The 115,343-nt window shown below is 70.0% G+C and carries 81 protein-coding genes and 2 pseudogenes (2 of these 83 cut by a window edge); 50 read left to right on the forward strand and 33 right to left on the reverse strand.

Annotation, left to right across the window (positions count from 1 at the left end):
- Positions 1–643 carry the 5' portion of a helix-turn-helix domain-containing protein gene (locus tag DFR69_RS15955; RefSeq protein WP_110038359.1) on the reverse strand. It extends 89 nt beyond the left edge of the window, so 643 of the gene's 732 nt are visible here — the first part of the coding sequence; the start codon lies at positions 641–643; the stop codon falls past the left edge of the window.
- Between the two features lie 396 nt (positions 644–1,039).
- Between DFR69_RS15955 and DFR69_RS15960 the strand changes: the two genes are divergently transcribed.
- The 7 genes from DFR69_RS15960 to DFR69_RS15990 all read left to right on the forward strand — a co-directional run bounded on the left by DFR69_RS15960 (position 1,040) and on the right by DFR69_RS15990 (position 7,943).
- On the forward strand, positions 1,040–1,912 hold the full coding sequence (locus DFR69_RS15960) for an NAD(P)-dependent oxidoreductase (protein ID WP_110038360.1): 873 nt from the start codon (positions 1,040–1,042) through the stop codon (positions 1,910–1,912).
- A 14-nt stretch (positions 1,913–1,926) separates the two neighbouring features.
- A complete protein-coding gene (locus DFR69_RS15965; RefSeq protein ID WP_110038361.1) occupies positions 1,927–2,328 on the forward strand; it encodes a nuclear transport factor 2 family protein in 402 nt (133 codons plus the stop codon).
- Positions 2,325–3,410 (forward strand): maleylacetate reductase, encoded by a 1,086-nt coding sequence (locus DFR69_RS15970; RefSeq protein ID WP_110038362.1) that lies wholly within the window; start codon positions 2,325–2,327, stop codon positions 3,408–3,410. Before DFR69_RS15965 ends, DFR69_RS15970 begins: the two co-directional genes overlap by 4 nt.
- The gene (locus tag DFR69_RS15975) at positions 3,407–4,291 is read left to right on the forward strand and encodes an intradiol ring-cleavage dioxygenase (RefSeq protein ID WP_110038363.1); all 885 of its coding nucleotides are present in this window, start codon (positions 3,407–3,409) and stop codon (positions 4,289–4,291) included. The genes DFR69_RS15970 and DFR69_RS15975 overlap by 4 nt, the downstream gene beginning before the upstream one ends.
- A gap of 195 nt (positions 4,292–4,486) precedes the next feature.
- The gene (locus DFR69_RS15980; protein ID WP_110038364.1) at positions 4,487–5,725 is read left to right on the forward strand and encodes an MFS transporter; all 1,239 of its coding nucleotides are present in this window, start codon (positions 4,487–4,489) and stop codon (positions 5,723–5,725) included.
- Positions 5,726–5,809: 84 nt separating this feature from the next.
- Positions 5,810–6,874: a zinc-dependent alcohol dehydrogenase gene (locus tag DFR69_RS15985; RefSeq protein ID WP_244198285.1), complete on the forward strand. Its 1,065-nt coding sequence runs from the start codon at positions 5,810–5,812 to the stop codon at positions 6,872–6,874.
- Positions 6,875–7,298: 424 nt separating this feature from the next.
- Positions 7,299–7,943 carry a hypothetical protein gene (locus DFR69_RS15990; protein ID WP_146229293.1) on the forward strand — a complete coding sequence of 215 codons (645 nt, stop codon included), beginning with the start codon at positions 7,299–7,301 and terminating at the stop codon, positions 7,941–7,943.
- A gap of 247 nt (positions 7,944–8,190) precedes the next feature.
- Here the strand turns inward: DFR69_RS15990 and DFR69_RS15995 are convergent, their stop codons facing one another.
- The gene (locus DFR69_RS15995) at positions 8,191–8,820 is read right to left on the reverse strand and encodes a TetR/AcrR family transcriptional regulator (RefSeq protein ID WP_110038367.1); all 630 of its coding nucleotides are present in this window, start codon (positions 8,818–8,820) and stop codon (positions 8,191–8,193) included.
- Positions 8,821–8,912: 92 nt separating this feature from the next.
- Here DFR69_RS15995 and DFR69_RS16000 point away from each other — a divergent pair, with 92 nt between their 5' ends.
- Both DFR69_RS16000 and DFR69_RS16005 read left to right on the forward strand, forming a co-directional pair.
- Complete coding sequence (locus tag DFR69_RS16000; RefSeq protein WP_110038368.1) at positions 8,913–9,314, forward strand: Dabb family protein; 402 nt, start codon at positions 8,913–8,915, stop codon at positions 9,312–9,314.
- Between the two features lie 170 nt (positions 9,315–9,484).
- Entirely contained in the window at positions 9,485–10,051 is a 567-nt protein-coding gene (locus tag DFR69_RS16005) for a hypothetical protein (protein WP_110038369.1), read from the forward strand.
- A 113-nt stretch (positions 10,052–10,164) separates the two neighbouring features.
- Here DFR69_RS16005 and DFR69_RS16010 read toward each other — a convergent pair whose 3' ends face one another.
- The 4 genes from DFR69_RS16010 to DFR69_RS16025 form a co-directional block, all read right to left on the reverse strand.
- Positions 10,165–11,610 (reverse strand): FAD-dependent oxidoreductase, encoded by a 1,446-nt coding sequence (locus tag DFR69_RS16010; protein WP_110038629.1) that lies wholly within the window; start codon positions 11,608–11,610, stop codon positions 10,165–10,167.
- A 287-nt stretch (positions 11,611–11,897) separates the two neighbouring features.
- Entirely contained in the window at positions 11,898–12,410 is a 513-nt protein-coding gene (locus DFR69_RS16015; RefSeq protein ID WP_110038370.1) for a sulfurtransferase, read from the reverse strand.
- Positions 12,407–12,739, reverse strand: coding sequence for a nuclear transport factor 2 family protein (locus DFR69_RS16020; RefSeq protein ID WP_167456287.1), 333 nt, complete (start codon positions 12,737–12,739; stop codon positions 12,407–12,409). Before DFR69_RS16020 ends, DFR69_RS16015 begins: the two co-directional genes overlap by 4 nt.
- 434 nt (positions 12,740–13,173) lie before the next feature.
- Positions 13,174–13,656, reverse strand: a complete 483-nt coding sequence (locus DFR69_RS16025) for a nuclear transport factor 2 family protein (RefSeq protein WP_110038372.1) — start codon at positions 13,654–13,656, stop codon at positions 13,174–13,176.
- 242 nt (positions 13,657–13,898) lie between these two features.
- Between DFR69_RS16025 and DFR69_RS35240 the strand changes: the two genes are divergently transcribed.
- Both DFR69_RS35240 and DFR69_RS35750 read left to right on the forward strand, forming a co-directional pair.
- A complete protein-coding gene (locus DFR69_RS35240; protein WP_244198325.1) occupies positions 13,899–14,102 on the forward strand; it encodes a hypothetical protein in 204 nt (67 codons plus the stop codon).
- Complete coding sequence (locus DFR69_RS35750) at positions 14,017–14,451, forward strand: ABC transporter substrate-binding protein (RefSeq protein WP_373867021.1); 435 nt, start codon at positions 14,017–14,019, stop codon at positions 14,449–14,451. The genes DFR69_RS35240 and DFR69_RS35750 overlap by 86 nt, the downstream gene beginning before the upstream one ends.
- A 25-nt stretch (positions 14,452–14,476) precedes the next feature.
- Here DFR69_RS35750 and DFR69_RS16035 read toward each other — a convergent pair whose 3' ends face one another.
- The 4 genes from DFR69_RS16035 to DFR69_RS16045 are packed head-to-tail and all read right to left on the reverse strand — an operon-like array spanning position 14,477 to position 15,683.
- Positions 14,477–14,686 carry a hypothetical protein gene (locus DFR69_RS16035; RefSeq protein WP_110038373.1) on the reverse strand — a complete coding sequence of 70 codons (210 nt, stop codon included), beginning with the start codon at positions 14,684–14,686 and terminating at the stop codon, positions 14,477–14,479.
- 9 nt (positions 14,687–14,695) lie between these two features.
- Positions 14,696–14,899 carry a hypothetical protein gene (locus tag DFR69_RS16040; protein ID WP_110038374.1) on the reverse strand — a complete coding sequence of 68 codons (204 nt, stop codon included), beginning with the start codon at positions 14,897–14,899 and terminating at the stop codon, positions 14,696–14,698.
- Entirely contained in the window at positions 14,884–15,030 is a 147-nt protein-coding gene (locus tag DFR69_RS34475) for a hypothetical protein (protein ID WP_167456288.1), read from the reverse strand. Before DFR69_RS34475 ends, DFR69_RS16040 begins: the two co-directional genes overlap by 16 nt.
- Entirely contained in the window at positions 15,027–15,683 is a 657-nt protein-coding gene (locus DFR69_RS16045) for a TetR/AcrR family transcriptional regulator (RefSeq protein ID WP_110038375.1), read from the reverse strand. Before DFR69_RS16045 ends, DFR69_RS34475 begins: the two co-directional genes overlap by 4 nt.
- 137 nt (positions 15,684–15,820) lie before the next feature.
- Here DFR69_RS16045 and DFR69_RS16050 point away from each other — a divergent pair, with 137 nt between their 5' ends.
- A complete protein-coding gene (locus DFR69_RS16050) occupies positions 15,821–16,357 on the forward strand; it encodes a helix-turn-helix domain-containing protein (protein WP_110038376.1) in 537 nt (178 codons plus the stop codon).
- On the forward strand, positions 16,354–17,871 hold the full coding sequence (locus DFR69_RS16055; protein WP_167456289.1) for an MFS transporter: 1,518 nt from the start codon (positions 16,354–16,356) through the stop codon (positions 17,869–17,871). Before DFR69_RS16050 ends, DFR69_RS16055 begins: the two co-directional genes overlap by 4 nt.
- Before the next feature lie 209 nt (positions 17,872–18,080).
- On the opposite strand, the gene DFR69_RS16060 is transcribed toward DFR69_RS16055, so the two are convergent.
- Positions 18,081–19,484, reverse strand: coding sequence for a lipase family protein (locus DFR69_RS16060; protein WP_244198286.1), 1,404 nt, complete (start codon positions 19,482–19,484; stop codon positions 18,081–18,083).
- Between the two features lie 134 nt (positions 19,485–19,618).
- Here DFR69_RS16060 and DFR69_RS16065 point away from each other — a divergent pair, with 134 nt between their 5' ends.
- From DFR69_RS16065 to DFR69_RS16075, 3 genes are all read left to right on the forward strand, one after another.
- Complete coding sequence (locus DFR69_RS16065; protein ID WP_244198318.1) at positions 19,619–20,218, forward strand: GntR family transcriptional regulator; 600 nt, start codon at positions 19,619–19,621, stop codon at positions 20,216–20,218.
- Positions 20,219–20,382: 164 nt separating this feature from the next.
- A complete protein-coding gene (locus DFR69_RS16070; protein ID WP_244198287.1) occupies positions 20,383–21,849 on the forward strand; it encodes an MFS transporter in 1,467 nt (488 codons plus the stop codon).
- A gap of 2 nt (positions 21,850–21,851) precedes the next feature.
- Complete coding sequence (locus DFR69_RS16075) at positions 21,852–22,769, forward strand: ABC transporter substrate-binding protein (RefSeq protein WP_110038379.1); 918 nt, start codon at positions 21,852–21,854, stop codon at positions 22,767–22,769.
- Between the two features lie 132 nt (positions 22,770–22,901).
- Here DFR69_RS16075 and DFR69_RS35755 read toward each other — a convergent pair.
- Positions 22,902–23,345 (reverse strand): annotated as a pseudogene (locus DFR69_RS35755) (FAD-dependent oxidoreductase); the annotation flags it as partial.
- 56 nt (positions 23,346–23,401) lie between these two features.
- Between DFR69_RS35755 and DFR69_RS16085 the strand changes: the two are divergent.
- The 4 genes from DFR69_RS16085 to DFR69_RS16100 all read left to right on the forward strand — a co-directional run bounded on the left by DFR69_RS16085 (position 23,402) and on the right by DFR69_RS16100 (position 25,741).
- Positions 23,402–23,899: a TetR/AcrR family transcriptional regulator gene (locus DFR69_RS16085; protein ID WP_110038381.1), complete on the forward strand. Its 498-nt coding sequence runs from the start codon at positions 23,402–23,404 to the stop codon at positions 23,897–23,899.
- 21 nt (positions 23,900–23,920) lie between these two features.
- A complete protein-coding gene (locus DFR69_RS16090) occupies positions 23,921–24,274 on the forward strand; it encodes a hypothetical protein (RefSeq protein WP_110038382.1) in 354 nt (117 codons plus the stop codon).
- A 96-nt stretch (positions 24,275–24,370) separates the two neighbouring features.
- Positions 24,371–25,144 carry a helix-turn-helix transcriptional regulator gene (locus tag DFR69_RS16095; RefSeq protein ID WP_110038383.1) on the forward strand — a complete coding sequence of 258 codons (774 nt, stop codon included), beginning with the start codon at positions 24,371–24,373 and terminating at the stop codon, positions 25,142–25,144.
- Between the two features lie 24 nt (positions 25,145–25,168).
- A complete protein-coding gene (locus DFR69_RS16100; RefSeq protein WP_110038384.1) occupies positions 25,169–25,741 on the forward strand; it encodes a DUF1361 domain-containing protein in 573 nt (190 codons plus the stop codon).
- Between the two features lie 396 nt (positions 25,742–26,137).
- Here the strand turns inward: DFR69_RS16100 and DFR69_RS16105 are convergent, their stop codons facing one another.
- From DFR69_RS16105 to DFR69_RS16130, 6 genes are all read right to left on the reverse strand, one after another.
- Positions 26,138–26,653 (reverse strand): GNAT family N-acetyltransferase, encoded by a 516-nt coding sequence (locus tag DFR69_RS16105; RefSeq protein WP_110038385.1) that lies wholly within the window; start codon positions 26,651–26,653, stop codon positions 26,138–26,140.
- Between the two features lie 46 nt (positions 26,654–26,699).
- Positions 26,700–27,791, reverse strand: coding sequence for a ribosome small subunit-dependent GTPase A (rsgA, locus tag DFR69_RS16110; RefSeq protein WP_110038386.1), 1,092 nt, complete (start codon positions 27,789–27,791; stop codon positions 26,700–26,702).
- 289 nt (positions 27,792–28,080) lie between these two features.
- The gene (locus tag DFR69_RS16115) at positions 28,081–28,971 is read right to left on the reverse strand and encodes a DUF5995 family protein (protein WP_186817343.1); all 891 of its coding nucleotides are present in this window, start codon (positions 28,969–28,971) and stop codon (positions 28,081–28,083) included.
- Positions 28,972–29,112: 141 nt separating this feature from the next.
- Positions 29,113–29,760 carry a TetR/AcrR family transcriptional regulator gene (locus DFR69_RS16120; protein ID WP_110038388.1) on the reverse strand — a complete coding sequence of 216 codons (648 nt, stop codon included), beginning with the start codon at positions 29,758–29,760 and terminating at the stop codon, positions 29,113–29,115.
- Positions 29,761–29,768: 8 nt separating this feature from the next.
- On the reverse strand, positions 29,769–31,595 hold the full coding sequence (locus DFR69_RS16125; RefSeq protein ID WP_110038389.1) for an acyl-CoA dehydrogenase: 1,827 nt from the start codon (positions 31,593–31,595) through the stop codon (positions 29,769–29,771).
- 160 nt (positions 31,596–31,755) lie between these two features.
- A complete protein-coding gene (locus DFR69_RS16130) occupies positions 31,756–33,639 on the reverse strand; it encodes a TetR/AcrR family transcriptional regulator (protein WP_110038390.1) in 1,884 nt (627 codons plus the stop codon).
- A 50-nt stretch (positions 33,640–33,689) separates the two neighbouring features.
- On the opposite strand from DFR69_RS16130, the gene DFR69_RS33995 reads away from it, so the two are divergent.
- Complete coding sequence (locus DFR69_RS33995; RefSeq protein ID WP_146229295.1) at positions 33,690–34,538, forward strand: hypothetical protein; 849 nt, start codon at positions 33,690–33,692, stop codon at positions 34,536–34,538.
- Positions 34,539–34,546: 8 nt separating this feature from the next.
- On the opposite strand, the gene DFR69_RS16140 is transcribed toward DFR69_RS33995, so the two are convergent.
- Together DFR69_RS16140 and DFR69_RS16145 are read right to left on the reverse strand one after the other, a co-directional pair.
- On the reverse strand, positions 34,547–34,897 hold the full coding sequence (locus DFR69_RS16140; protein ID WP_110038392.1) for a hypothetical protein: 351 nt from the start codon (positions 34,895–34,897) through the stop codon (positions 34,547–34,549).
- A gap of 114 nt (positions 34,898–35,011) precedes the next feature.
- Positions 35,012–36,730 carry a PHA/PHB synthase family protein gene (locus DFR69_RS16145; RefSeq protein WP_373867013.1) on the reverse strand — a complete coding sequence of 573 codons (1,719 nt, stop codon included), beginning with the start codon at positions 36,728–36,730 and terminating at the stop codon, positions 35,012–35,014.
- 315 nt (positions 36,731–37,045) lie between these two features.
- On the opposite strand from DFR69_RS16145, the gene DFR69_RS16150 reads away from it, so the two are divergent.
- Together DFR69_RS16150 and phaZ are read left to right on the forward strand one after the other, a co-directional pair.
- On the forward strand, positions 37,046–38,257 hold the full coding sequence (locus DFR69_RS16150; RefSeq protein WP_208643986.1) for a PucR family transcriptional regulator: 1,212 nt from the start codon (positions 37,046–37,048) through the stop codon (positions 38,255–38,257).
- Positions 38,258–38,280: 23 nt separating this feature from the next.
- Complete coding sequence (gene phaZ, locus DFR69_RS16155) at positions 38,281–39,102, forward strand: poly(3-hydroxyalkanoate) depolymerase (protein WP_208643987.1); 822 nt, start codon at positions 38,281–38,283, stop codon at positions 39,100–39,102.
- Between the two features lie 40 nt (positions 39,103–39,142).
- Here the strand turns inward: phaZ and DFR69_RS16160 are convergent, their stop codons facing one another.
- Together DFR69_RS16160 and DFR69_RS16165 are read right to left on the reverse strand one after the other, a co-directional pair.
- Positions 39,143–41,500 (reverse strand): MMPL family transporter, encoded by a 2,358-nt coding sequence (locus DFR69_RS16160; RefSeq protein ID WP_110038395.1) that lies wholly within the window; start codon positions 41,498–41,500, stop codon positions 39,143–39,145.
- Between the two features lie 83 nt (positions 41,501–41,583).
- A complete protein-coding gene (locus tag DFR69_RS16165) occupies positions 41,584–42,567 on the reverse strand; it encodes an alpha/beta hydrolase (RefSeq protein WP_110038396.1) in 984 nt (327 codons plus the stop codon).
- A gap of 154 nt (positions 42,568–42,721) precedes the next feature.
- Here DFR69_RS16165 and DFR69_RS16170 point away from each other — a divergent pair, with 154 nt between their 5' ends.
- The 3 genes from DFR69_RS16170 to DFR69_RS16180 are packed head-to-tail and all read left to right on the forward strand — an operon-like array spanning position 42,722 to position 45,490.
- Positions 42,722–43,381: a hypothetical protein gene (locus DFR69_RS16170; protein WP_110038397.1), complete on the forward strand. Its 660-nt coding sequence runs from the start codon at positions 42,722–42,724 to the stop codon at positions 43,379–43,381.
- On the forward strand, positions 43,374–44,729 hold the full coding sequence (locus DFR69_RS16175; RefSeq protein ID WP_110038398.1) for a glutamine synthetase family protein: 1,356 nt from the start codon (positions 43,374–43,376) through the stop codon (positions 44,727–44,729). Before DFR69_RS16170 ends, DFR69_RS16175 begins: the two co-directional genes overlap by 8 nt.
- A 56-nt stretch (positions 44,730–44,785) precedes the next feature.
- A complete protein-coding gene (locus DFR69_RS16180; protein ID WP_110038633.1) occupies positions 44,786–45,490 on the forward strand; it encodes a gamma-glutamyl-gamma-aminobutyrate hydrolase family protein in 705 nt (234 codons plus the stop codon).
- Between the two features lie 58 nt (positions 45,491–45,548).
- Here the strand turns inward: DFR69_RS16180 and DFR69_RS16185 are convergent, their stop codons facing one another.
- Positions 45,549–46,226: a TetR/AcrR family transcriptional regulator gene (locus tag DFR69_RS16185; RefSeq protein ID WP_110038399.1), complete on the reverse strand. Its 678-nt coding sequence runs from the start codon at positions 46,224–46,226 to the stop codon at positions 45,549–45,551.
- A 286-nt stretch (positions 46,227–46,512) separates the two neighbouring features.
- On the opposite strand from DFR69_RS16185, the gene DFR69_RS16190 reads away from it, so the two are divergent.
- The 10 genes from DFR69_RS16190 to DFR69_RS16235 all read left to right on the forward strand — a co-directional run bounded on the left by DFR69_RS16190 (position 46,513) and on the right by DFR69_RS16235 (position 57,388).
- Complete coding sequence (locus DFR69_RS16190) at positions 46,513–48,120, forward strand: class I adenylate-forming enzyme family protein (RefSeq protein ID WP_110038400.1); 1,608 nt, start codon at positions 46,513–46,515, stop codon at positions 48,118–48,120.
- A gap of 10 nt (positions 48,121–48,130) precedes the next feature.
- On the forward strand, positions 48,131–48,928 hold the full coding sequence (locus DFR69_RS16195) for an enoyl-CoA hydratase/isomerase family protein (protein WP_110038401.1): 798 nt from the start codon (positions 48,131–48,133) through the stop codon (positions 48,926–48,928).
- The gene (locus DFR69_RS16200; RefSeq protein ID WP_110038402.1) at positions 48,925–50,019 is read left to right on the forward strand and encodes a Zn-dependent alcohol dehydrogenase; all 1,095 of its coding nucleotides are present in this window, start codon (positions 48,925–48,927) and stop codon (positions 50,017–50,019) included. The genes DFR69_RS16195 and DFR69_RS16200 overlap by 4 nt, the downstream gene beginning before the upstream one ends.
- A 28-nt stretch (positions 50,020–50,047) precedes the next feature.
- Complete coding sequence (locus DFR69_RS16205) at positions 50,048–51,505, forward strand: aldehyde dehydrogenase family protein (protein WP_110038403.1); 1,458 nt, start codon at positions 50,048–50,050, stop codon at positions 51,503–51,505.
- Positions 51,506–51,615: 110 nt separating this feature from the next.
- Positions 51,616–53,274, forward strand: coding sequence for a flavin-containing monooxygenase (locus DFR69_RS16210; protein WP_110038404.1), 1,659 nt, complete (start codon positions 51,616–51,618; stop codon positions 53,272–53,274).
- Entirely contained in the window at positions 53,271–53,645 is a 375-nt protein-coding gene (locus DFR69_RS16215; protein ID WP_110038405.1) for a hotdog fold domain-containing protein, read from the forward strand. Before DFR69_RS16210 ends, DFR69_RS16215 begins: the two co-directional genes overlap by 4 nt.
- Before the next feature lie 4 nt (positions 53,646–53,649).
- Complete coding sequence (locus DFR69_RS16220; RefSeq protein WP_110038406.1) at positions 53,650–54,948, forward strand: NAD(P)/FAD-dependent oxidoreductase; 1,299 nt, start codon at positions 53,650–53,652, stop codon at positions 54,946–54,948.
- A gap of 21 nt (positions 54,949–54,969) precedes the next feature.
- Positions 54,970–55,665 carry a transporter gene (locus DFR69_RS16225; RefSeq protein WP_110038407.1) on the forward strand — a complete coding sequence of 232 codons (696 nt, stop codon included), beginning with the start codon at positions 54,970–54,972 and terminating at the stop codon, positions 55,663–55,665.
- Between the two features lie 38 nt (positions 55,666–55,703).
- The gene (locus DFR69_RS16230; protein ID WP_110038408.1) at positions 55,704–57,059 is read left to right on the forward strand and encodes a flavin monoamine oxidase family protein; all 1,356 of its coding nucleotides are present in this window, start codon (positions 55,704–55,706) and stop codon (positions 57,057–57,059) included.
- Complete coding sequence (locus DFR69_RS16235) at positions 57,059–57,388, forward strand: DUF3263 domain-containing protein (RefSeq protein ID WP_110038409.1); 330 nt, start codon at positions 57,059–57,061, stop codon at positions 57,386–57,388. Before DFR69_RS16230 ends, DFR69_RS16235 begins: the two co-directional genes overlap by 1 nt.
- Positions 57,389–57,399: 11 nt before the next feature.
- Here DFR69_RS16235 and DFR69_RS16240 read toward each other — a convergent pair whose 3' ends face one another.
- A complete protein-coding gene (locus DFR69_RS16240) occupies positions 57,400–57,729 on the reverse strand; it encodes a hypothetical protein (RefSeq protein ID WP_147123831.1) in 330 nt (109 codons plus the stop codon).
- A 140-nt stretch (positions 57,730–57,869) separates the two neighbouring features.
- Positions 57,870–58,709 (reverse strand): helix-turn-helix transcriptional regulator, encoded by an 840-nt coding sequence (locus DFR69_RS16245; RefSeq protein WP_110038411.1) that lies wholly within the window; start codon positions 58,707–58,709, stop codon positions 57,870–57,872.
- Between the two features lie 122 nt (positions 58,710–58,831).
- On the opposite strand from DFR69_RS16245, the gene DFR69_RS16250 reads away from it, so the two are divergent.
- Entirely contained in the window at positions 58,832–59,716 is an 885-nt protein-coding gene (locus DFR69_RS16250) for an NmrA/HSCARG family protein (protein WP_110038412.1), read from the forward strand.
- Here the strand turns inward: DFR69_RS16250 and DFR69_RS16255 are convergent.
- Genes DFR69_RS16255 through DFR69_RS16270 form a run of 4 tightly spaced genes read right to left on the reverse strand, consistent with a single transcriptional unit; the run spans position 59,713 to position 63,357 of the window.
- Positions 59,713–61,041 (reverse strand): hypothetical protein, encoded by a 1,329-nt coding sequence (locus DFR69_RS16255; protein ID WP_110038413.1) that lies wholly within the window; start codon positions 61,039–61,041, stop codon positions 59,713–59,715. The genes DFR69_RS16250 and DFR69_RS16255 overlap by 4 nt on opposite strands.
- Positions 61,038–61,400 carry a hypothetical protein gene (locus DFR69_RS16260; RefSeq protein ID WP_244198289.1) on the reverse strand — a complete coding sequence of 121 codons (363 nt, stop codon included), beginning with the start codon at positions 61,398–61,400 and terminating at the stop codon, positions 61,038–61,040. Before DFR69_RS16260 ends, DFR69_RS16255 begins: the two co-directional genes overlap by 4 nt.
- A complete protein-coding gene (locus tag DFR69_RS16265) occupies positions 61,397–61,588 on the reverse strand; it encodes a hypothetical protein (RefSeq protein WP_110038634.1) in 192 nt (63 codons plus the stop codon). The genes DFR69_RS16260 and DFR69_RS16265 overlap by 4 nt, the downstream gene beginning before the upstream one ends.
- Positions 61,588–63,357, reverse strand: coding sequence for a hypothetical protein (locus tag DFR69_RS16270; protein ID WP_244198319.1), 1,770 nt, complete (start codon positions 63,355–63,357; stop codon positions 61,588–61,590). Before DFR69_RS16270 ends, DFR69_RS16265 begins: the two co-directional genes overlap by 1 nt.
- A gap of 265 nt (positions 63,358–63,622) precedes the next feature.
- Between DFR69_RS16270 and DFR69_RS16275 the strand changes: the two genes are divergently transcribed.
- From DFR69_RS16275 to DFR69_RS16290, 4 genes are all read left to right on the forward strand, one after another.
- The gene (locus DFR69_RS16275) at positions 63,623–64,120 is read left to right on the forward strand and encodes a MarR family winged helix-turn-helix transcriptional regulator (protein WP_110038415.1); all 498 of its coding nucleotides are present in this window, start codon (positions 63,623–63,625) and stop codon (positions 64,118–64,120) included.
- Between the two features lie 37 nt (positions 64,121–64,157).
- Positions 64,158–66,668, forward strand: coding sequence for an MFS transporter (locus tag DFR69_RS35760; RefSeq protein WP_110038416.1), 2,511 nt, complete (start codon positions 64,158–64,160; stop codon positions 66,666–66,668).
- A complete protein-coding gene (locus DFR69_RS16285; protein ID WP_110038417.1) occupies positions 66,668–67,489 on the forward strand; it encodes a YceI family protein in 822 nt (273 codons plus the stop codon). The genes DFR69_RS35760 and DFR69_RS16285 overlap by 1 nt, the downstream gene beginning before the upstream one ends.
- A 239-nt stretch (positions 67,490–67,728) precedes the next feature.
- Positions 67,729–68,250, forward strand: a complete 522-nt coding sequence (locus DFR69_RS16290; protein ID WP_110038418.1) for an OsmC family protein — start codon at positions 67,729–67,731, stop codon at positions 68,248–68,250.
- A 7-nt stretch (positions 68,251–68,257) separates the two neighbouring features.
- Here DFR69_RS16290 and DFR69_RS16295 read toward each other — a convergent pair whose 3' ends face one another.
- The 3 genes from DFR69_RS16295 to DFR69_RS16305 all read right to left on the reverse strand — a co-directional run bounded on the left by DFR69_RS16295 (position 68,258) and on the right by DFR69_RS16305 (position 69,747).
- Complete coding sequence (locus DFR69_RS16295; RefSeq protein WP_146229297.1) at positions 68,258–68,557, reverse strand: hypothetical protein; 300 nt, start codon at positions 68,555–68,557, stop codon at positions 68,258–68,260.
- Positions 68,558–68,730: 173 nt separating this feature from the next.
- A complete protein-coding gene (locus tag DFR69_RS16300) occupies positions 68,731–69,204 on the reverse strand; it encodes an NUDIX hydrolase (protein ID WP_110038420.1) in 474 nt (157 codons plus the stop codon).
- 105 nt (positions 69,205–69,309) lie between these two features.
- The gene (locus DFR69_RS16305) at positions 69,310–69,747 is read right to left on the reverse strand and encodes a MerR family transcriptional regulator (RefSeq protein WP_110038421.1); all 438 of its coding nucleotides are present in this window, start codon (positions 69,745–69,747) and stop codon (positions 69,310–69,312) included.
- Positions 69,748–69,834: 87 nt separating this feature from the next.
- Here DFR69_RS16305 and DFR69_RS16310 point away from each other — a divergent pair, with 87 nt between their 5' ends.
- The 5 genes from DFR69_RS16310 (at position 69,835) to DFR69_RS34485 (ending at position 74,248) form a co-directional block, all read left to right on the forward strand.
- Positions 69,835–70,608: an SDR family NAD(P)-dependent oxidoreductase gene (locus DFR69_RS16310; RefSeq protein ID WP_208643988.1), complete on the forward strand. Its 774-nt coding sequence runs from the start codon at positions 69,835–69,837 to the stop codon at positions 70,606–70,608.
- Between the two features lie 279 nt (positions 70,609–70,887).
- Positions 70,888–72,060, forward strand: coding sequence for a ThiF family adenylyltransferase (locus DFR69_RS16315; protein WP_208643989.1), 1,173 nt, complete (start codon positions 70,888–70,890; stop codon positions 72,058–72,060).
- Positions 72,057–72,689: a GNAT family N-acetyltransferase gene (locus DFR69_RS16320; RefSeq protein ID WP_110038423.1), complete on the forward strand. Its 633-nt coding sequence runs from the start codon at positions 72,057–72,059 to the stop codon at positions 72,687–72,689. Before DFR69_RS16315 ends, DFR69_RS16320 begins: the two co-directional genes overlap by 4 nt.
- Before the next feature lie 175 nt (positions 72,690–72,864).
- A complete protein-coding gene (locus DFR69_RS16325; protein ID WP_146229298.1) occupies positions 72,865–73,839 on the forward strand; it encodes a helix-turn-helix domain-containing protein in 975 nt (324 codons plus the stop codon).
- A 196-nt stretch (positions 73,840–74,035) separates the two neighbouring features.
- Positions 74,036–74,248 carry a helix-turn-helix domain-containing protein gene (locus DFR69_RS34485; protein ID WP_167456290.1) on the forward strand — a complete coding sequence of 71 codons (213 nt, stop codon included), beginning with the start codon at positions 74,036–74,038 and terminating at the stop codon, positions 74,246–74,248.
- Between the two features lie 68 nt (positions 74,249–74,316).
- Here the strand turns inward: DFR69_RS34485 and DFR69_RS16335 are convergent, their stop codons facing one another.
- Complete coding sequence (locus DFR69_RS16335; protein ID WP_110038426.1) at positions 74,317–75,690, reverse strand: cutinase family protein; 1,374 nt, start codon at positions 75,688–75,690, stop codon at positions 74,317–74,319.
- Between the two features lie 190 nt (positions 75,691–75,880).
- Between DFR69_RS16335 and DFR69_RS16340 the strand changes: the two genes are divergently transcribed.
- From DFR69_RS16340 to DFR69_RS35260, 4 genes and pseudogenes are all read left to right on the forward strand, one after another.
- A complete protein-coding gene (locus DFR69_RS16340; protein WP_244198290.1) occupies positions 75,881–76,504 on the forward strand; it encodes a carboxymuconolactone decarboxylase family protein in 624 nt (207 codons plus the stop codon).
- 885 nt (positions 76,505–77,389) lie between these two features.
- Positions 77,390–91,138, forward strand: a complete 13,749-nt coding sequence (locus DFR69_RS16345) for a type I polyketide synthase (protein ID WP_261774399.1) — start codon at positions 77,390–77,392, stop codon at positions 91,136–91,138.
- 29 nt (positions 91,139–91,167) lie between these two features.
- Positions 91,168–96,654, forward strand: a pseudogene (locus DFR69_RS16350) (type I polyketide synthase); the annotation flags it as partial.
- Between the two features lie 52 nt (positions 96,655–96,706).
- Positions 96,707–115,343 carry the 5' portion of a type I polyketide synthase gene (locus tag DFR69_RS35260; RefSeq protein WP_244198291.1) on the forward strand. It continues 7,346 nt past the right edge of the window, so the window shows 18,637 of its 25,983 coding nt (coding positions 1–18,637); its start codon is at positions 96,707–96,709; its stop codon lies beyond the right edge, outside the window.

A 115,343-nucleotide genomic window follows, 5' to 3' on the forward strand; every position in this document is an offset into this window, starting at 1 on the left:
TCCCCGGGGTCGGCTCTCCGAGTTGGGCGGCGACCCATTCCCGGCTCGGGCCGGACTCGTGGCGTCCGGAGACGAACCACACCCCGCGTGCGGGCTGGTCGGCCTGGTTGACATAGATGTGCGGGCGGGTGGAGTCGAACCAGAGCGAGTCACCCGCACTGATCGTGTACTTGTCGAACCCGAGCAACAGCGTGAGTTCCCCGGAGAACAAGTAGGCGTACTCGGTCCCGGAGTGGCGCATGGGCATCCGGTCGATCGAACTCGCCGCACCGGGTTCGTAGGTGACCAGGAGCGCGTCGACGTCGGAGCCCGGCCCGACCGCGAGCTTTTCCCAGCGGACGCCGTTGGCCATCTCGATCACGGGATTGTCCGTGCCACGCTGAACAACCTGCCTGCCGGTGCCGCCGGGCGAATCGGCGGCCGGTTGCATCGTGCGCCGGTGCGGGATCCCCAGCAGGTCGTCGAGGGAGATCTCCAGGTGATGGACCAGGGCGTAGAGGGTGCTCACCGAGGGCTGGGACTTGTTGTTCTCGATCTGGGAGAGCTGGCTGGCCGAGATCCCGACCGCCGCGGCGACGGCTCGCAAGCTCGCTCCGCGATCCAGGCGCGCCTGTTTCAGTGCCGGCCCGATTCTGTCCTGCATCAGCGCACCCCTGTCTGTCTATTCATCAACTATCAGTGAACATTAGCGTTTCACTAACAATGAACATACCCGCTCGGCCGCGAGTGGGCGCTCGGCGGCGGTCCGGGGTAGCCCTTTGGGGCGCAAAGTCGTGGCAGGGCTGCCCGCATCGTGCGCGCTACTGAGTGTCGGGACTTCACTGCATAGAACGCCTCAGTGGAACGTGGTTGACATCACTGAAGATATGTTTAATGATACTGAACACATCCGGTGGTGGTTCTCGCCCCGTTCCCGTCATCGACGACGAAGGAGTCTCGTGTCTTCCCCGCATGAACACACCCCCGCGATCCGGCGGCCGCGGCCTCTCCCCGCCTCGATCGACATTGCTCGTGCCGGTTCCGCGGAGCGGGGCCCGACATGTTGATCGGATTTGCCGGCCTGGGCCGGATGGGTAAGCCCATGGCCACACATTTGGTCGCTGCCGGGCACACCGTGCTCGCCTACGACCCGGTCGCCCAGCAACTGCCCGCGTCGCTGCGTCCAGCCGACACCGCCGACGCGCTGGCCGCCACGGAGATCTCGATCAGCATGCTGCCCGACGGTGCGGCGACCCGTGCGCTGGTCATCGAGGCGTTGTCCGGTGTCGCGCCCGGCCACCTGCACATCGTCATGGGAACGGTCGGTCCCACGGTCGTCCGCGAGCTGGCGGCGCTGTCGTGGATCGAGGTCGTGGACGCGCCCGTCTCGGGCAGCGTGTCGATGGCCGAGGCCGCCACGATCACCACGATGGTCGGCGCCACCGCCGCACAGTTCGACAGGGTCCAGCCGGTGCTGGCGGCGATGACGGCCAAGCAGTTCCACGCGGGTCCGGCCGGTGCCGGTTCGACGGCCAAATTGGCGGTCAACGCGGTGCTCGCCGGTCTGAGTCAGGCTGTGGCAGAAGGTGTTCTGCTTGCCGAAGCCGGCGGACTGGACCCCGCCGTCTTCTACGGCATCCTCACCAACAGCGCCGCCGGGGCGCCGTATGTGGGCTACAAGCAACAGGCCTACCTCGCACCGGAGACCACTCCCGTCGCGGCGCCGGTATCGCTGATCCGCAAGGACCTCGGCCTGGCACTGGATCTGGCGCGCCGCCATCAGCTGTTCTTGCCCGGCGCCGAAGCGGCGTACGGGGTGCTCGACGAGGCGGTGACGGGCGGGCTGGCCGAGGCCGACATGGCCCAGGTTCTCACCGCCCTGCGCCGCAGCAACGCCCCCGCCTTCTCCGAAACCATCTCTCCCGCAACATAGACAGGAGTTCGCTCATGACCGGCGACACCCTCGCCATCGAGACCGAAGCGACCATCCGCGCCCTCGAGGACGCCCGCTACGCGGCCGTGCTGGCCGGTGACGTCGCCGCCTTCGCCGCCCTGGCCCATCCCGAGTTGGTCTACACCCACTCCAACGCGGCGGTCGACACTCTCGACAGCTACCTGGACAAGCTGCGCAGCGGCTTCTACGTCTATCACCGCATCGACCACCCCGTGGACCGGATCGTGATCGCAGGCGACACCGCGGTGGTCGCCGGACAGATGCACGCCGACATCACCGCCGGCGGGACCCGCAAACAGCTCGGCAACCGCGCCCAAGCGGTCTGGGTGCGCCGCGACGAACAGTGGCTGCTCCTGGCCTACAGCCCGACTGTGATCCCCGAGGAGAACCGATGACCACCTTCACCTACGACGGTCTGCCCGGCCGCATCGTCTTCGGCGCGGGTGCGACCCGCACCCGGCTGCCCGGGGAACTGGATCTGCTGGACGCCCAGCGCATCCTGCTCATCGCCACCGACACCGAGGGCGCCCTCGCGACCGCGCTGTGCGCGCCGTTCGCCGACCGTGTCGCGGCCACCTTCTCCCAGGTGCGCCCGCACGTCCCGGTCGAGGTCGCCGAGCTGGCCCGCAAGGCCGCCACCGAGGCCGAGGCGGATCTGGTGCTGTCGGTGGGCGGCGGATCGACCACCGGCACCGCCAAAGCCGTCGCGCTGACCACCGGATTGCCCCTCGTCGCGGTGCCGACGACCTACGCCGGATCCGAGGTGACCCCGGTCTGGGGGATGACCGACCGCGGCCGCAAGACCACCGGCACCGACCGGCGGGTCCTGCCCAAGACCGTCGTCTACGACCCCGACCTGACCGCGTCGCTGCCGGTCGAGCTCGCGGTCGCCAGCGCCCTCAACGCCGTCGCCCACTGCGTGGAAGCCTTCTGGGCGCCCCGGCGCAGCCCGGTATCGAGCGCGGTCGCCGAGGACGGCATCCGTCACCTCGTCGCCGGCCTGCAGGCCATCGAGGCCTCCGCGACCGACGCGGCCGACGCGGCCGCCCGCAGTGATCTGTTGCTGGGTGCCTACCTGGCCGGATCGGCCTTCGCCGGTGCCGGATCGGGCCTGCACCACAAGATCTGCCACGTCCTGGGCGGCGCCTTCGACCTGCCCCACGCCCAGACCCACGCGATCGTGCTGCCGTACGTGCTGGCCTACAACGCGCCCCACGCTCGCGAGGCGACCGACCGCATCGCGCGGGCACTCGGGCGCACCGACATTGTCACCGCCCTGCGCGAACTGGGCACCGGGCTCGGTGTGCCCGCTGGTCTGGGCGAGCTCGGTATGACCGAAGCCGACATCGACACCGTCGTCGACGACATCACCGCGATCGCCCCCGCCGACAACCCGACCCCGGTCACCGGCGACGGCGTGCGGGCTCTCCTGCGGGCCGCCTGGGCGGGGTCCGACCTCGGGGAGACCGCAAGATGAGCGCCGAGGACACCCTGATCACCGACCGCGAAGCGGCCGTCACCGCGGAGGTCCTCGACAGTTTCGCCGCCACCCCCGACCCGCGCCTGCGCGAGGTGATGACCAGCCTCGTCCGGCACCTGCACGCCTTCGCCCGCGAGGTCCGGCTCACCGACGCCGAATGGACGGCGGCGATCGAATTCCTCACCCGCGCAGGCCATATCACCGATAGCAGGCGTCAGGAGTTCATCCTGCTCTCCGACGTGCTCGGTCTGTCCATGCTCACGGTCGCGATCAACGAACCCGACGCACCCGGCGCCACCGAATCCACCGTCTTCGGGCCGTTCTTCGTCGACGACGCCCCCGAGATCCCGCTCGGCGGCGATATCGCCCAGGGTGCATCAGGGGTGCCCTGTCACGTGTCGGGTGAGGTGCGCTCGGTGACCGGCGAACCGATCCCCGGCGCGCGGATCGAGGTGTGGGAGGCCGACGACGACGGCTTCTACGACGTCCAGTACCCGGACGGGCGTACCGCCGGGCGCGGCAGGCTACGTTCGGGCACCGACGGCGAATACCGATTCTGGTCGGTACTGCCCGCCCCGTATCCGATCCCGCACGACGGCCCGGTGGGCGATCTGCTCGCCGCCACCGGCCGGGGCCCCATGCGGCCCGCGCACCTGCACTTCCTGGTGACCGCGCCCGGCTTCCGGACGCTGATCACCCACATCTTCCTCGCCGAGGATCCCTACCTGACCTCGGACGCGGTGTTCGGCGTCAAGGACGACCTCGTGGTCGAGGTGTCCTGGCACCACGACACCCCAGCCCCGGACGGCTCCCACCCCGAAGGCGACTGGACCAGCATCGCCTTCGACCTCGTCCTCCCCCCATCGGACGAGCACTAGCCGCTTATCCGCGGCATTCTTCCGGACGGTATCCGCCCGGACTTCAACGACCGCGCCACTCGTGGCCCGGATCGAACGGACCAGCCCGCGCTCCGGGCCGCTCCACTCCCAGCTCGGCGACGCTCGTCGCCGCAGCGATTCGAAGATCACCGCTGCCCGGGCGCGCCCCCAGCAGCTCACACTGGAGGTACGACGATGCGACGTACACGTTGGATCGTGCTCGGCGGGTGTTTTCTCGCCTACCTGTTCGATGCCCTGGAAATCGTCCTGCTGTCGATGGGTCTGCCCGCCATCCGCACGGACATGGGCCTGACGGTCACCCAGGGCGGTCTGCTCGCCACCGCGACCCTGGTCGGTATCGGTGTCAGCAGCGTCTTGGGCGGCTACGTCGCCGACAACTTCGGCCGCAAGAAGGCTCTGCTCGCGTCCTTGGCGACCTTCGGAGCGTTCACCGCCGCCATCGCGGTGGTTCCGAACTTCGAAGTCTTTCTGCTGCTGCGGTTCTTGGCCGGCATCGGCCTGGGCGCGGTGTGGAGCGTGGTCTCGGCCTATGTGGTCGAGACCTTTCCCGAGCAGCAGCGAGGTCGGGCCGCTGCCTTCGTGATCAGCGCGTTTCCCGCCGGCGGAGCCATGGCCGCCACCATATCCGGATGGTTCCTGCCCGACTGGCGGCTGATGTTCCTGGTCGCCGGCGTCGCGGTCGTGCTGCCGATCGCCATCGTGGCGATCTTCTTCTCCGAGTCGGCCACCTGGGCCGAGCAGAAGGCTCACAGCACCGACGAGGTTGTCTCCGTGCGTGACGTGCTGGGCTCCTCGCTGCGCCGACGCACCCTGCTGGGCACGCTCATGGCGGCGCTGGCGCTGTTCGGCTACTGGGGCGCGATGACGTGGCTGCCCACCTACCTCACCACCGAACGCGGGCTCGACAAGGGATCGGTCGCGCTGTTCGTCACCATCGTCAACCTCGGAATGTTCGCCGGCTACAACGGGTTCGGCTTCCTCGCCGACCGCATCGGCCGCCACCGCACCATCGTGATCACCCTGTTCGGTGTCGCGGCGACACTGCCGATCTACGCGCTGACCACCGACCTGACCGCGCTGCTGTGGCTGGGCCCCTGCTTCGGCGCCTTCACCGCCTTCTTCGGCCTGTTCGGTTCCTACCTCGGCGAACTGTTCCCCACCCGTGCCCGCGCCACCGGCGCCGGATTCTGCTTCAACGTCGGCCGCGGCGTCTCGGCGCTGGCACCGTTCATCCTGGCCGGCCTCGCCGCCAGTATCGGCTTCCAGGGTGGGCTGGTCCTCTGCGCGGGATTCTTCGCCTTGGCCGCGGTCGTGGCGCTGCTGCTGCCCCGCACCGAAGACGTCACGGTGACCGACGACGCCCCAGCGGCACCAGTCATCGATCCCCGCGACGGAGCCACCGCCAAGGCATGACGCGCCAGGTCCGGGCCGGTCGGCAGCCCGCCGGCCCGGACCTGCACTCGAGTACGAGACATCCAGACGACGAAAGACACCGCTGTGCCATCGACAATGCGAGCCGCCCTCTATCACGGTCCCCGCGACATCCGGATCGAGGAGGTCGCCATCCCTACGCTCAGCCCGGGTGAAGTGCTGGTGAAGGTCCTGCGGTCGGGGATCTGCGGCACCGATGCCGGCGAATGGGTCGCCGGGCCCAAGGTCTTTCCCGTGCACCACCGCCATCCACACAGTGGCCACCTCGGGCCACTCATCCCCGGGCACGAATTCGTCGGCGAAATCGTGAAGTCCCACCCAGAGGCCATGCTCCTGCCCGGCACCCTCGTCGCCAGCGGGGCAGGGATCTGGTGTGGCGAATGCCGTCGTTGCCGCGAAGGCCGCGCCAACAAATGCTTGCGATACCGCACCCTCGGGCTCAACGTCCACGGCGGGATGGCCGAATACGTTGCCGTTCCCTGCGCGACACTGCGCGCGCTGCCGACCGGACTGGATACCGACCATGCCGCGCTCGCCCAGCCCCTGGCCGTCGGCATCCACGCCGCGCGCCGCGCCGGCGCGGTCACCGGTGACCGCGTCGCGGTCATCGGCGCGGGCGCGATCGGCTCGTTCGTCCTGGCCGGACTGCGTCATCTCGGCGACTACCAGATTGCCGTGATCGATATCGCCGCATCCCGCCTGGCGCGGGCGAAACGCCTCGGCGCGGATATCACCCTGACCGCGTCCGGCGCGCTGACCGAAGAACTCACCGACGCCTTCGACGGCGCCCGGCCCGACGTCGTGATCGAGGCCAGCGGCGCACCCGGCCAGCTGGCGCTGGCACTGGACCTGGTCACCGACGGCGGCCGAGTCGAGGCCGTCGGCATCCCGAAGCAGAAACCCGAGATCGACCTGCACTCGATGATCTTCCGCGAAATCACCCTCGAGACGACCCTCGCACACATCTGCGACACCGACCTGCCCGCCGCGCTGCGAATCCTCGCCGAGAACCCCACGCTGGGACAGGAATTCGCCGAGCCGGCGGTCGGGCTGGAGAAGCTCGGCGACTGCCTGGACCGCCTCGCCGCCGGGCAGGTCGAGGGCAAGATCCTCATCGACCCCACCGTCTGATCGGCAGGCATCCCCCACGACAGAGGAGGTCGTTTGTTGCGCTGAGTACTACTTACCGACGGATTTGGGTCGTCTCTCGTCATGCTGGTCGTAGGCGTCATCCGGCCAGAGAAGATCTGTGGACCGATCTGTCGCCATCGATGGTCTCGGCGTCTCGGTCGGAGGCGAGGATCAGCTCACCGCGATCCGGTCGAGATCCTCGCTGTCTGAAGGGTTCTTGTGTGCATTGACCGCGACGTCCACCTGCCCGCCGGTTGGTCTCCGCTCGCGCGCGAGTGCCGACGAGGAGACGGACGTGGCATGGCTGGGTGAAGTAGTGCCATCGCGATGCCGCGGCTGTCGCGGTCGCTCACCTCGATGACCTGTTGGCCTTCTACTGGGCCCGGGTAGTGTCCCGATCGTCTGGTGGGACAAGATATCCGGCATGTGCTCGTCACTGCGGTCCAGGCCTTGCCGCCTGCACCAGGTTTCGCGATCGACTGGCTTCATGCTGGGTGCGCTTCTGCTCGGTGTGGGTTCGGCAGCGTGTGGCGGGACGGTGCCCGGGCAGGCCGAACCCACGGTCGGCATCGCTGATCCGAAACTCGACACGACAACGCCGAACCTGCCGAAGGTGGGCGATTGCACCGAGATCGACGAATTCGTCCACCATGGACCGATCACGGTCATGGACTGCGCCGACCCCGCGGCGACGAAGAAGGTGACGGTGGTGGAGATCGTCACCGACGACCAGAAGCGCACGGTGGACTGCCTGGACAAGGAAGTGACGCTGATCATTTCCGGCGTCAAGGACGGTTCTTTGGGTGTGGCTCACGGCTGCGCGGGGCAGAACCTCGCCATCGGACGGTGCTATGTCCCGATGGTCAGCCTGTTCACCTACGACGCCTCCTGCGCCGACCCCAGTTCGCTTCGGCTGGATCGGACGCTGACCGGAGTCTCCGAGCTTTCGCAGTGTGATCCGTCGTTCGCCGCCGACGACTACTCCGCCCAGATCAAGTACGTCACCGCGAAGGTTCACAACTTCATCGACAAACGTAGCGGTGTCGCGTATTGCTTCCGGGAGAAGTGAACACTGCCAGCTGAGCTTGATCGGCCGAGTGAAAGTGTTCTGGCAGAACCTGTCCGAAAAGGGATCCCCGCGTGAGCGAGGATGAGCCCTTGCCCGGGGATGATTTACAACGACCGCTTCCGGTGCCCCACGCGAAGGGGGAGTTACCCTCGCAGCAGCGCACTCGCGGCGCGTTCAGTGGCACCCGTTCGCGCCTGACTTCGAGGGCTCGTCGGTCGGGGAAAGCTGCTCGCGCGGAGTGCGTGGGCTAGCGGGGAGCGTAGGCCGCCAGGAAGGTGTCCACCGCCGCGTCGGCGATGGCCGTCAACTCGGCGTTCGTCGTCTCGCGGGTGCCCAAACGAGTCCGCGCTTCCAGCGGGCCGGTGAGCAGGGCGAGCAGCTGCTCGGCGGCGATCCCGGGCTCGCGCGTATGTAGGTGACCGGCCAGCGTGAGCCGGGCCAGGCGATCGGCCAGTGTCTCGGCGAGCATGCGGGAGGTTCGGTCCTGGGCGGTCTCGGCCAGGTCGGGGAAGGTCCCCACCTGGGCGAAGGTGAGAGTGCGCAAGGCGCGAGCACGGTCACCGTGACACACCTTCAGTAGCTGCAACGCCGAATCCCGAAGTGCTGCTTCAGGATTGCCGTCAAGGTCGCGCAACCCCGCGATGGCGCCGAGGCATTCGGCGCCGACGGTGTCCGCCGCCGCCTCCACGGCGTGGCGCAGCAGTGTTTCCTTGTCGCTGAGGTGGTTGTAGACGGTGTGTTTGGCGACGCCTGCCGCATCGGCGATCTCCTGCACGCAGGCCTGCGCGTACCCGCGATGCGCGAACACCGTCAGCGCCGACTCGAGAATGGCGCGCCGCTTGTCGATCCGACCTCGCCCGGTCGCTGCTGCCGTCATGGGCCAATGCTATGCGCTGCCCTTGTCAACGCACTAGGTTGGCTATTAAATTGCACTCGTCAGTGCAAGTTCTATGCCGTCAGGAGGCAGAGATGATCGTTCACCAGCTGCGGTTCAAGTTCCGCGAGGACGCCACCGAGGAGCACAAGGAGGCCGTGCTGGCACTCATGCGGCGCACGGCATCGGTGGAATCGGTGTCCTTCGGGATCGTCGGCAGGCATCTGGGCGATCCGTCCGAAGGCCTGACCCATGCTTACTGCGTCGGCTTGGCCGATATCGACGCGGTGGAGCGATACATGCACGACCCGGTTCATCTCGCCGGCGATCCGCAGATCATCCCGCACCTCGACACGCTCGTCATCGGACCGGACGCGTCCGACGACCCGGACCCCGAGCTCGCCGGGAAACTGCAGGCGCTGCACGAACGCAAACTGGCCGAGTACCCGGAATGGGCGCGGCTGATGGGCACGATCCCGCAGGTGCGTATCGCCTAGCCGAACACCGGGGGAACGGTCAGGCGGGCCGCTCTCACCGACTCCGGCCGTGCCGAGGAATGGCGCTCGCGTGTGTATCCCGTTGCCGCCGCACCACTCTCGTTCTCGACCTGCGAGGCGGATGTCGATGCGGTGCGCGGATGTCGGGCGCTGTTCCTACAATCCGGGGCGTGACGCTCACTCTCGCCGATCTCGTCGGCTACACCGATCGGGGCCTCGACACCGACCTCGCCCGCTGGTTCCCCGACGCCGAACGGGTCGCCATCCCCGCCGAAACCCGTTCGGTTGCCTCGTTTCTCGAGAAGCTGGCCCCTGCCGATGCCGCGGCACTGGCGGCCTTCGACCGCCGGGTCCGCTCCGGTGGGCTGGCACAGTTCCTCGACATCTTCGACTGGTCCTACGCGTTCGACTTCGCAGGCAACGGCCGCACCATTCTCGATGGCGACTACACCACCGAACTCACCGACGAGGACGTGTTCTCTCTCGGTGCCGACGGCGGCGGCAATCTCTACGTCGTCCTCGCCAATGGCCAGGTCGCGGTGTGGTTCCATGAGGAGGACGTGCTCGAGGACGGGACGCGTTTCGACAACCTCGACGTCTTCCTCTGGTCCTACGTGCGCTATCGAGCGGTGCGGGCGGGCAAGCTCGCCCGCACCGATGTCGAGGCCGATTTCATCGCGCTCGGCCAGGACGGCGCACTGGCCGAGGACCTGGGGCTGCTGAGCATGATGGCCTGAGTGCCTCGTCGCCGTGGCCGCGCGGTGGTTCCACGCCGTCGCACCCGGTCGGCGGGCCCAGTGGCGCAGCACTTTCGGGGTGGATCCCGAGGTGGTCGATCCGCCGTCATGCCCTACGCAAACCGCGCCGCGTCCGCGCGGTCGGCGGCCTCGCGGCCGGCGACGCGGCCGAAGGCCAGGGCGTCGGCGATGTGGAATCCACCGTCCTTGGCCCAGCTGTAGGTCGAGCTCACCTCGCCGGCGGCATACAGCCCGGCGATCGCCGCGCCGTCCACGTCGAGGACGCGGGCGCGGCCGTCGCGCCGGGGGCCGCCGTTGCTCCAGCCGAGCAGTGGCGCGACCTCGAGCACATAGAACGGGGGCTGCGAGACCGGCGCCAGGGTCCGCGGTGAGCGGCCGAAGCTGTCGTCGTGGCCGGCTTCGCAGGCCTTGTTGTATCGGGCGACGGTACGTTCCAGCGTCGCCGGTTCGACATCGATGAGCTCGGCGAGCTCGGCGAGGGAATCCGCGCGCCGGATCAGCCCGCGGTCGATCTCCGCGCTGTTGTCGGCGCTCCAGCTGAAGTCCTCCATCAACAGCTTCCACCCCACCGGCAGCACCTCCCGGCTCGGGCTCAACGGGCCGGCTGCGCGCATCCGCTCATCGAAGTTCAGGTGAAACCGGCGCTGCGGAAACAACTCCAGCTCACCGTTGCGGTAGATGTGGCCGTGGCGGTTCTCGGCGGTCTCGTCGACGAACCGCAGGCCGTCCGCGCCGACGAAGAGATAGTGGTGGGCGGCCCATAGCGCGAGGAAGGCACCGGGTCCCGCGTCGATGCGCACACCGGTGATCGTCATCATGTTTCCCATGTGCCACAGGTCCGCGCCCAGGCGCTGGGCCATGCGGTGGCCGTCGCCGGTGCTGTGCGGCGATCCCCAGATCGGCGCATCGCTGAGGCCGAGGTGGTCCCGGACCATCCGCGGGTTCGCGGCGAAACCGCCCGTCGCCAGCACGACACCACCTTGCGCGCGGATCCGCCGTCCGTCACCGGTCTGCACTCCTGTCACCCCACCGGACTCGGCGAGCAGTTCCGTGGCAGGGGTGCGGAACCGGACCTCGATGCCACGGTCGGTGAGCGCGCCGAGCAGGAAGTCGTAGAGCAGGAAGTTGCCCATCCGGGCGCCGACGGTGTCCATGCCGGCATAGCAGTCGCTGCCGTCGAGTCCCAGGTACTCGGCCTCGGTGTGGTACTGCGCGCTCGCGCCCACCTCGGCACCCAACTCCCGAAGCCAGGTGGAATTGAGTGCGGTCTCGCGAGCCCACGCCTCGACGACGTCCTCGGCGACCGGAAACGGCCCGCACAGTGAACGGAGGAAGACCGCCGCCCGTTCCGGGTCCCTGTTGATGAACCAGCCCGCGCCGGACACCCGGGTGTTGCCACCGGCGGTGGCCGGGTCCGCCTTCTCCAGCACGACGACCCGCGCACCCGCGGCGTGCGCGCTCAACGCCGCGGCGGCTCCGGCCGCCCCGGCCCCGAGGACCACCACATCGAATTCTTCGTCGAATCGCACAGCACCCATAGCGAATCCCCTTTCCGGGCCGGTGATGTCCTCGCGGAACACGGCCAGGGTGCCCGGCCGGCCGACTGCTCGGGTGCGGCGCATCCCTCTCAGTGGGAGCCCCGGTGACGAGTTCGACGGATTCGAGGTGCCGGCAGCGCAAAGCCTTCGCACGGTGCGCGTCTTCGTCCGGAAGCGTGCGGTCTGAGGTGCTGGTGCCGGATCGGCTGGGGTGGTGGAGCAGCGGTGGACCTCGCTCTGCGGCGGCCGGTGTTCCGCGCCCCGGGGACGCATCCGCGGTGTCGGCGTCAGGCATCGTGCTCGCCTGGGGTCAGGGGAAGCGCGGGATCTGCGGTCCATGCGCTGAGGGAGCCGTCGTAGACGGCGGCATCTTCCCGGCCGACCGAGGCCAGGGCGTGAGCGACGCTGGTGGCCGCGACTCCGCCGGCGCAATAGGCGACTGGGATGATCGCAGGGTCGAGCAGGCCTGCCGCGGTGAACAGGGTGTGCAGTTCACCGACAGGGCGCAGGGCTCCGGTTGCCGGGTTTCGAACACGGTCGACAGGAAGGTTGATGCTGCCGGGAATATGGCCGGGACGGGCGAAGATCTCCGTCTCGCCGCGGCGGCGAAACGCTCGGAGTCCGGTGCGGTGGAGGGTTGGTCGGCGTCCGGATCGGCGAAGTCGGCGCTCGCGTCGACGACGACGAGTCCCGGCTCGCCGAGGCGTTCGCGGAGCCAGGAGACGGACACGACGTGGGGGATGGACCGACCCATGCTGACCTCCGATAGTGCTGGTGCGCAGTGCTTCCCGAATCGTCATCGGGCGTACTGCTGCCAGCCGCGCGAAGCGCCACCGGCCGTCCTCCCGGACGTACTCGTCGGTGAACTTGCCTGCCGCGAAGGAGCTTTCGGTAGCGGCAGGCCGGCGAAGTAGGCCGCGATCGCGTCCCGGCCCCGCGCCTGGCCGAGATGGCGGTAGTCGAGATGGGCGTCGGCGCTGAACAATTCGCCGTCCTCGGCCCACCTGCCCTCGTTGATGCGGCGCGGCAGGTCATCGCGCAGGGCGTTGAGTGCGCGGACAGTCTCGAGCGTCTCGAGGCGTTCAGTGAGCAGCTTGACCTGCTCGACCAGTTCCAGGACTTCCGACATCGCGTGGCGCCTCTCGCTCGAACCGCACCGGAGCAGATTCCTCCCGCGGCGTGTCATCGGCCGATCGGGAGCCTCCGGGAAACCTCGGCCATGTCGTTTCCGGACCGGGCTGAATTCACCTTGGCACGGGTCGTTCGGGTCTCACAAGATCGCGGCGGAAAACCTGCGGACCGACCGTAGGTTTCGCCGGTCCCGACCGCAGTATTCCGATATCAGATGGACGGACGGGTCATTGTTGTCGGAACATGGGTGACAGTTCTTCGGTGAGGTCGGAATTTCGAGCGCAGAATTGTCACCGAAGTTATCGAAACAAATGTCACCGATGTCCCCGAACAATGTGGTGACAGCAGTTGCTTTCGATCTCGGCGCACACAGAATTCGGGCCGGACTCGACAGCGAGTCCGGCCCGATCCCGCGCCGCCGACCGGGGGCCTTCAGATCGGTCCGCGGCCCGCGGCGACCTTGCCCGCGACATGGCGCACGTCGCGATGCGAGATCAGCCACTCACCCTCGTACTGTTCGAACTCGTCCTGGACCAGGCCGATGACGGTCCAGTCGGCGGGCCTGCCGACATCGGTGGACGCGGTGCTGGAGAACCAGTGCCAGACCGTGGCATAGGCCGTGAGCAGGGGCTTGTCACCGTTCCATTCGATGGAGGCCTGCCCGATCACGTGGGCGACCAGCGATCGCCGCGCCTTCGGCACGCGGCTCATGTGCTCGGTGAACTCGTCCCGGCCGTGGAACAGCACCGGCGGGCCCGGCATGATCCGGTACTCGATGAGCGCGTCGGGGGTGAAGCACTCGCTGAACCGCTCGCTCTCCTGGGTGTCGGCGATCCGGAAGAATTTGTAGAACGTTCGGAAGATCGCCCGCTCCGCTTCGATCGTGGCGAGCAGATTGTCGTGTATCGCGGTCACGTCGGTCCTTTCTCTGCCGGCGACAACACGTCGCGCGGCGCGTCGTTCGGCAATCGACACGATGCGAAGCTAGCACGGTGCTCGACGCCGTCGGATGGCGTACCGGTCGATTCGATGCGACGATGTATTGCGAGCGAGGTGATCCGAATTGTTGACCGAGTATTTCGCCGTGTGAAATCTTTCGTCGTGTCGCCCGCCGTGAGTCCCACGTGAATCCGGGCAGTAGACAGAGGAATTCTGGCGTGAGCAGTGCTGTTCGTAAGATGTCGATGCGCCGTGCGGCGGCGGTGGTGAGCCTGTTCGCCGGTGGTTGTGGCACCGGTGGCGAGCAGGCCGGCGACGCGGGCCCGCCGAGATCCGGTGGCACGCTGCGGTTCTCCGTCGCTTCCGACGCCGGCTGCGTCGATCCCCAGCAGGTCGGCAGCAGCGCTGCAGCGACAACGTGATCGGCTCCGGACCCTCACGCGTTCGCACCCCGGCGCGGTGTTCAACCTCGGCCTCAACAACTCCCGCCCGATCCTGCAGGACGCGCGGGTGCGGCGCGCCATCCAGGTCGCGGTCGATCGCCGCCAGATCGTGGAGGCCGTCTTCGCCAGCGGCACCGTGCCCGCGACGGGCACTGGCGTTGTCGTCGGAGCTGGTGGTGTGCGACGAACCCACCGCGTGGCGGTGATGCGACAGGGCCGGATCGTCGAGATCGACAGCACCGACAGGGTTTTCGACGAACCCGCCCACGACTACACGCGCCGCCTGCTGGCCGCCATCCCCGGTGCCGCACTCGTCGAGGGCGGCTGAGCGGCTCAGGTACCCGACAGCCGGCTCACCACGGGCGCGAGTTCGCGTGCGTCGTCGTCGAGACGATGTAGGAGACGCCGTAGTCGTCACGGAGCCGGTGGAGCTGATCAGCCACCTGCGCGGGGGATCCGGTGAGCATGTTCGGCGCTCCGGCGGGTATCGGCGGGCCGATGGTGCTCCTGGGGGTGCTGAACGCGACGGTGTCGGCCTCGGCCGCGGCGAGCGCGGTCGCCACCCGCCGCGATCAGCAACGGCACCTTGCGTGGCGGCGGGGCAGCAACGTGGTGCCGGTGTTGGCGTAATGCGGTTCGGTCGCCTCGACACGTTCGCCACGCAACAGCGCGTTGATGATCCCGACCGAGTCGGCGAGGCGCTCGAACCTGAGACGGTCGGACTCGACCGGGACGCCCAGCTCGCCGTAGCCGAGGGCGGTCAGCGGCGCGGGCACCGGGCGGGCAGCTCGGGCAGGAGTAGTGACGACAGGCCGGTGTCCTCGGCCCAGCGGGCGGTCGCTGTCCACGCCTTCGGGTCGGCGGGGGAGACGGTGACGAGGCCGAAGCGGAAAGGGCGGTGGCTCAAGGATTCTCCGTGGTGCCGTAGGCGCGCAGGAACGTGTCGACCGCCGCGGTGGCGACGGCGTGCATCTCGGCGGCGGCGACCTTGCGGGTGCCCAGCCGGGTGCGGCCCTCCATGGGGCCGGTGATCAGTACGAGGAACTGCTCGGCGGCTGTCGCGGGATCGCTCGCGCGCAACCGGCCGGACAGCGCCAGTCGCGCCAGCCGATCCGCGAGCGCGTCGCCCAGTTGATCGGACGTGCGGCTCACCACCACATCGATCAGGTCCGGGAACTGGGCGACCTGACCGTAGGTGAGCCAGCGCAGCGACCGGGACTGCTCCGAACAGCAGGACTTGATCAACCGATAGGCCACGTCTTCCAGGGTTGCTCGCAGATCCTCGCCCGGGTTGCGCAGCCGCTCGACCACCGCCAGGTTCTCGGCGAGCACCGCGTCGCTGACGGCGGCGAGGGTGTGCCGGAACAGCGTTTCCTTGTCGTTGAGGTGGTTGTAGATGGTGGGTTTGGCGACGCCGGCGACCTCGGCGATCTCCTGGACGCCCGCTTGCGCGTAGCCCCGACGGGCGAACACCGCGAAAGCCGCGTCCAGGATCGCCTGGCGCTTGTCGATACGCCCACGCGAAGTGGTCTGCCCGGTCTGCGTCGTCGTCGGAGTCACGTCTGCAGTCTAGCTCATCCGACCTGGAAAATTGCCTCGCCGGTTCAGTTGTATGTACTCCGGTTGATATGCTCGCGTCAGAATATTAGAGTGAACTGGCGAGTTCAAATTACGCTGTTCCACTCTGGGAGAGGCCCATGACGCATACCCCACGAGACACGCTCGAACCGCCGGGACGACCCACTGTTCGCGCGCGCACGAGCGATCAAGCGAGCGCAGCGGGCGGTGGGACCGACTGGCTCGAGATCTTGCAGGCACCGGAGCGAGAGCGACTGACGGTGACCGAGGTGTGTCGCCGATACCGGGTCTCGCGCAAGAGCTACTACAGCTACCTCGCGCGGTACCAGGAACACGGCGTGGTCGGATTGGCGCCGCGATCGCGTCGGCCGAAGCATCTCCCGAGCCGGACCCCGGCCTCTGTCGAGGCCGCCGTGGTGCGCCTGCGACTGACCCACCCGCGATGGGGTGCGCGCAGGATCCGTACGCATCTGGAGCGGTTCGGCGACCACCGGGTGCCCGCGCTGTCGACCGTGCACGCGATTCTGCGCCGTCACGGTCTGGTCGGTGCGCCCTCGGGCTCCTCGACGCTCACCGCGACACAACGATCGGCCGGGACCGAGCGGCCGACCACCACACACCAGTCATCCAGCCGCGCAGGGGGCGAGACCCGATGAGTACCTCGACGTCCACACTCGACGACGACACCGTGCAGTATCCCCGCCGCTGGGCCGCGATGGCCGTGCTCGTACTGGGGTTCACTCTCGATCTGCTGAACGTCACGATCGTCAACGTCGGCCTACCGGCGATTCAAGCGGACCTCGGCGGAACTCCCGCCCAGGTCGGCTGGATCGCGACGGCCTACCTGCTGGCCTTCGCGGCCACCTTGATCACGGCCGCCCGCGTAGGTGACCTGTGGGGACGCAAACGCGTTTTCCTCGCGGGCCTCGGCCTGTTCGCGCTCGCGGGCGCGTGGTCGGCGCTGGCGAATTCCCCGGGCGAACTGATCGCCAGTCGCGCCGCGCAGGGCGCGGCCGCCGCGATTCTCGCGCCCCAAGTTCTCTCGAGCTTGTTCGTGCTCTTCCGCGGGCCCGAACGCGCCACCGTACTCGGCATCTTCGGCGTGGTCGCCGGACTCGCCCAGGCGGGGGGACTGCTGCTCGGCGGTGTGCTCGTCACCGCGGATGTGGCCGGCCTCGGCTGGCGGGCGATCTTCTGGATCAGTGTGCCCGCCGCGCTCGTGCTGCTGGGCCTCGGCGCATGGCTCATCCCGGAGAACCGCGGCGAAGGCGCACTGCGGCCGCGTTGGCTCGCCGCGATCGGTGTGACCGCCGGATTGGTGGCGATCGTGTTCCCGCTGTTGGAAGGCCGGACCTACGACTGGGCGCCCTGGACCTGGCTCCTGTTGATCGTGGGTGTCGCCATCGTCGCGCTCATCGCGGTCGGCGAGAACCGCGATGCGGCGGGCCGGGCCGGAGCGCTGCTGCCGCTCGACCTGCTGCGCACTCGCACGAGCAGCGCCGCCCTGGCTGTGCAGTTGGTCGCCTTCGCCGCCTTCAGCGGATTTCTGCTCGTGTTCGTCCTCTGGCTCCAGGAAGGCCAGGGCTACACGGCACTTCGCGCGGGCGTGGTGACCGTGGCCTTCTCCGCGGGTGGACTGGCGATCGCCCCACTGGTGGGGAACCTGACGGTGCGATTCGGCCGTTTCGCTGTTCTCGCGGGCGCCCTGTTCGGCGCCGTGGGCACCGTCGCGGTGCTCGGCGCCGCCACCACCGCGTCCACCGACGTCAACCCCTGGGTGCTCGCGCCCGGCCTGTTCGTCGTCGGCGTCGGGATCAACCTCGTCCAGCCGCCGTTGACGACGTTGTTCCTGTCCACGGTGCCGCCGCGCTACGCCGGATCGGCGTCCGGAATCTGGACCACCGGACAGCAATTCGGCGGCGCGATCGGCGTGGCCGCACTGAGCGCCGTGTTCTTCGGCGTCGCCGCCGACGGCGACTATCAGAGCGCACTGACTGCCTGCGCCCTCACGATCGTCGCGGCCCTGGTCGTGAGTGCGGGACTCTGCCTTCTCCTGCCCGCACAGCCGACCGCTGCCCAACCCGCCGTCGCCGACGAATCCCTGAGCGACGCAGCGGTACCGGAGGTCGCGATCCTGCCGGTCGGGGAACCCGCCCAGGGCAATCATTGATCGTGGATCGTTCCAGTCGGCGATGGCGTGGTCACCATGACGCGCTGTCGCCGACCAGCTCGGCGCGCGCGGCCCGGGCGGCCGCGGTGGCTGCTTTGTCGGTCTCAGGTGGGGGTCAGCTGCGGGAGGTGCGGATCGGTTGTCGTCGGGTCCGGTGGTTGTCGATTCGGGGACCGGTGGTGTTCGTGCCATTCGGGCCGCCGCTCGGGTCAGCGGACGCCGATGGGCTTTCCGAAGAAGGAGGCGATCGTCTCACCGAAGGTGTCGGCCAGCAGCGACAGCCCGTCGGGATTCAAGGCGAGTAGTCCGGCATCGGTCGTCCTGCACCCTGATGCCGCGGGGACGCCGTTGAGCCGGTCGCGGAGCCACAGCAGCGCGGTCGCCGATCCGGAGACCTCGGTCGTGATGTGCTCGCCGAGGTGTTCGCGAATGTACTGGACATCGGCCTCGGGGCTCTGGCAGTAGGTGTCGACGAGGGTGTTGACCGGGCCCACCGGGATCAGTTCGTCGGGGTTCGCCTGCCAGATGAACATCGGCATGTCGGGTACCGCCTTGCCCATGCGCGTCTTGTCCAGGACGTCCCGCACGACGGGGTTGCGCATCGGGTCGCCTTCTGGGACACGCAGCATCCCCTTCATGTTCAGGAAGGGGAACAGCGCGGTGTTGTATTGCACGCACAGTCCGCCCTTGATCACCGAGAGGCCCTGGCCCAGTGGGTCGAGATCGCGGTTGAGCAGGTCGCCGAATTCGCGGTACTCGCGGCCCAGCCCGAGCACAGCGGCCATGATCATGCCCGACCAGATCTGGCCGTTGCCGATGTCGAGCAGCGGGCCGAAGTCGGCGGGCACGCCGCCGATGGCCGCGCCGACGATGTCGAGTTCGGGCGCGTAGCTCTGCGCGAGTTCGGCGGCGTGGCCGGTGACGATGGCGCCGCCGGAGTAGCCGTACATGCCGATCCGGGTGTCCGGGGCGAGCCGCATCGGTTCGAAGGCGCGCGCGGCGCGAATGCCGTCGAGGGTGATCCGTGCCCCGAGGGGGCCGACGCCGAACGCGCTGTCGGGGCCCTGATGGTCGGGGATGACCACGGCCCAGCCCTGTTGCAGTTGTGCCTGCGCGACAACGAATTCCAGGGGCGCGACGATCTGTCCGACCGCTGCCGCGACAGACCACTGCTGGACGGCGTAGGACGGCGAGCAGTAGGCCGCGAGGGAGTCCTCGGCGATCTGCATCGACATCAGTTTGTCCGGCGCCGACCCGCGCGGCTTCAGCACCGTCGCGACGGCGGCGATCGCCTCGTCACGGGTGTTGTTGGAGCGGTAGGAGACCTGCCAGGCGTCGACGTTGAGGGGAATGAGGCCGGCGTTGGCGACATCGATCTGCCGGGCGGCGATGATCTCGCCGGGTTGCTTGGTTGCCACGATGTCCGTCGGCGGGCGGTAGAACGCCGGATCGAGCTCCGGGGGCACTGCGAGCGCGGGCGCCGGCTGTACCGGCACCGGAGCTGTGTCGGCCGGCTGCGCGCCCGCGACGGAGAACGTGAGAGCCGGGGTGATGGCTGCGACGGTGACGGCCAGGGTCGCCAGTCTGCGGGACAACTTTGTCCGCGGGGTCATCTTCTACTCCTTACTGGTTGAGACGATGGCGTCTCAACGTTGGGAGGTGAGATTACCGTGATACGGGCTGTGGAACAATGCCTGTCTGGGACGGTTGGCGGGCTGGGTCTCGATAGTCTGCAGTGGTGACGGTGATGGCGGAGTCGGGTGAGGATTCATCCGGGGAGATGATCGCGCGGACCGTGCGCGCGGAGATCCTGTCGGGGCGGTTACCCGCCGGGGAGCGTTTGATCGCGGAGGTGCTGGCCAAACGGTTCGGCGTCTCGCGAATCCCGGTGCGGGAAGCCTTGGCGCGGTTGCAGTCCGAGGGGTTCGTCACCATCGTCAGGCATCGCGGCGCGACGGTGGCGGAGCCGCCGGTCGCCGCGGCTCGTGAGTTGTTGCAGGTCCGCCGCGGTTTGGAGGTGTTGGCCGCGCAGTTGGCCGGCGAGAATCGAGGCGGCTGTGCTGCCGCGGAGCTTGCCGGCTTCCTCTCGGCGGCGTCCGACGAGCACTCCGGATCGGGACAGCCCTTCCACGAGTTGATCGCCCGCGCGTCCGGTAACGAGGAGTTGATTCGCCTGCTGGCGGAAGTCAATGCGCGGGTGCGCTGGGCCCTCGGTCACAATCCGACGGTCTCGGTGAGTGACCATCGAGCGGTCGCGCTCGCCGTACTCAACGGCGCCCCGGTGCAGGCGGGCTTCCTCATGGAGGAGCATCTGCGCCGCGACGAGGTGTACTTCGCGCAAGATTGAATGCAATATGGCGTGATATATCGATCCCGTAACCTGATCGGCGCGGCGGGAAACGTGAGCGTCAAAGGGATTGCATACAAATAGGGCAGCTTGCTTCCAGCGTCGCTGAAGGCAGCTCGCCGATACGCACGTTGTCGGCGTCGCTTCCGTCCTCGGAGTCCGAGATGTCGCTCACCTCGTCTGAAACGCCGCCCCCCATCCCGTCCCCGGCCTCGTCACCCGGCTTGGCCGCCGCTCTCGACCGCATCGGCTTCGGCCGGGTTCAGGCGGTCGTCATCGCCTTGCTCATGGCCGGACTGTTCTTCGATTCGCTCGAACAGAACTCGACCGGTGCGATGGGTCCGCTCCTGAAGGAGTCCTTCGGCATCGGCAATGCCGAACTCACCCTGATCAATACCGCGACCGTGATCGGCGGTCTGGTCGGGCGCCTCATCGGCGGCTACCTCGCCGACCGCTGGGGACGCCGGACCGCACTCAGCCTGAACCTGCTGGTGTATACCCTCGGCGGACTGATCAGCGCCGCCGCTGTCAACTACGAAATACTGTTGACCAGCCGCTTCATCGTCGGCATCGGCCTCGGCGGTGAATTCACCGTCGGTCTGGCGATCCTGGCCGAGATGGTCGCGACGCGCCACCGTGGCTCGCTCCTGGCGACGCTGAACATCTCCTCGGGCGGTATCGGCAACATCGCCTCCTTCGGGTTCTTCGCCCTCGTTCTCGGTCCGCTGGGCGCCCTGCTCGGCGGGGACGACACCTCCTGGCGCTGGACGTATGTGATCTTGGCGGTTCCCGCGGTCCTGGTCGTGTTCTTCCGGAGGTACCTGCCCGAGTCGCCGCGGTTCCTGCTGTCCAAGGGACGCGTCGCCGAAGCCAACCTCAGCCTGACCCGGCTCGGCAGTGGGAGCATCGCCGGACTGCGCGACCCGGGCCCGGTGGTCGACTATGTCAGCGCGGCAGACATTCCGCGGCAGACCAGGTCCTCGTATGTCGAGGTGTTCAAGGGCCGCAACGGTCGACGCGTCGCCGCGATCGGCGCGGCCTCCTGGATGTCGTTCGGCGCGCAGGTCACCCTGCTGTTCCTCATGCCGATCCTGCTGGTGTCACGCGGATACTCGCTCACCGACTCGCTGGCGTTCACCATGATCATGAACATCGGCAGCCTCTTCGGCGCCTGCGCTGCCTCCTACCTCGCGGGCCGGGCGCCACGGCGTCCCACGGTGATGGGCGCTGCCGTGCTCGGCTGTCTCTCGGCGATCGCGTTCGCGCTGTTCGCCACCTCGACCGTGCTGCTGCTGACCCTGGGCATGATCTTCCAGTTCTTCACGATGATGCTCAACACGATGCTCTCGGTGTGGTCCCCGGAGCTGTTCCCGACCTCGGTGCGCGCGATGGGTGCCTCGGTGGTCAACGGCATCGGCAATGTCGCCGGCGCGGTGATGCCCTTCGCGGCCCTGTTCTTCTTCGACCGGGCCGGGGTTCCCGGGGTGTTCGCGATGATCGCCGTCATGTACGCGCTGTTGGTCGTCGCGGCGCGGTTCGGCCCCGAAACATTCGGCAAGCCATTGGAAGTCGTCAGCGGAGAAGCCGCTACGGCCGATGCCCCGTCCCGTCCACTGCGCGAAGGAGCCTGATCATGGACGAATTGAAGATTTCCGCTACTGCCCACGGCCTGAACTACCTGCCGGAGTATTTCGCCGCGGATCGGGGACTGTTCGCCGCGCAGGACCTCAGCGTGACCGCGACGGCGAAGGATCCCTGGACCGGGGTACTCGACGATCTCGACAGCGGTGCCGCCGACATCGCGCTCGGTGGTCTGTGGGTGCCCGGAATGTATTGGGGCACACCGCGCGAGCTGACAGTCTTCGCTCAGCTCAATCACCAGTTCCCCAAGGCGCTCGTCGTGCGCGGCGACGCGGAAGGGTTCGGCTGGGCGGATCTGGTCGGTGCGACCGTCCTCGCGCCGGGCATCGGTGGCAGCGCGCCCTATGCCTTCACCGCGGGCCTGATCCGGGAAGCCGGGCTCGATCCCGCGGACATGACGTTCTTGCGGGATCTGTCGACGCCGATGTTCGTCGAGTTGTTCGAAGCCGGCCTCGGTGACGCGATCGTCCTCGACATGACGACGGCGCAGATCCTGCAGGATCGGGGATCCGGAGCCATCGCGATCGACTACACCGAGGTGGGCGGCCTGGGTCCCAACAGCGTCTACTACCTGCGCACCGATCGATACGACGAGTTGGCCGATCGGCTGGTCCGGTTCACCACCGCCCTGGAGCAGGCCATGCGCGCGGTGCGGACCGTTCCGCTCGCGGAACTCGAACCGCTGCTCGCCGCGCACTGGCCGGGCATCGCCACCGAGACGTTGCTGCGGTCCTGTGCGCGGATCAAGTCCTCAGGCACGTGGGACACGGTGCGGATCGACGCCGGCGCGAGCGACCGCTGGATGCGAATCCTCGCGCAGGAGAAGATGGTGCCCACCGCGCCGGCGTTCGCCGACCTGATCGATACCCGTGTCGTCGACAGTCTCGAACTGGCCCGCGCCGCACACTGACCGGCGGAATCGGCGCGCTTCAGAGGCATGGTGGCCCTGGGCCTCGCCCACACTCGGGCGAGGCCCAGGGGTCATCGCGCGGATACCGCACCCTGTGCGCACCTCGGCACCGGCCGCTCGCGCCGCCGCCACCAGGATCCGGTCGATGCTCGTGCGATGCATCCCCCACACCGTTCCGTAGACCTCGGGGTCGATCTCGCCGGTGAAGGCCCCCGAGGTCGCGGTGATCACGGCCCGCCGCAGCACTGCTGCCCCGGCGGCCATGACGTCGTCGAGGACACCGATCCGCGCCAGGACCTCGACCCAGTTGGACTGGAAAGCGCTGGTGGAGGGCACATCGCTGGGGAAGTGCGCCTTGTCGAGCAGCGCCACCGACATGCCTCGGCGGGCCGGCATCACCGCCGACGGCGATCCCGCGCAGCGTGCGCCGACAATTATCACGTCGTAGTGAGGGTTCACCGGCTTCTCCATTTCCCGTTCGGCGAGACCGGCACGAGGGCGACGCCGAACGGGCGCCTGCCACGTTGCAGGCTGTGCACACCGCCTGCGGCGCAACGGAACTGCGCGCCGGTCCATTGATTTGGAAACGATCGTTCTTGACTGAGTGTTCCCAAACTGGATAGGGTGACCACATGGCGCGACCGAGGACCTTCGACGAGGCCGCGGTGGTGGAGTCCGCAGCGGAACTGTTCGCCCGGCGCGGGTTCGACGCGGTGTCGGTCGACGACCTCGTCGGGCAGCTCGGCGTGCACCGGCACAGCCTGTATCGCACGTTCGGGAGCAAGCGCGGGCTGTATCTGCGGGCGCTGCGAGCCACGCGCAAGAAGAACCTGTCCGCCATCGCCGCCGCCGACGATCCCTTGCGAATCCTCTGCACCGCGGTGACATCCGAGGGCATCGGCAGTCTCGACCTGCTGTTGATGGCGGCGATCGAGCAGGGTGTGTCCGACGCGGAAGTCGCCGCCGAGGTCACGGGCGCCTTCGCCGAACTCGACGCGATCACCTCCGCCCTGGGCGACGGAACGCTGTCGACGGCGACGTTGCTGGGACTGCGTCTGCGCGCCCGCGCGGGGGAGGACATCTCCCGCATCGCCGGCGAGTTCACCGCACGCACACCGACCGATCCATAGGCACGAACGAAGGAGAACGACATGGCCGAGGTCAGCATCGACGGCGGAGACCTGGTTGTCCGCATCGAAGGTCTCGACAAGCTGTGGGCATTGAAGAGCCGCCTGGTGATCCCGTTGACGAACGTCCGCGGCGCGACCGTCGACCCGGGAATCGTCAAGGAACGCAAGGGTATCCGCGCGCCCGGCACGCACCTGCCCGGCGTCATCACCGCGGGGACCTTCCACATCGACGGGGAACAGGTGTTCTGGGACCTGCGCGACCCGGACAAGGCCGTCGTCGTCGAGCTGGCCGACGAGCGCTACGCGCGACTCGTCATCCAGGTCGACGATCCCGCCGAGGTGGTCGCGCTGATCGAAAAGGCCTGCGCCCACTGAAGCCCGCACGAGTCGGCGGCTGTTCGATTCCCGTCCTGTCGCGTGCTGTCGGCGCTATCGTGCAGCAAGCGGAATGCTCTGACGGGAGTGCGTGCGATGAAGCAGCTGACCAGGTCTTACGAGGGAACGTTGCCGGCGGCGCCGAGCTTCGGCGGTTTCCTGCGCGGGTTGCGCGATGATCGCCGCCTGTCCCGCGAGCGCCTGGCGATGTCGGCGGGCGTCAGCGCCAGCTACATCACCCACTTGGAGTGGGGCGATCGGGATCATCCGGCCCGCGCGGTCGTCGAGGCACTGGCTGATTGCCTGGACCGGGTGCGGACGCTGCGTGCCGCCGAGCGCAGGCACCTGTTCGATCTGGCGGGACTGCCGATCACCGCGACACCCACGGTGGACCAGTTGCGGGCAGGCATCGGCCCCGACGCGCTGCGGAATCTCGATGCCCATGGTGACCGGATCGCGGGTTACTTCGACTCGCGCGGCAATATCCTGGCGCTCAACGCCGCCACCCGGACCATGCTGCCGGGACTGGGCGAGGGCGGCAACATGCTGCACTGGTTGTTCGGTGATCCGCTGGCCCAGCGCGTCGTCCTGAATCGGGACGAAGTGGCGCGGAGATCGGTGAGCGGCCTGCGCGGGCGGATCGGCGCGGTCGGTCAGCTCGGATGGGCAGAGCGTCTGCTCGGCGAGCTCGGAACGTACGCGGAGTTCCGCGCGCTGTGGGCGCTCGGCGAGGTGACCTTCTCGACGGGGTCGACGCCGATCCGGCTCCGTGACCCGGTGACCGGTGGACCGGTCGAAGTGCTGGTGCAGGTGTTCGACGTCGATATCGTCGACCATCCGGGGTGGGTGCGGATCTTCCTCGGCGTGTAGTCCGGCCGAGGGCTCAGCCGTGCGGTGTGGCTCCTGGCGCTACCGAATTCGGGCTACCTGATCACCGAACTGAACCTGAACCATCGACGTGCAGACGAGACGGTGCCGCTGTGGTACGACATCATCGCGGTGTCGGCGTTCGCGATGTCCGGCGTGATCAACACCGTCCTCGGAGTCTTCGCGGTGCACCTCGCCTTCGCACTCACCATCTACGGCGAATCGAATCAGGATCTGTGGGATCTGCCGCTGCGGCTGCTGATCGGGACCTTGCCGCTGCTGGTGTCGGTGGGCATCTATTTCGGCCGTTACCTGCGGCTGAACAGCTGGGATGTACGGTCGCCCGTCCGGATGTGGGCGAAACTGCGGCAGCACTTCGACTCTCGGGCCGTACTCGGGAACTTCGTGCTCTTCTGCGGTCCACGCGGCAGATCCCACCTGATCAGCTGGTGCAACACTCGCGCGGAGGCAGATCTCGCGGTGGCCGAACGACGGCGGACCGGCGCCTTACGGCATCGACGCCGGGCCGTCACCGGGCCGGTGGATCCAGGCTCAGCCAGCGCAGGTACCAGTCGGCGAAGCCGGCGGCGAAGGGGGTGATGCCCATGTCGCTGCACCGCCCGTCCTCCCAGAGCGTGCCCCGCTGGGGTCTCGGATGAAGGTTCGGTAGTCCTCGGGCAGTGTCACGCCGTGGCGGGTCTCGAACGTCGTGACCTCGGATTCGGCGAGTGGTGGATTCAGCCGGTAACGGTGGGCGGCGGAGCCGAACCGGGTGAACCCGGAATCCGTATGTCGCAGGACGGCGAGCCGTTCGAGGATCTCCGTTCGATCCCACACCCCGATCCCACCTCCGCCGAACACCAGACCGTCACCGGCACCCCGTCATGCCGGTGGAAGCGCCGAGTATACGGACGGAGGCGCGGTTGGTCGTCCCCGGAGCTCGCCGCGCTACCGGCGAGCCCCGGGGGTCGAGGGGCTGATGCCCGAACGGATGGTTCAGATGTCGCCGAAGGCCGTCGCGTAGCGGATGATGCCGCTGGGCACAGGCTTTCCGTCGAGGCTCAGCACCATCAGTGCCTCGTCGGGCACCGGCATCTTCATGCTGACACCATGGGAACTCGCGCGGGTGAACCCGAAACGGGGGTAGTACTCGGGATGTCCGAGGACGGTGACGAAGTGCTCACCCATGGCCCTGGCAGCGTCGAGTCCCGCGCGGATCGCGGCCGATCCGGCGCCGGTCTTCTGATACCGCGGCGGGACCGCGCACGGACCCAGGCACAGGGCCGGGGTGTCGTCGATGTGCGCGCGGGTCAGCAGCGCGTACCCGGCGGGAACGCCGTTGTCGTCGAGGGTGAGGATCGACAGGTCCGGGATCCAGGCGGGGTCCCGGCGCAGCGCGTCGACGAGGTCGGCTTCCTCGGCCCGATCGAAGGCGGCGAGGTTGATCTCCCGGATCGTGGCGATATCGGCGCTGGTCTCGACGCGAGTGGTCCAGCCGTGACTGATGGTCATGACGTTCTCCTGTGATGAATGATGGTGTGTACCAAAGCAACCGGTGTCAGTTCTGACGGTCACGGAACCGGTAGGTCGCGCGGAGGTGCTTCGTGATCGCCTTTTCGGTCTTGCCACGCTTGTTGGCCTGGCGGGCGTCACCGCGGGTGGCCGCCCACTGGCTCTCCCGCAGCAGCTTGCGGTAGCGCTCGAGCCGGCCGAGGTCCAGCTCGCCGGACACGACCGCGTCCTGCACCGCGCACCCGGGTTCGCTGCGGTGTTCGCAGTCGCGGAACGCGCAGTCGCGGGCGTACGCCTCGATCTCGGCGAACACCTGCCCGACACCGTCGGCGACGTCCTGGACGCCGATGCCGCGCAGGCCAGGGGTGTCGATGAGCACCCCGCCACCGGGCAAAGTGAGCAACTCACGATGCACGGTGGTGTGGCGGCCCTTGCCGTCGGTGGCACGAACATCGTTGGTGCCCATATGTTCTCGGCCGAGCAACGCATTGGCCAGGCTGGATTTCCCGGCGCCGGACGGGCCGAGCAGCACCGCCGTCCCGGTCACGACAGCGGCCAGCCGGTCCATGCCCGACCCGGTCGCGGCGCTGGTGGTGAGGATCTCCACGCCGGGAGCCAACCCGGCGACCACGGCTTCGCCGACGCCGGGCTGCTCGTCCAGGTCGGCCTTGGTCAACACGACGACCGGGCGGGCACCACTGTCGAATGCCAGCGCCAGCAGACGCTCGATCCGGCCCGCGTTGACCGGCACCGCCAGCGACACCGCGATGACGACGGTGTCGACATTGGCCGCGAGGACCTGTTGATGGGACGTGCGATCCGAGGACGCGCGGGTGATCGCGGTCCGCCGGGGCAGCAAGGCCACCACCCGCGGTCGCGGACCAGGGGACAGCGCGGCCCAGTCGCCGGTGCACACGATGTGCTCGCGATCCGCGCCGGTCAGCGCACTGCTGTCGGCGCGGATCGGCCCGTTCGCGGTGAGGGTGTCGCATAGTCCGCGATCGACGCGCACGATGCGGGCCGGTATCAGTCCGGCGGCGGCGTGCTCAGCGAACAGCGCCGCGAATTCCGCGTCCCAGCCGAGCTCGGAGAGCTGCGACGAAGACGACGAAGAGGAAGAAGAGTGTGATGAATGCACGATGAGACCCTTGAAAGAGGGAGCCCCGTTCGAACACGGAATCCACCACCGGCCACGCCGCGAGCGCAGAGCTCGGGGCGACTACGGCAGTGGGTATCGGGGTCAGACCGGGGCCCGGGACGTGAGGATGGTCCGGGCGCTGCGCACCGCAGCGGTCTTCGCCGCAAACATCAACTCACCTCCCATTCTCTCGCACTCCAGGTCGAACACGGACGACACAAGGTAACACGCGGCGTGCCGGCCCGGCCAGCGCATTGTGAATCGCCCTCATACGCCGTGGGAGGGCGATTCAGAGTGCGTTGATCCTGGCCAGCGCTTCGAAGGCCAGATCGGCCGCCTGCCAGAGGGCGGTGATCTCCGCACGCACGCCGGGGGCGAGCGCGGGGTCCTGCAGGGCGAGGCCGTTGGTGAAGATGACGGTGTTGGCGCCCAGATCGGCGGCGATGAGCATCTGCTCGGTGGCGACGCCCGCGCCGAACAACTGGTCGAGCCCCTCACCGACGAAATAGAACCGCCACAGGGGGCCGAGATCGGCGCCGTAGACAGCCTTGGTGCGGTCGATGATCACGTCGCCGACGGCGGCGATGCTCGCGACGATCTTGAAGTAGTCCGGCGCGTGCTCGGGTCGACTGTGAACGGCCGCCACCGAATACGCGAGATCGACCGTGAGGTGGGCGTTGTAGCCCGCCATGGCGGTGCGGGCCCTGGACGCGCCGCAGTCCTTCGCGAGCGCGAAATAGTGGGCCCAGTGCGGTTCGGTGACGCCGCCGGTGAACTCGGCGTGCAGGTTGTCCAGGAATCGGCGCAGGAGTTCGGTGCTGATCGCGTGGGCGTACTCACGGTTCAGGAACGCCGCTGGGTCGCGCTGCAGCGGCATGACCGCCGCGTATTCGACGGCGTCGAGGCCGATGGCGAACAACCCACGCAGATCCCGGTGCGCGCTGAGGATCTCGGTGATCCGGTGGTGCCGGTCTACCGCGTCCTCGAGCCGCGTGAGACCGTCGGCGCCGGTGATCGTCGCGGTATCGGACAGCTCGACGATGTCGTCGACCTCGCTGGACGACAGTGCCGAACCGCAGGCGGTGTCGCGCACAGCGGCGGTGGCCGGCGCCGCGACGACCGCGGGCACGGCCATGATCAGGGACGCAGCGACAGCGGCTATTCCGCTCGAGACACGCACCCGCAGATTCCACCACCCAGAAGTGAGAACCGCCGACTACGACACGGCGCGAAGCCGGTCGCCGTCGAACGGACGCGCCGGCGGTCCCGTGAACGCCGGAATCCGGATGTCGAACAGGCTTGCGGGGTGGACATCACCCGGTCAGGCGACCGCCGCCGCGGCGGGGACGGCGGCCGCGCTCTGCAGGCCGGCCCAGCACAGCTGAGTGGTCGTCTCGACCGCCTGGCCCTTGGGGATCGGGCGGCCTGTGCGATGCCACTGTCCAGCGGCGGCGATTCCGGCGCCGACCAGCCACGCGGCGAGCAGCTGAGTCCGCCACGGGGTCTCATCACGGTGACACAGCGCGGCGGCGACCGTGGCGGTGCACTCGGCTTTGGCCGTCTGCACCCGCCACCGGACCGACGGCTCGCTGGGCACCGCGGAATCGAAGACCAGGACGTGGGTGCCGGACGCGTCACCGTCGACGACGTCGAAGAACGCCGTGATCGTGCCGCGCACCGTGTCGTAGTCGGACGGCGGGGCCGCCAGCGTTTCGCGGACCGCGGTGGCGAGCTGATCGAGATACCGCTGCACCACCGCCAGATAGAGCTCCAGCTTCCCCGAGAAGTACTGATACAGAATGGGTTTGGTGATGCCCGCGGACTCGCACACCATCTGCATGGTGACCCCGTGGTAGCCGCGGCCCGCGAACACGCGCTGGGCGATGTCGATGAACTGGTCGCGCCGCGCGTGGCGCCGCCGGGCGGGGGAGGTGCCGGCGGTGGGCCGCGGCTGTCGGGTGGATGGCATGGGCTCGGTCAGAACCCGGCTTCGTCGAGCTCCATCGCGCCCAGGTCGGTCGCGGTGAGCACGGCGCGTTCGGCGGTCACGTGGGGCAGCGCCGTGTTGGCGAAGAACGACGCGACGGCGATCTTGCCCCGGTAGAACTCGGTGTCCCGGCCGGATTCCAGGGCGGTCAGCGCGACCTCGGCCGCCACGATCAGGCGCCAGGCGACCAGCAGATCACCGACCGCGAGCAGGAAGCGCACGGCGTTGAGCCCGATCCGGTACAGCTGCGTGGGCTCCCCGCCCGCGGCGACCAGGTGCCCGGTGAGCGTGGCCACCATCTCCTCGACGTCCTCGATCGCACAGCCGAGCAGCACCTTTTCGGTCTTGAGCCGTCCACCGTCGGCGTCGGAGCGGGCGGTGGCCCTGACCTGGCCCAGCAGGTGTCCCAGGGCGACGCCGCGGTCGCGGGCGATCTTGCGGAAGAAGAAGTCCTGGGCCTGGATGGCGGTGGTGCCCTCGTAGAGCGAGTCGATCTTCGCGTCGCGGATGTACTGCTCGATGGGGTAGTCCTGCAGGAAGCCGGAGCCACCGAAGGTCTGCAGCGATTCGGTGAGGTACTGGTAGGCGCGCTCGGAGCCCACGCCCTTGACGATCGGCAGCAGCAGGTCGTTCACGCGTGCGGCGAGTTCGGCGTCGGCTCCCGAGACATGCTGGGCGACAACGGGATCCTGATGGCCCGCGGTGTAGAGGTAGACCGCGCGCAGGCCCTCGGCGTAGGCCTTCTGCATCAGCAGTGACCGGCGCACGTCGGGGTGGTGGATGATCGAGACCTTCGGCGCGGTCTTGTCCGAGGCCTTGGTCAGATCCGCGCCCTGCACGCGCGACCTGGCGTACTCGCGGGCGTTGAGATAGCCGGTGGACAAGGTGGCGATGGCCTTGGTGCCCACCATCATCCGGGCTTGCTCGATGACCTTGAACATCTGCGCAATGCCGTTGTGCACGTCACCGACGAGGTACCCGACCGCGGGCACGCCGTGGCCGCCGAAGGTGAGTTCGCAGGTGGCCGAGGCTTTCAGGCCCATCTTGTGCTCGACATTGGTGACGAAGACGCCGTTGCGGTCGCCGAGCGCGTACGTCTCGTGGTCGAAGTGGACCTTCGGCACGATGAACAGGCTCAGGCCCTTGGTGCCGGGGCCCGCGCCCTCGGGGCGGGCCAGGACCAGGTGGACGATGTTGTCGAACAGATCGTCGGAGTCGGCAGAGGTGATGAATCGCTTCACGCCCTCGATGTGCCAGGTGCCGTCCTCCTGCTTGATCGCCTTGGTGCGGCCGGCGCCGACGTCGGAACCGGCATCGGGCTCGGTGAGGACCATCGTGGCGCCCCAGTCGCGCTCCACCATCTGCGCCGCCCATCCGCGCTGCTGCTCGGTGCCGACCTCGGCAAGGACGGCGGCGATCATGGCGCCGGTCGAGTACATGTAAGCGGCGGGCTGTGCGCCGAGCACGAATTCGTTGACCGCCCAGCCCACCATCTGCGGCGCGGGGACGCCGCCGATCTCGGTGGACTTGGCCAGTCGCGGCCATTCGGCGTCGAGCCAGGCGCGCACCGCCTTCTTGAACGGCGCGGGCAGGCGTACCGAGTGCGTCGTGGGATCGAAAAGCGGTGGGGTGCGGTCTGTGTCGGCGAAGGGCTCGGCGACCGGGCCCTCGGCGAGGCGGGCCGCCTCGCTCAGCATCGTGCGCACGGTGTCGGCGTCGAGATCGCCGAACGCGCCGGTGGCGAGGACGGTGTCGAGGCCGTAGACCTCGAACAGATTGAACTCCAGGTCGCGAACGTTGCTCTTGTAGTGGCCCACCGGACCGTCACCTCTCGACTGGACCCGCCCCGACCGGGGCGGGTGCTGAACCGGGCGCGCTTCGCGCCGCGGGAGCCATGATGGCGCACAATCATGCGCCGCGCAACCATAAGTAACTCGCCGATAAGTCGGTCAGTCCACCATGGCGGTGTGGAACCGGTTATAAGTCATCAGGTGTTAAGGATCTTTCCGGAAGTTCGGCGAGGGCGATCCGTTCGCCGAGCGCGCAGAGTTCGGCGAGGAGATCCGGGCGGCGGGTCAATCGCGGATTGCGGACCGCGTCGTTGACCACCGTCGTGACGGCATGGATCAGCACCCGCGCGGTCGGCAGGCTCAACTCGGGCCGCACCGACTGCAGCAGCCGGGCCCAGCCGATGATGCCGTCGCGATGGATCCGCCGATATCTGGCGGCGGCGCCGGCGGGTAGATTGCCGGTCTCGCTGACCGCGGTGCCGACGAGATCGGTTCTCTCCCTGGCGAATCGGACGTAGTATCGCAGCAGCAGGCGGAGCGAGTCGCTCGGATCGCCGCCCTCGGCCAGCGCCCGCTCGGTGTACTGCTGGATCCACCGGTTGTTGCGCTCGATGATCTCGTCCAGCAGGTCGGACTTGCTCTCGAAATGGTGGTAGAGCGCGGGGCCGCGCACGCCGACGGAGGTGCCGATGTCCTCGATGCTGACCGCGGCGAACCCGCGCTCGCTGAACAGCTGGGCGGCGGCGGCCACGAGTTGCTCGGTCCGTGCCGCGGAATCGGGATCGGTGGGGGCACCGTCGGAGTCGGCCGTGTCGGCGCGTGCGCCGGGCCGGGCGGCGACACCGGCAGCGATGACCGCGTCGACGGCGGCGTCGAGTACCCGTGCGAAGGCGTCGTCGGGCAGCTGGGTGCGGTGGTTGGACGGGCTGGTCACCACCGACAGCACGACCCAGCCGAGCGCGTCGCGGTCGGCGGCGCCGAGATCGGGCCTGCGGGCACGGACGGCCGCGCCGATCCGGTGGGTCAGCCGCACCGATCGGGCCAGCACGCCCACCCGGTCCATCGGGGTCAGGCTGCGGAACTCGAGCTGCCACAAGCGGGCGAGCCCGCGCGTCTCGAGCGCTACCCGCACCAGCGCGGGTAGCGCGGCGTCGGCGGGGGCGCCGTCGGCGCATGCGGCGTCGACGCGGTCCAGGATCAGGTCGAGTCCTTCGCGCAGGCACGACCCGAGCAGTTCCTGCTTCGTGCGGAAATGCCGGTACAGCGCGCCGCTGGTGATGCCGACGGCGGTGGCGATGTCGGCCATCGACGTGCGGTGGTAGCCGTGTTCGGCGAAGGCGGCGTTGGCGGCGCGCAGAATGGTGGCCCGCCGGTCGCGGGGCCTGCGGCGCACCGGCGGTGCGGTCTTGGCCGGTGCGGCCGTCACCGCGTGGTCGGTGGCGCCGAGCGCGCCGAGGAGCATCCGCAGCAGCTCGTCGGTCAGCTGGTCGACGGTGGCGTCGACCCAGCCCGCGGTCCAGTCCCGCATCAGTCCGTCGACCGCGCCGACGAAGGTGGCCGCGGTCAGCCGGTAGTCGCGGGGCGCGAGTTCACCCCTGCCTGCGAAACTCTCGAACAGTGCGCACATCCGGTCCACCCAGCGGGCCCGGCTCTGCCTGCGCTGGGCGTCCATCCGCGCGCTGACCCCGGCGATCTCGACGAACGCGATTCTCGCGCACCGCGGGTCGCGGGTGACGTAGGAGAGGTAGGCGCGCACCATGGCGCCCGCGCGCGCGGCCAGCGGCAGGTCGTCGACCCGCGCGACCTCGTCGAGGACGTGCTGTTCGACGATGCCGTCGAGGTGCAGGTGCAGCTCGCCGAGCAGGTCCTCCAGGGTGTCGTACTCCTGGTAGAACTGCCGCGTGGACAGCCCCGCGGCCTGACACAGATCGGCCAGCCGTGTGTGGCGATAGCCGGCACCCGCCCCGAATGCTTCCAGCCCCGCCTCCCGGAACCGCGCCCGCCGTTCGGCCTGCCGCTCGTCGGCCGACCTGCCCCCGTACCGCCCCGTCGCCGCCGCGACTCTCGCCATGGCCCTCGGCCTCCCGACCCCAACTCTGGATTTATTCGTATTCAGAGTATGTGATCGAGGAAGTCACCGACAATGGCCGGCCCCGACGGTTGCGTTTTCGGGTGTTCGGGGAGGAAGCTGACGGGATGCCGGCGACGATCGGCGCTGCCACCATGGAAGCGATCAGCAGGGTCACACCTGAGCCGATCAGAGAACACAATTGTGCGGCCGCCTCCAGTCGCGATTGCGGGCGTTCAGTCCGCGCAGCGCTACCTCGGACGGCGTGGGTCTCGATGTGGTCGCCCAGGCCCGTTGTCTGCTATATCGATGCGATCGGGTGCGGTTGTCACGCTCTGCCTCGACCGCTGGGTGATGATGTGCGTATGTCTGACCCGCTCAGCTTGCGCCTCGGTAGCTACTTCCACTCCGGTCTGCGGCGCTGGCCGGGGTCGGAACTGATCCTGACCACGGATGGCGGACTGTTCCACGTCGACGTCGTAGCGCCGACGCCGGCGGATATCACGGACTTCGATACCGCCGCAATGGAATTCGCCTGGACCGAGGCGCGTCACCACGGGGTCCTGTGTTATCGGTTCGGTGAAAGGCCCTGGCAGCATTACGCTTTCAACCCGCACCGCGACACCCCGCCCGGTGTGGTGGCGGGCCTGCCCGAGATCGGGCCGGGGGAGACGCTGTCCGTGACTCTCGGCTTGGCCGAGGTGGACAGGACGCCGGTGCTCGCGGTGCGCACGGCCGAGTGGCCGGAACACTTCGTCGGTGCTGTGCGGGCGACCCTGGCCAGGCTGGCCGCACAATCGGTCGACAGCGCGCTGCTGGTCGGGGAGTGCGACGACCTTCACCTGTTCGTCGGGAGCGAGCGGATCGCTCAGCGGGCCGGTGTGCGATGTCGCTGTGGCTGACGGGAGGGTCAGAAATTCGAGAGGGCTTCCATGCCCTGCAGCATCGCCACGACGAAGAGGACGGCGCCGAGGGTGCACAGTGCGACGAAGCCGAGGGAGAGGCAGAGCGCGGTGGACGACAACCAGGGTCGGTAGCCGGCTCGGCGACTGATCACCATGCCGGCCGACGACAACGTGATGGCGACGGCGGCGGGCCCCGCGAAGCTGCCGATCGTGACGGCGGGGGACGGCAGCGCATTGCCTGGCCGGTTGATCATCCACAGCAGGTCGGCCAGCGCGACGACCAGGAAGCCCAGCGCCGCGCCGCCCCACCAATGGTCCGGCCGTGTTCGCTCCCACAGATCCGAGGCTCCCCGCACAGTTCTATTCAAGCAGCCCCGAGACGCCGGCGCTCGTCGTCAGCGCCTGGGCGACGACAAGGCCGACGGGATGTGGTGCGTTGACGAGGCTCGCCCCCTGTACGGGCGCCGAGGTCAGTCGGCCATCACATAGGTGCCGGGGGCCACGCCGAGCGGGCGGAACTCGGTGTTGCCCAGCACGGCCGACGCCGGCTTGTCGCCCCCCGATCGGTCGCCGAGCCAGGCCGCGTAGTCCGGCCACCAGGACCCCTGCGCCGTCGGCGCCGCCGCGCGCCAGTCCCTGGCGTGGACGGAAAGATCCTCCGACACTTGGTAATTGGACTTCCGGTTGCCGGGCGGATTGACCAGCGCCGCGATGTGGCCGTTGGTCGACAGGACGAAACGCACCCTGCCGCCGAGCAGTTGCGCGCTGCGATAGCAATTGGTCCAGGGGCAGATGTGGTCGGCCGACCCGGCGACGACGTAGGCGTCAACGGTGATCGCGTTCAGGTCGATGGGGGTACCGAGTACCGTGACCCCTCCCGCGGTGGCCAGCTTGTTGTGCAGGGCGGCGAGAAGGAAGTCGCGATGCAGCGCGGCGGGCATCCGGGTGGTGTCGGCATTCCAGTAGAGGATGTCGAAGCGCGGTGGGGTCCTGCCCTGCAGATAGTTGTTGACCCAGTAGTTCCAGACCAGGTCGGCGGGACGCAGCCAGGCGAAGACTTCGGCCAGGGTGCGGCCGTCCAGATAGCCGGTGCGCTGCGACTGGGCGATCGCGGCGTGCGCGATCCCTTCGTCGATGAGCGAACCCGCGACGCCACCGCGGTTCTGGTCGATCATGGTGACCAACAGGTTCAGGCTGGCCAGCTCGCCGATGCCGCCGGTCTGCGCGCGGTGCGCGGCCGCCATGCAGGCGATCAGTCCGCCCGAGCACGCGGCCATGGTGTGCACGGAGCCGGCGCCGGTGATCCGGTCGACCACGCCGAACGCCTCGATCACCGCTTCGGCATAGGCGTCGATGCCCCAATCACGGTGGCGTTCCTCGGGATTGCGCCAGGAGATCATGAACACCTGCTGACCCTGCCGCACCAGATACTCGACCATGCTGCGGCCGGGCGCCAGATCGAGGACGTAGTACTTGTTGATGGTCGGCGGCACGATCAGCAGCGGCACCGCGCGCACGGTCTCGGTCTGCGGCAGGTACTGGATCAGCTCGAACATCTCCGTCCGGTACACGACGGCGCCGGGCGTGATCCCCAGGTCGACACCCACCCGGAACGCGTCCGGCTCGACCATCGCGGGAACCCGCGGCGAGCTGGCGACATCGCGCAGCAGATTGCGCGGACCCGCGACGGCATTGGCGCCGTTGCTGGCGAAGAACGTCTTCCAGGCGACGGGGCTGATCAGCGGATTGTTGCTCGGCGCAGCGGCTTCGAGGATGTTGGACAGGACGAACTTCATCCGCTCGGCGTCGCGCCACTCCATCGGCGCGTCCGCGAGCAGCCCTTCGGCCAGCTCGTCCGCGGCCAAATAGATCTGCACGATGCGCTTCAGCACCGGGTTCTGCGACCACTCCGGGTCGCTGAAGCGCCGGTCCTTCGGCCGCGGGGCCAGCTGGGAGGTGCCCACCACGATGCGGCCGAGTTCGTCGACGAGCTTGCCGACCCGTGTCTTGACCCGGTCGGGGCGCTTGGCCAGCGCGTCGAGGAACTTCACCCCCGCGTTGCCGGGCAGCCACCGGTTGGCCGGGCCGAGCGCGGCCGCGATCAGCGGGTGGTCGAGGGGCACCGCCGACTCGGGCGAATCGACGGCGGTGCGATCGGCGCGTTCCTGGAATGTCGTGGGATTGCTGATGACGTCTCCACTCCTGTCGGCCACGCGTGCGGCTGCCGCGCAGCGTGCTCTGGTCGGTTCGCGTCGATCCGGCACCGAGATCTCATGGTGCGGTGGTCGGCGCCCGAGAAGTGGGTTTTCGCAATCCAGCGGCGAACGCACGATGACCCGCATCTCAGTGCGGCCACCGTGCCGAACGCGTGATCACAGCGTCACGCATCGGGGGCATTCCAGCCAATGTCGGTGCCGACACCACTTCCGGAGCAACTGTGTCGGCACCCACACTGTGGCTGTCCGAAGCGGCGGGTCCCGTTACCCCGTGGATAACCTGTCGAGGTGTCTACTCCGAGCCTCGCTCAGCCGGTGGCGAAACTCGCCGCCGACCTGCTCGAGCAGATCGATGCGCTGGCCGACCAGCTGCTCGTCCGTATCACCGAAGAGATCGAGATCTATCGCACAGAGTGCCTCGTCAGCCGCGCGGAGCTGCGGGCCTCACTGATAGCCAACATGGATCAGATCCTGGGACGGCTGCTCGGCGAACGCGGCGGCGACCTGTCGGCGCCGCGCCTGATCGGGCGGACCAGGGCGGCGCAGGACATGCCGCTGCCCGAGGTACTGCGCGCCTATCGCCTCGGCTTCGCGTTCGTCTGGGAGCGATTGCTCGGCGCCGCCCGTGACTCCGGGCAGCGGTCGGTGGACGCGCTGCTCGATACCGCGACCACGATCTGGGAACTGGCCGACGATTTCTCCCTCGCCCTGACCGAGTCGTATCGGGAGGCGATGAGTGAACGCATGATCGAGGCCGACCGTCGACGATCCGGCATCCTTTCCGCGATCCTGGACGGCCCAGCGTCCGGTTCGCTCAGTGCCTGGGAGGTCGCGAAGCTTCTCGATCTGCCTTACGAAGGCACCTTTCTCGTCGTCGTCGCGGAGGTCACCGAGGGCCGCTCCTCGGCCCTGCCACGACTCGAGGACCGCCTGCGGCGGCTCGATGTGGGTTCGGCGTGGCGGTCGCAGCCGCACCACGAGATCGGGGTGCTCTCGCTGGGACCACGACGGGAACCGGCGGCGGTGCTGACCGCGGTCGAGCAGGTGGCGCTCGGGCGGGTCGGTGTGAGCCCGGTGTTCCATCGCCTCGACGGTGCCGCCCGCGCCTTGCGGCTGGCCCAGGTCGCCCTCGAGGCGCTGGCGCGGGGCACGAAGGGTATCCGCCGTCTCGACGACGACCCTCACATCGATCTCCTTGTGCGAGACCGGGAGACCACGCGCCGGTTCGTGCTGCGTGTGCTGGGCGGTGTGCTCGCCACGCCCGACCACGAGCGCACGACCCTGCTGACCACCGCGACGGTGTGGATCGACGCGCGCGGTTCGGCCGCCGAAGCGGGACGGCAGCTCTACTGCCACGAGAACACGGTCCGGCAACGTATCCGCCGTCTCGAAGAACACCTGGGCGGCTCGCTGGACGACCCGCGGGTGTTGAGCGATCTCACCATCGCGCTGCGGGCCATCCGCGCGTTCCCGGAGCTCGGCGATCGACTCGACGCCTGAGTAGCCAACGTGAAGGAGGCCGCGTGACCGAGGTCGAGACGGTTCGGCAACTGCGGATCAACGGGCGGCGCCTGCGCGTGGCGGTGCGCCCGGGAGAGGGCCGCCCTCTGCTGATGTGCAACGGGATCGGCGCGCGTTTGGAGCTGTTGCAGCCCTTCCTCGACCGGCTCGACCCGGCCATCCCGGTGATCCGGTTCGACGTGCCCGGCATCGGCGGATCCGAATTGCCCCGTGTGCCCTACAATTTCGCCACTCTCGCCTGTCTGCTCGGCGACCTTCTCGACGAACTCGGCTGCGGGGAGACCGACATACTCGGGATCTCCTGGGGAGGGGGCCTCGCGCAGCAGTTCGCCTTCCAGAACCCCCGGCGGTGCCGACGCCTGGTGCTCGTCGCCACGGCGACCGGCATGCTGATGGTCCCGGCCGGCCCCCGGGTGCTGAGCAAGATGATCACCCCGCGCCGCTACCGAGATTCCGCCTACGCGGCCGAGATCGCCCCGACGATCTACGGCGGACGTCTTCGGACGGAACCCGAACTCGCGCGGGAGATCCTGCACCGCCACGCGGGCCGCGCCCCCGGGCTCGGCTATTCGCTCCAGTTGCTCGCGGGCGCGGGCTGGACGAGCCTGCCGTTCCTGCCCCTGATCCGCCAGCGCACGCTGATCCTCGCGGGCGACGACGACCCCATCGTGCCGGTGATCAACGCGAAGGTCATGCACCGGCTGATGCCCCACTCGACCCTGCACATCTACCCCGACGGCCACCTCGGACTCGTCACCCGCGCCGACGATCTCGGTCCACGAGTCGCCGAGTTCCTGCGTCCGGGACCTGTTGCCAGGACCTGACCGCGGAGCTCGGCGCATCGCGTTGGCTCCCCGTGATCGCCTACTTCGGCGGCGGGTCGGCGATCCTGCCCAGCCGATGGGTCGGCGCTTCGGCTTCGATCTCGGCGACGGTGCGCGGACGGCGAGGAGTCCGTGCCAGCTTGCTGTCGGGGACCGCGGGCAGCCGCGTGGTCGGCGGATCGGTGATCGGCGTCGTCCGCACCAGGTCGACCATCGCGTCCTGTTGCGGTCGTTCGTCGCTGAGGATCGGCTCGGACAGGCCGGCCTTCTCCTGAATGCGTTTGGCCCACTTGGGTGCCCACCAGCAGTCGTCGCCGAGGAGTTTCATGATCGCGGGGACGAGCAGCATGCGCAGGATCGTCGCGTCGATGAACAGTGCCGCGATCATGCCGTAGGCGATGTACTGCATCATCACCAGGTCGGAGAACGCGAACGCGCCCGTCACCACGATCAGGATGAGCGCGGCCGCGGTGATGATGCGACCGGTCTGTGCGGTGCCTGCGCGGATGGCCTCGGTGGTGGAGGCGCCGTGGGCGCGCGCCTCCACCATGCGGGAGAGCAGGAAGACCTCGTAGTCGGTGGAGAGGCCGTAGATCACCGCGATGATCAGCATCAGTACCGGTGCGCTGATCGGCTGTGGCGTGAAGTTCAGCACCCCGGAGCCGTTGCCGTCGATGAAGATCCAGGTCAGGATGCCGAGCGTGGCGCCGAGCCCGAGGGCGTTCATGAGAGCCGCTTTGATCGGCAGGACCAGTGACCCGAAGGTGAGGAACATCAGCAAGGTGGTGACCAGCAGGACCAGCGCGATCATCAGGGGCATCCGGTCGAGGAGGCTGTCGATGCTGTCGGCCATTATCGCCGGCTGGCCCGCGACATACATGGCCACTCCGTCGGGCACGTCGATGGCGCGCAGGTAGTCGATCGTCGGTTCGGCGTTGCCGGTCGGGTCGACCAGGGTGGCCGAGGTGCGATACACCGCAGGATCGTTCGATCCGGTGTTGCTCGGCACGCCGAACTGGCCGACGAGCCCGGGCGCCTGGTTGGCCTGTTTCCATGCCGCGCCGATGGCGGTGGTGTCCTCGCTGACGAAGACCAGCTGAATGGGGTCGGTCTTCTTCAGCGGGAACACTTCGTAGAAGTGCTCGAGGGCGAGCCGGGTGCTGTTGTCGGGCGGGAGGTATTTCTCGTTGATACCGCCGAAGGCGAGGTTCTTGATCGGGATGATCAGCAACAGCAGGCCGACCGTGACCGCCACGGCGACCTGCAAGGGATGCCGCATCACCCAGCGGGGAAGCCTGCCCCAGAGACCGCTGTCGATCTCCTCGGCGGTCTTGGTTTTGCGGAACCGTTTGATGCCGAGCATGTCCACGCGCGGTCCGAGCACGGCCAGCATCGCGGGCAGGATCGTCACCGCGGTCAGGGCCGCGAGGGAGACGGTCGCGATGGTGCCATAGGCGACCGAGCGCAGAAAACCCTGGGGGAACAGCAGGATGCCGCCGAGACTGGCGACGATCATCGTCGCCGAGGAGACGACGGTGCGGCCTGCCGTCGTCACCGTGCGCTGGACCGCCGTGGGGGTGTCGTGCCCGGCGGCCAGCTCCTCGCGGAACCGGCTGACGATGAACAGCGCGAAGTCGATGGCCAGGCCGAGCCCGATCATCGAGACCACAGCGGAGACGAACGAGTTGACCTCGGTGACATTCGTGATCGCCATGACGATGCCGTTGGCGCCCACGATGGTGAGCCCGCCGATGATCAGCGGCAGCGCGGCGGCGACGATGCCACCGAAGATGAAGAACAGCAGCACCGCCACCGCGGGAATGGCCAGCAGTTCCATCCGGTGGACGTCGGTGGCGATGGTGTCGTTGAGAGTGCCGCCGATCGCTTGCAGCCCCGAGACTTCCACATCTACGCCATTGATGCCGAAGGCGTCGCTCACTGCCCGGTAGCTGCGCAGCAGGTCGGTGTCGTTGTCGCCGACGAGCGCCACCGACGCGAACGCGTGCTTCTTGTCGGCCGATCCGAACACCGAGGGCACCGCGGGCGCGTCGCCCACTCGCCAGTAGGCGCCGTTGATCTTGTCGATCTGGGCAGGGTGTTCGGCCAGCGCTCGGTTCAGGCTGTCGACGATCGTGGCGCTGAACGCCGGATCATCGATCGTCTTCCCGTCGGGAGCGTTGTACAGCACGATGACATCGGCGGTGTGGTCGCGCCCGAATGCCTCATCGGCGATCCGCGAGCCCTGCGAGGACTCGGAACCTGGGTCGTCCCACCCACTGGAGGTGAGGTGATCGGACAGCCCGAGCCCGTACCCGCCCAGCGCCAGCAGCGCGGCGCCGACCACGGCGATGACGACGAAACGGCACCGATGAACCAGACCGCCCCAACGGTTGAACACAAACGACTCCTCTGACTGTTGCGGTACCGACCTTCCCAGGCGAACCTGAAAATCCGCTGACAGGCGTGGCGCGGCGGCGAGGGTCAGGCGCGTTGATCTGCGCCGGGAGCGTGCAGATCGCGCAGGTAACGGCACACCTCGCCGATCGCCTGCTTCGCCTGTGTGAAGACCGCTACTTCGGTGAAGAAGCCGTGGAAGACCCCGTCATATCTGGTCGAGGACACGGCAACGCCCTCCTCGCGCAGCCGCTGCGCGTACGCCTCGGCGTCGTCACGGATCGGATCGACTTCCGCGGTGATGACCAGCGCGGGCGGGAGGCCGCGAAGTGATTTCGCGCGCATCGGCGCCGCGAGCGGGTCGCCGCCGGGGTGGCCGGCGCCGACGTACTGCTCCCAGAACCAGCGGCCCTCGGCGGCGCCGAGCAGCGGTGCGTCGGCGAAATCCGACCACGACGGGCGGGTGAAGGTGTCGTCGACGGCGGGGTAGGCGAGGACCTGCGCCACCGGCAGGGCGCTGCCCTCGCCGCGCCGGTACAGGCAGAGGGCGGCGGCGAGATTGCCGCCGGCGGAGTCGCCGCCGATCGCGATCCGCGCGGGATCGATACCCAGGTCGGGCGCCGATCGGAGCAACCACGCGTAGGCGTCGACGCAGTCCTCCAGCGCCGCCGGGTACGGGTTCTCCGGAGCCAGACGGTATTCGAGGGACACCACGGTCCAGCCGGATCCGGCGGCGATCGCCCGGCACAGCTCGTCGGATCCGTCCAGGGTGCCCAGGACGAAACCGCCGCCGTGCAGGTAGACCAGAGCGGGCGTCGCGCTGTCGGACCGCGCGTCGTCCGGGCGGTAGAGGCGTGCGGTGATCGCCCCCGCTCGCGTTGTCATGGTCAATTGTCCAACATGTTCCAGTCGGGTGATCGGCTGCGCGGACGGTGTGGAGTCCACCAGTGCACGGGCCTGCTCGGGGCCCAGCTCGTGCAGGGGTTTCGGCAGTAACTGGCTGATCAACCCGGCCACCGCAGTGGCCTGGTCGTCGAGCAGATCCTGCCAGGCGGGAGGGGCGTCGGTCATGGAATTCCTCGCTACTCGTTGACAACAAGTGATCTGTGCCTCACCATCATAGTCACGTGACCCAGACATTTGACCATAAGTTCACGTTCCATTGGGGATCCGGTGTCGACGGTGTACCGCGCACACGATCTCGTCGCATCGAAAGGACAACATGATGACCGAAACGACGATCGGTCCCGCGACGCGCGGGGCTGAGGTCGGCGGGGTCGACATCCGGATCGAGGACGACGCCAGTCCGATCGTCCGGCTGATCGGCCGGACTGTCGCCGACGCCCTCCGCGCCGACAGCTCGCTGCTGCCCGCCGGCCTGAGCGGCGCGATCGCGATCCGCTCCCACGACACCCCGCAGGCCGCCACGATCACCCTCGCCGACGGCGCGATCGCGGTGTCGGGTGGCGTGCTGGTCGAGCCCGACCTCGACGTCACCGTCGACCTGAACCAGTTCTTCGCCCCGGTCGGTGACCCCGTGGGCGCCCCCGAGTTCCTCGGCGTGGCCACCGCGCTGCTGTCGCCGCCGCTGCCGGATTGGAAGAGCGCCGCAGTGAGTTTCTGGGACAAGGCCCGCTCGGTCCCCGGCATCCCCGACATGCTGGTGGCCGTCATCGAAGGCCCCGACGGTGTGGAGCAGGTCGTCGCGGGTGAGGGGGAGACCCACTACGTCATCGCGGGCCCGCCGGATCTGCTGGCCGCCGTCTTCACCGGCGCGGTCGATCTGCTCGCCGCTCTGTCCACCGGCCTCGTCGGCGTGCGGGGCACCCTCTCGCAGCTGTCCGTGCTGGTCGGCGCATCCTGGAAGGTTCGTTACGATGTCTGAAATCGCCACCACCGCAACGGCTCTCGAACCCGGCGTGCACACGGTCCGGATCGAGTCCACCAACCACGACGGCTCCTTCCACGGCAAGAACGTCGCCCCCGCGAAGTTCGCCGCGTGCGCGGAATCGGGCTTCGCCATGGCCGATCTGCTCTTCGGGCTCGACCTCGGCAACGCGCCGACCCTCGGTTTCGCCTATCCCGCGTGGCGTGGTCATCTCGCCGACCTGCAGTTCCGGCCCGACCTGTCGACGCTGGTCCAGTGGGCGCCCGGGGTCCAGTCGGTGATCGGTGACTACTGGCAGCCCGACGGCACGCCGATCGGCACCTGTCCGCGCAATCTCGCCCGCACGATGGTCGATCAGCTCGCCACCCGCGGCTTCACCGCGACCATCGCGGTCGAGATCGAAGCCACGCTCTTCCAGGAGCCGGTCCACGAGGCCAGGGCCAAGGGCTATCGCGATCTCACCCCGCTCGGCGGCTCGGCGGGCACCGCCTACAACCTGGCGAAGTCGAAGGACTGGGTCGACTACATGTCGGCGGTCGCGCGGCGGCTCGAGGAGATCGGCATCGAGTGGGAGGCGTGGAGCGACGAGGACGCGGCCGGTCAGGTCGAGCTCAATCTCGTTCCCGGTGACCCGATCTCGGTGTGCGACAACTGGGCTCGGGCTCGGCAGGTGATGCGGGAGGTGGCCTTCGAACTGGGCCACACGGTCACCTTCATGGCCAAGCCGACCGCGGGCTACGGCCAGGCCTCGCACGTGAACCTGTCGTTGCAGCGCGACGGGGCCAACGCGTTCTACGCCGCCGACGGTCCGTCGGACACCATGCGGCACGCGGTCGCGGGACTGCTCGCGACGATGCGTGGCGCGACCTCGGTGATGCTGCCGCAGATCACCTCGTACCGTCGCCTGGTCGACCTGAGCGGCCCGCCCACCACGGTGACCTGGGGCATCGCCAACAAGACGACCGCGGTGCGCGCGGTCTGCGGTCACCCGAAGTACTCCCGGCTCGAATACCGCGTCCCGGGCGCCGACGCGAACCTCTACCTCGCGGTGGCGACGATTCTGGCGGGCGTGATCGCCGGAGTCGACGGCAAGCTGGAACCGGCCGACCCGGTCAGCGACATGGCCTGGTGCGCGCCCGACCTGGAACGGCTGCCCGACACGATCACCAAGGCCGCCGACGCGCTCGAGTCGGACCTGATCCTGCGCGAGCAGCTCGGTGACGAGTTCGTCGACTACTGGGTCGGCACGCGCCGCTGGGAATGGATGCAGTTCCACACGACCGGCGGTGACCCGTTCGCCGAGCTGTCGGAGTGGGAGTCCACGCGCTACTTCGAGTTCCCGTGACCGGGCGCGCGACCCGGGGCAAGCCCTTGATCGGCCTGACCGGACGCCGGTTCCGGATGGGCCTGATCGCGGGCGCGCACCCGGGCTACGGTCAGCGGCTCACCGACTGCTTCTTCGCCGATTTCGCGGAGCGGATCACCCGTGCCGGTGGCGTGCCGGTGAATCTGCCCTACGACGCCGATCCGGCGGACCTGGGTGACTGGCTGTCCGGGCTGGTGATCACCGGTGGCCAGGACGTGCATCCGCGCTGCTGGGGTGGGGACGAGTCGGTGGTCGGCGAGATCGATCCGGTCGCCGACCCGTCCGTACACGATCCCAGCCGGGACGCGTTCGAGATCGCGTTGACCAGGACGGCGCTGGATCGGCAGATCCCGCTGCTCGGCGTGTGCCGTGGCATGCAGGTGCTCAACGTGACGCTGGGTGGCACGCTGATTCCCGATCTGCCCGCCGGGCCGATCGAGCACCTCATGGCGACGGGGCCGCTGTCGGACGGCGATCCGGAGCACGTGGTCACGTTCGACGCGGGGACGACCGCCCAGAAGGTGTTCGGTGATCGGCTGGTCACCAATTCGTGGCACCACCAAGCGGTCGATGTCTGCGGTGACGGGCTGGTCGTCACCGGGCGTACCGCAGATGGTGTCGCCGAAAGCGTCGAGCTTCCCGGAGCGGCGGTGCTCGGTGTCCAGTGGCATCCCGAGTGGATGCACACCGACGACGGCGCCCTGCGCTGGCTCGTCGACGCGGCCGCCGACCGGCACTGAATACGGCGAAAATGACTGTGGCCGACACCTTTCCGGGGTCGGCCACAGTGCAGTGCGATCAATCCATGCGCACCCAGGAGACCAGCGAGCGCATGTCGGTCTCGGGTGGGTCGGCCACCGGCTGGGCGGTGGGGACGACGGCCTCCCCGAGGTTGGCCGCCATCCACGCGTCCAGCACGCCGAGGGTGAGCTCGAGCTGGGCGCGGGCGGCCTCCACGTCGGTGAACACCAGCCAGTTCAGGGCGAAGCCGTCCGACAGCGCCGAGACGACGTAGATGAGCTGATCGATGGTGTCGGGGTCGACCGGCTTCCCCGCCGCCGTCGTGGTGCCCGTGAGGATCGCGCGCATGGTCCCGTAGGCCTCGGAGTAGACCACCTCGGCCTGTTCGCCCTCCCGTTGTCCCCAGCTGATCAGCTCGAGGATGGTCGCGCCGAAGTCCGGGTTCGCCAGGTACCACTCGAGGACGCCGCGCAGGAGCCCGCGGGCGGTGGTCTGCGCGTCGCTGTGGACGTCGCTGCGGTGCAGCACGTCTCGGTACTCGCCGGCGAGGAATTCGAAGACCGCCGCGAACAGCACCTCCTTGGTGGCGAAGCAGTAGTGCAGCGTCGCCAGGGGAGCGTTGGCTTCCTCGGCGATGCGGCGCGTGGTCGCCCCGTCCACGCCATGGGCGGCGATCACGCGCACGGCCGCGGCCACCAGCTCGGCGCGACGTTCGGCGGCGGGAATGCGAGCCATGCGACTACTCCTTCGAAGCGAATCTGAACGATTGATCAAGTCAAGCTCGACGTTACCAGTCCGAAGGGCTTGTCGGATGAGCACTCGCCGAACTTCACGGAAAGAAGTGGGTCATACGCCTTGATCAAATGACCCACTAGCGCTACCGTTATGGCAGGCCTCACATTTCCTGGCGAACGGGCCCTTCACCACCCAGTAACGACGGCGTGCGAGCCGCGCCGGCCGCGGCCCGGCGACTGCAGGTCGATCGGCGACCTACCCACCTGCTACCCGCGAAGAGGACGACATGACCCAAGTCGAATCGGTCCACCCCGAACGCGCGCTCGCGCTCGGCCGGCTGGCCGCGGCTCCGCCGATCGACACCCTCGTCGGTCTGCTGGCCGACCAGGCCGTCCGTGCGCCCGACCGCGAGTTCCTGCGGTTCGCCGACGGCTCGTGGACCTTCGCCGAGATCGACGACTGGACCTCGCGGCTGGCCTGGCGACTGAGCACCGAGGACGGTGTCCGACCGGGGGACCGGGTCGCGATCCTGCTGCCCAACGTCGTGCAGTGGCCGGTCGCCTGGCTGGCGATCCTCAAGGCGGGCGCGGTGACGGTGCCGGTGAACTCCTCGTATCAGCGCGCCGATCTGGAGTTCGTCCTCCAGGACTCCGGCGCCCGGGTGCTGTTCACCGACGTCGAGCACGCCGGGCTGGTCGAGGAGGTCCGCGCCGCGAACGGCGAACTGGCCGACCTCCGGGTCGTCGAAGCCTCCTCGCCCGCCGAGCTCGCGGCGTACCCGGCGGAGCAGCCGGCCGTCGAGGTCACCGGCGAGACGCTCGCGAACCTCCAATACACCTCGGGGACCACCGGATTCCCCAAGGCGTGCATGCTGACCCACGACTACTGGACTCGACTGGGCTGGGTCTGCGCGAACGCGACCGGCCTCGGTCGCGACGACGTGGCACTCACCTCACAGCCGTTCTCCTACATGGACCCGCAGTGGAACACCGCCCTGTGCCTGACGATCGGGGCGCCGCTGGTGGTGCTTCCCCGGTTCTCTGCCTCCGGTTTCATGGCCGATGTCCGCAAGCACCGGGCCACGTTCTGCTACGTGCTCGGTTCGATGCCGACGCTGCTGTTCAAGCAACCGCCGACCGCGCGGGACCGGGCGAACGACCTGCGCATCGTGCTGTGCTCGGCCATCCCCGCCGCACTGCACGCGGAGCTCGAGCAGCGGTGGGGCGCACCGTGGCGGGAGATCTTCGGGATGACCGAGAGCGGCGTCGACCTGATCAGCCTGCCCGAGAGCACCGGTGACGTCGGCAGCGGACGGCTGGGTCAGCCGGTTCCCACCAAGCGGGTCCGCGTCGTCGATCCGGAGGGTCGCGAGGTCGCCGAGGGTGCATCCGGCGAACTGATCACCTCGGGCGAGCCGATGATGCTCGGCTACTGGAACCGGCCGGCGGAAACCGCGCAGATCCTGCGTGAGGGCTGGCTGCACACCGGCGACGTCGCGGTGCGCGAGGCGGGCAGCTACCGCCTGGTCGGCCGGATCAAGGACATGGTCCGCCGCGGCGGGGAGAACATCGCCAGCGCCGAGGTCGAACGTGTCCTCGAGCGCGATGACACCGTTGTCGCGACGGCTGTCGTCGGAGTCCCGGACGAGCTGTTCGGCGAAGAGGTCAAGGCCTTCGTGCAGCTCGCCCCCGGCGTCGAGGAGAGCCGCGAGACCGCGCAGCTGATCCTCGACAACGCGCGAAACCAATTGGCGCGCTTCAAGCTCCCGCGCTTCGTGGAGTTCGTCGCCGACTTCCCGCGCACCCCGTCCGAACGGGTGTCCAAGCCCGCGCTGAAAGCCCGCGCGGCCGAACACCCCGGCACCACCTACGACCTGCAGCCCCCGCGCGCCTGAGGAGCCGGACATGACCGACAACTATCTGGACACCCGCATCGACGACGACGTCGCGGTGCTCACCCTGAACCGTCCGGCGAAACTGAACGTGCTGGATGTGGCCACCCGGGTGCGACTCGCGCAGACCATCCGCCACTTCGGCACCGGCGATCTCGTCCGCGGCATCGTCCTCACCGGCACCGGACGGGCCTTCTCCGCCGGGGAAGATCTGCGGTCGGTGCCCAGCACCTACGACGAGATCCGCGAAGCCGTAACGACTTTCCACGACATCACCCGCGCGATTCTCGAGACGACGATCCCGGTGATCGCCGCCGTGAACGGCATCGCGGTCGGTGGCGCCTCGGAGATCACGCTGTGCTGTGACGCGCGGATCGGCACGCCGGCGGCCGAGTACTTCCAGCCGGAGAACCACCGCGGGATCATCATCTCCAACGCGTCGAGCGTCCTGCTGGGCCGGCTGGTCGGCAACCACGCGATGCGCATCGTGCTCGGCTCGGAACGGATCGAGGCCGACGAGGCACTGCGGATCGGGCTCCTGGACGAGATCGTCGCCGCGGAGAGCCTGGTGGCTCGCGCGGTCGACACCGTGCGCCGGTGGAATTCCGATCCACGCACCACCGCGCTGCACCTCGGCCTGTTGCGGCCGCGTGCCGACGAGATCGAGGCCGCTTTCGCCCGCGAGGACGACGCCGCCCGCCAGGCGTGGGAGTCCGGCGTCTTCAGCGAAGGCGTCGCGGGTTTCTGGACATCGAAGAACGCGGCGTCGTCGGCGCCCGCGCAGAGCAACCGAGATCGGAGTCGATCATGATCAGCACCGAAGCAGCCGTACTCACCGCGGTCAACGAACCGTTGGAGTTCACCGAGATCGTGGTCGACGACCCGGAACCCCATGAGGTCCGCCTCGCGGTCTCGAATGTGGGCCTGTGCCACAGCGACCTGCACTACATGACGGGAACCGTGAGCGCGGACCTGCCCGTGGTGGTCGGCCACGAGGTGGCGGGTGTGGTCGAGTCGGTCGGCTCCGCCGTGACCACCTTGCGCCCCGGCGACCGGGTCGTCGGCGCCCTCACACCCTCGTGCGGGCTGTGCCGCAACTGTCAGGTCGGGCACTCGACCCAGTGCCAGCGCGTCACCCAGATCCGGCAGCGGCCCCGGCCCGCCTTCCAGCTGCTCGACGGCCGGGTGGTCCACCGGCTCGGCGACGTCGGCGCGTTCTCCCGCCACACACTGATGCGCGAGAACTCGCTGGTGAAGGTGGCCGACGAGGTGGGTCTGCACGTGGGCTGCCTGCTCTCGTGCTGCATCATAACCGGTGTCGGCGCCGTGTTCCGCGGTGCCGAGGTGCGCCCCGGTTCCACTGTCGCCGTGATCGGTTGCGGCGGTGTGGGTTCGGCGATCATCCAGGGTGCTCGCCTGGCCGGCGCCTCGGCGATCGTGGCCGTCGATCTCGACGATGCCCGCCTGGCCGCGGCCAAGACCTACGGCGCCACCCACGTCGTGAACGGTGCGGCCGACGTGGCCGCCGAGATCCAGAACCTGCTCGGTGACGGCGTGGACTACTCGTTCGAGGCCGTCGGCAGCGCGCGGACCGCCGCCACCGCGCTGGAGGTGCTGCGCCCCACCGGCACCGCGTGCCTGGTCGGTATCGCCCCCGACGGCACCGATCTGACGCTGCCCGCCTGGAACTTCTTCTTCAGCGAGAAGCGCCTCGTCGGTTCCTACATGGGTTCGGGCCAGGCGCAGGAGGACATCGCCCAGTTCGCCCGCCTGTACCAGCAGGGCCGCCTGCTGCTCGACGAGATGGTCAGCGATGTCATCCCGTTCCGCGACATCGACAAAGGGTTCGAGGCGATGAAGTCCGGTGAGGTCACCCGCATCGTCGCCGATCTCACCGTCTGAGTCCCGCCACCGACCGTAGGAGTCCCTGATGACGAAACCAGAACTGCCCCAACCGATCAACTACATCGCCGACGAGTGGTCGGAGTGCGCGACGATCCCCGGCGCGTGGAACCTCGATCCCAACACCGGCGAGCCCGTGCACCGCACGGTGACCACCTCGGCGGCCGACGTGGAACGCGCCCTGCGGCACGCCGAACAGTCCTACGGCTTCGAGCGCTGGGACGACGCGGCGAGCGAGGAACGCGCCCAGGTCATCGAGCGCGCCGCCGACATCGTCGAGTCCCGCATCTCCGACATCGCCCGCACCGACGCCCTCACCAGCGGTGTCCCGATCGCCAAGGCCCGGCTGGTCGCGCAGTTCCTGCCGCACCGGATCCGTTCCGCCGCAGCGGAACTGCGCAGCATCCCGCGTCGCACGGCGCTGGCGGCAGATGGTCGTGACGTGCGCCTCTACAAGGTCCCGTGGGGTCCGGCGGCCATCCTCACCCCGTGGAACGGCCCCAGTTTCATCCCCGCCGCGAAGATGGTGAGCGCGCTGGCGGCCGGGTGTCCGGTCATCCTGAAGCCGTCGGAGCACGCGCCGAGCAGTGCGCAGATCATCGTCGAGAGTTTCGTCAAAGCGGGCCTGCCCACCGGTGCGCTGCAGGTGCTGCACGGAGCCGGCGACGTGGGCGCGGCCCTCACCGGTGACCCGCGGGTGAAGATCGTCTCCTTCACCGGCGGCCCGAACGCGGGCCGTGCGATCGCGCGCGCGGCAGCGGAGGACTTCAAGGTGCTCCAGCTCGAGCTGGGTGGCAACAACCCGGCTCTGGTGCTGGACGACGCCGATATCGACGTGGCCGCCGACGGCATCCTCGAGGGGATGACCAAGCTCAACGGTCAGTGGTGCGAGGGCCCCGGCAAGGTGCTGGCGCACGAGCGCGTGCTCGAGCCGCTGCTCGAAGCGCTGCTCGATCGCATCGCCCGCATCGAGGTCGGGAACTCGCTCGACGAGCGCACCGAACTCGGCCCCATCTCGAACGCCCCGCACTTCGCGACGCTGCGGAGCCGGATCGACGGGCTGCGCGCCCACGGCGCGACCATTCACCAGCCCGCGAAGCTCCCCGGGCTGGAGGGTTACTTCCTGTCGCCCACCGTCGCGACCGGTGTCGACGCGTCGCTGGCGACCGCCGAACTGTTCGGCCCGCTCATCAGCCTGCACGCCGTGGAGTCCGATGAGCACGCCCTGCGCGTGGCCAACGCCCACCCGTCCGGCCTCGACGCCTACGTGTTCGGCGGCGACCTGGACCGCGCCGTCGAGGTGGGCTCGCGGGTGCTGTCGGGCGAGGTGCGCGTGAACGGGGCCAAGGTCGCCGACTTGGCCGACGGCTCGGCCCAGAGTTTCTGGGGCACTTCGGGAATCGGCGGGCACGGCCCCGGCGAGTCCGTCCGGGTGTTCTGCGGCGACCGTGTGGTCGGCGTCGATTCTCCCCACCTGCCGATGTAGCGAACGCGGAACATCTCCGCCCACCCCTTGACTGTGACCGCGACCACTGCTGTACTGAATCTAGGTCAGTTGATCCAGTCGGTCGACCATACAACGAAAGTTGCCCCCCTATGAACTCCACTCCTACCCCCGAGATCGTCGACGTCATCGGTGTCGGCGCCGGCTTCACCGGCCTCTACCTCGCGCACCGGCTCACGACGGCGGGCTGGTCCTTCGCCGGTTTCGAAGCCGGGCCCAGCGTCGGTGGCACCTGGTTCTGGAACACCTACCCGGGCGCCCGCTGTGACGTCGAGAGCATCTACTACTCGTACTCGTTCGACGAGGCGCTCCAGCAGGAATGGACGTGGAGCCAGCGCTTCGCCCCGCAGGCCGAGATCCTCAGCTACATCGAGCACGTCGCCGACCGCTTCGACCTGCGTAAACACTTCACCTTCAACACCCGCGTGGTCGCCTCGACCTGGAATGCCGCCGACCGGCTCTGGGAAGTGGAGCTCGACAACGGCGAGATCCGGCGTGGCCGCTACCTGATCTCGGGCGCGGGTGGACTGTCGACGCCGAAGGACTTCGACGTGCCGGGCCTGTCCAACTTCGCCGGCCTGACGGTGTCGACGAGCCGGTGGAACATCTCCCTCGACGATCTCGCGGGCAAGCGTGTCGCCGTGATCGGCACGGGATCCTCGGGCGTGCAAGCCATTCCGCTGATCGCGGAGGTCGCCGAACACCTCACCGTGTTCCAGCGCACCCCGAACTACGTGATGCCCGCCCGCAACGCCGAACTCACGCCGGAGCAGGTCGCCGCTGTCAAGGACAACTACGTCGGGCTCCGTGAGCAGTGCAGGCACTCGCCCGGCGGCATTCCCGACCGTCCCGTCACCGACAACGCCTTCGACGTCTCCGACGAAGAGCGCCGCAGGCGCTACGAGGCGGCCTACGAGCGCAGCGGTTTCCAGGGCGTCGGCGGCGAGTTCGCCGACCTGCTCTTCGACGTCGAAGCGAACCGGACCGCGTCGGAGTTCCTCCACGACAAGATCCGCGAGATCGTGCGGGATCCGGCCACCGCGGAACGGCTGGTGCCCAAGTACCACCCGCTCGGCGCCAAGCGCAGCGTCTTCGGCACCGACTACTACGAGACCTACAACCGGCCCAACGTCTCGCTGGTCTCGCTGCGCGAGGAGTCGATCGAGACGATGACGGAGAACGCGATCGTCACCTCGGAGGGCACCTACGAGGTGGACGCGATCGTGCTCGCGATCGGCTTCGACGCGTTCACCGGTCCGCTGTACGGGCTCAACCTCACCGGCGCGTCCGGCGAGAAGCTGCAGGATGCCTGGAGCGACGGCATCCGGTCCTACCTGGGTTTCATGGCCGCGGACTTCCCCAACTTCTTCATGGTCGGTGGACCGCTCAGCCCCGCGCTGGCCAGCAATGTGGTGGTGACGATCGAGCAGGCCGTCGATTGGGTCGCCGAGCTCCTCGAACACGCACGAGACAACGGCGCCACGTTGATCGAGGCCACCCCGGAGGCTCAGCAGGAGTGGGTCGACATCACCGAGTGGACCGTGTCCCAGACCCTGTACGCCACCACCGACTCCTGGTACCGGGGCTCCAACATCGAGGGCAAGCCCAACACCTTCCTGGGTTACCTCGGTGGTGTCGGCAAGTACCGCCGCATGTGCACCGAGATCGCCAAGCGGGGCTACCCGGGTGTGGCGATCGACGGCGAAGCGCAGTCGCGCACCGTCGGCCCGATCCACGAGGAGATCGCATGAGCAAGGCAGTCCACCGGCGGTATGTCGCCTTCTCCGACGCGCACTACGCCGGCAATCTCGTCGACGGCGCCTTCGCCCTGAAGCTGTTCGGCGATGTCGGCACGAATCTGGCGATCGAAGTGGACGGCCACGAGGGCCTGTTCGCCGGGTATTCCTCGGTGGACTTCCTCGCCCCGATCCGGGGCGGCGACGTCGTCGAGGCCGAGGCAACCCTGGTGAAGAAGGGAAACCGGAGCCGCACAGTCGATTTCGAGCTGCGGGTGATCTGTCGCGGCTCCGACGACACCGGCCGTGCGCACGTCCTGGAGCCGCCGCTGGTCGCGGTCCGCGCTCGCGGCACCGCGGTCATTCCCACCGCTGGAACGGAGTAGGCACGTGGAGTTGATCAACGACACCGGCTGGGCCGGACAACCCGCGACGGCCGAACCCTCGCTAACCGGTGACATCGACTGCGACGTCGTGGTGATCGGCGGCGGTGGCGGCGGCATGTCGGCCGCCCTTCGCCTCGCCGAGAAGGGCGTCGACGTGGTGCTCCTCGAGGCACACACGCTGGGGTGGGGCGCCACCTCGCGCAACGCCGGATACATCACGAACTCCGTCGCCGCCGATCCCGAACTGCTCGGATTCCTGCTGAAGCGGGAGCGGTTGCGCGAGCTGTACCGCTACGCCGAGCACGCGGTGCATTTCGCCGAGGACGCGATCGAGCACCACGGGATCGACTGCGATTACAAGCAGGAGGGCATCGTGATGGCCGCGGTGTCGAAGGGTCAGTTGCGGCACGCGCGCCGCAACGCGAGGGTCCTGGCCGAGGCCGGCTCGGCGGGCGAATTCGTCGAGGGTCCCGAAGCGGGGCTGCCGGAGGGTTTCCTCGGTGGCATCCGCGAGGGCGTCGGCGGCACGGTCAATCCGGGCAAGTTCGCGCTCGGTCTGCGCGCGGCGACGATCGCCAAAGGGGTGCGCGTGTACGAGTCCACTCCCGCGCGCGACATCGCCGACACCGGTGGCGGGGTGGTCGTCGACACTCCGCGCGGCAAGATCAGGGCGCGCAAGGCGCTGCTGACCACCAACGCGGCGAGCAACAGCCTGTCGCTGGCGCCCAAGCATCTCGCCACTCCGGTGTGGACCTCCCTGGTCGAAACCGAACCCATCGCACCCGAGCGGCTCGACGAGATCGGCTGGACCAGCAGGGCCCCACTGGTCACGCTGCACATGATCCTGGAGAGCTACCGCGTCACCCCGCGCGGAACCATCGCTTTCGGCACCCGCCGCATCCAGGCGGGCCGCAACCCGCTACCGGATCGCACTCCCGCGCGGCACGTCGTCGACGATCTCATCCGTGGCTTCCACGACCGCTTCCCCGGCCTGCGCGACGTCGAGCCGGTGCGGGCCTGGGGCGGCTGGATCGGGATGAGCTCCACCTGGCTTCCCGTCGCGGGTGAGGCCTCCGACAACGTGCTCTACTCGGCGGCCTGCAACGGCCACGGCTTCGCTCAGGCGCAGTACGTGGGCCACCTGCTGGCCGATCATGTCACGGGCGCGCCGCGGCACGAGGACCTGGAAGCGATCTGGCACGGCGGCAAGCGGTTCTGGCCCAGTTTCGTCAGCAATCCGGCGCTGTACCTGGGCTGGCTCGCCGACCGTGCCGTCGACCGGGTGACCTCGTTCACCAAGTAAACGCCATTCAAGGAGAAGATCATGTCCCTCAAGGAACTGCTTTTCGCGGTCGCGGACATCTGGATGATCGCTGTCGGTTTCACCTATGGCATCAAGTTCATCCGGAACTACCGGAACTACCTGCTCGGCATCGAGTGGATCGTCGTGGCGACCTCGGGCACGAATTTCCTGATCTACGGCCTGCTGAAAGCCGGTCACGACAGCCCGATGTACGCGTTCGCCTATTTCCTGGACGCATTCTCCCGGTCCATCGGTATCACGCTGATCCTGGTGCTCGGCTTGATGAAGGTCACCCACCGATACAAGCCGTCGGCGGCCGTCGATATCGGCGCGTTCGCACTCGCGGGTGCCGTCGGTTTCGTGCTGAGCACCTACGCCGAGGAGATCGGCACTCCCGGCAAGATCTTCTACATCGTGGTCAACGTGCTCACCACGGGATTCCTGATCTATTTCAGCAAGCGGCTGTGGGATATCGGCGAGCGTGGGCACGCCGTGTGGGCCGGTGTCGCGACCGCGTGTGGCTTCGTGATCGCCGCGACCTACGACTTCGTGCACATCCCGGGCGACGACGCCGAGCACACGATCTTCTACATCTTCGCGCTGTCGACCTGGGGCCTGCAGATGTTCGCGTACTACCGCGCTTACCGCGCATTCGACGCCCACAACAAGCGAGTCGACGCCACGGAGGCCGCCGGCGATGTCTCGGTCCCGGCGTGATCCGCGATTCCTTCGCACCATCCAGTTCAGGAGCTGAAATGACCACCACCCAGGCCGTACCCGAAGAGCGCACCGAAGTCGTCGTCATCGGCGCCGGAATGGCGGGATTGACGGCGGCGACCACCCTCGCACCCGCGGCCGAGGTGGTCGTGCTGGAATCCACCGATCGCACCGGCGGACGCGTCGACACCGTCCGCCAGTGCGACTATTGGATCAATGTCGGCACCCAGTTCACCGAGGGCACCGGCACGCTGATCGACGCACTCGAGCGGCACAACATCGAAATGGGCTCGCTCGCGGGCAAGAGCATCGCGCTGCACCTGAACGGGTCGACGGTCGACACCTCGAATCCGCTCGCGCTCATGTTCCGCACGCGGATGACGATGATGGATAGGCTGGGTCTGGCCCTGGTCGGTGCGCGCATTCTCTCGGCCGCACCGTTTCTCGAGTCGCAGAGCCGGTTCGCCCAGCGGGTGCGAGCCAGGCTCGAGTCCAAGCTGGCCTCGTATCTGCTCAACGGTGTCCGTTCGGAACTGGCCGCCACGATCGTGCGGTCGTGGTCGGCGCAGTGGATGGGCTGTGATCCGGACGAGACGGCCGCCGCGCAGTTCGTCTACTCGGTCGGCATCGCGCTGACGGATCCGGAGAAGGTCCCGAACTTCTCGCTGCCCGTCGGCGGTAACCAGACGCTGACCGACGTGCTGACCGCGGATCTGGGCGATCGCATCCGGCTGAACTCGGTGGTCCGCTCGGTGCGCCGAGACGGTGACGGGGTGATCGTCGACTATCTCGACGGTGATCAGCCCAAGCGGTTGCGCGCCGAGCGCGCGATCGTCACCACGCCCGCCGATGTCGCCGAACGGATCATCCCCGATCTGCCGCAGCAGTACCGGAACGCGTTCGACGACATCACCTATGGCCGTTACGTGGTGGTCGGGTTCTTCACCGACGAGGTCGGGCCGCAGCGGTGGGACAAGTACTTCGGCATCTCCGCGCCGCAGCTGTCGTTCCAGGCGGTGTTCAACCATGCCGCCGCGCTGCGTACCGGCGACGACCGCAAGCCGGGTGGCGCCCTGGCCTGCTTCGCCGGTGGGAGCAAGGCCGACGAGTTGCTCGACCTGCCCGACGAGGAGATCGTGGCGCGGTTCCGCAACGACTTGCTCGGCCTGCTCCCCGAACTGGAAGGCAAACTGGGAGAACCGATTCTGCGCAGGCATCGCCGAGTCGTGCCCTTCTGGGCCCCCGGCCGACGCAAGACGCTACCCACCTTGCGTGATCCGCTCGGTCCCATCCACCTCGCGGGTGACTACCAGTTGGACGTGCCTTCGCTGGCCGACGCCGCGACCTCGGGCGAGCGGTCGGCGCGCGCAGTGCTGGCAAGTCTCGGACGCTGATGACCCGTTCCGACGCCTACGCGCGCGCCAGGCCGACGGCTGAAACCGGCAGCTGGACAGTGGGTCCGGCGGACATCGCGGTACTGGAATTCGCCGCCGTGTGGGCGCCTTACGGCGGCAACGATGCCGAGGCATTCGTCCAATTCGGCCTCACCCCCGAAGAATTCCACCGGCGGCTGATCCGGCTGCTCGGCACACCCGCCGCGCGCATGCTCACCAATACGACCGTCGCGACGCTGCGCCGCCAATGCCTGGAGCGGTTGTCCCGACTGGCCGATGGTCAGGCGACAGGTCGGATCCGCGCGGTGGAGCACCGATCACGACTATGATCTACGTGTGGTCATCGTGCGAGAAACGCGCAGATCGCCACGACGATCGCCGTCAGCAACAGGCCAAGGGTGACCTCCTTGACCACCGCGATCGTCCACCCGACGAAGCCGCGACCTTGTTTCCAGCCGGCTTCGGCCAGCACGGTCGCGATCGTGTCGCGGACCGGCTGTTCCCGGTCGCGGAGCCGGCGCGGCGTATCGCCGTCCGTGGACCAGTGTTCGACGGTTTCGACACGGCCGCGCTTCTCGCGGACGAGCAGCGTGAACCGGTACGGGGTGCTTTCCCGTTTGAAGTCGTGCGGGCGGGCGACCCGTACCTCTCGCCGGCCGACCTGGCGCACCGTGTAGGCCGGTTGGTCGGTGAGCGCGAGACGTAGTCGCTGCTCCAAATCGTCTCGCGCAGTGGAGATTCGGTCATTCACGAGGGGAGTCTATGTGCTCCTGACCTACCCGGCCGCTCGCATTTCAGGCATTCGTCCGGTCACACCGTCGATTGATCGAGCAGTGTGCGGATGCGGCGCAGGGTGTCGTCGGTCGCGGGACGTTGCACCACGAGCAGCAGTTGGGGGTGGTCGACGGGGCGTAGCTGGAACAGTTCGAGTTCCAGCTCGCCCAGTGTGGGATGGGTGAGACCGATCGTGGCCGGACGGAATTCGGTGACCGAGTACTCCGACCACCACTGCCGGAACTCGGGCGACACTGCCTCCAGCGCGGCGACCAGGTCGAGGAGTCGCGGGTCGTCGGGGCGGGCGCCGACCAGTCCGCGGAACTGGCTGAGAACGGCGCGCGCCGCCGCCTCCCAGCGATGCATCACCGAGCGGTTGACCTCGTCGGTGAGCATCCACCACAACAGATTTCGGCGATCGCCCGGCAGTGTCGCTGGGTCGAACCTGACCAGGGCGAAGGCGCGATTCCACACCACGAAGTCGAGCCGCCCGTCGTGGACGACGGCGGGGCTGGGCAGCAGGGCGTCGACGAGGCGCTGGAGCCGGTCGGTGTGCGGTGCCGGGGTGTTCTCGGCGAGCGGCTCGGGCAACCCCGCGAGCCTGCGCAGGTGCCGGTGCTTGGCCTCGTCGAGACGCAGGGCGCGGGCGAGAGCATCCGCGACCTGGGAACTAGTGTCGATCCGGCGGCCCTGTTCGAGCCAGGTGTACCAGGTCAGGCTCACCCCGGCCAGTTCGGCGACCTCTTCGCGGCGCAGGCCCGGTGTGCGGCGACGCCCCGGTTCCAGGTCGTCGGGGAGCCCGACATCGGTCGGTCGCAGCCGCCCCCGTTGGGCGCGCAGGAATGCCGCCAGTTCGGCGCGGCGATTCTCGCTCATCGGGCCCCTTCCCCTCGACGTTCTGGGTAGCAGTATCGGTGCCAGGACCGGGCCCGCGCCGCCACCTACTGTCGTAATCATCAGCCGATCACGAAAGACCGGCCATCACAAGGGATTACGACATGAGCACCACAACAGGACCCGTTCTCGTCATCGGCGCGACCGGACAGCAGGGCACCGCGACCACCCGCGCGCTGCTCGCACAGGGCCGGGCGGTGCGTGCCTTCGTGCGCGACCCGGCATCGGCGAAGGCGACGGCGCTGCGCGAGGCGGGCGCCGACCTCGTCGTCGGCGATCTCGACGACGACGCGAGTGTGCAGGCCGCCCTGGACGGCAGCCAGGGCGTGTTCATGATGCTGACCATGATGGAAGGCGTCCACATCACCGCGGCCGGGATCGAGGCCGAGCGGCGGCGCGGCGAACTGGTCGTCGATCTGGCGCGCGACAGCGGCGTCGAACACCTCGTCTACAGCTCGCTGCGCGGTGCCGGCCAGGACTCCGGTGTCGAGTACTACGCCGCCAAGGAACACCTGGAGAACTACCTGACCGAGTCGGGCGTCCCGGCGACGATCCTGCGTCCGGTGTTCTTCATGGACAACTTCGGTTCGTTCAACCGCCCGGTCCTCGATTCGGGCACGCTCACACTGAATCTGGCTGTGCGAGAAGATATTCCGATGTCGTTGATCTCGGTCCACGACATCGGCGCCTTCGCCGCGCTCGCCTTGGCCCGTCCCTCCGACTACCTCGGCCGCACCCTGTCTCTCGCCGGTGACCGCCTCACCCCACCGCAGATCGCGCGGGCTCTCGGCGCGGCGGCCGGACTCCCGGCGCGCAGCGTCACCGTTCCCCTCGAAGCGGTCCGTGCCTTCGACGAGCAGGTCGCCAAGATGTTCGCCTTCTTCAACGAGCGCCCCGACGAAGGTGTCGACATCGCCGAGCTCCGCCGAGCCCACCCCGGGCTGCAGGATTTCCCGACCTGGCTGGCCGCCACCGGGTGGTCGGCCTAGCCGCCGAACAGCAGGTACAGGCCGGTGAAGGTGAAGCCGACCATGGTGAGCATCAGTGCCAGCTGTCCGGTGAGGCGGTGGCGCGGTGGGAGAAGGCGCAGGCAGCGGTCGTGGGCGGCGGCGACGCCGAGGACGTGGCCGAGCAGGACGGCGACGACCTTGCAGGTGGCGAGCACGCCGGGGTGGCTCGACAGCACGTAGGCCACGTCGCGATCGGCCAGGCCCGCGATGTTCCAGCCGCGATCGAGCGGGTCCGCGAACAGCAGGACCGTCGCCTGCCCCTTCTCGACGAGGAACGTGAGGTAGTGGGCGATCAGATAGCCCGCCACGATCGGGGTGAGGCTGTGCGCCAGCCGCCGGGGTAGCAACGCTCGCTCGGCGGGGGACACGCCACCGGTGGCCCGCGCGGCGAGGGTGAACAGCCCGCCCACGCTACCGATGAAGACCAGCAGGCCCGCCGTGCGTACCAGCGTCGCGTCGACGGTCGGCGAGAGCTCGTCGACCAGTTCGCGCCAGCGGGGAAAAGACGAGAAGCTGTCGAAGGCAGTGGATCCGAGCAGTGTCGCCGCGACGGCCACCGATCCGGCGAGTGCGGGAGTTCCCGCGAGATTGTTCAGCGGCCTCCGCAGGACCGGTCGTCCGGTTCGGTCGCGCCCGTAGGGACTCAGGTGCGCCAGCATCGTGCTGTACACCTCGAGCGGATCAGCCCGCTCGGCCCAGACCGTGCCGAACAGCACGAGCCCCGCCGAGGTCACGACCAGGTAGCCGATCAGCCACGTCAGCACCGAGCTCACCGAACCCGGTGCGCGCCAGGCCAATTCCAGCCACACGAAGGAGAACAGGCCGACGGCGGCGGGCAGGTGTCCCCATTCCTCGCGATAGCGCAGAATCCCGTTCTCCGGCGCGCGCCGCAGCAGGCGACATCCGAGGCGGTGGATCGCCCGGACGGGGGAGACGACCTTCCAGACCGGACCGATCAGCAAAGACCCCACCATCACGCCGACCCAGACGCCGATGTACAGCACCCCGGGCACCGGATTCAGCGCCGGATCCGGGGAACCGAACACCGCGATGACGAGCACGCAGACGGTGACCACCACGCTCGCCGTGGCGAGAACGATCCGCGTCGCGCGCGCGTCGATCATCCGGCGCACCGGCTCGGGCAAGGGGAATCCCGGCGACTCCGGATCCAGACGCGGCCTGCGCCAGGTTAGGAACACGACGGCGAACGAGAAGGTCAGCGTCCATGCCGCGCCGACCAGCGCGTAGCTGAGGGGGATCGGCAGATCTTCCGCGCCGTTGAGGCCATGAGCGAGGGGGCTCACGGCCGGACCAGCAGGGTCGTCACCGTCCGCCCGAGGTGGTGGAGTTCGATCTCCACCTGGCCGGGCACCGCCACCGTGAAACGGAATTCCTGGCCAGCGGCCGCGGCCACGGGAAAGGTGTGTGGGGGAGCGGAGTGGACGTGCAGTTCGTCGGTGGCGTCACTGTCGACCCGCAGCACGACGGGTTGTCCCACCCGGGCCTCGGTGCGCGTATTGGCCGGGGACACTTCGCCGTTCGCGATCCGGATGTCGAGGGTGCGCGCTGTCGCCGCGGGCTCGACGGTCGGTTCACCCGATGCGCAGCCCATCAGTAGTGCGCCCGCGGCGACCGCGAGCGAGCCCAGCCTGCGACGGGTCACGGATTCTCCTCCGGGGGTTCGGCCGGTGCGGATTCTGGTCGGGCGGAATCGTTCTCGCGCTTCTCGGCGCGCCGATCGCGCATCGCGATGAACAGCACCAGCCCGACCAGGGCCACGGCGGGCAGGAACGCGGGAATCGCCAGCAGCGCGGAGTGGTCGGCGAGAACGTCGACGTTCTCCTGGCCGATCACGGTTCGACCGTCGCCTTGTGCTCCGGTGTGCTGCCCGCCAGATACCGATCGTTGACGCGGGCGGCGCCCCACGCCATCGCCGCGATCAGGGCCAGGCTGCACGCCAGCACCACCAGCCCGGCGAGGCCGATCAGCCAGGACGGATGATCGAAGGACCGCTCGCGCTGCAGGACCGTGATCTCCGCGACGAACGGCCGCGTGAAACTCGCGGGTGCGGGTACCTCCGCGGCGCCGATACCGGGGTCGAGTGGCATGAAGATCGGGAGCGCGGACTGCATGCGCCCGTCCTGCAAGCGCAGCACCGTTTTCCAGGTGCCGTGCACGGGTACCGCGCGGGTGGACACGTAGTGGTCGTCGCCGACGCGACGCAGTTCGTCCACGACGAGGCCGTGACCGGGGCTGTCGTCACCGATACCGCCCTGCCAGGACAGGATCTCCACCCATTCCGGATCATCGCCGACCAGATCGGCGGGAGAGAGCCGGATGTCGGCGGTGACCATCCGTCCGCCCTGGACCGGTTCGGCGTCGGTGAGCACGACGGTCGCCGACGCGTTCTCCGGTACCCGGATGATCAAGCCGTTCGCGGTCGCCGCGGCCGCGACGACCACCGCCGCGACCACGAGCCCCCGCCGCACCGCGGGCTTCGGCAGTGCCTCGCCCCGCAGGACGGTGCCGAGCATCGCGCCGATCACCCCGCCCGCCACGCCGACCGGCACCGCCATCGCGAGCAGCTCGGGCCACATCCCGGCGACCCAGGCATTGACGAACACGCGCTCGACCCACAGCGATTCCAGCCAGATGCCCACCGTGGCCACCCCGAGCCCGGCGAGCGCGCCCCACCACAGCGGTCGGCGGATCAGCGGCACGAGGGCCAACAGCTCGACGACGATCGCGGCCCCGAGGTAGAGCGGGAACACATTGCGCGGCGCCTCGAATCCGGTCCCGACCAGGACCGCGACGACGGCACGCACGCCGAACGCGAAGGCCACCAGCAGCAAGGTGCTGAGCGAGCCGAGGGTGAGCCGCGCCGAGATCAGAGCGATCGTCGCGGCGAAGACGATCAACATCGGTTGCAGGACCAGGCGGAACTGCTCCACGCCGAAGTCGAACTCGACGCCGAACACCGACAGCCCGATCACCAGGCCGCCGAAGGCGAACGCCCGCACCGCCCACAGCACCCGGCCGTCGGCGCGCTCGGGATCGGGCCGGTTGTACCGGCCTTCGAGCTCGAGCAGCAGCACGCCGATCAGTGACAGGCCCGCGCCACCGATGAGCATGAGGTGCGTGGGTCCCCAGAGCGTGACGTCCTGGCCGAACAGCCGATGCCAGATGTCGTCGAGCGGAAAACCGATCAGCGCGTACAAACCGGCGCCGGTGATCAAGATGCCGCCCACCGGGGCGTACCAGTCGCGGGTGATCTTCACCGCGGCCCGGCCCGGCTTCTCGTCGAGCGGCAGGATGACGGCCAGCATGCCGGCGATGAAGAGGAAGAACAGGCCGACCAGGATGAAATAGTGCGCCGGGTTGGCCAGCGGTCCGGCGTCGCGGCCCTTGCCGACGTGCAGGCTCACGTCCCAGATGAAGCCGAGGAACGCGGTCAGGATGGTCGCGAGGAACATCGCGATCGGTAGCGCCACCCAGCCGGGACGGTTCATGATGCGGCCGCTGAAGTCGGCCAGCCGTGCGAGCCAGGTGATCCGCCGGGTCCGATGCAGGTAGGCGACCCACAGCAGCACCGCGCCGACCACCGCGGCCGCACCGGTCATGAGCGCGACCTGATCGAGCGCGGCGCCACCGCCTTCGGTGCCCTGCGCGACCGGAATCGCCGGCGGGGCGGATATCGCTGTGGCCACGGCAGTCCTCCGAGGTTTCGAAGTGCCCGGTCGAGGGGTTGAAGAGCAGTATCCCCCGAATTTCCCCAGATGCCGATACCCACGGCGGCGGGCGAGTGCGCGCCAGTTAGTTGCATAGTACAAATAAGTGTTTTATGGTTGGTTAGCGCAAGCAACTATCCTCGTGCTGGGAGTCGACATGGCAGTGTCACCGGATACGGCCCAAGGGCTGATCAGGGAGCTCTACTACATGGGCAGGGCGATCCGGGCCGCGCTCTCGCATCCGGACGAAGGGGACCTGCTCCCCGGTGGCGTGGGCGTGCTCGGCTCGCTCGAGGCCAGGGGACCGTCTCGCCAGGTGGACCTGGCCGCGGACCTGTGCATCAGCCAATCGACACTGAGCAGACATGTCGCCGAGCTGGTGAACTCCGGCAACATCGCCCGCCACGCCGATCCGCTCGACGGCCGGGCCACGCTCATCAGCATCACCGACCAGGGCAGCGATCTGCTGCTGCGGGTCCGGGAGTCACGGGCCCGCGGGTTGCGCGCCGCACTGTCCGAGTGGACCGAAGCCGAAGCCGAGCAGGCCACCGCGGTCGTGCAGAAGCTCAGGAATTCGCTGGCGGCCGCTCCGCACCACACCGCCGTGGCGGAGCGCCGACCGGTGACGACAGAAAGTCAGGAAGTGGATGTCTAGTTCAGTCGGGACGGAGACTCGGCGTGCCCCGGCACCGATGACGCATCGGCAGGTCCTGGAGGCGATGACCGGGCTGTTGGCGGCGCTGTTCACGGCGCTGCTCAGCACCACGATCGTGTCGACCGCGCTGCCCACGATCATCGGCGACCTCGAGGGATCGCAGACCGCGTACGCCTGGGTCATCACCACGGCGCTGCTGTCCAACGCCGCGTCCACCCCGATCTGGGGCAAGTTCGCCGATCTGTTCAACAAGAAGCTGCTGGTGCAGTCGGCCATCGTCATCTTCGTCATCGGGTCGGTGATCGCGGGCTTCGCGAACAACGTGCCCGTGCTGCTGGCAGCACGCGTCGTCCAGGGCATCGGCATGGGCGGCTTGACCGCGCTCGTCGTCGCGATCATCGGCTCCATCGTCTCGCCGCGGGAACGTGGACGCTATTCCGGCTACATGGGCGCTGTGATGGCGGTGTCGATGTCGGGCGGCCCCATCCTCGGCGGCGTCATCGTCGACAGCCCGCTCGGCTGGCGCTGGTGCTTCTTCGTCTGTGTGCCCCTGGCGGTCATCGCCCTGGTACTGCTGCAGCGGACCCTGCGGCTGCCCACCGAACGCAAGGACGGGGTGTCGATCGACTGGTTCGGCGCCGCGCTCCTGACCGCGGGCGTGTCGGTGCTGCTCGTCTGGGTGTCGTTCGCGGGCAAGGCGGACTACTACGACTGGTTCTCCCGCGAATCCGCCTGGTACGTCGGCACCGGTGTGCTGCTGCTGCTCGCCACCGTCGTGGTCGAATCGAAGGTCGAGTCGCCGATCATCCCGCTCTCGATCGTCACCGAGCGCACCACCGGGCTGGCCATCATCGCCTCGATCGCGGTCGGCGTCGGCATGTTCGGCTCGACCACCTTCCTCGGCCAGTACTTCCAGACCGCGCGCGGCTACTCGCCGACCATGGCGGGCGTGCTGACCATCCCGCTGGTGCTGGGCATGCTCGTCGCGTCGACCGGTTCGGGACAGCTGATCACCCGGTTCGGGAAGTGGAAGTCCTTCGTCGTCACGGGCGGCGCCTTGCTGGTGGTCGGCTTCGGACTGCTCTCGACGATCGACCACGCCACCGATCTGTGGCTGGTGGGCATCTACATCGCCGTGGTCGGGCTCGGCGTCGGCATGATGATGCAGAACCTCGTGCTGGCCGTGCAGAACACGGTGAGCGTGCACAACATCGGCGCCGCGTCCAGCAGTGTCGCGTTCTTCCGCACGTTCGGCGGCGCGATCGGTGTCTCGGTGCTCGGCTCGGTGCTGGCCACCCGCGTGGGCGAGCTGTCGGCGAAAGGCTTCGCCGAGCTCGGCGTGACGAGCGGTTCGGCCGGCGGCAGCAACCTGAATCTGCACGCCCTGCCCGCCCCGATCGTGACGGTCCTGCGCGCCGCCTACGGTGACGCGACGGGACGGATCTTCCTCATCGCCGCCGGTGCGGCGGTCGTCGCGCTGCTGGCGACAACTCTGCTGCCGAACCGTCCGCTGCGCACCACCATCGACATCGATCCGAAGCTCGACCCGACCGCGAAGGAGTCGGCGGCGCACGACGATTCGCCCGATGCGCTGGATGCCGAGCTCGCCGCGCTCACGGCGTCGAGCCGGGACGGAGAACAGGTCTGGGAAGGGGCCGAGCGTGTGCTGTCAGCCGCGGAACCGGTGCCGGCCGGGCGCCACGCGACGGCCGAACAGAACGGTCATCGGGCCGCCGCGGCGCGGGGCGCGCTGTCTGGCGCCGGGTCGTCCGGCACCGGCAGCGGTGGGACGGTGGACGGGCACGTGCGCCGCGAGGACGGTCAGGTGCTGCCGGACGCGGTGCTGACCCTGATCGACCAGGGCGGTCGTCAGGTCGCGCGGGCGAGCAGCGCGGCCGATGGTGGCTACGCGATCAGCGCACCGACGCCCGGGAGCCACGTGCTGATCGTGTCGGCCATGGGATACCAGCCGACCGCGGTCAACGTGTCGATCGGTACGCGGCCCCAGCGCGTGGATCTCACCCTGGTGGGCTCCGGCGAGTTGTCGGGTGTCGTCCGGACCGCCCGCGACGGTGCGCCGTTGCCCGGCGCCACCATCACCTTGACCGACCTGCGCGGTGAGGTGGTCGGCGCGGCCGTCACGGGCGGCGACGGCGCGTACACCTGCGGGAGTGTGGTCTCGGGTGTCTACACCTTGGTCGCGGCCGCCGAACACATGCGCCCGAGCGCGGTCACCTTGACGGTGCCCGACAGCGGGGTGCTCCGGCACGACATCGCGTTGTCCGCGATGACGGTCCTCACCGGATTCGCGCGCGCCGAGGACGGCCGGGCCGTGACCGACGCGCTGGTGAGCGTGCTCGACGCCGCGGGCGAGGTGACCGCGACCGTCCGCACCGACGAGAACGGCCATTACGTCGTGCCCGATCTGCTCGAAGGGCGGTACACCGTGGTAACCCGCGGTTACCCGGCGGTGACGGATCAGGTGACCGTGGCCGGGGCCGAGGTCGCCCACGACGTGCGGCTCGGCTACGAGCCCGAGGACCGCTGATGAGTGGATTGACCGGCCGGGTCCGCACGGCGGAGGGCTGGCCGGTGCCGAACGCGGTGCTGACCGTGACCGACATGTCCGGTCGGCAGATCGCCCGCGCGGTGGCCGACGAGACCGGGGTGGTGCGCACCGACCCATTGGCCGCGGGCGCGCACACCGCCGTGCTCACCGCGGTCGGGTTCGAGCCGGTCGCGCGGATCGCGCAGATCTCCGCGACCGGGTCGGGGGCGATCGGCGAGGTGGTGCTGACGCCGACGGCGGCCACCGTCACCGCGCCGCCGCCGGGACCGTGGACGATCGATCCGGCGCATTCGACGGTGATCGCCACCGCGCGGCACCTGGGCATCGCGAGTATCAAGGCCCGGTTCGCGGAGGTGAGCGGGCGACTCGAGATCGCCGAGCCGTTCGAGCGGTCCACCGGACACGCGGAGATCCGGGCCGCGGGTATCGATACCGGAATCGCGATGCGCGACGACCACCTGCGCTCGCCGGAATTCCTCGACGTGGCCCGCTATCCGACGATCACCTTCACCGGTCTCGGGTTCCGCCGTACCGGCGCCGACACGTGGGCGATGCAGGGGGAGCTGACGCTGCACGGACAGCGTCGCCCGATCGAACTCGCGATGACCTACGGCGGCTGGGGGCCGGATCCGTGGGGTGGCGTGCGCGCGGCGTTCCACGCCGAAACCCTGTTGCACCGCAACGATTTCGCGATCGACTACAGCGCGGTCGTGCGCGCGGGAGTGGCCGCCGTCGGCACCACCGTCAAGATCGAACTCGACATCGAGGTGGTCCAGGGCGAGGGACTGCCTGCCGGATAGCGCGCGTTCCCGATCACTCCTCGCCGACCACGTCGAGGATGCTCGCCACCAGACGCTGTGGCAGCGCCGTGGTCCGGGCGACATCGGATCCGTGTGCCGCCTCATCGGATTCGGGTCGTCGTTCGAGGTTCCAGTGGTGCCTTCGGCGCAGCGTGCGCCGAAAGGTGTTCAGCGGTGGTCGCTCGCCACAGACTGGGTGTCGTTGGCGATTCGGCACCTACCGTGAGGGAGACCCTGTCATGACGATCGAAACCCGGAGCACCCTCAACGCTGTCGACCTCGAGGCGGTGGGCGGGCTGGTCGAGGCGATCCGGCAGGATCCCGGCAAGGCCAGGACCACCTGGGGTGCGCATGTGACGTGGAACGGCGCGTTCTCCTCGGCGGCGCGGGTGCGGTCCTTCGCCGCGATCCCGTCGGACGAGCCGCGCACGCTGGGCGGTGGCGACACCGCGCCCAACCCTGTCGAGCAGTTGCTCGGCGCGCTGGGCAATTGCCTTGCGGTCGGTTACGCGGCCAACGCGACGCTGGCGGGGATCGAGCTCAGGGACCTTCGCATCGATCTGAAGGGCGACCTCGACCTGCACGTCTTCCTCGGCCTGGCGGAGGGGCACGCCGGATTCGAGACGATCGTGGCGACGGTGCGGGTGGACGCCGACGCCACCCCGGAGCAGCTCGCCGATCTGCATGCCCGGGTGGCCGCCAGCTCGCCCGTCGGGCACACGCTGCGCAACGCGGTTCCGCTGGAGATCGTCGCGGGGTAGTGCCGCCTCAGCGCCACCGGCGCGACCGGGAGCGGCCCGCCCGGTGCCCGAAGAAGCCGGCGAGCCGGGACTCGCGGCCGTCGGTGCGTGCCCGCAGGGCGGCGTCGGCGAGATCGGCGAGGTCGTCGGCGAACGCCAGGGCCTCCGCGGTCACGTCGCGGCGGAGCCCATCGGCCAGTCGGCCGATGCCTCGGCCGCGGACACCGGCGACGGCGCGCGCCTCCTGGGCGAATTCGGTGACCGTGAGCAGGTCCTCCCGCACCTGTTCACGCCACGCGCTGAAGGATTCCGTGCGACGAGACCCCATCGTCCGCCTGCCTCTCATTTGAGTGAACACTTGTACACCGATGTGGAAATGGTATCCGGTAACGCCGGTACCGGCAACAGGCGCTTCGGCGGTCGGGGACACGGCGGTCGTGTCCCCGAAAGGTGTTGTGCCAGTGTGAGCGCGGTCGGCGGCGTGGCGTGCCGCGCCCGCCGTCAGCTGGGTGAACCGGCTCGTGGGTTGCCGTCGCGGACGAGATCGCGATACGCGCTGAGGATGCCGCGGATGGAGGACGTCACCGGCAGTTGGCCATCGAGCGGTGCCCAGACGTACCGGGCGTGGGCGGTGAGGTGGATCGGCTCGAACGCGACGACGTCCACGGCGAAATGCAGCCGGCGGACAGGGTGCGCGTCAGGGGACAGGTAGTCGAAATCGCCGACGTGATGGCGGATTCCGGTGACGACCAGGCCCGTTTCCTCGCGCACGCCCCGGGCCACCGCCTCGGCGAGCGATTCGCCGGTCTTGACCGTGGCGCCGGGGAGCTTCAGCGGGACCTTGATCGGGCCACTGTCGTCGCGCTCCAGTAGCAGCACCTGGCCACCGCGATCGATGATTACGCCGACTCTCGGTGCGGTGCCGTCGATTTCAGCTCGACGGGCCAGCGCTTCCAACTCCGACGCGGGGACCATGGGGCGTACCAACTTCCGACTCCGGACCGAACGGACCCGACGAATGTAGCGGATCGCAACGTTACCCGTCGGTTTGCCGGCGGGCGCGCGGATCGGGCGCTTCCGCTACCCCCGCGATGTCGTGCCCGGGCGCTCGGCGGCGGTGGCCAGAGCCGCGGCGTGTGTGCGCAGGATGCGGTGGTGTTCAGGGCAATCGTCGAGCCGCTCGTGCCTGCATTCGAGGAGGTGACGCAGGACCGCCTGTGCCTGCCGGATCCGCGCGACCTGCTCGTCGAGCTGCCGCATCTTGTCCGACGTGAGTGCGCGCCAACCTGATTCGGTGCTCCCGACAGGCATGCGGAACTCGGCGATCTCGGCCAGGGTGAAGCCCGCCGACTTGAGCAGGTCGATGAACGCCACCTGCTCCACCGCGCGTTCGTCGTAGCACCGTTTGCCGCCCGTCCGCCCCGAGGCGCGCAGCAGACCCTTGCGTTCGTAGAAGCGCAGCGCCGACGCGGCCAAGCCGGTGCGCTCGCGCAGCTCGGAGATCGAGAGTTCACCCATTGACTTGAACCATAGTTCAACCTGAATGCTCGGACCAGACGCCGTCGGTCCAGAGCCGACGGGTCGCCGACGTGTGAGGAGCGAGGAGTGACCGACAGGACAGGTGTGGCGGTGGTGACCGGCGCCGGGCGGGGGATCGGGGTGGCGATCGTGCGGGCGCTGGCCGATGACGGTTTCCGGGTGGTCGCGGGCAGTCGCACGATCACTCCGCAGCTGCGCGCGGCGTCACCCGATGCCGTCGAGGTGGACCTGACCGACGGCGAGGGACCGGCCCATCTCGTCCACCACGCGATCGACCGGCACGGCGGCGTCGATCTTCTCGTCAACAATGTCGCGGGCACCTCCACCCCGGCAGGCGGCTTCCTCGAACTGGATGACGCGGCGTGGCGACACACCTTCGACGCCACGCTCCTGTCGACTGTTCGCGCGACCAGGGCAGCGTTGCCGAGCCTGCTGGACCGGCGCGGCGCGATCGTCAACATCAGCTCGGTGAATGCCCGACTGCCGCAGCCCCGGCTGGTCGCCCAGTCGGCGGCGAAGGCCGCGGTGACGAATCTCGGCAAGGCGCTCGCCGAGGAGTTCGGTGGACGGGGTCTGCGGGTGAACACGATCTCGCCCGGCCCGGTGCTCACCGACCTGTGGACGACGCAGGGAGGTCCGGGGGAGGCCCTCGGGCGGAAGGTGGGTGTGCCCCTCGACCGCGTGGCGGAGGAACTGCCCGCGGTCCTCGGGATGTCCACCGGTCGATTCACCACTCCCGAAGAGGTCGCGGCCCTCGTCGTGTTTCTCGCGTCCGGGCGAGCATCGAATATCAGCGGCGCCGACTTCGTCATCGACGGCGGCATGCTGAAGACGGTCTGATTCGCCACCGTCCGCGCATCGGGCAACTCCTTGACGGGTAGCGCGGTGAACGGCGCTTGCGGGATTATTGCGAGAGCGTGCATATGTGGGTCGACCGCCTGTCGGGTGGCGACGATTCGAGCCGTCATCATCCCAGTGTGACTCCGGCGTGTCCGCGCCATGCCGGTGGACCGGAGATCGGTTTGCTGAAGGTGTGCTGTCTGTATCCTCTGCTCGTCCAGCATGACCGTGGCGAGCGGAATCCCGTTCGCCCCCAGAGCGTCGGAGGTTTGTGCACCCATGGTTCGGCATCGCTCGGTTCCGCGTCCGGCGGTACTCACGCCCGGCCCTGCGATAGCGCCTTTCCGTCCCACACTGCTCGATGCGTCGAGCGAGGAAGGGTTACGCGACCTGGAATCGCTGGCGGCGTCGGGCGCTGTCCGCGCGGTGCACGACACGATCGACGAGCAGCTCGACGAGCTGATCCGCTGCGCGGACCCGGCTTTCGCGCACACCGCGGACACCCTCGGCGCGTGGCGGCGCCGGATCTGTGGCGAGATTCCGTTGTGGCGGTGGGGAACCTGGGTGTTCTACCCGTGGAACGGGCAGCTGGTGCACGTGCTGCCGCGCGCGGCGTTCGAACGCGTGCGGGCCGATCGCAATCGCGACAAGATCGACCGCGCGCAGCAGCGGGATCTCCGCGCGTGCCGGATCGGGGTGGTCGGGCTGTCGGTGGGCAACAGCGCGGCGGTGACGCTGGCGATGGAAGGGGTCGGTGGTTCGTTCCGCCTGGCCGACTTCGACACCGTCGGGCTGTCGAACCTGAACCGCCTGCGGGCCGGGGTCGGGGATCTCGGGGTGCCCAAGGCGGTGCTGGCGGCGCGCCAGATGTTCGAGATCGACCCCTATCTGGACATCGAGGTGTTCACCGACGGATTGACCGAGGACTCGATCGGGCCGTTCTTCGACGGCGTGGACGGCAGCGGGACACTGGACCTGCTGGTCGAGGAGTGCGACACGGTGTGGGCGAAAGTCGCCGCCCGTGAGTACGCGCGCAGCCGGGAGATCCCGGTGCTGATGGACACCAACGATCGCGGCCTGCTGGATGTCGAGCGGTTCGATCTCGAACCTCGGCGCCCGTTGTTCCACGGCCGCGCCGGTGGGATCACCGCGTCCCAGGTCGCGCGGATGACGGGCGGCGAGAAGCTGTCGCTGCTGCTGGACGTGGTCGACGAGTCGCGACTCAGTCCGGTGATGCGGGTAGCGATCGGGGAGATCGGCCGCAGCCTGTCGAGCTGGCCGCAACTCGCGTCCGGGGTGATGCTCGGTGGCGCGCTGGTGGCGGACACGGCCCGTCGGATCCTGCTCGGCGAGCTGATCCCGTCGGGACGCACCTATGTCGACCTCGACGAGCTCATTCCCGCGATCAGTCTCTCCGCGGAACTCGAGCGGGCGATGGAGGAAGTTCGATGACGGTCGACCTGCGCAACGTGGAACTGGTCGGCAAGCGGCTGCGGTTGCGCGACCTGCGTCCCGACGATCTCGGCGTCTACCAGCGGATCTTCACCGATCCGCAGCTGACCAGGTTCATGGGCGCCGACAGCATGGGCGTCCGGGCGGCCGCGGCGTCGTTCGAGGCGGCCCGGCGTGCCCAGGGCGAGAGTCCGCGCCGCAAGTACACGCTGGCGATCACGGCACCGGGGGCGGACACCATGGCCGGCACCATCAGCCTGCTGGTCGAGGACTTCGGCAGCAACGCGATGATCGGCGGCCTGGTCGTGGTTCCGGAGGGGGCGTTGCGGGCGGGCGGCATCGAGGCGGGCAGGCTGCTGGCGGCGTTCGCCTTCGGGCCGCTCGGCATCCACCGGGTCTGGGCCGGGCACCGGCACGATCATCCGGTGATGGACACGGTGATGTCGGGAGTGGGCTTGACACCGGAGGCGCGGCTGCGGCAGCTCTACCGGACCCATGGGCGCTGGCACGACGTGTGCACCTACGCGGCGGTGCGGCCGGAATGGGTTGCGACAGCGACCGATACCGAACGCCGGATCCTCGCGCTTCGACCCGCCGAGGCAAGGGAACACGCCACCGCGGGGCGGTGAAGTCGGTGCCGAACCCTACCGAAACGGGCTCCGGGCGGGGCCGTGGCGCGCTACCATCGCCGACTACAGGCCCCAGGCAATCACCTTTTGCCCGAATCGCCTCCACCCCAAACGCGTAGCGGTCGGCGACGGGAGGGACTCCACCGCCGACGAGAACCCGAAGTGGAGATCGTCAATGGCAGTGCTGATCGACTCCGACTATTTCGCGCCGACCGACCGCCGGGAGGCCGTCACCGCGATCCTGCAGGAAGCCGATCTCGGCGCGAACCTGCAGATGTGGGACGCGCCGGCCGAGGTGGTGAGCCGACACCAGTCCTGGCTGCTGGGACCGATCGCGCTCACCCGCTCGGAGGTGTCCGGACATCAGGTCTGGCGCACCAGGCGGCACGAGCAGTCCACCCCCAGCGACACCCTGACGGTGACCGTGCAGCACGGACAGGTCCGCAGGCACGAACAGTTCGGCTCCCAGACGCTGATCGAGCCGGGCGCCTGCGAGGTGATCGACCTGGCCACCACCTTCGCCTCCGGCTGGCACGGTCTCGGCGGCACGCTGTGCCTGCAGCTGTCGCGGGAACGCCTCGGCATCTCGCCGGAACTGGTCGTCGCGGCGCACGGGCGGCTGGCCGCGTCGCCGCTGTACCCGATGGTGACGGCGCAGATCCAGCATCTGGTCAGGATCGCCGACCAGCTCGAAACCGATCCGGCAGCCGCCTCGCTGGGCGAGTCGTGCATGGAAATGGTTCGGGCGCTGTTGATCTCGGCCGCCGGGCGCGGGCCGGGCGACGGCGGCGCGATCCCGGATCAGCTGATGATCGAGCAGATCCTGGGGTACGTGCGGACCCACCTGTCCGACTCGGACCTGAAGATCCCCGCGATCGCGGCCGCCAACAACATCTCCGTGCGGCACCTGTACAAGGTGTGCGCGCAGTCGGGGGTCAGCCTCGAGCAGTGGATCATCGAGCAACGGCTGTTCCGGGCCCGTGACATGCTGATCGACAGAGGCTACGCGCACCGGTCCATCGGCGCCGTCGCCGGCGCCGTCGGCTTCCGCGACGCCGCTCATTTCTCCCGGCGATTCCGCGAAGCGTTCGGCATGACGCCGCGGGACTGGCGCCGCAGCGCCGCCGAGACGGACACCCCACCGAAGTAGTCCGCGGTCCGCCCCGACTGCACGCACGTTTGTGCGTGCACAGTCAGGTGGTGTGCACGCACAGCCTCCTTCGATGATCGATTCGCCGATACATTTCGAATGTGGCTGCGCGAGGCCGCTTCAGGAGTACGAGGGTCGCCGACGGGCACCCCCGCCGCAGCAGTCCGCGCGAGGACGTCGAGAGAGAGGGGAGACCATGTCGACGATCGGCAAAGCGATTCGGGCGGCACGGATGGCCTCCGGATTCACGCAGGCGGAGTTGGCCGACTGGATCGGGATTTCGGACGCAAACCAGATCAGCCGTTGGGAACGCGATGTGGTGACACCCAGTGCCGGCAATGTCGGCGAGTTGTCGCGGGTTCTCGGGGTGCGCCTGGACAACGCGGTCGGAAACGCGGTGTCGTGCTGATGTGACGCTGTGGCGTCGGCTCGAATCGGATCGAGCCGACGCGGCAGCGGGCGGTGAGCTCGCCGGGGTTACGAATCCACCTGGGAGCTCAGGTAGCTCAGGAGAAGGTGCACGTCCTCGCCGTAGTCGATGTGGGCTGCCGAGGCGTAGAAGTTCGCCATGTCCACGCCTTGGCGGGCCAGCTGGACGAGTTCGTCGACACCGGCGGGGTCGGCGATGGTGAGCAGGGTTCGGGTGGTGGTGTCCAGATCGGCGCCCAGGCCCGCCGCGACGGGGCCCAGTACGGCGCCGGTGAGGTCGGCGCCGGTGGCCGCGAAGCTCGCGAGGTCGGCGGCCGCGGCGAAGGGATCGTTGCGGTCGAGCGCTTCGACCGCACGCCAGAGGATCTCCTGGATCTGACCGACCCGCTCGGCGATGGTCAGGAGATCGATCTGGGTGAGGGCGTCGGCCATGAGGCTGACCGCCGCGGTCCAGCCGGCGGGATCGACGGCGGCGGCAGCGCGGATGACCTGGGCGACCAGGACTCGGTCCACCCCGGCGGCGGCCTGGACCAGCGGGGCGAGGGCAGCGTTCACCGCGCGTGCGGTCTGGTGCGCGCCACGGATGTCGCCGGCCGCGACGAGGTCGGGCAGGCGGGTGAGGTCGTCGGCGATGGTGGGCAGGTTCGCCGCCGTGGCAGTCCATCCCGCGCCCATCGTGACGGCTTGCTCGATCAGGCTGCGGGGATCGACCGTCGCCGGGATGACGTCCGCGATCGGTGCCGGATCGCCGCTGAGCACCCGGCCGACGACGGCGAGGAACGGGGAGGTGGCGGCATCGAGGGAGCAGTACAGATCGCCGTCGGCGCACAGGGTGCGCACCCGGTCGGTCAACGCGCCGAAGTCCCGGCTGCGCGCCCCCGCGATGCCGTAACCCGGCTGTGGGTTGCCCAGGGAGAGTGTGGTGTTCGGGTCCCGATGCGGATCGGCCAGTAGTCCGACGCCGACCACTCGATCCGCGTCGACGGGGCCCTCCCCGTTGCCGATCTCGGTGGCGAGATCGCCGATGCCGTCCGCGCCCTGGCTGTAGCCGGCCAGGACCACCCGGGTCGAGGCGCACAGGCCACGCAGCAGGGCGTGCAGGCGGGATTCCAAGGTGCTCAGCGATTCCGCGTAGGTCAGCCCCAGGTCGAAAGCGCTCGCGGCATAGGGGACGTAGAGCACCGTGATGTCCTCGCCGAACTGGCGGCGCAGACCGTCACCGAGAGGCCGCAGCATCCCCACGGGCACTGCGGGATCCGCGTCCGGCGTCGTCTCCCAGGTACCCGGCGCGAGAATCGCGGTGTACGGAGTGCAGGACCGCACGCCATCCGTGTCCGCCCGCGCGGGCCCGACCGCCGTGGTCCCCACCGTGACCACGGCCGCGACCAGCGTCGCCGCAGCGGATCTCGACAACCTGTTCATCGTCCAATTCCTCTGTTGCCGAAGGAGATTCGAGACAGCTCGGCGACCCCCGAGTGGTCGCCGAACCGTCGTCCCCAATTCTCGCCACTGCCCACCGCTCCCGCCGACACTTTCAGACACATTTTCATTTCAGATCAGGCGCGGCGGTTCGATCGCCGAGAATTCCTCGCGATCCGGGAATGATCGAGCAGTGCCTAACCGTTCAATCGAGTGTGATCAGTTAGAAAAACTGATCGTGAACACCGCTCTCCCGGAACAGGATCAGCTCATGTCTCGTCTGCCCTTGATTCAGCCCGACACCGCCACCGGCAAGGCCGCCGATCTGCTCGCCGGCGTGCAGAAGGCGCTCGGTGTCACCCCGAACATGACCAAGGCCATGGTCAACAGCCCCGCCGTGCTCGAGGCCTACCTGGCCTTCTCCGGAGCCCTCGGCGGCGGCTGGCTCTCCGTGCCGATCCGGGAGCGAATCGCACTGCTGGTCGCCGAGGAGAACGGGTGCGACTATTGCCTGTCCGCGCATTCCTACATCGGCGCGAACGTTGCCAAGCTCGACGCGGCGGAGATCGAGGCAGGCCGCCACGGTCGGTCCGGCGACGCGAAAGCTGCCGCGGTACTGGCCTTCGCGGCCGCGGTGGTACGCACGCGCGGCGGTGTCGAGGAAGCCGACATCGCCGCCGCGCGCGATTCGGGCCTGACCGACGGTGAGATCACCGAGGTCATCGCCAATGTCGCGCTGAATGTGTTCACGAACTATCTGAACAAGGCCGTCGATACCGACATCGATTGGCCCGTGGTCCGTCACCACGACCACTGACGGTCGTCGGGGATCCGCTGTTCCCGGGCACCGGGGTCAGGGGTTCTGAATGTGCCTATGCCGCAAAGGTGCACATCGAGTTACAGAAAGTGATTGTAAAGTCCCTACGTTTCACTCGAGGGGGGAGCGCAGGCGCGGACAACGGAATTCGTCTGGCGACTCGTTTGCGCTCCCCGCATCGTCGGCGGCTTCATGCGACCGAGATTGCCGCACTCGAAGCTGATCCCGGCGAAGACCTCGTCGCCGCGTGCGGAATCGCGTTCATCCACTCGGTGATACGTGCCAGCGGTTCCGTCCGGTCGGCAGGCATGACCTGCCGCGATTCGGAGATGAAATCCTTGGTACGCGGCACATTTCGAGATGCTAGGCCCATTCCGACCGATTGGTCAAGTATGCGAGGTCGACGAGCCGTCGACGGTGATCCCCGTCGGGGTCGCCTCGGCGGCGCGGCCGCTGATCGCGGCCCGATCGGGCCCCTCGGTCGGGTGACCAGTGTGGTGATTCTGTGCGGTTGACAAGCTCGAGACCGGACAAATACTGTTCGGTAACCATGAATCCTGTGTTGTCGTACGAGAATCCGAGAGGGCCGCTGTTGCACTTCACATCCCCGTAGCGTACGGGCACTGCCGCACCTCGCTCGGGCTTTACTCCCTCTTGGGTATGCCGTGACCTTCTGGCTTACCCCGCAACGTTTCTCGCCACCGGAGATGCGCACCGCATCATTCGGGTCTTTGCGCTGCGGATTCGACGGCTTCGAAAGCCATTCCGGCCGACGGGAAATTGTCTGAGCCGGTCTCTGAGCAAATAGTAGCAGAATTTTTAGTTTAAAACGCGAACTCATGGTGACGGGGGGTCACTGCATGCGCTGAGGAAGGATGTTCAGAGGTGACCCGATCGGCCTTTGCCGTCGCTATCGTTGGTATGTCCTGCAGAATGCCGGGCGCGGCCGATCTGGAGAGTTTCTGGCAGCTGCTCAGGGAAGGACGTGCCGCGGTCGGCACGGCGCCGCGGAGCCGGGCACACCTCACCGAGCGGGCCGGATTCCTCGACAGCGCAGGGCAGTTCGACGCGGACTTCTTCGGTGTCTCGCCCGTCGAGGCGCGGGCTGTCGATCCGCAGCAGCTGATGGCGCTGGAGCTGAGCTGGGAGGCGCTCGAGGACGCGGGGCTGGCCCGGACGGCCAGGGACGCCCGGGCCTGCGGCGTGTTCCTCGGCAGCACCGGTGGTGACTTCGCGGAAATCGTTGCCTCGCAGGGTGGCCCGGGTGTCAGCAGGCACTCGCTGGTCGGCGTCGGTCGCGGCATCATCGCCAACCGGATCTCCAACTACTTCGGCTTCAGCGGACCGAGTCTGGTCGTCGACAGCGCGCAGGCGTCGTCCCTGGTAGCGGTGCATCTCGCGTGCGAGAGCCTGCGCAGCGGCGAGAGCGAGATGGCCCTGGCGGGCGGGCTCAACCTGATCCTGTCGACGAGCAGCGGTGAGCGGATCGAGCAGTTCGGCGCGCAGTCGGCGCTCGGCGCGTGCCACACCTTCGACGCGCGGGCCGACGGCTTCGTGCGCGGCGAGGGCGGCGGTGTGCTGGTCCTGAAACCACTCGCGCGAGCGGTGATCGACGGCGACCGGATCCATGCCGTGATCCGCGGCAGCGCGGTCACCACCGGCAACGACCATCGCGTGCTGAGCGCGCCGAGCCCGGAGGCGCAGGCGGGGGCGATCCGTTCCGCGCTGCGTGCCGCGGCCGCCGAGGCGGCGTCGGTGCAGTACGTCGAATTGCACGGCACCGGAACGCCCGCCGGCGATCCGGTCGAGGCCGCCGCGCTCGGCGACGTCTACGGCGGAGGTCGGCCCGCGGACGCGGCGCTGGCCGTCGGATCGGTCAAGACGAATATCGGGCATCTGGAAGGTGCCTCCGGTATCGCGGGGCTCATCAAGACCGTGCTCTGTCTGCGCAACCGGGAACTGGTCCCCAGCCTGAACTTCGAGACCCCCCATCCGCGCATTCCGCTCGGGGACCTGGGTCTTCGGGTCGTGACCGGCGTCGAGCACTGGACATCCGGCGAGGTGCGCAGGGCAGGGGTGTCGTCGTTCGGGATGGGCGGATCGAATGCCCACCTCATCGTGGAGGAGGCGCCCGCCGTCGGGACCGGCGAACCCTCGGCGGACGGCGTGGCCGGTGCGGTGCCGTGGGTCGTGTCGGCGCGCAGCGAGGAGGGCGTGCGGGCGCAGGCGGCCCGACTGCGTGACTGGGTGACCCGCCGACCGGAGCTGGACGCGGTCGATGTGGCGCATTCGCTGCTGACCACGCGGGCCCAGATGTCCTGGCGCGGCGCCGTTGTCGGTGGCGATCGAGCGGAACTGCTGGCGGGTCTGGCCGCGCTGGCCGACCCGACCGCGGCCGTCGGAGTGGCCGTCGAGCCGTCGCTGGGCCGGGCCGAGCAGCGCCGGATCGCGTTCGTGTTCCCGGGGCAGGGCAGCCAGTGGGAAGGGATGGCCCTCGAACTGCTGGCGTCGAGTGAGCCGTTCGCGGCGTCGATCGCGGAATGCGAAGCGGCGCTGCGGCCGTATGTCGACTGGTCGCTGACGGCGGTGCTGCGCCGCGACGAGGCCGCGCCCCCGCTGGAGCGGGTGGATGTCGTGCAGCCGGTGCTGTTCGCGGTGATGGTCTCGCTGGCCCGGATGTGGGAGGCGGCCGGCGTGCGCCCGGACGTGGTGATCGGCCACTCGCAGGGCGAGATCGCCGCCGCCTGCGTCGCGGGCGGACTGACGCTGGCGGATGCGGCGCGGGTGGTGGCGCTGCGATCGCGCGCGGTCGCCGAGGAACTGGCCGGGCAGGGCGGCATGGCCTCGATCGGGCTCGGCGCCGACGCGGTGCTGGCCCGGCTGTCGGCGTACGGCGACGAACTGTCGCTGGCGGCGGTGAACGGCCCGGCGCAGAGCGTGATAGCCGGTGACGTCGCCGCCATGGAATCCTTCCTCGCCGAGTGCGCGCGAGAAGGCGTGTGGGCCCGCCGGATTCCGGTCGACTACGCGTCGCATTCGGTCGCGGTCGAGCGGCTGCGTGACCGGTTGCTCGCGGAACTGGCGCCGATCCGCCCCCGGTCCGGGACGGTGCCGTTCTTCTCCACCGTCCTCGCCGGCCGGCTGGATACGGCGGCACTGGACGCCGACTACTGGTATCGGTCGTTGCGGGAGCCGGTGCGCTTCGCCGACGCGGTCACCGCGCTGATCGGGGAGGGCGTCACCGGTTTCGTCGAGGCGAGCCCGCATCCGGTCCTCACCATGGGAATCGGCGTCACCGCGGACGCGGCCGGCGTCGACGACGTGTGCGTCGTCGGGTCGCTGCGGCGCGGTGCGGGTGGCCCCGACCGGTTCCTGGCGTCGCTGGCTCAGGCGTATTGCGCCGGTGTGCCGGTGGACCCGTCCGCGCTGGTGGCCGGCGGTACGCGGGTCGACCTGCCGCCGTACGCGTTTCAGCGCCGCGACTTCTCGACGCCGATCACCGCGCGCGAGCGAGTCACCGAGTTCAGTGCCGCGCCACGGGAACCGGAATCCCGAGCCGCCGAGGGCACGGCCGACACCTGGCGCGACAGCCCCCTCGCCCGCACCCTGCTGGCGGCGCCCGAGTATCAGCGCGACGCGCTGACCCTCGACATCGTGCGCGAGCACGCCGCCGCGATCCTCGGCCACGACTCCGCCGGAGCGATCGACGCCGAGCTGCCGTTCACCGAGTTCGGCTTCGACTCCGTCAGCGGCGTCGAACTGCGGAACCGGCTGACGGCGGCTACCGGTGTGCCGCTGCCGAAGACGCTCGTCTTCGACCATCCGACCGCGACCGCGGTCGCCGCACTGCTCCGATCGCGGCTCGCGGGCGACGACGGCGGACAGCGGCGGGTCACCCGGCGGGCGTCCACGGACGAACCGATCGCGATCGTCGGCATGAGCGCTCGCTTCCCGGGCGGCGTGCGCTCGGCCGAGGACCTCTGGGACCTGGTGGCCGCGGGCCGCGACGCGATCGGGGAATTCCCGGCCGATCGCGGCTGGGACCTGGACCGGCTGTTCGACCCGGACCCCGACAAGCCGGGCAAGGTCTCCACGCGCCACGGCGGATTCCTCACCGACGCGGGCGATTTCGACCCCGGCTTCTTCGGCATCAGCCCGCGCGAAGCGCTGGCGATGGATCCGCAGCAGCGGCTGCTGCTCGAAACGGCCTGGGAGGCTCTCGAGGACGCGGGCATCGACCCGACCTCGCTGCGGGGCAGCGACACCGGCGTCTTCGCCGGCGCCTGCTCGTCGGGATACGCCGGGCGGGTCACCGGTGACCTCGAGGGATTCCGGCTGACCGGCACCTCGCACAGCGTGATCTCGGGCCGCGTCGCCTACGCGTTCGGCCTCGAAGGCCCCGCGGTCACCGTCGACACGGCCTGTTCGTCGTCGCTGGTGGCGCTGCACCTGGCATGTCAGGCGCTGCGGCAGGGCGACAGCTCGCTCGTGCTCGCCGGCGGCGTGACCGTCGCGGCCGGTCCCGCGCTCTACGTGGACTTCTCGCGGCAGCGCGGTCTGGCTCCCGACGGCCGGTGCAAGCCGTTCTCCGCCGCCGCCGACGGTGTCGCCTGGTCGGAGGGTTCGGGCGTGCTCGTGCTCGAACGGCTCTCGGACGCGCGGCGGCTCGGCCACCCGGTGCTTGCCGTCGTGCGCGGCAGCGCGGTGAACCAGGACGGCGCGAGCAACGGCCTGACGGCGCCGAACGGGCCCTCGCAGGAACGGGTCATCACCCAGGCCCTCGCCAACGCCGGGATCTCGGCCGCCGACGTGGACGCGGTGGAGGCGCACGGAACCGGGACGACCCTCGGCGATCCGATCGAGGCCCAGGCGTTGATCGCCGCCTACGGGCAGGATCGCGGCGACCGGGAACCGCTGCGCATCGGCTCGGTGAAATCGAACATCGGCCACGCCGTGGCCGCCGCGGGCATGGCCGGCGTGATCAAGATGGTGCAGGCGATGCGGCACGAGCAGTTGCCGCGATCGCTGCACCTCGACACGCCGTCGCCGCATGTGGAGTGGGATTCGGGCGCGGTGCGTCTGCTCACCGAAGCCGAACCCTGGATCGCGACGGACCGGGTCCGGCGGGCGGGTGTGTCGTCGTTCGGGATCAGCGGCACCAACGCGCACGTGATCCTCGAGGAAGCGCCCGCCGCGCCGGTCGTCACCGAGGACACCGCGGCGCCGCGAGCGACCGCCACCGTGCCGTTCGTCCCGCTGCTGGTGTCGGGGAAGGGCGCGGCGGGTCTGCGCGCGCAGGCTGCCCGGCTGCGGACCTGGCTGTCGGAGCGTCCGGAGATCGCGGTCGCCGACGCGGCCTTCGCGCTGGCGACGGCACGGGCGCAGCTGGACACGCGCGGAGTCGTCCTCGGTCGCGATCGGGACGAAGTGCTCGCGCGGCTGACCGATCTGGCCGGCTCGGGCACGGGCGCCGGTGTCGTGGTAGGAGCCGTCGGGTCGGGCCGCACGGCGTTCCTGTGCACCGGCCAGGGCGCGCAGCGGGTGGGGATGGGCGCCGGGCTGTACGAGGCGTTCCCGGCGTTCGCCGAGGCGCTGGACGCGGTGTGCGCGCAGTTCGATCCACTGCTCGGACGCTCGCTGAAGCAGATCATGTTCGGCGGCGCCGAGGCCGCGGTGCTGGACCGGACGGAGTTCACCCAGCCCGCGCTGTTCGCCTTCGAGGTGGCGCTGTACCGGCTGCTGAAATCGTTCGGCGTCACCCCGGACGTGCTGATCGGACACTCGATCGGTGAGGTCGCGGCCGCCTATCTCGCGGGCGTGTGGTCGCTGGCGGACGCCTGCCAGTTGGTCGCGGCGCGCGGCAGGCTCATGGGCGCCTTGTCCGAGGGCGGCGCGATGCTGGCGATCGCGGCGTCCGAGGGCGAGGTGGACGAGGTCGTCGCCCGGTATCCCGGTCGTGTGTCGGTCGCCGCGGTGAACGCGCCCGCCGCCCTGGTGATCTCGGGCGACGACGACGCGGTTGCCGAGATCGGGGCCCTGTTCGCCGAGCGTGGCGTGAAGACGTCACGACTGCGGGTGAGCCATGCCTTCCACTCGCATCGGATGGATCCGATGCTGGCCGAATTCGAGGCTGTCGCCAGGGAATTGGCCTACCACCGGCCGCGCCTGCCACTGGTGTCGAATGTGACCGGGCAGCTGGCCGGAGACGAGATGACCGACCCCGCCTACTGGGTCCGGCAGGTGCGGGCCGCGGTGCGTTTCGCGCCCGGCATCGAGACACTGCTCGCCTCGGGCGTGGCCCGGTTCCTGGAGATCGGACCCGACGCGGTGCTGGCCGCCCTGACCCGGCAGACGCTGCCGGACGGAGCGGAAGCGGTGGTGAGCGCGGCCGCTCGCCGCGACCACGACGAGCCCCACCAGGTCACGACGATGCTGGCCCAAGTGCACGCCGCCGGTGTGCCCGTGGACTGGACACCCCTGCTCCCGGTCAGCGCCGCGCGGCGAGTTCCCCTGCCCACCTATGCCTTCCAGCACCAGCGATACTGGCTGCCCCCGCGTACCGAAGGCGCGGCCGATGGCCACCCGCTGCTCACGGGTGTGGTTCAGGTGGCCGGGTCGGACGAGTACGTGTTCACCGGCCGGTTCTCGCTGCCGACCGACCCGTGGGTCGCCGACCACATGACCTACGGCACCGTGGTGCTGCCGAGCGCGACGCTCGTGGAATTCCTCCTCGTCGCGGGCGGCCGCATCGGCTGCGGCGTGGTCGAGGAACTCACCCTCGAGGCGCCGATCCTGCCGTCGGACGAGGACGAGGTCGAACTCCAGGTCGCGGTGGGCGAACCGGACGGGACCGGCCGACGGCAGTTCACCTTCTACTTCCGCGCGTCGGGTCGCCGCGCGGGCGAGTGGGTGCGCAACGCCAGCGGGATACTGGCGCCGTCCTGGAGCGGCGACGACGCGCTGCTGGACCGGCTGCGGGACGAGCCATGGCCGCCCGCCGACGCCGAAACCCTCGACACCGCTTCGGTTCCCGAACGCATCGCCAAGGGGTCCGGGCTCGAATACGGTCCGGCGTTCCTCGGCGTCGACGCCGCGTGGCACCGGGACGGGACGGTCTTCTCCCAGATCACCCTGGATACCGCGGCAGCGGCCGAGCCGGAGCGATTCGACCTGCATCCGGCCCTGCTCGACCTGGTGATGCACGCCGGGCTGGCCGGGCTCGTCTGGCACGAGCAGGACAGCGATCCCGACACCGGGCGTCTGCTGTTCCGCTGGGGTGGCGCCCGGTTGCATCAGCCGCTGGTCAAGGCCACCACACTGCGGGTCATCGCCGTGGCGTCCGGCCCGGAGACCATCTCGGTCGCGACCGTCGACGAGGCGGGCAGGCCGGTGGTCTCCGTCGACGCCGTCGTCATGCGGCCCTATGACGTGCGGCAGATGCGCGCCACCCTCGCCGGCGACGAGGCCGACCTCTACGAGGTCCAGTGGACGCCGGTGGTGGCGACAGCACCGGTGGACACGGACCGGACGGCCGTGCTCGGTGGCGCGCCGCTCGCCGGGATCGACAGCTACTTCGACAGCCCGGCGGACATCGCCGCGGCAGACGTTGTTCCCGAAGTCGTCCTCTGGCAGCCGGCGGTCGGCGCCACCGATGCGGAAGCCGTTCGCACACAGCTGGAATCGGTGGTGGCGACGGTCCAGGCATGGCTGGCCGAAGACCGCCTGGCCGGCTCCCGTCTGGTCGTGCTGACCAGCGACGGTGCCGGGCTGTCCGGGGAGACACCGGATCTCGCCGCGGCGGGTGTGCGCGGTCTGCTCCGCAGCGCCCAGACGGAGTATCCGGACCGGCTTCTCGTCCTCGACACCGATCCCTCGGCGCCCTCGGTGGACGCGGCCTTGGTCAGCCAACTGCTCGCGGCGGGCGAAGAGCAGGCCGCGGTGCGCTCGGGATCGCTGCTCGTGCCCAGGTTGGTGCGAGCGCGAGACCGCGGCACCGCATCGGAGCAGGCCGGGCACACGCCACCGCATCGCGACGAGAGCAGGCCGTTCGGTGCCGGTACCGTCCTGATCACCGGCGGCACCGGCGGACTCGGCGCACTCGTGGCCCGCCACCTCGTCTCCGAGCACGGCGTTCGCCGTCTGCTGCTCGTCTCGAGGCGCGGTGAATCCGCCGACGGCGCAACGGAACTGGTGTCGGAGCTGACGGGCGCGGGCGCTGCCGTGCGGGTGGCGGCCTGCGATGTGAGCGACCGCGAAGCCCTGCGCGCCCTCCTGGATTCGCTCGGCACCGAGCATCCGCTGACCGGTGTCGTGCACGCGGCGGGCGTCCTCGACGACGCCACCCTCGCGGGCATGACGGCCGAGCAGGTACGGCGCGTGTTCGACGCGAAGGCCACCTCCGCGTGGCATCTGCACGAACTCACGCGCGAGTGTGACCTGTCGGCGTTCGTGCTGTTCTCGTCCGTCGCCGCGACCATCGGCACGGCGGGGCAGGGCAACTACGCCGCGGCCAACGCCTTCCTCGACGCCCTGGCGCAGCGCCGCCGCGCCGAAGGACTGCCCGCGCTCTCGCTGGCGTGGGGACCGTGGAACGCGGCCGCGGGCATGACCGGCGCGCTGGACCGTGGCGCCGTGGCGCGCTGGGAGCGGCTGGGTCTGCACCCCCTCGGCGACGACGAAGGTCTGCGTCTGTTCGACGCGGCCGTCAGCGGCGCTGCCGCCCACCTCGCGGCCCTCGGATTCGACCCCGCGCAGCTGCGCCGGGCCACCCGCGACGGTGCGGCCCCTGCGGCACTGCGCGGCTTCCTGCCCCGGACCACCGACCGGCCCGCGGCCGCGTCGAGTTCGCTGGGCACCAGGCTCAGCCGGGTACCCGAGGCCCAGCGGGCCGAGGTGGTGCTCGACCTGGTGCGTGAACACGCGGCGGCGGTCCTCGGCCACGGTTCCACCGACGACATCGCCCCCGACGCTCGGTTCGACACCCTCGGGTTCGACTCGCTCGGCGGCGTCGAGTTCCGTAACCGGCTGGCCAAGGCCACCGGTGTCCAGCTGCCGTCCACGCTGGTCTTCGACCACCCCACCGCCGCGGCGGTCGCCACCCTGCTGCGGGCCAAGATCACGGGAGCCGAATCCGGTCCGCGGACCACGCGGGTCTCCCGCCGTGCCCGTGCCGACGAGCCCATCGCGATCGTCGGCATGAGCTGCCGGTTCCCCGGCGGCGTCCGTTCCCCGGAACAGCTCTGGGACCTGGTGCGGTCGGGCACCGACGCCACCACCGCGTTCCCGGACGATCGCGGCTGGGATCTGCGACAGCTGATCGACCAGGATCCGGACAAGCCGGGAACGGTCTACAGCCGCGGCGGTGGATTCCTCGACGACGCGGCCGATTTCGACGCCGGGTTCTTCGGGATCAGTCCGCGTGAGGCCCTGGCGATGGACCCCCAGCAGCGACTGCTGCTGGAGGCCTCCTGGGAGGCACTGGAACAGTCCGGCATCGACCCGGTCACGTTGCGCGGCAGCGATACCGGTGTCTTCGCGGGCGCGTGCGCCTCGGGCTATGTCGACCGGGTCACCGGTGATCTCGAGGGATACCGGCTCACCGGCACCACCCACAGCGTCGTGTCGGGTCGCGTCGCCTACGTGTTCGGCCTGGAGGGACCGGCGGTCACCATCGACACCGCGTGCTCGTCGTCCCTGGTGGCCCTGCATCTGGCCTGCCAGGCACTGCGTCAGGGCGAAACGTCGCTGGCGCTGGCGGGCGGTGTCACCGTGGCGGCGACTCCGTATCTGTCCGTGGATTTCGCCCGGCAGCGCGGACTCTCGCCGGACGGTCGCTGCAAGGCGTTCTCGGCGTCGGCCGACGGTGTCGCCTTCGCCGAGGGCGTCGGCGTGCTGGTGCTGGAACGGCTGTCGGACGCGCGACGGCTCGGCCACGACGTTCTGGCCGTCGTCCGGGGCAGCGCCGTGAACCAGGACGGCGCGAGCAACGGCCTGACGGCGCCGAACGGTCCCTCCCAGGAGCGCGTGATCGCGCAGGCCCTCGCCAACGCCGGGCTCACCCCGGCCGATGTGGACGCGGTGGAAGCGCACGGAACCGGCACCCCGCTCGGAGATCCCATCGAGGCCAACGCGTTGATCGCCGCCTACGGGCAGCAGCGGGGGGAGCGGGAACCGCTGCGCATCGGCTCGATCAAGTCGAACATCGGCCACACCGTGGCCGCGGCGGGCGTCGGCGGCGTGATCAAGATGGTGCAGGCGCTGCGGCACGAGACCCTGCCGAGGACACTGCACGCGGACGAACCGAGTCCGCACGTGGACTGGTCCGCGGGTGAGGTCCGCCTGCTGACCGAGGCCATGCCCTGGCCCGCGGGCGACCAGGTGCGCCGGGCGGGCGTGTCGTCGTTCGGTGTCAGCGGCACCAACGCGCACGCGATCCTCGAGGAAGCACCGGCCCCGCAGCCGGTCGTCGCACCCGCGGTGCCACACCGCGCACCCGCCGCGGTGCCGTGGCTGCTCTCGGCCAGGAGCGAGACCGCGCTGCGCGCGCAGGCGGCGAAGCTGCGGCGGTGGCTGGACGAGCACCCGGAGACCGACCCGGTGGACGTAGCGTATTCGCTCGCCACCACCAGGACGCAACACGAGACCCGGGCCGTGATCGTGGGCGGCGATCGGGCCGAACTGCTGGCGCGACTGGAAGCGCTCGGCGCCGGAACACCGTCGGCCGGAACCGTTTCCGGCTCGGTGAGTACCGGCAAGACCGCGTTCCTGTTCACCGGGCAAGGCGCGCAGCGGGTCGGGATGGGCGCCGGTCTGGCCGACGCCTTCCCCGTGTTCGCCGCCGCGCTGGACGAGGTGTGCGCCGAATTCGATCCGCTGCTGGGCTTTTCACTGCGGCAGGCGATGTTCACCGGGCACCTGGTGGACGATCGAGGCGTAGCGGCGGAGCCGGGAACGCTGGACCGGACAGGCGTGGCCCAGCCCGCGCTGTTCGCGTTCGAAGTGGCGATGTCGCGGCTCCTCGAATCCTTCGGGCTCGTCCCCGACCTGGTGATCGGGCATTCGCTCGGCGAACTGGCGGCGGCGTATGTGGCCGGTGTCTGGTCGCTGCCGGACGCGTGCGCGCTGGTCGCGGCGCGAGGCCGCTTGATGGACGCGCTGCCCGCGGGCGGCGCCATGCTCGCCGTCGCGGCGTCGGAGACCGAGATCGCCGCCGTCCTCGCGGGATTCGATGACCGGGTGTCGGTGGCGGCGGTGAACGCGCCAGGGGCCGTGGTGGTGTCGGGGGACGAGGAGGCCGTCGGCGAGATCGAGCGCAGCTGCACCGAGCGCGGCCGCAAGACGAACCGCTTGCGGGTGTCGCACGCGTTCCACTCCTCCCGGATGGAGCCGATGCTGACCGAGTTCGCAACCGCGTTCGAGGGCGTGACCTTCCACTCGCCTCGGGTTCCCCTGGTGTCCAACGTCTCCGGGCGGATCGCGGGCGAGGAGATCCTGGAGCCGGCGTACTGGGTGTCGCAGGTGCGCGCCGCGGTGCGTTTCGCTCCCGGTGTCGAGGCGCTGGCGGCGGCGGGGGTGCGCCGGTTCCTCGAAGTCGGGCCCGAGGCGGTGCTCACGGCGATGACCCGGCAGACGCTGCCCGCGGAGCTCGAGGCTCGCTCGGTGGTCGCCGCGGCGGCGCGGCGTGATCACGACGAGGCCGAACAGGTGCTGTCCGTGCTCGCTCACGCGCACGTCGCCGGCATGTCCGTCGACTGGAAGACCCTGTTCGCCGGCCGACCGGCGGCACGAATCGCGTTGCCCACCTATGCCTTCGAACACCGGCGGTACTGGCTCGACCCCGTTCCTGCGGAACCACGAAGTGCCTCGGGACATCCGCTGCTCACTGACGTGGTGCGCGTGGCCGACCGCGACGAGTGGCTGTTCACGGGACGGCTCTCGCTGCGCACCCACCCCTGGATCGCCGACCACACCACCTACGGGGTAGTCCTCGTGCCGAGTGCCGCGCTCATGGAGATGGTGCTGGTCGCGGCGCCCCGCATCGGCTGCGCGGCGGTGGAGGAGCTCATTCTCGAGGCGCCGATCCTGCCGCGTCCCGACGACGAGGTCGAGCTACAGGTGCTGGTGCGGGAACCGGATGCCACGGGCCGCAGGCCGTTCACATTCCACTATCGCCACACCGGCGAAGGGGCGGGTGGTGAGTGGACCCGCAACGCCAGCGGGGTGCTCGGCGAGCAGCTGGTCGACATCGGGCTGATGGACATGCTGCGGAACACGTCGTGGCCGCCCGCCGACGCCGAACCGATCGCCACCGACTGGATTCCGGCCCAGGTGGCGCGCGCCGCCGGATTGGAGTACGGCACCGCGTTCCTCGGCGTCGACGCCGCGTGGCGCAGCGGTGACACGGTGTTCTCCGAGGTCACCCTGAACCAGGACGTGCCCGCCGACGGATTCCAGCTGCATCCGGCGCTGTTCGACATGGTGATGCACGCGGGCATCGCCGGTCTGATCTGGCCGGACGAGCAGGGCGATCCGGCCGAGGGCAAGCTTCTGTTCCGCTGGGGTGGAACGCGGATCCACACGACGTCTGCGGTCCGGACATTGCGGGTGATGGCCATCCAGCGTGACGGGGAGGCGATCTCGGTCGTCGCCGTCGACCAGGACGGAACGCCGGTGGTCACCATCGACGAAGCGGTCATGCGCGCCTACGACGTCCAGCAGTTCCGCGCCACCCTCCCGGGTGGACGCGCGGCGCGGTACGGGCTGCGCTGGTCGGCGGTGGACACCCCCGCCGCGCTCGCCCCGGCCGGGAGTGTGGCCGTGCTCGGTGACGCGCACGTGGACGGCGTCGTCGAGCGGTATCCGGACCTGAGCGCCCTCGCCGCGGCACCGATCCTCCCCGATGTCGTGGTGTGGTCCGAACAGACTGCCGTGCAAGGGGTTTCGGTGGAGCCCGTGGCACGGCGGGTCGGTGCGGCCTTGCGCACGGTCCGGGACTGGCTGGTCGACGAGCGATTCGCGCGGTCGAGGCTTGTCGTGCTGACCAGCCGCGCCGCGGCCCTGCCCGATGAGACGGTGGACAGCGCGTCGGCGGCGGTGTGGGGACTGATCCGGACCGCGCAGACCGAGTACCCGGACCGGATCGTGTTGCTCGACACCGACGATTCCCCTGGTGTGCGGCGGCTTTCGGTCGGCTCCCTGCGGGCCGCGCTCGCGACCGGGGAACCCCAGGTGGCGGTGCGGGGTGATCAGATCATGGTCCCGCGGCTGGAGGCACTACCGGCGGGAAACGCCCCGGTGGATGGGGCGTTCGGCGCCGGGACGGTGCTGATCACCGGCGGGACCGGGGGACTGGGCATGCTGTTGGCCCGGCACCTGGTCACGACGCACGGCGTGCGACGGCTCCTCCTGGTCTCCCGCCGCGGCGAGCACGCCGACGGCGCGAGCGAACTCGCGGCCGAACTGTCCCGGGCCGGTGCCGAGGTGCGGATCGCGGCCTGCGATGTCACCGACCGCGACGCGCTGCGCGACCTGCTGGCCGAACTGCCCGCGGAGCATCCGCTCACCGGTGTCGTCCACACGGCGGGCGTGCTCGACGACGCCGCGTTCCACACGCTCACCGACGACCGGATCGACCGCGTGTTCGCGGCCAAGGCCGAAGCGGCCCGGCACCTGCACGAGCTCACCCGCGACAGCGAGCTGTCCGCGTTCGTGCTGTTCTCGTCGATCGCCGGCCTGATCGGCTCGGCGGGCCAGGCGAACTACGCCGCCGCCAACAGCTTCCTGGACGCCCTCGCCCGGCAGCGCCACGCCGCGGGCCTGCCCGCGCTCTCGCTCGCCTGGGGACCGTGGCAGCAGGACCTCGGCATGACCGGCGCCCTGGACCGCACGGCCATGCACCGCTGGGAACGACTCGGCCTGGCTCCGCTGGACCGCGCCGAGGGCCTGCGCCTGTTCGACGAGGCGCTGACCACGGACGAACCGGCGCCCGCGCTGCTGCGACTCGACACCGACACCCTCCGCATGGAAGCGCACACGGGTCCACTGCCCGCGGTGTTGCGCGGCTTCGTGCGCGCCCGCGGCCGATCGGCCCCTGCGGCGGCAGCGGAGGTGTCGCTCGGTGAGCGGCTGCGCGGTGTGCCGGAGGCGAAGCGGCGCGGGGTCGTGCTGGATCTGGTGCGCGATCACGTGGCGGCGGTGCTCGGGTACGGGTCGGCCGAGGACATCGGACCGGATCGCGGCTTCAGCGAACTCGGCTTCGATTCACTCGGCGGCGTCGAGTTCCGCAACCGCCTGTCGCGGACGACGGCGCTCGCGCTGCCGTCGACCTTGGTCTTCGACTACCCGACGGCGGGCGACGTCACCGACTACCTGCTGACGCAGACCGCGGTGCCAGCGCTCGCGCCACCGGCGGCACCGGTGGCGCCCGACGACATCGCCCGGCTCGAGGCACTGCTCGAGCGGATCATCGCCGACGGCGGTGACAGTGCCGAGACCGTCGCCGGATTGCGCGGCGTCAACGAGCGCCTGCGCGCCCATCTGGCGGGAACGTGGTCGGACGGCGAGTTCGATGATCTCGAATTCAGCTCCGACAGTGAGCTTTTGGATCTGATCGATGAGGAGTTCGGCCCAGCATGACCAATCCCGGCACCAGCAACGAGGAACGTCTCAGCCGGTATCTGCGCAAGCTCACCGGAGACCTCCGCGCCGCCAAGAAGCACATCCAGCAGTTGGAGGACCGGGCGGGTGAGCCGATCGCCATCGTCGGCATGAGCTGCCGGTACCCCGGCGGAATCGACTCCCCGGCGCGGCTGTGGGACGTGGTCGCCGCAGGCACCGACGCCGTCGGCCCCTTCCCGGACGATCGCGGCTGGGACCTCGAGCGGCTGTTCGACCCCGATCCGGACGCGCCGGGGACCGTCTACACGCGCGAAGGCGGATTCCTCACCGCGGCGGGCGAATTCGACGCGGGCTTCTTCGGAATCGGCCCGAGCGCGGCCATGGCGATGGACCCGCAGCAGCGGCTGTTCCTGGAAACGGCCTGGGAGACACTGGAAGACGCGGGCATCGACCCGACGACACTGCGTGGCAGCGACACCGGTGTGTTCGCCGGCGTGATCCATCAGGACTACGGTCCGCGCGTCGGCTCGCCCGGGCTCACCGCCGAGGCGGAAGGGCATGCCTACGTGGGTGTGTCGAACAGTGTGCTGTCCGGCCGGGTGGCCTTCACCTTCGGGTTCAAGGGCCCGGCGCTGTCGGTGGACACCGCGTGCTCCTCGTCGCTGGTCGCCCTGCACCTGGCCTGCCACGCGCTGCGCCAGGGCGACACCTCGCTGGCCCTGGTCGGCGGCGTCACCGTGATGTCGGATCCGGCGTTGCTCATCGCGTTCGGCCGCCAGCACGCGCTGTCACCGGACGCGCGGTGCAAGGCGTTCGCGGCGGCCGCGGACGGGACCGGATTCTCCGAGGGGCTCGGCATGCTCGCGATCGAGCGGCTCTCCGACGCCCGCAGGCACGGCCACCGGGTCCTCGCGGTCATCCGGGGCAGCGCGGTCAACCAGGACGGCGCCAGCAACCGGCTGACCGCGCCGAACGGGCCGTCGCAGGAGAGGGTGATCGCACGGGCCCTCGCCCATGCCGGGCTCGCTCCGGGCGATGTCGACGCGGTCGAGGCACACGGCACCGGCACCACGCTGGGCGACCCGATCGAGGCACAGGCGCTGATCGCCGCCTACGGCCGCGACCGTGCCGGCGCGCCGCTGCGGATCGGCTCGCTCAAGTCCAACATCGGCCACACCTCGGCGGCCGCGGGCGTGGGCGGCGTGATCAAGATGGTGCAGGCGATGCGGCACGACCTGCTGCCCGCGACTCTGCACGTGGACGCGCCGACCCCGCACGTGGACTGGTCGGCGGGCTCGGTGCGCCTGCTCACCGAGGCCGAGCCCTGGCCGGCGGGGGATCGGGTTCGGCGCGCCGGAGTGTCGTCCTTCGGCGCCAGCGGGACCAATGCGCACGTGATCCTGGAGGAGGCGCCCGCCCTCGACGACGCGGCCGCCGAGACCGCGGACGACTCGCCGGAGCCGAGCGCGCGCGTGGTGACGGCGGACGTGTCCACCTGGTTGCTCTCGGCGAAGACCGAGGACGCCCTGCGTGCGCAGGCGGCCAGGCTGCGGGAGTTCGCGATCGCGCATCCCGAGGTGGCCGTCGACGACATCGGGCACGCGCTGCTGACGACCCGCGCCCGCCTGGACTGGCGGGGCGCGGTGGTCGGGAGCGATCGCGACACCTTGCTGGCGGGGCTGGCCGCGCTCGCGGAAGACGGCACGGCGTGCACGTCCGCCGGCGCGACGGCCGCGCGGGCGGTGTCGCGCGGGACCGCGTTCCTGTGCACCGGGCAGGGCGCGCAGCGGGCCGGGATGGGCCGCGAACTGCACCAAGCGTTTCCGGTGTTCGCCGCGGCACTGGACGAGGTGTGCGCGCAGTTCGATCCGCTGCTCGGCGTTTCCCTGCGCGAGGTGATGTTCACGGGCGGGGGAACCGGCGCGGCCGATCCGCTGGATCGCACGGAGTTCACCCAGCCCGCCCTGTTCGCCTACGAGGTCGCGCTGTACCGGCTGCTGGCCTCGTTCGGTGTCACCCCGGACTACCTGATCGGGCATTCGATCGGCGAGCTGGCCGCGGCGTACCTCGCCGGTGTCTGGACGCTGCCCGACGCCTGCCGGCTGGTGGCGGCACGGGGCCGCCTGATGGGCGGGCTCCCCGCCGGTGGCGCGATGCTGGCTGTCGCGGCCGGCGAACAGGAAGTGGCGGAGGCGCTTTCCGGCCAGGGCGAACGGGTGTCCCTCGCCGCGGTGAACGCGCCGCGGGCCGTCGTGGTGTCCGGGGACGAGGACGCCGTGGCGGCGCTCGAGCAGGAGTTCGGCGCGCGGGGCCGCGAGACCTCGCGACTGCGGGTGTCGCACGCGTTCCATTCCCACCGGATGGACCCGATGCTCGCCGAGTTCGGTGCAGTGGCAAGAGAGATCGAGTACCGACGCCCGCGGGTGCCGCTGGTGTCGAACCTGACGGGACGGATCGCGGGCGACGAAGTCCTCGACCCGGCCTACTGGGTCCGGCAGGTCCGCTCGGCGGTGCGGTTCGCGCCGGGGGTCGAGGCGCTGGCCGGCGCCGGGGTGCGCCGATTCGTCGAAGTCGGTCCGGACGCCGTCCTGGCGGCCATGACCCGCCAGACGCTGCCTGCCGATGTCGAAGCGCAGGCGTCGGTGTTCGCGGGCGCTCGTCGCGGGCACGGCGAGGTCGAGCAGTTCGTGACCGCGCTGGCGGGAGCCTGCGTGTCCGGCCTCGACGTCGACTGGAGCGATTTCTTCGCCGGCCGTCCGGTCGCCCGAGTGTCCTTGCCCACCTACGCTTTCCAGCGACGCCGCTACTGGCTCGCGACCACGCCGGGTGGTGTTGTCGCCGATTCCCTTGGCTCGCGAGCGGTGGCGCACCCCGTGCTGGCCGCGGTCGTGCCGATGGCCACCGGTGGTGTCGTCCTGACCGGGCAGCTGTCGGCGCTGTCGCAGCCGTGGCTGGCCGACCACGTCATCGGCGGGGTCATGTTGCTGCCCGGCACCGGTTTCGTGGAGTTGGCGTTGCGGGCGGGCCGGCAGGCCGGATACCCGGTGCTCGAGGAGTTGATGCTGCAGACGCCGATGGTGTTCCCCCCGACGGGCCGGCTGCGGATCCAGGTCGTCGTCGGCCCACCCGAGCCGGAGTCGACGCGGCGCTCACTCGCCATCTACTCCCGTGACGCGCACGACCAGGACGGGCCGTGGGAACTGCACGCGCACGGCTCGGTGACCAGCCGGGACGACACGACCGTGCCCGAGCCGCAGTCCTGGCCGCCGACGGACGCGACCGCCGTCGAGATCGACTACGCGAAGTTCCTGACGCGCGGCTACGACCTGGGGCCGGCCTTCCGAGGTGTCCGGACGCTGTGGCGTCGCGGTGACGAAGTGTTCGCCGAGATCGCCGCCGACGCCGAGACCGGCGTGCGGGCCGTCGGATTCGGCATCCACCCGGCACTGCTGGACGCGACGCTGCAGACGGGTCTGCTGGCCGGCGTGCAGGAGATCCCGCCGGGGCAGGTCGTGCTGCCGTTCGCGTGGCAGTCGGTGGCGTTGTTCACCGCCGAGGCCGCGGTGCTGCGGGCGCGGCTGACCGTGCGCGGTTCGTCGGTGTCGGTGTCGATGACCGATGAGCACGGACAACCGGTACTGACCGGCGAGATGACGACCCGTCCGGTACCGCTGGCACAGCTCGCCGCGACCGCGGCGGGTGCGGCTGCCCCGGTGCTCGAGCTGGTGTGGTCGCCGGACTCGGCGTCTCCGGCGGAGGAAACGGCAGTGGGACAGTGGGATCGGCTGGACCCCGGCTTGCCGGTGCCGCCGCTGGTCGTGCTCGAGGCCGGGTCCGGCTGGACCGGGAACACCGGCGCCGACGTCGTGGCCACCACGCACGCCGAGGTCGCCCGGGTGCTCGGCGTGGTGCAGGAGTGGTTGCGGGAGGACCGGTTCGCGTCGAGCAGGCTGGTGGTCGCGACGCGGGGCGCGGTCGCGCTGCCCGGTGAGGACGTCACCGACCTGGCCGGCGCCGCGGTGTGGGGCCTGGTGCGCAGTGCGCAGTCCGAGGATCCCGGCCGAATCCACTTGGTCGACAGCGACATTCGCCTCGAGGAGCGGCTCGCGGCGCGGGCCGTGACCGAAGCGCAGGTCGTGCTGCGCGCCGGTGTCGCGCACACCGCTCGGCTCCGCCGATCCGACGTGGCGCCCGCGACCGGTGCGGGCGCCGCGTTCGGCACCGGAACGGTGCTGATCACCGGTGGCACAGGGGGTTTGGGGGCCGTGGTCGCCCGCCACGTGGTCGTCGCGCACGAGGTGCGATCCTTGCTGCTCGTCAGCCGCAGCGGTCCGCGAGCCGACGGTGTCGCGGCGCTCACGGCCGAGCTGGAAGAGCTGGGCGCGCGCGTTCGGGTCGTGGCGTGTGATGTCAGCGATCCCGTCGCGGTGCACCGGTTGGTGGCCGACGCGCCGGAGCCGCTGACCGGTGTCATCCACGCCGCGGGCGTCCTCGACGACGGAGTCGTCGCGGCGCTGACCGCGGCCAGGGTGGATGCTGTCCTCGCGTCGAAGGCCGATGCCGCCTGGTATCTGCACGAGGCGACCGCTGAGCTGGATCTGTCGGCGTTCGTGGTGTTCTCATCGCTCTCGGGCACCATCGGCGGGCCTGGACAGGCCAACTACGCGGCCGCCAACACGTTCCTCGACGGTCTGGTCGCGCACCGGCGCGCCCGAGGACTGGCCGCGCGCTCATTGGCCTGGGGGCCGTGGGCCCACTCGGGCGGCATGACCGGCCACCTCACCGAGACCGACGCGCACCGGACGACCCGTGCCGGCTTCACCGCGCTGTCCGACGAGAAAGCCTTGGCCGCAGGGGATTCGGTCCTCGTGACCGGCCCGGACCACGCGGTGATCACCGGCGTCGACATCACGGCGATCCGTGCCAAGGCCGAGGCCGGAATGCTGCCGCCGCTGCTGCGGGAGCTGGCCCCCCGCACGGTCACCCGTGCGGTGGCCACTCCGGTGACGACCTCCGGACTGCGGCAACGACTCGCGGGCCTCGACGCCGAGCGGCAGCGGAAGATCGTGCTCGACAGCGTCCGCGCGCACGTGACAGCCGTTCTGGGCCGCGACGTCGTCTCGGGTCTCGACGCCGACCGCAGCACGTTCCAGGAGCTCGGATTCGATTCCCTGGGTGCGGTCGAGCTGCGCAACCGGGTCAAGGCCGACACCGGCCTGGCCCTGGCCGCCACCGTCGTCTTCGACTACCCCACCCCCGCCGCGCTGGCCGAGTACCTCCGTGAACAACTCGCGGACGAGCCGGCGGACAAGCCGGCGCGCTCGATCGAGGTGGTCCTCGACGATCTGGAATCCGCCCTGGCGACGGGAAACCGGGGCGAGGACGAGAAGGCCCGGATCGCGGCGCGATTGCAGTCGATCGCGGCCAGCTGGGCAGCGCGGATCGACACCGCGGGCAGCCATCGCGACGACGACGTGGCGGACGCCGACGAAGCGGCGCTGTTCGCGATTCTCGACAGCGAACTGGACGCCTGAGCACGGATTTCCTCGAGCCCGGCTCGAGTTCGGAAGGATTGCGGAAACTCACATGGTCGACGACAACAAGACCCTGGATTACCTGAAGCGACTGACGGTCGATCTGCGCCAGACCCGCAGGCGACTGCGCGAAGTCGAGGATCAGAAATCCGAGCCCATCGCCGTGGTGGGTGTGGGGTGTCGTTATCCGGGCGGGGTCGCCTCGCCGGAGGATCTGTGGAATCTGGTGGCGGACGGCGTCGACGCCATCGGTGAGTTTCCCACCGACCGCGGATGGGATGTGGACGGGCTCTACGACCCGGACCCGCGGGCCCGCGGGAAGTCGTACACCCGCTCGGGTGGATTCCTCTACGACGCGGCGGAATTCGACGCGGAGTTCTTCGGGATCAGCCCGCGCGAGGCCCTGGCGATGGATCCGCAGCAGCGGATCCTGCTGGAGACCGCGTGGGAAGCGCTCGAGCGCGCCGGGATCGACCCGGCGACCCTGCGTGGCTCCGACACCGGGGTGTTCGCCGGCGCGTCGAACGGCGAGTACGCCGACATGCTGCACGCGGGACCGGTGGATCTGCGCGGCTACCTGCTGACCGGCACGACCGGCAGCGTGGTGTCGGGCCGCGTCGCGTACGCGCTCGGTCTCGAAGGACCGGCGGTGTCGGTGGACACCGCCTGCTCCTCGTCACTGGTGGCGGTGCACCTGGCAGCGCAGTCGCTGCGCTCGGGGGAGTGCTCGATGGCCCTGGCTGGCGGCGTGACGGTCATGGGCTCGCCGGGCATGTTCGTGGAGTTCTCCCGGCAGCGCGGACTGGCGGCCGACGGCCGGTGCAAGTCGTTCGCGGCCTCGGCGGACGGGACGGGCTGGGCCGAGGGCGCGGGCGTGCTGGTACTGGAGCGGCTGTCCGACGCGCAGCGCCTCGGACACAAGGTGTGGGCGGTGATCCGCGGCACCGCGATCAACCAGGACGGCGCCTCGAACGGCCTGACCGTGCCGAACGGCCCCGCGCAGCAGCGGGTGATCCGGGCCGCGCTGGCCAACGGACGCCTCGCGGCAGACGACGTGGACGCGGTGGAGGCGCACGGCACCGGCACGGTGCTCGGTGATCCGATCGAAGCGCACGCCCTGCTCGCCACCTACGGTCACGACCGTGACCCGAAGCGGCCGCTGTGGCTCGGGTCGCTGAAGTCCAACATCGGTCACTCGGTGGCCGCGGCCGGTGTCGGCGGCATGATCAAGATGATCATGGCCATGCGGCACGGGGTGCTGCCGCCGACCCTGCACGTCGACGAGCCGACCCCGCGCGTGGACTGGTCCTCCGGCGCGATCGAGCTGCTGACCAGCAAGCGGGAGTGGCCCGGGGACGCGGACCGGCCGCGCCGGGCCGCGGTGTCCTCCTTCGGCATCAGCGGCACCAACGCCCACGTCGTCCTGGAACAGGCCCCGGCGGTCGAGCCCGCGGTGGGAGCCGACGTCGACATCGCGGAAGACGTCGCGGCTGTGCCGGTTCCGTGGGTGGTGTCGGCGAAGTCGGCGGCCTCGCTGCGCGCACAGGCCGCGCGGTTGCACGAATTCGTCGCCGCCGATCCCGCGCTGTCGGCCGCCGAGGTGGCGCATGCGCTGATCTCCACGCGCACGCTGTTCCCGCATCGGGCCGTGGTCGTCGGGACCGACCGCGCCGAGCTGCTGCGCCACCTGGCCACGGTGGCGGCCGGGGAACCGGCGCCCGAGGTCGCCGTCGGCTCCGCCGCGCCGGCGCGCGTGGGCGTGATGTTCGCCGGGCAGGGCTCCCAGCGCACGGACATGGGTCAGCAGCTGTACGCCCGGTTCCCGGCGTTCGCCGAGGCTTTCGACCAGGTCTGCGCCCACCTCGACCCGCTGCTCGGGCACTCGCTGCGCGACGCGATCAGCGTCGGCACCGATCTGGAGCAGACCCGGCTGACCCAGCCTGCGCTGTTCGCGGTCGAGGTGGCGTTGTATCGCCTGCTCGAATCATGGGGTGTCACCGCGGACGTGGTGTTCGGGCATTCCATCGGCGAGATCGCCGCGGCGCATGTCGCCGGCGTGCTGAGCCTGCCCGACGCGTGCACGCTCGTCGCGGCGCGCGGCCGGTTGATGCAGGACCTGCCCGCCGGCGGCGCGATGCTCGCGGTGCAGGCCGGGGAACAGGAGATCGCCCCGCTGCTCGACGGCGTCGACGGAGTCGATGTGGCCGCGGTCAACGGCCCAGCGGCCGTCGTGCTCTCCGGTCAGGCGGAGGCCGTGGACGCGCTCGCCGAGCAGCTGCGCGAGCGCGGGCGTCGCGTCAAGAGGTTGCGCGTCAGCCACGCCTTCCACTCCGCGCTGATGGCACCGATGCTGGCGCGGTTCGCCGAGGTGGTCGCGACGCTGCGCTTCGATCCACCCCGGATCCCGGTGATCTCGACCGTCACCGGCGCGGTGGCCGATCCCGGCCTGTGGTGCTCGCCGCGGTACTGGGTCGACCAGGTGCGCCGGCCGGTGCGCTTCGCCGACGCCGTGGCCGCGGCCTGGGCCGACGGCGTGGACACCTTCGTCGAGGTGGGGCCCGACGCGGTGCTGTCGGCGCTGGCCGCCGAGTGCCTGCCCGACGCGGCGACCATCGTGGCGACGCTGCGCCCCGAGCGGGACGAACCCGCCGAGATCCTCACCGCGCTCGCGCGTTTGTCGGTGCGCTCGGTGCCGGTGCGCTGGAGCGCGGTGCTCGCGGACCCGAGCCCGGCCCGGGTCGAACTGCCGACCTATGCCTTCGATCGCCGCCGCTTCTGGCTCGAACCCGCGCTCGGCGCCGCGGGCGTCGAGTCGGTGGGGCTCGGCGCGATGGGCCATCCGCTGCTCGGTGCCGTGGTCTCGGAAGCGCAGTCCGGCGACGTGCTGCTGACCGGCCGGTTGTCCGCGGCGACGCAGCCGTGGCTGGCCGATCACGTGGTCGGCGGATCGGTGCTGCTCCCCGGTACCGGTTTCGTCGAGCTGGCCCTGCGAGCGGGCGCCGAAACCGGATACCCGGTGATCGACGACCTGACACTGCACGCGCCGCTGCTGCTGCCCGCCTCGGGTGGCGTGCAGATCCAGGTGGTCGTCGGCGGGCCGGAGTCGGCCCAGCGGCCGATCGCGATCTACTCGCGCGGCGAGCACGACCCCGACGGCCAGTGGCTGCTGAACGCGCAGGGCCGGCTGACCACCCTCGACGACTCGGTCCCGCCGGCCATCGACGCCTGGCCACCCGCCGCGGCGACCGATCTCGACGTCGAGTCCGCCTACGCGGTCCTGGCGGAACGGGGCTACGAGTACGGCCCCGCCTTCCGGAGCGTGCGGGCGCTGTGGCGGCGCGGCTCGGAGGTCTTCGCCGAGATCGCCGTCGACGCCGGAAGTGGCGCGCGCGCCGAAGGGTTCGGGATCCATCCGGCCCTGCTGGACGGCGCGCTGCACGCGGGCCTGCTGGCCGGCGCCGTCGACAGTGCTGTGGGACAACAGGATTCGCCGTTCACGGTGGCGGCCGGGCAGGTCGTGCTGCCGTTCTCGTGGGAGTCGGTCGCGTTGCGCGCGGCCGAGGCGTCGGTGCTGCGGGTTCGGTTGGCCACCACCGGCTCCGCGGTGGCGCTGTCGGCGTCGGACGAGCAGGGTCAGCCGGTGTTGTCGGGCTCGGTGACGCCTCGCCCGGTACGGCTGGAAGAGCTGACCGCGGGGGCGAGCGCCGGGGGCGATCCGCTGCTGGAAGTCGTGTGGTCGCCGGTCGAATCAACCGTGCCCGCAGCGGATTTCGAGCCGGTTCTGTGGGACCGGCTGGACACGGAGGCCGCGGTGCCGCCGGTGGTGGTGCTCGAGGCCGGGACCGCGGCCGCCGCCGACGACGTGGTGGCCGCCACCCATGCGGAGGTCGCCCGCGTTCTCGCGGTGGTCCAGGCGTGGTTGTCGGAGGACCGCTTCGGCGCGAGCACGCTGGTGGTCGTCACCCGCGGCGCGGTCGCGGTGGCGGGGGAGGAGCTCACCGATCTCGCCGGTGCCGCCGTATGGGGTCTGGTGCGGTCCGCGCAGTCCGAGGATCCGGGCCGAATCATCCTGGTGGACACCGACGGTGACCTCGACGGCGGTGCCGCCGCGGCCATCGTGGCCGTGGCCGAGCCCCAGGTCGTCCTGCGGGACGGCGTCGCCCACACCGCGCGGCTCACCCGGCCCGCGCCCCTCGAGACGTCCTCGACCGCCGACTCGGCGTTCGGCACCGGAACGGTGCTGATCACCGGCGGCACCGGTGATCTGGGTGCCGTGGTCGCCCGGCACGTGGTGGCCGAGCACGGCGTGCGGTCGCTGCTGCTGGTGAGTCGGCGCGGACCCGGCGCCGAGGGCGTCGCGGCCTTGCGCGACGAGCTGGCGGAGTCGGGCGCGCGGGTGCGGGTGGTGGCGTGCGATGTCACCGACGCCGACGCGGTGGCAGGCCTGCTGGCCGACATCCCGGCGGAGTCCCCGCTGACCGGAGTGATCCACGCCGCCGGTGTGCTCGACGACGGGGTGATCGGCTCCCTGACCGCCGAGCGGGTGGACGCCGTTTTGGCGCCGAAGGCCGACGCCGCATGGCATCTGCACCGCGCGACCGCGCACCTGGACCTGACCGCGTTCGTGGTGTTCTCCTCGATCTCGGGCACCCTCGGTGGTCCAGGGCAGGGCAACTACGCGGCCGCCAACGCCTTCCTGGACGGACTGATCGCGCATCGGCGCGCCCGTGGGCTCGCGGGGCAGTCGCTGGCGTGGGGACCATGGGCACGCTCCGGCGGAATGGCCGGGCAGCTCGGCGAGGCCGACCTGGCCCGGATGAGCCGGGCCGGCTTCACCGCGCTGCCGGACGAGACGGCGCTGGCGGGCTGGCACACCGCGCTCGAACGCCGCACGCCGCACGCGGTGATCGCCACCGTCGACACCGCCGCGATCCGTACCGGCTCCGAAGCCGGGACACTGCCCCCGCTGCTGCGCGCGCTGGCGCCCGCGGTGCGTCGCTCCGGCGCGCTCGCCGTCGTGGGAGCGGGCTTACGGCACCGGCTTTCGGGCCTGGACGCCGGTCGGCAACGGCAGCTGGTGCTCGAGACCGTGCGTACCCACATCGCGGCCGTCCTCGGCCACGACGGCGCGTCGGCGATCGATCCCGATCGCGCCTTCCAGGACCTCGGCTTCGATTCGCTGGGCGCGGTCGAGCTGCGCAACCGCCTCAAGACCGCCACCGGCCTGTCGCTGGCGGCCGCGGTCGTCTTCGACTACCCGACCCCGCGGGCGCTGGCCGAGCACCTGACCGACGAGCTCACCGGCGCCGGGCACACCGTGGCGGTCACCGCCGCGCAGGACTTCGGCGGCGAACCGATCGCCATCGTCGGCATGGCATGCCGCTACCCGGGCGGGGTCGGCTCGCCCGAGGACCTGTGGCAGCTGGTGCTGACCGGGACCGACGCGACCTCGGAGTTCCCGGTGAACCGCGGCTGGGACACCGAGCGGCTGTACGACCCGACCGGGGAGACACCGCACACCACGTACACGCGTTCGGGTGGATTCCTGCACACCGCGGGCGAATTCGATCCGGCGTTCTTCAACATCAGTCCCAACGAGGCCGCGCTGATGGATCCGCAGCAGTTCCTGCTGCTGGAGACCTCCTGGGAGGCGTTCGAGCGGGCGGGCGTCGATCCCGCCCTGCTGCGCGGCAGCGCGACCGGCGTCTTCGCCGGCATGATGTACCACGACTATCCGGCCAACTCGAACGCGGGATCCATTGCCTCCGGCCGGATCTCGTACGTCCTCGGCCTGGAGGGGCCCTCGGTCACCGTGGACACGGCATGTTCGTCGTCCCTGGTGAGCATGCACCTGGCGGCCCAGTCGCTGCGCTCGGGTGAGTGCGATCTGGCGTTGGCCGGCGGCGTGACCGTGATGGCGACGCCGGAGACCTTCGTGGAGTTCAGCAGGCAGCGTGGACTGTCGCCGGACGGCCGGTCCAAGTCCTTCTCGGACGCGGCCGACGGTGTCGCCTGGTCCGAGGGCGCGGGCATGCTCGTGCTGGAACGGCTGTCCGACGCGCGCCGCAACGGCCACGACGTGCTCGCGGTGATCGCCGGTTCGGCCGTGAACCAGGACGGCGCGTCCAACGGGCTCACCGCGCCGAACGGTCCCTCGCAGCGGCGCGTCATCCGCCAGGCCCTGGCCAATGCCGGGGTCTCGGCCGTCGACGTCGACGTGGTGGAGGCCCACGGCACCGGCACGACGCTGGGCGATCCGATCGAGGCGCAGGCGCTGCTGGCCACCTACGGCCAGGAGCGGTCCGCGGACCGGCCGCTGTGGCTGGGGTCGCTGAAATCCAATATCGGTCACGCCCAGGCGGCGGCCGGCGTGGGTGGCGTGATCAAGATGATCATGGCGATGCGGCACGGTGTGCTGCCCAAGACCCTGCACGTCGATCAGCCGTCGACCAAGATCGATTGGTCCGAGGGACATGTCCGGCTGCTGACCGAGCCGGTGGCGTGGCCGGCGGAGGGAGATCGGCCACGACGTGCGGGCGTGTCCTCCTTCGGTATCAGCGGCACCAACGCGCACCTCATCATCGAGCAGGTCCCCGAGACGGTTGTCGCGCCGGTTCCCGAGGTCCGAACTGTTCCCGCAGTGCCGTGGATGCTGTCGGCACGCGGCGGCGAGGCGCTGGCCGCGCAGGCCGCGCGGCTGGCATCGCACGCGGCCGACCGAGATCCGCTCGACGTCGGGTTCTCGCTGGCGTCGACGCGCGGTGTCTTCGAGCACCGGGCCGTGGTGGTGGCCGAGGGCCGGGACGGTCTGCTCGCCGGCGTGCGGGCGCTGGCCGCGGGCGAGCCGGCGGCCGGCGTGGTGTCCGGCCGGGTGGCGCCGGGTTCGACGGGCGTCGTGTTCTCCGGGCAGGGTGCGCAGTGGGCCAGCATGGCGGGTGAACTCCGCGTCGCCTACCCCGTGTTCGCCGAGGTGTTCGATGCGATCGTCGCGGAGCTGGAACCGGCGCTGGGACAGCCGGTTTCGCTGACGTCCGCGCTGTCGGACGACGACCTGGTCGATCGGACAGTGTTCGCGCAGGCGGGGTTGTTCGCTTTCGAGGTGGCGCTGTTCCGGTTGCTCGAATCGTGGGGCGTGCGTGCGGATGTCGTCGCGGGTCATTCGATCGGTGAGGTCGCTGCCGCGCATGTGGCCGGGGTGTTGTCGCTGGCGGACGCGTGTGTGCTGGTGGCGGCGCGTGGCCGGTTGATGCAGGCGTTGCCCGCTGGTGGTGCGATGGTGGCTGTCGGTGCGCCGGAGGCCGAGGTACTCCCGCTGCTGACGGAGGGCGTGTCGATCGCGGCGGTGAACGGGCCGTCGTCGGTGGTGCTGTCCGGGGTTGAGGACGCGGTCGTCGCGGTGGTCGAGGCGTGCGCCGAGCGCGGTTGGCGCACCCGTCGTCTGCGGGTGTCGCATGCCTTCCACTCGGCGTCGATGGAGCCGATGCTGGGCGAGTTCGCTTCGGCGATCGAGGGTTTGACGTTCGCTCGGCCCACCGTTGCGCTGGTGTCCACGGTGACCGGCGCGGCCGTCGTCGACGAAATGAGCGACCCGGCGTACTGGGTCGGGCAGGTGCGGGACACGGTGCGGTTCGCCGATGCCCTCGCCACGATGGCCGGCTCGGGAGTCTCCCGATTCGCCGAGGTCGGACCGGATGCCGTGCTGACCCCGATGGTCGCCCAGACGCTCCCCGACGCCACGACCGTCGCGGTGGCCCGCCGCGACCGCGCGGACGCGACGACCGTCACCGGTGCGGTGGCCGCGCTGTTCGTGGCGGGCGCCGAGGTGAACTGGTCCGGCTGCTACGCCGGAACGGGCGCGCGGCGAATCGAGTTGCCCACCTACGCCTTCCAGCACGAACGGTTCTGGCTCGACGCCAAGCGGATGCTGGCACGGTCCTGGCTCGGCGCCGAACTGGGCGGTGCCTCCGCGGTCGGGCTCGACGCGGCGGAACACCCGCTGCTCGGCGCCGTCGTAGCGCACCCCGAGTCGGGCGCGGTGAGCTTCACCGGCCGGTGGTCGCTGGACTCGGTGGCCTGGCTGGCCGACCACAGCGTGCTGGGCACGGTGTTGCTGCCCGGCACCGGCTTCGTGGAACTGGCCGCACACGTCGGTGGCCTGCTCGGCTGCGACATGGTCGACGAACTCGTCCTGCACACGCCGCTGACCCTGACGGCCGACGGCGATGTCGCCGTGCACGTCGTGGCGGCGGCCCCGGACGAAGCCGGACGACGGCGCCTGAGCGTGCACTCGCGCAGGCAGGCCGCGGATGCCTGGGTGCTCCACGCCGAAGGCGTGCTCGCCCCCGCCGGCGAGGCGGCGGACTTCGACCTCGCCACCTGGCCACCGGCCGACGCGCGGCCGCTGGACGTCGACGGTGCCTACGACGACCTGCTCGACATCGGCTACGGCTACGGCCCCGCCTTCCAGGGCCTGCGGGCCGCGTGGCAGCGCGACGACGAGGTGTTCGCCGAGGTCGCGCTTCCGGATCCACAGGACGCCAAGGGTTTCGGCATCCACCCCGCCCTGTTCGACGCCGCGCTGCACGCCGCGATCGTGCACGGCCTGCGCGGCGGCGTCGACGGATTCCCCGCGCTCCCGTTCAGCTGGAACCGCGTGCTGCTGCACGCGGCGGGCGCCGCGGCGGTCCGCGTCCGGATCGTGCTGCGCGGCGACCGCTTCTCGGTCCAGCTGGCCGATCCGCGGGGCCGACCCGTCCTGTCGGTCGGCGCGTTGATCTCCCGGCCGGTCTCGGCCGATCGGCTGAGCGCGGGCGCGGTGTCGGACGCCCTCTTCGGCGTGGAGTGGGTTGCCGCCGCGTCGTCCACGGCGCAGGTCGAGCCGGACCGGGTGGTGGTACTCGACGGGCGCGGTGAGGATCTCGCGGCGTTGATCGCCGAGCTGGACGCGAACCCCGATGCCCTGCCGCCCGAACTCGTGCTGCTCGAATGCCCCACTGCCGAGGGCGCGCCGCCCGTGGCGGCCCGCCGGATCGCGATCGAGGTGCTCGACACGCTGCGTGGCTGGCTGGCCGAACCTCGTTTCGCCGGTTCGCGTTTGGTGGTTGTGACGCGCCGTGCGGTGGCCGTCGCCGATGACGAGTCGGTGGACTTGGCCCAGGCACCGGTGTGGGGTTTGCTGCGGGCCGCGCAGGCCGAACACCCGGGCCGGTTCCAGCTGCTGGATCTGGACGCCGAGGGTGACCCACGCGCCGCGGCGGCCGCTGCCGCGACCGAACCCGAGGCCGCCGTACGCGGAACCACCGCGTACGTCCCGCGCCTGCGCCGTCACGCGCCCGGTGCGCACGTCCGCTCGACCGAGCCTGGCACCGTGCTCGTGACCGGTGGAACGGGTGGACTCGGCGCGGTGATCGCCCGGCACCTGGTGGCCGAACACGGTGTCCGCCGGCTGCTGCTGACCTCGCGGCGTGGTCCCGACGCTCCGGGGGCCGCCGAGCTGCGTGCCGAGCTGACCGAGCTCGGCGCCGACGTCACCGTCGCCGCGTGCGACGTGTCGGATCGGTCCGCGCTGGCGGCATTGCTGGACGGCCTCGCGGTCGAGCATCCCTTGACCGGCGTCGTCCACGCGGCGGGGACCTCGGACAACGGGCTGATCGAATCGATCACGGCCGAGCGTCTCGATCACGTGTTCGCGCCCAAGGTGGACGCGGCATGGCATCTGCACGAGTTGACCAGGGACGCGCCGCTGTCGATGTTCGTGTTGATCTCGTCCGCGGGCGGCTTGGTGCTGGCGGCGGGGCAGGCGAACTACGCCGCGGGGAATGTCTTCCTCGACGCGCTCGCCGCCCACCGGCGGAGTCTCGGATTGCCCGCGACAGCGGTGGACTACGGGCTGTGGGCCCGATCGTCGGGACTCGGTGTCGAACTGAGCGACGACGACTTCGAGCGCATGCGCCGCCAGGGCTTCCCCCCGCTGACCGAGGCGGACGGCCTGGCGCTGTTCGACGCCGCCATCGCGACCGACACCGCCCAGCTGGTGGCCTTGCGGGTCGACGCAGCGATGCTCCGCACGCGGGGCGAGCAGATTCCCGCGCTGGTCCGCTCGTTGGCGCCGGCCCCGGCCCGCCGCCAGACCAGGACCGCCGCCGGTCAGGCCTTCGCGCTCGAGCTGGCCGGTCTGACCGAGACCGACCGCGCGCGTGCCCTGCTCGATCTCGTGCGATCGGTGGCCGCCGCGACCCTCGGACACGCGTCGGCCGAGGCCGTCGAACCGACGCAGGCGTTCCAGGAACTCGGCTTCGACTCCCTGACCGCCGTCGAGTTCCGCAACAAGCTCAATGCCGCCACCGGCCTGCAGCTGCCGGCCACCCTCGTCTTCGACTACCCGAGCGCGCAGATCGTCGCCGAGCACCTCGCGTCCCAGCTCACCGGCACCGCAGTGGCCGACGAGCCGGTGATCAGCCGGGTCCGCACGGGCGACGACCCGATCGCGGTGGTGGCCATGAGCTGCCGCTACCCCGGCGGCGTCGCCTCCCCCGAGGACCTGTGGCACCTGGTCACCTCCGGCACCGACGCCACCGGCGAGATGCCGTCGGATCGCGGCTGGGATCTCGACGGCATCTACGATCCGGAACCGGGCACGCCGGGCAAGACTTACACCCGGCAAGGCGGATTCCTCTATTCCGCGGCGGAATTCGACGCCGACTTCTTCGGGATCAGCCCCAACGAAGCCACCATGATGGACCCGCAGCAGCGGTTGCTGCTGGAGATCTCGTGGGAGGCGCTGGAGCGCGCCGGTGTCGACCCGGCGAGGCTGCGCGGCAGCGCGACCGGCGTCTTCACCGGCCTGATGTACCACGACTACGCGCAGCGCACCGGCTCCGGCAGCGGTGCCGCGGGCAGCCTGGTGTCGGGCCGGGTGTCCTATGTGTTCGGTCTGGAAGGACCGTCGGTCACCGTGGACACCGCGTGCTCGTCCTCGCTGGTGGCCCTGCATCTGGCCGCGCAGTCGCTGCGGTCCGGCGAATGCGATCTGGCGCTGGCCGGTGGCGTGGCCGTGATGGGCACCCCGGACATGTTCCTCGAGTTCGGCAGGCAGCGGGGACTGTCGCCGGACGGGCGGTGTAAGTCGTTCTCCGACAGCGCCGATGGCGTCGGCTGGTCCGAGGGCGCCGGTGTCCTCGTCCTGGAACGGCTCTCGGACGCCCGTCGCCACGGCCACGAAGTGCTCGCGGTGCTCGCGGGTTCGGCGGTGAACCAGGACGGCGCGTCGAACGGCTTCTCGGCGCCGAACGGGCCCTCGCAGCAGCGGGTGATCCGGCAGGCACTGGCCAACGCGGGTGTGGCACCGGCCGACGTTGACGTGGTCGAGGCCCACGGCACCGGCACGACGCTGGGCGATCCGATCGAGGCGCAGGCGCTGCTGGCCACCTACGGTCGGGAGCGGGCCGAGGACCGGCCGCTGTGGCTGGGCTCGCTGAAGTCGAACATCGGTCACGCGCAGGCCGCCGCGGGGGTCGGCGGCGTGATCAAGATGATCATGGCGATGCGCCACGGGGTCCTGCCCAGCACCCTGCACGTCGATCGTCCCAGCACCAAGGTCGACTGGTCCGAGGGCCATGTCCGGTTGCTGACCGAGCCGGTGGCGTGGCCGGAGGTGGATCGGCCGCGGCGTGTGGGGGTGTCCTCGTTCGGGATCAGCGGCACCAACGCCCACCTCATCGTGGAGCAGGCTCCGCCCACCACGGTGCCGGCCGAGGCGCCGGCGCCGGTGTCGGGACCTGCGGCGCGGCCGTGGGTGATCTCGGCCCGCAGCGCGGAGGCTCTCGCTGCGCAGGCGGCCCGGCTGGCGGAGCGGGTCGGTGACCACGACTCGGCCGACGTCGGCTTCTCCCTGGCGGCCACCCGCGCGGTGTTCGAGCACCGCGCTGTCGTCGTGGCCGAGAACCGGGAAGGTCTGCTCGCGGGCGTCCGTGCGCTGGCCACCGGCGATCAGGCACCCGGCGTGGTGTCCGGTCGTGCCGCCGCGGGATCCACCGGGTTCGTCTTCTCCGGTCAAGGCGCGCAGTGGGCGGGCATGGCCGACGGATTGCGGGCGGCGTATCCGCTGTTCGCCGAACACTTCGACGCGATCGTGGCGGAGCTGGATCCGCTGCTGGGACAAACCGATTCGCTGACTGCGGCGCTGTCGGACGATGCTCTCGTCGACCGGACCGTCTTCGCGCAGGCGGGTCTGTTCGCGTTCGAGGTGGCGCTGTTCCGGCTGCTCGAATCATGGGGTCTGCGGCCCGATGTCGTGGCTGGTCATTCGATCGGAGAGGTCGCGGCCGCGCACGTGGCCGGAGTGCTGTCGTCGGCGGACGCGTGTGTGCTGGTGGCCGCGCGCGGCCGGTTGATGCAGGCGCTGCCCGACGGCGGCGCGATGTTCGCCGTCGGGGCCGCTGAGTCGGACGTGCTGCCGCTGCTGGTGGACGGCGCGGTCTCGATCGCGGCGGTCAACGGGCCGGCTTCGGTGGTGCTCTCCGGCAGCGAATCCGAGGTCGTCGCCGTCGCCGCGCAGTGCGCCGAACAGGGATGGCGCACCACCCGTCTGCGTGTTTCGCACGCCTTCCATTCGGCACTGATGGAACCGATGCTGGCCGAGTTCACCTCGGCCATCGAGGGTTTGCGCTTCGGGAAGCCCACCACCGCGCTGGTGTCGACGGTGACCGGCGCCCGGATCACCGAGGAGATGACCGATCCCGCCTACTGGGTCGGCCAGGTCCGCGACACCGTGCGGTTCGCCGACGCGGTCACCACGATGGCGGAGCTGGGTGTTTCCCGATTCGCCGAGCTCGGCCCCGACGCGGTGCTGACCCCGATGATCACGCAGACCCTCGACAGCGGGGACGACACCGCCGCGACGGTGGCCGCGCTGTCACGTCGGGGCGGGGCCGAGCTGGCGAACGGCCTGGCGAAGGTGTTCGTCGCCGGCGCGGACGTCGACTGGGCGGGCCTGTACGCCGGTACCGGAGCGCGGCGAATCGACCTGCCCACCTACGCTTTCCAGCGCCGCCGGTACTGGATGCCCGCGGGCTCCACCGGTGACGCGCGGGCCCTGGGCCTGGTGGCGACCGCGCATCCGCTGGTCTCGGTGGTGGTGTCGCAGCCGGACTCCGAGGCGATGATCGTGACCGGTCGCCTGTCGGTCCAGACGCATCCGTGGTTGGCCGACCATCTCGTGCTGGGCACCGTCGTGTTCCCCGGCACCGGATTCGTCGAGCTCGCCCTGTACGCGGGAGAGCGGGTCGGCTGCTCGACCCTCGACGATCTGGTGCTGCGCGCCCCGCTGGTGCTGTCGGAATCCGGGGGAGCCGCGGTGCGCATCGTGGTCGATCCCGCGGACGAGACCGGCCGGCGCGGGGTCCGCGTCTTCTCCAGCCCGGACGGTGACGACGACGCGCCGACCTGGTCGCTCCATGCCGAAGGTGCCCTCGCACCGACCGCGGCCGTACCCGCCGTGGAACTCACGGCGTGGCCGCCCACGGGCGCGCGGGCGCTGAACGTCGACGGCCTCTACGACGAGCTGCACGATGCCGGCTACGGGTACGGTCCCGCCTTCCAGGGTCTGCGCGCGGCATGGCAGCGCGGTGAGGACGTGTTCGCCGAAGTCGCGCTCGCCGATCCACAGGACGGCCGGACGTTCGGCGTGCATCCGGCGCTGCTCGACGCCGCGCTGCACGCCCTGCGCCTCGCCGGCCACCTGCGCGCCGAGGACGCGGGCCCCGAGCTGCCGTTCGAGTGGTCCGGCGTCACGGTGCACGCGGCGGGCGCCGGCGCGCTGCGGGTGCGGTTGACCCGGCTGGGTGACCGCGCCGTGGCCGTGGATCTGGCGGACGCGACCGGTGCCCCGGTCGCGACGGTGCGGCGGCTGTCGTCGCGGCCCATCGATCCCGCGCAGCTCACCACCGGCGCCGCCATCGCCCGCAGCGCCGTGTTCGAGGTCGAGTGGACGCCGATCACGGTGACCGGCACCGGAATCGACGCGGTCTCGTGGGCCGAGCTGGATGACGAGACGCCCGCGACGGTGGTGCTGGACTGCCCGGCGGGCACCACGCCGGACACGGTCCGCGGCGCGACGAACGAGGTGCTGCGGGTTCTGCGGTCGTGGCTCGGTGACGAGCGCTTCGACGAGTCGAACCTGATCGTCCGGACCAGCGGTGCGGTCTCGGTGGCCGGGGAGGACGTGCCGAACCTCGCGGGCGCCGCCGTGGCAGGCCTGGTCCGCACGGCACAGGCCGAGAGTCGCAGCCGAATCATCTTGGTGGACAGCGATTCCGACATCGATGGACTGTTGGGTGGAATCCTGGCCGCCGAGGAGCCGCAGGTGGCGGTGCGCGGCGGGCAGGTCTTCGCCGCGCGACTCGTCCGGGCGACACCCTCGTCGGCCACCGGCGAGCCCTTCGCGCCGGACGAGACCGTCCTGATCACCGGCGCCAGCGGCTATCTCGGCGGGTTGTTCGCCCGCCATCTGGTGACCACACGTGGAGCGCGCCACCTGTTGCTGCTGAGCAGGCGCGGCGCGTCCGCTCCCGGAGCGGCCGAACTGCGCGACGAGCTGCGGCAGCTCGGGGCCGAGGTCGAGTTCGCCGCGTGCGACGTCGCCGACCGTGCCGCGCTCGCCGCGGTGCTTGCCGCTGTCCCGGGGGACCGTCCGCTCGCTGGGGTGTTCCACACCGCCGGTGTGCTCGACGACGGCGCGATCGCCGCGCTCACCCCCGACCGGATGGACGCGGTCCTGCGGCCGAAGGTCGACGCCGCGCTGCACCTCGACGAGCTGACCGCCACACTGCCGCTGCGGGCATTCGTGCTGTTCAGTTCGGCGGCAGGCACTTTCGGCAATCCCGGCCAGGGCAACTACGCCGCCGCCAACGCCTGTCTGGACGCCGTGGCAGCGCATCGCCGGGCGTCCGGGCGTCCCGGACAGTCGCTCGCCTGGGGCCTGTGGGGCGCCGACGGCGGCATGGGCGCCGAGCTCGGGGACACCGAGCGCCGCCGGATGTCCCGGTCGGGCCTGCTGCCGCTGACGGCCGAACAGGGCCTGGCGCTGTTCGAGGCCGCCGCCGGAATCGACGCGGTCGCACCCGTGCTGGCCCGGCTCGACCTGGACGGCATCCGCACCACCGGGTCCGCGACGGCCCTGCTGTCGGCGCTGACTCCGGCCCGTCGCCGCGCCGCCTCGGCCGGCGGCTCGGAGCTGCGCACCCGGCTGGCCGCCACCCCCGAGGGCGAGCGCCTCGGTGTCCTCGTCGACGCCGTCCGCGGTCAGGTCGCGGCGACGCTGGGCCACCGCAACGCGCACGCGATCGCCCCCGACCGGGCCTTCATCGAACTGGGCTTCGATTCGATCTCCGCGGTCGAGTTCCGCAACGCGCTCGCGACCGCGACCGGCCTGCGGCTGCCCGCGAGCGTGGTGTTCGACTACCCGTCACCCCGGGCGCTGGCCGAACACCTGGCCGGCGAGCTTGCCGACCACCAACTCGCCGTCCCGGAGCGGTCCCCGCACAAGGCGCCGGCGACCCGGCACCTCGACGAACCCATCGCCATCGTCGGCATGGCGTGCCGGTACCCGGGCGGCGTCGGTTCCCCCGAGGACCTGTGGAATCTCGTCGCGACGGGGACGGACGCGGCGTCGCCGTTCCCGGCGAACCGCGGCTGGGACACCGATCGGCTCTACGACGCGGCCGGGGAGAAGCCGAACAGCACCTACACCCGCGAGGGTGGATTCCTGCACACCGCAGGCGAATTCGATCCGGCGTTCTTCAACATCAGTCCCAACGAGGCCGCGCTGATGGATCCGCAGCAGTTCCTGCTGCTGGAGACCTCCTGGGAGGCCTTCGAGCGGGCCGGGGTCGACCCGGGCGCGCTGAAGGGCAGCCGGACCGGCGTCTGGGTCGGCATGATGTATCACGACTACCCGGCCAACGCGAACGCGGGATCCATTGCCTCCGGGCGGGTCTCGTATGTGTTCGGGTTGGAGGGGCCGTCGGTCACGGTGGACACGGCGTGCTCGTCGTCGCTGGTGGCCATGCATTCGGCCGCGGCCTCGCTGCGGACCGGCGAATGCGACCTGGCGCTGGCCGGCGGCGTGACCGTGATGGCCACGCCGGAGACGTTCGTGGAGTTCAGCAGGCAGCGCGGGCTGTCGGCCGACGGCAGATGCAAATCCTTCTCCGACAGCGCCGACGGTGTCGGTTGGGCCGAAGGCGTCGGCATCCTGGTGCTGGAGCGCCTCTCCGATGCCGAGTGCAACGGTCATCAGGTGCTCGCCGTGCTGACCGGATCGGCAGTGAACCAGGACGGCGCGTCGAACGGGCTGACCGCGCCGAACGGCCCCTCGCAGGCGCGGGTGATCGGGGAGGCGCTGGCCAACGCCGGAATCGCGCCGACCGAGGTGGACGTGGTGGAAGCCCACGGCACCGGGACGACGCTGGGCGACCCGATCGAGGCCCAAGCCGTCTTGGCCACCTACGGCCAGGGGCGTGCCGAAGACCGGCCACTGTGGCTGGGGTCGCTGAAGTCGAACATCGGTCACGCGCAGGCGGCGGCCGGTGTCGGCGGGGTGATCAAGATGGTCATGGCGATGCGGCACGGCGTGCTGCCCAGGACGCTGCACGTGGAAACGCCCAGTTCCAAGGTGGATTGGTCGCAGGGGCACGTCCGGCTGCTGACCGAATCCGTGGCGTGGCCGGCGGTGGATCGGCCGCGGCGGGCGGGGGTGTCCTCGTTCGGGATCAGCGGCACCAACGCGCACGTCATCATCGAACAGGCCCAGACGGCGGCGCAGGAGCCGGCGGGCACCGTGCCCGCAGCCGATCTGCTGCCCTGGGTGATCTCTGCTCGCAACGGACAGGCGCTGGTGGCGCAGGCCGAACGCCTGGCTTCGCAGGTGGCCGAGCGGGATCTGGATCCGGTGGACGTGGGCTTCTCGCTGGCGTCCACGCGCGCGGTGTTCGACCACCGTGCCGTCGTCCTGGCCGGGGATCGGGCCGGGCTGGTCGCGGGAGTGCGGTCGTTGAGCCGTGGCGAGAACGCCCCCGAGGTGGTGTCCGGCCGGGTGGTGCCGGGTTCGACGGGTGTGGTGTTCTCCGGGCAGGGGGCGCAGTGGGCCGGGATGGCGGTGGAGTTGCGCGCGGCGTATCCGGTGTTCGCCGAACATTTCGACGCGATCGTCGCAGGGCTCGATCCGCTGCTGGGACAGCCGGTTTCGCTCGAAGCGGCGTTGGTGGACGAGAACGCGGTCGATCGGACGGTGTTCGCGCAGGCGGGGTTGTTCGCGTTCGAGGTGGCGCTGTTCCGGCTGCTCGAGTCGTGGGGTGTGCGTGCGGATGTCGTCGCGGGTCATTCGATCGGTGAGGTCGCTGCCGCGCATGTGGCCGGGGTGTTGTCGCTGGCGGACGCGTGTGTGCTGGTGGCGGCGCGTGGCCGGTTGATGCAGGCGTTGCCCGCCGGTGGCGCCATGGTCGCGATCGGTGCGTCCGAGGTCGATGTCCTGCCGTTGCTGGCCGGCGCCGACGGGGTGTCGATCGCGGCGGTGAACGGTCCGTCGTCGGTGGTGCTGTCCGGCGTCGCCGACGCGGTGCACGCCGTCGCCGACCGGTGCGCCGAACGTGGCTGGCGCACACACCGTTTGCGTGTGTCGCATGCGTTCCATTCGGCGTTGATGGCACCGATGCTGGCCGAGTTCGCCTCGGCGATCGAGGGTGTGACCTTCGGGCGGCCCACCATGGCGTTGGTGTCGACGGTGACCGGTGCCCGGGTCACCGAGGAGATGGCCGATCCGGCGTACTGGGTCGGGCAGGTTCGGGACACCGTCCGGTTCGCCGACGCGGTCGCCACGATGAGCGATCTGGGTGTGTCGAGGTTCGCCGAGGTGGGCCCCGACGCGGCGCTGGCGCCGATGATCGCGCAGATCACCGAGACCGGGCAGCAGGCCACCGCCCCGGCGATCGTGCCCACGGCGCGTCGCGGTCACGCCGATGCGGCCACGGTGTCGAAGGGGGTGGCCGGGCTGTTCGTCGCCGGCGCCGCCGTGGACTGGGCCGCGCTGTACGGCGGTGGCCGGCGCGTCGACCTGCCCACCTACGCCTTCCAGCACGAGCGGTTCTGGCTCGATCCCCGGCAGGTGCTGGCGAAGTCGTGGCTGGGCGCCGAACTCGGCGGGGTCGGTTCGGCGGGCCTGGCGCCGGTGGAACACCCGCTGCTGGGCGCGATGGTGGCGCATCCGTCCTCGGGGGAGGTGATCTTCACCGGCCGGTGGTCGGTGGACTCGATGCCCTGGCTGGCCGACCACAGTGTGCTCGGCGTGGTGCTGCTGCCCGGCACCGGATTCGTCGAGCTGGCGAGCTACGTCGGTGGGGTCCTCGGCTACGAGGTGGTGGACGAGCTCGTCCTGCAGACCCCGTTGACGATGCCCGCCCAAGGCAGCGTCGCGGTCCAGGTCGTGGTCGCCGCCGACGAGGCGGGACGCCGTCGGCTGACCGTGCACTCGCGGCAGACCGACGAAGGACCGTGGGCACTGCACGCCGAAGGTGTTCTCGCCCAAGGTGATCCGACCCCCGGCTTCGATCTGGCCGTGTGGCCGCCGACCGATGCCGAGCCGACGTCCCTCGTGGGCGCCTACGACGACCTGTTCGATCTCGGCTACGGCTACG

Origin of the sequence: Nocardia neocaledoniensis (assembly GCF_003182135.1) — a bacterium.
GTDB classification, from domain to species: domain Bacteria; phylum Actinomycetota; class Actinomycetes; order Mycobacteriales; family Mycobacteriaceae; genus Nocardia; species Nocardia neocaledoniensis.

Coding starts and splice junctions, on each gene's coding strand:
- DFR69_RS15960 (WP_110038360.1), top strand. CDS start 1,040: ATGTTGATCGGATTTGCCGGCCTGGGCCGGATGGGTAAGCCCATGGCC.
- DFR69_RS15965 (WP_110038361.1), top strand. CDS start 1,927: ATGACCGGCGACACCCTCGCCATCGAGACCGAAGCGACCATCCGCGCC.
- DFR69_RS15970 (WP_110038362.1), top strand. CDS start 2,325: ATGACCACCTTCACCTACGACGGTCTGCCCGGCCGCATCGTCTTCGGC.
- DFR69_RS15975 (WP_110038363.1), top strand. CDS start 3,407: ATGAGCGCCGAGGACACCCTGATCACCGACCGCGAAGCGGCCGTCACC.
- DFR69_RS15980 (WP_110038364.1), top strand. CDS start 4,487: ATGCGACGTACACGTTGGATCGTGCTCGGCGGGTGTTTTCTCGCCTAC.
- DFR69_RS15990 (WP_146229293.1), top strand. CDS start 7,299: ATGTGCTCGTCACTGCGGTCCAGGCCTTGCCGCCTGCACCAGGTTTCG.
- DFR69_RS15995 (WP_110038367.1), bottom strand. CDS start 8,820: ATGACGGCAGCAGCGACCGGGCGAGGTCGGATCGACAAGCGGCGCGCC.
- DFR69_RS16000 (WP_110038368.1), top strand. CDS start 8,913: ATGATCGTTCACCAGCTGCGGTTCAAGTTCCGCGAGGACGCCACCGAG.
- DFR69_RS16010 (WP_110038629.1), bottom strand. CDS start 11,610: ATGGGTGCTGTGCGATTCGACGAAGAATTCGATGTGGTGGTCCTCGGG.
- DFR69_RS16015 (WP_110038370.1), bottom strand. CDS start 12,410: ATGACGATTCGGGAAGCACTGCGCACCAGCACTATCGGAGGTCAGCAT.
- DFR69_RS16020 (WP_167456287.1), bottom strand. CDS start 12,739: ATGTCGGAAGTCCTGGAACTGGTCGAGCAGGTCAAGCTGCTCACTGAA.
- DFR69_RS16050 (WP_110038376.1), top strand. CDS start 15,821: ATGACGCATACCCCACGAGACACGCTCGAACCGCCGGGACGACCCACT.
- DFR69_RS16055 (WP_167456289.1), top strand. CDS start 16,354: ATGAGTACCTCGACGTCCACACTCGACGACGACACCGTGCAGTATCCC.
- DFR69_RS16060 (WP_244198286.1), bottom strand. CDS start 19,484: ATGACCCCGCGGACAAAGTTGTCCCGCAGACTGGCGACCCTGGCCGTC.
- DFR69_RS16065 (WP_244198318.1), top strand. CDS start 19,619: ATGGCGGAGTCGGGTGAGGATTCATCCGGGGAGATGATCGCGCGGACC.
- DFR69_RS16070 (WP_244198287.1), top strand. CDS start 20,383: ATGTCGCTCACCTCGTCTGAAACGCCGCCCCCCATCCCGTCCCCGGCC.
- DFR69_RS16075 (WP_110038379.1), top strand. CDS start 21,852: ATGGACGAATTGAAGATTTCCGCTACTGCCCACGGCCTGAACTACCTG.
- DFR69_RS16085 (WP_110038381.1), top strand. CDS start 23,402: ATGGCGCGACCGAGGACCTTCGACGAGGCCGCGGTGGTGGAGTCCGCA.
- DFR69_RS16090 (WP_110038382.1), top strand. CDS start 23,921: ATGGCCGAGGTCAGCATCGACGGCGGAGACCTGGTTGTCCGCATCGAA.
- DFR69_RS16095 (WP_110038383.1), top strand. CDS start 24,371: ATGAAGCAGCTGACCAGGTCTTACGAGGGAACGTTGCCGGCGGCGCCG.
- DFR69_RS16105 (WP_110038385.1), bottom strand. CDS start 26,653: ATGACCATCAGTCACGGCTGGACCACTCGCGTCGAGACCAGCGCCGAT.
- DFR69_RS16120 (WP_110038388.1), bottom strand. CDS start 29,760: ATGCCATCCACCCGACAGCCGCGGCCCACCGCCGGCACCTCCCCCGCC.
- DFR69_RS16130 (WP_110038390.1), bottom strand. CDS start 33,639: ATGGCGAGAGTCGCGGCGGCGACGGGGCGGTACGGGGGCAGGTCGGCC.
- DFR69_RS16165 (WP_110038396.1), bottom strand. CDS start 42,567: ATGACCGACGCCCCTCCCGCCTGGCAGGATCTGCTCGACGACCAGGCC.
- DFR69_RS16170 (WP_110038397.1), top strand. CDS start 42,722: ATGACCGAAACGACGATCGGTCCCGCGACGCGCGGGGCTGAGGTCGGC.
- DFR69_RS16175 (WP_110038398.1), top strand. CDS start 43,374: ATGTCTGAAATCGCCACCACCGCAACGGCTCTCGAACCCGGCGTGCAC.
- DFR69_RS16180 (WP_110038633.1), top strand. CDS start 44,786: ATGGGCCTGATCGCGGGCGCGCACCCGGGCTACGGTCAGCGGCTCACC.
- DFR69_RS16185 (WP_110038399.1), bottom strand. CDS start 46,226: ATGGCTCGCATTCCCGCCGCCGAACGTCGCGCCGAGCTGGTGGCCGCG.
- DFR69_RS16190 (WP_110038400.1), top strand. CDS start 46,513: ATGACCCAAGTCGAATCGGTCCACCCCGAACGCGCGCTCGCGCTCGGC.
- DFR69_RS16195 (WP_110038401.1), top strand. CDS start 48,131: ATGACCGACAACTATCTGGACACCCGCATCGACGACGACGTCGCGGTG.
- DFR69_RS16200 (WP_110038402.1), top strand. CDS start 48,925: ATGATCAGCACCGAAGCAGCCGTACTCACCGCGGTCAACGAACCGTTG.
- DFR69_RS16205 (WP_110038403.1), top strand. CDS start 50,048: ATGACGAAACCAGAACTGCCCCAACCGATCAACTACATCGCCGACGAG.
- DFR69_RS16210 (WP_110038404.1), top strand. CDS start 51,616: ATGAACTCCACTCCTACCCCCGAGATCGTCGACGTCATCGGTGTCGGC.
- DFR69_RS16215 (WP_110038405.1), top strand. CDS start 53,271: ATGAGCAAGGCAGTCCACCGGCGGTATGTCGCCTTCTCCGACGCGCAC.
- DFR69_RS16225 (WP_110038407.1), top strand. CDS start 54,970: ATGTCCCTCAAGGAACTGCTTTTCGCGGTCGCGGACATCTGGATGATC.
- DFR69_RS16230 (WP_110038408.1), top strand. CDS start 55,704: ATGACCACCACCCAGGCCGTACCCGAAGAGCGCACCGAAGTCGTCGTC.
- DFR69_RS16235 (WP_110038409.1), top strand. CDS start 57,059: ATGACCCGTTCCGACGCCTACGCGCGCGCCAGGCCGACGGCTGAAACC.
- DFR69_RS16245 (WP_110038411.1), bottom strand. CDS start 58,709: ATGAGCGAGAATCGCCGCGCCGAACTGGCGGCATTCCTGCGCGCCCAA.
- DFR69_RS16250 (WP_110038412.1), top strand. CDS start 58,832: ATGAGCACCACAACAGGACCCGTTCTCGTCATCGGCGCGACCGGACAG.
- DFR69_RS16270 (WP_244198319.1), bottom strand. CDS start 63,357: ATGACCGGTGCGGCCGCGGTGGTCGGCGCGGTGCTGCTGTGGGTCGCC.
- DFR69_RS16275 (WP_110038415.1), top strand. CDS start 63,623: ATGGCAGTGTCACCGGATACGGCCCAAGGGCTGATCAGGGAGCTCTAC.
- DFR69_RS35760 (WP_110038416.1), top strand. CDS start 64,158: ATGACGCATCGGCAGGTCCTGGAGGCGATGACCGGGCTGTTGGCGGCG.
- DFR69_RS16285 (WP_110038417.1), top strand. CDS start 66,668: ATGAGTGGATTGACCGGCCGGGTCCGCACGGCGGAGGGCTGGCCGGTG.
- DFR69_RS16290 (WP_110038418.1), top strand. CDS start 67,729: ATGACGATCGAAACCCGGAGCACCCTCAACGCTGTCGACCTCGAGGCG.
- DFR69_RS16295 (WP_146229297.1), bottom strand. CDS start 68,557: ATGGGGTCTCGTCGCACGGAATCCTTCAGCGCGTGGCGTGAACAGGTG.
- DFR69_RS16300 (WP_110038420.1), bottom strand. CDS start 69,204: ATGGTCCCCGCGTCGGAGTTGGAAGCGCTGGCCCGTCGAGCTGAAATC.
- DFR69_RS16305 (WP_110038421.1), bottom strand. CDS start 69,747: ATGGGTGAACTCTCGATCTCCGAGCTGCGCGAGCGCACCGGCTTGGCC.
- DFR69_RS16315 (WP_208643989.1), top strand. CDS start 70,888: ATGGTTCGGCATCGCTCGGTTCCGCGTCCGGCGGTACTCACGCCCGGC.
- DFR69_RS16320 (WP_110038423.1), top strand. CDS start 72,057: ATGACGGTCGACCTGCGCAACGTGGAACTGGTCGGCAAGCGGCTGCGG.
- DFR69_RS16325 (WP_146229298.1), top strand. CDS start 72,865: ATGGCAGTGCTGATCGACTCCGACTATTTCGCGCCGACCGACCGCCGG.
- DFR69_RS34485 (WP_167456290.1), top strand. CDS start 74,036: ATGTCGACGATCGGCAAAGCGATTCGGGCGGCACGGATGGCCTCCGGA.
- DFR69_RS16335 (WP_110038426.1), bottom strand. CDS start 75,690: ATGAACAGGTTGTCGAGATCCGCTGCGGCGACGCTGGTCGCGGCCGTG.